The organism is Enterobacter cloacae complex sp. 385G4 (assembly GCF_057320665.1).
In genome coordinates, this window is sequence record NZ_JBXWDD010000002.1 from 1 (window position 1) to 113,170 (window position 113,170).

Annotated in this window: 106 protein-coding genes and 3 pseudogenes (1 of these 109 cut by a window edge); 58 read left to right on the plus strand and 51 right to left on the minus strand. The window is 58.0% G+C overall.

The annotated features are described in order from the left end of the window. The coding region (locus AC2FAJ_RS07875; RefSeq protein ID WP_485454114.1) for a hypothetical protein at nt 1-453 on the plus strand (453 nt) is incomplete at its 5' end. 73 nt (nt 454-526) lie between these two features. On the opposite strand, the gene AC2FAJ_RS07880 is transcribed toward AC2FAJ_RS07875, so the two are convergent. Both AC2FAJ_RS07880 and AC2FAJ_RS07885 read right to left on the minus strand, forming a co-directional pair. Continuing rightward, the gene (locus AC2FAJ_RS07880; RefSeq protein ID WP_051486129.1) at nt 527-751 is read right to left on the minus strand and encodes a hypothetical protein; all 225 of its coding nucleotides are present in this window, start codon (nt 749-751) and stop codon (nt 527-529) included. Next, nucleotides 739-933: a hypothetical protein gene (locus AC2FAJ_RS07885; protein ID WP_051486127.1), complete on the minus strand. Its 195-nt coding sequence runs from the start codon at nt 931-933 to the stop codon at nt 739-741. The genes AC2FAJ_RS07880 and AC2FAJ_RS07885 overlap by 13 nt, the downstream gene beginning before the upstream one ends. On the opposite strand from AC2FAJ_RS07885, the pseudogene AC2FAJ_RS07890 reads away from it, so the two are divergent. Further along, nucleotides 908-1,093, plus strand: a pseudogene (locus AC2FAJ_RS07890) (serine hydrolase); the annotation flags it as partial. The gene AC2FAJ_RS07885 and the pseudogene AC2FAJ_RS07890 sit on opposite strands and share 26 nt — an antisense overlap. A gap of 89 nt (nt 1,094-1,182) precedes the next feature. On the opposite strand, the gene AC2FAJ_RS07895 reads toward AC2FAJ_RS07890, so the two are convergent. The 5 genes and pseudogenes from AC2FAJ_RS07895 to AC2FAJ_RS07915 all read right to left on the minus strand — a co-directional run bounded on the left by AC2FAJ_RS07895 (nt 1,183) and on the right by AC2FAJ_RS07915 (nt 4,025). Continuing rightward, the gene (locus AC2FAJ_RS07895) at nt 1,183-1,662 is read right to left on the minus strand and encodes an Hcp family type VI secretion system effector (RefSeq protein WP_051486125.1); all 480 of its coding nucleotides are present in this window, start codon (nt 1,660-1,662) and stop codon (nt 1,183-1,185) included. Between the two features lie 203 nt (nt 1,663-1,865). Beyond that, nucleotides 1,866-2,573 carry a hypothetical protein gene (locus tag AC2FAJ_RS07900; RefSeq protein WP_485453995.1) on the minus strand — a complete coding sequence of 236 codons (708 nt, stop codon included), beginning with the start codon at nt 2,571-2,573 and terminating at the stop codon, nt 1,866-1,868. A 179-nt stretch (nt 2,574-2,752) separates the two neighbouring features. After that, nucleotides 2,753-2,938: pseudogene (locus AC2FAJ_RS07905) on the minus strand (tyrosine-type recombinase/integrase); the annotation flags it as partial. Nucleotides 2,939-3,155: 217 nt separating this feature from the next. Further along, complete coding sequence (locus tag AC2FAJ_RS07910) at nt 3,156-3,458, minus strand: hypothetical protein (protein WP_131701731.1); 303 nt, start codon at nt 3,456-3,458, stop codon at nt 3,156-3,158. A gap of 9 nt (nt 3,459-3,467) precedes the next feature. Then, the gene (locus AC2FAJ_RS07915; protein ID WP_047362665.1) at nt 3,468-4,025 is read right to left on the minus strand and encodes an Arm DNA-binding domain-containing protein; all 558 of its coding nucleotides are present in this window, start codon (nt 4,023-4,025) and stop codon (nt 3,468-3,470) included. A gap of 417 nt (nt 4,026-4,442) precedes the next feature. Here AC2FAJ_RS07915 and AC2FAJ_RS07920 point away from each other — a divergent pair, with 417 nt between their 5' ends. The 4 genes from AC2FAJ_RS07920 to AC2FAJ_RS07935 all read left to right on the plus strand — a co-directional run bounded on the left by AC2FAJ_RS07920 (nt 4,443) and on the right by AC2FAJ_RS07935 (nt 8,901). Then, complete coding sequence (locus AC2FAJ_RS07920; protein ID WP_485453996.1) at nt 4,443-5,678, plus strand: MFS transporter; 1,236 nt, start codon at nt 4,443-4,445, stop codon at nt 5,676-5,678. A 15-nt stretch (nt 5,679-5,693) separates the two neighbouring features. Then, nucleotides 5,694-6,719 (plus strand): sugar phosphate isomerase/epimerase family protein, encoded by a 1,026-nt coding sequence (locus AC2FAJ_RS07925; RefSeq protein ID WP_048956980.1) that lies wholly within the window; start codon nt 5,694-5,696, stop codon nt 6,717-6,719. Continuing rightward, nucleotides 6,712-7,854, plus strand: a complete 1,143-nt coding sequence (locus AC2FAJ_RS07930) for a Gfo/Idh/MocA family protein (protein WP_485453997.1) — start codon at nt 6,712-6,714, stop codon at nt 7,852-7,854. Before AC2FAJ_RS07925 ends, AC2FAJ_RS07930 begins: the two co-directional genes overlap by 8 nt. Nucleotides 7,855-7,929: 75 nt before the next feature. Beyond that, nucleotides 7,930-8,901, plus strand: a complete 972-nt coding sequence (locus tag AC2FAJ_RS07935; RefSeq protein WP_047362669.1) for a LacI family DNA-binding transcriptional regulator — start codon at nt 7,930-7,932, stop codon at nt 8,899-8,901. On the opposite strand, the gene AC2FAJ_RS07940 is transcribed toward AC2FAJ_RS07935, so the two are convergent. Further along, nucleotides 8,902-10,146, minus strand: a complete 1,245-nt coding sequence (locus AC2FAJ_RS07940) for a mechanosensitive ion channel family protein (protein WP_041911005.1) — start codon at nt 10,144-10,146, stop codon at nt 8,902-8,904. A gap of 65 nt (nt 10,147-10,211) precedes the next feature. Further along, entirely contained in the window at nt 10,212-11,648 is a 1,437-nt protein-coding gene (locus tag AC2FAJ_RS07945) for an MFS transporter (protein ID WP_485453998.1), read from the minus strand. Nucleotides 11,649-11,755: 107 nt separating this feature from the next. Here AC2FAJ_RS07945 and AC2FAJ_RS07950 point away from each other — a divergent pair, with 107 nt between their 5' ends. The 4 genes from AC2FAJ_RS07950 (at nt 11,756) to AC2FAJ_RS07965 (ending at nt 14,043) form a co-directional block, all read left to right on the plus strand. Continuing rightward, entirely contained in the window at nt 11,756-12,625 is an 870-nt protein-coding gene (locus AC2FAJ_RS07950; protein WP_047367648.1) for a helix-turn-helix transcriptional regulator, read from the plus strand. Between the two features lie 139 nt (nt 12,626-12,764). Further along, nucleotides 12,765-13,094, plus strand: a complete 330-nt coding sequence (locus tag AC2FAJ_RS07955) for a type II toxin-antitoxin system RelE/ParE family toxin (RefSeq protein WP_028012246.1) — start codon at nt 12,765-12,767, stop codon at nt 13,092-13,094. Beyond that, a complete protein-coding gene (locus AC2FAJ_RS07960; RefSeq protein ID WP_028012247.1) occupies nt 13,075-13,362 on the plus strand; it encodes a helix-turn-helix domain-containing protein in 288 nt (95 codons plus the stop codon). The genes AC2FAJ_RS07955 and AC2FAJ_RS07960 overlap by 20 nt, the downstream gene beginning before the upstream one ends. Before the next feature lie 78 nt (nt 13,363-13,440). Next, complete coding sequence (locus AC2FAJ_RS07965) at nt 13,441-14,043, plus strand: hypothetical protein (RefSeq protein WP_045260722.1); 603 nt, start codon at nt 13,441-13,443, stop codon at nt 14,041-14,043. Between the two features lie 27 nt (nt 14,044-14,070). On the opposite strand, the gene nfsB is transcribed toward AC2FAJ_RS07965, so the two are convergent. The 3 genes from nfsB to AC2FAJ_RS07980 all read right to left on the minus strand — a co-directional run bounded on the left by nfsB (nt 14,071) and on the right by AC2FAJ_RS07980 (nt 15,793). Then, nucleotides 14,071-14,724 (minus strand): oxygen-insensitive NAD(P)H nitroreductase, encoded by a 654-nt coding sequence (gene nfsB / locus AC2FAJ_RS07970; RefSeq protein ID WP_041911001.1) that lies wholly within the window; start codon nt 14,722-14,724, stop codon nt 14,071-14,073. A 120-nt stretch (nt 14,725-14,844) separates the two neighbouring features. After that, nucleotides 14,845-15,213, minus strand: coding sequence for an MmcQ/YjbR family DNA-binding protein (locus tag AC2FAJ_RS07975; protein WP_045260724.1), 369 nt, complete (start codon nt 15,211-15,213; stop codon nt 14,845-14,847). Continuing rightward, nucleotides 15,203-15,793 carry a TetR/AcrR family transcriptional regulator gene (locus AC2FAJ_RS07980; protein ID WP_028012251.1) on the minus strand — a complete coding sequence of 197 codons (591 nt, stop codon included), beginning with the start codon at nt 15,791-15,793 and terminating at the stop codon, nt 15,203-15,205. The genes AC2FAJ_RS07975 and AC2FAJ_RS07980 overlap by 11 nt, the downstream gene beginning before the upstream one ends. Before the next feature lie 190 nt (nt 15,794-15,983). Here AC2FAJ_RS07980 and AC2FAJ_RS07985 point away from each other — a divergent pair, with 190 nt between their 5' ends. Both AC2FAJ_RS07985 and AC2FAJ_RS07990 read left to right on the plus strand, forming a co-directional pair. Next, the gene (locus AC2FAJ_RS07985; protein WP_047362673.1) at nt 15,984-17,087 is read left to right on the plus strand and encodes a RomA family MBL fold metallo-hydrolase; all 1,104 of its coding nucleotides are present in this window, start codon (nt 15,984-15,986) and stop codon (nt 17,085-17,087) included. A gap of 32 nt (nt 17,088-17,119) precedes the next feature. After that, the gene (locus tag AC2FAJ_RS07990) at nt 17,120-17,461 is read left to right on the plus strand and encodes a RamA family antibiotic efflux transcriptional regulator (protein ID WP_028012253.1); all 342 of its coding nucleotides are present in this window, start codon (nt 17,120-17,122) and stop codon (nt 17,459-17,461) included. Nucleotides 17,462-17,517: 56 nt separating this feature from the next. On the opposite strand, the gene AC2FAJ_RS07995 is transcribed toward AC2FAJ_RS07990, so the two are convergent. Beyond that, nucleotides 17,518-17,766, minus strand: a complete 249-nt coding sequence (locus tag AC2FAJ_RS07995; RefSeq protein ID WP_041910998.1) for a DUF1158 domain-containing protein — start codon at nt 17,764-17,766, stop codon at nt 17,518-17,520. Between the two features lie 488 nt (nt 17,767-18,254). Between AC2FAJ_RS07995 and AC2FAJ_RS08000 the strand changes: the two genes are divergently transcribed. The 3 genes from AC2FAJ_RS08000 (at nt 18,255) to AC2FAJ_RS08010 (ending at nt 25,276) form a co-directional block, all read left to right on the plus strand. Beyond that, nucleotides 18,255-20,963 carry a cation-transporting P-type ATPase gene (locus AC2FAJ_RS08000; protein WP_447088150.1) on the plus strand — a complete coding sequence of 903 codons (2,709 nt, stop codon included), beginning with the start codon at nt 18,255-18,257 and terminating at the stop codon, nt 20,961-20,963. Nucleotides 20,964-21,046: 83 nt separating this feature from the next. Continuing rightward, nucleotides 21,047-22,111, plus strand: coding sequence for an efflux RND transporter periplasmic adaptor subunit (locus AC2FAJ_RS08005; protein WP_309258027.1), 1,065 nt, complete (start codon nt 21,047-21,049; stop codon nt 22,109-22,111). A gap of 9 nt (nt 22,112-22,120) precedes the next feature. Continuing rightward, complete coding sequence (locus AC2FAJ_RS08010; RefSeq protein WP_485453999.1) at nt 22,121-25,276, plus strand: efflux RND transporter permease subunit; 3,156 nt, start codon at nt 22,121-22,123, stop codon at nt 25,274-25,276. On the opposite strand, the gene AC2FAJ_RS08015 is transcribed toward AC2FAJ_RS08010, so the two are convergent. After that, complete coding sequence (locus AC2FAJ_RS08015) at nt 25,206-26,327, minus strand: YbdK family carboxylate-amine ligase (protein WP_163333301.1); 1,122 nt, start codon at nt 26,325-26,327, stop codon at nt 25,206-25,208. The two genes, AC2FAJ_RS08010 and AC2FAJ_RS08015, sit on opposite strands and share 71 nt — an antisense overlap. A gap of 104 nt (nt 26,328-26,431) precedes the next feature. On the opposite strand from AC2FAJ_RS08015, the gene AC2FAJ_RS08020 reads away from it, so the two are divergent. The 5 genes and pseudogenes from AC2FAJ_RS08020 (at nt 26,432) to AC2FAJ_RS08040 (ending at nt 33,367) form a co-directional block, all read left to right on the plus strand. Beyond that, nucleotides 26,432-27,322, plus strand: coding sequence for an oxidoreductase (locus AC2FAJ_RS08020; RefSeq protein WP_485454000.1), 891 nt, complete (start codon nt 26,432-26,434; stop codon nt 27,320-27,322). A 117-nt stretch (nt 27,323-27,439) separates the two neighbouring features. Beyond that, nucleotides 27,440-27,877 carry a DcrB-related protein gene (locus tag AC2FAJ_RS08025; protein WP_041910992.1) on the plus strand — a complete coding sequence of 146 codons (438 nt, stop codon included), beginning with the start codon at nt 27,440-27,442 and terminating at the stop codon, nt 27,875-27,877. 17 nt (nt 27,878-27,894) lie between these two features. Next, nucleotides 27,895-32,082, plus strand: a complete 4,188-nt coding sequence (locus AC2FAJ_RS08030) for an RHS repeat-associated core domain-containing protein (protein WP_485454001.1) — start codon at nt 27,895-27,897, stop codon at nt 32,080-32,082. Between the two features lie 2 nt (nt 32,083-32,084). After that, complete coding sequence (locus tag AC2FAJ_RS08035; protein WP_485454002.1) at nt 32,085-32,642, plus strand: imm11 family protein; 558 nt, start codon at nt 32,085-32,087, stop codon at nt 32,640-32,642. 122 nt (nt 32,643-32,764) lie between these two features. Continuing rightward, nucleotides 32,765-33,367: pseudogene (locus AC2FAJ_RS08040) on the plus strand (tyrosine-type recombinase/integrase). Nucleotides 33,368-33,457: 90 nt separating this feature from the next. Here AC2FAJ_RS08040 and AC2FAJ_RS08045 read toward each other — a convergent pair. The 3 genes from AC2FAJ_RS08045 to AC2FAJ_RS08055 all read right to left on the minus strand — a co-directional run bounded on the left by AC2FAJ_RS08045 (nt 33,458) and on the right by AC2FAJ_RS08055 (nt 36,230). Beyond that, complete coding sequence (locus tag AC2FAJ_RS08045) at nt 33,458-34,360, minus strand: DUF4238 domain-containing protein (protein ID WP_248113236.1); 903 nt, start codon at nt 34,358-34,360, stop codon at nt 33,458-33,460. Nucleotides 34,361-34,662: 302 nt separating this feature from the next. Further along, complete coding sequence (locus AC2FAJ_RS08050) at nt 34,663-35,118, minus strand: hypothetical protein (RefSeq protein WP_485454003.1); 456 nt, start codon at nt 35,116-35,118, stop codon at nt 34,663-34,665. Between the two features lie 230 nt (nt 35,119-35,348). Then, entirely contained in the window at nt 35,349-36,230 is an 882-nt protein-coding gene (locus tag AC2FAJ_RS08055; RefSeq protein WP_485454004.1) for a LysR family transcriptional regulator, read from the minus strand. Nucleotides 36,231-36,335: 105 nt separating this feature from the next. Between AC2FAJ_RS08055 and budA the strand changes: the two genes are divergently transcribed. The 4 genes from budA (at nt 36,336) to AC2FAJ_RS08075 (ending at nt 40,203) form a co-directional block, all read left to right on the plus strand. After that, entirely contained in the window at nt 36,336-37,115 is a 780-nt protein-coding gene (gene budA / locus AC2FAJ_RS08060) for an acetolactate decarboxylase (protein WP_120266900.1), read from the plus strand. Then, nucleotides 37,087-38,808: an acetolactate synthase AlsS gene (gene alsS / locus AC2FAJ_RS08065; protein ID WP_485454005.1), complete on the plus strand. Its 1,722-nt coding sequence runs from the start codon at nt 37,087-37,089 to the stop codon at nt 38,806-38,808. The genes budA and alsS overlap by 29 nt, the downstream gene beginning before the upstream one ends. A gap of 20 nt (nt 38,809-38,828) precedes the next feature. Continuing rightward, nucleotides 38,829-39,599 carry a (S)-acetoin forming diacetyl reductase gene (locus AC2FAJ_RS08070; protein ID WP_319880867.1) on the plus strand — a complete coding sequence of 257 codons (771 nt, stop codon included), beginning with the start codon at nt 38,829-38,831 and terminating at the stop codon, nt 39,597-39,599. A 130-nt stretch (nt 39,600-39,729) separates the two neighbouring features. Continuing rightward, complete coding sequence (locus tag AC2FAJ_RS08075) at nt 39,730-40,203, plus strand: cold-shock protein (protein ID WP_252008911.1); 474 nt, start codon at nt 39,730-39,732, stop codon at nt 40,201-40,203. A gap of 107 nt (nt 40,204-40,310) precedes the next feature. On the opposite strand, the gene AC2FAJ_RS08080 is transcribed toward AC2FAJ_RS08075, so the two are convergent. From AC2FAJ_RS08080 to AC2FAJ_RS08100, 5 genes are all read right to left on the minus strand, one after another. Beyond that, a complete protein-coding gene (locus tag AC2FAJ_RS08080; RefSeq protein WP_485454006.1) occupies nt 40,311-41,015 on the minus strand; it encodes an ABC transporter ATP-binding protein in 705 nt (234 codons plus the stop codon). Further along, a complete protein-coding gene (locus AC2FAJ_RS08085) occupies nt 41,002-41,838 on the minus strand; it encodes an ABC transporter ATP-binding protein (RefSeq protein WP_485454007.1) in 837 nt (278 codons plus the stop codon). Before AC2FAJ_RS08085 ends, AC2FAJ_RS08080 begins: the two co-directional genes overlap by 14 nt. Further along, nucleotides 41,831-42,664 carry an ABC transporter permease gene (locus AC2FAJ_RS08090; RefSeq protein WP_248113247.1) on the minus strand — a complete coding sequence of 278 codons (834 nt, stop codon included), beginning with the start codon at nt 42,662-42,664 and terminating at the stop codon, nt 41,831-41,833. Before AC2FAJ_RS08090 ends, AC2FAJ_RS08085 begins: the two co-directional genes overlap by 8 nt. Beyond that, nucleotides 42,664-43,677, minus strand: a complete 1,014-nt coding sequence (locus tag AC2FAJ_RS08095; RefSeq protein ID WP_232927357.1) for an ABC transporter permease — start codon at nt 43,675-43,677, stop codon at nt 42,664-42,666. The genes AC2FAJ_RS08090 and AC2FAJ_RS08095 overlap by 1 nt, the downstream gene beginning before the upstream one ends. A 98-nt stretch (nt 43,678-43,775) precedes the next feature. After that, entirely contained in the window at nt 43,776-45,344 is a 1,569-nt protein-coding gene (locus AC2FAJ_RS08100) for an ABC transporter substrate-binding protein (RefSeq protein ID WP_485454008.1), read from the minus strand. A gap of 201 nt (nt 45,345-45,545) precedes the next feature. On the opposite strand from AC2FAJ_RS08100, the gene AC2FAJ_RS08105 reads away from it, so the two are divergent. Further along, nucleotides 45,546-46,244 carry a GNAT family N-acetyltransferase gene (locus AC2FAJ_RS08105; RefSeq protein WP_045631515.1) on the plus strand — a complete coding sequence of 233 codons (699 nt, stop codon included), beginning with the start codon at nt 45,546-45,548 and terminating at the stop codon, nt 46,242-46,244. Nucleotides 46,245-46,277: 33 nt separating this feature from the next. Here AC2FAJ_RS08105 and AC2FAJ_RS08110 read toward each other — a convergent pair whose 3' ends face one another. The 5 genes from AC2FAJ_RS08110 to AC2FAJ_RS08130 form a co-directional block, all read right to left on the minus strand. After that, nucleotides 46,278-47,972, minus strand: coding sequence for a thiamine pyrophosphate-binding protein (locus AC2FAJ_RS08110; protein WP_485454009.1), 1,695 nt, complete (start codon nt 47,970-47,972; stop codon nt 46,278-46,280). Nucleotides 47,973-48,005: 33 nt separating this feature from the next. Further along, nucleotides 48,006-48,746, minus strand: a complete 741-nt coding sequence (locus AC2FAJ_RS08115) for an SDR family oxidoreductase (protein WP_024906963.1) — start codon at nt 48,744-48,746, stop codon at nt 48,006-48,008. A gap of 273 nt (nt 48,747-49,019) precedes the next feature. Continuing rightward, complete coding sequence (locus AC2FAJ_RS08120) at nt 49,020-49,667, minus strand: anti-sigma factor (RefSeq protein WP_041910972.1); 648 nt, start codon at nt 49,665-49,667, stop codon at nt 49,020-49,022. After that, entirely contained in the window at nt 49,664-50,218 is a 555-nt protein-coding gene (locus AC2FAJ_RS08125) for an RNA polymerase sigma factor (RefSeq protein ID WP_047362697.1), read from the minus strand. Before AC2FAJ_RS08125 ends, AC2FAJ_RS08120 begins: the two co-directional genes overlap by 4 nt. Nucleotides 50,219-50,261: 43 nt before the next feature. After that, nucleotides 50,262-50,825 (minus strand): fasciclin domain-containing protein, encoded by a 564-nt coding sequence (locus tag AC2FAJ_RS08130; protein ID WP_024906966.1) that lies wholly within the window; start codon nt 50,823-50,825, stop codon nt 50,262-50,264. 198 nt (nt 50,826-51,023) lie between these two features. On the opposite strand from AC2FAJ_RS08130, the gene AC2FAJ_RS08135 reads away from it, so the two are divergent. Continuing rightward, a complete protein-coding gene (locus AC2FAJ_RS08135; protein WP_485454010.1) occupies nt 51,024-52,553 on the plus strand; it encodes an esterase/lipase family protein in 1,530 nt (509 codons plus the stop codon). Beyond that, nucleotides 52,550-53,683: a T6SS immunity protein Tli4 family protein gene (locus AC2FAJ_RS08140; RefSeq protein WP_163333332.1), complete on the plus strand. Its 1,134-nt coding sequence runs from the start codon at nt 52,550-52,552 to the stop codon at nt 53,681-53,683. The genes AC2FAJ_RS08135 and AC2FAJ_RS08140 overlap by 4 nt, the downstream gene beginning before the upstream one ends. An 86-nt stretch (nt 53,684-53,769) precedes the next feature. On the opposite strand, the gene betA is transcribed toward AC2FAJ_RS08140, so the two are convergent. Genes betA through betI form a run of 3 tightly spaced genes read right to left on the minus strand, consistent with a single transcriptional unit; the run spans nt 53,770 to nt 57,521 of the window. Continuing rightward, nucleotides 53,770-55,434 carry a choline dehydrogenase gene (gene betA, locus AC2FAJ_RS08145; protein WP_485454011.1) on the minus strand — a complete coding sequence of 555 codons (1,665 nt, stop codon included), beginning with the start codon at nt 55,432-55,434 and terminating at the stop codon, nt 53,770-53,772. 13 nt (nt 55,435-55,447) lie between these two features. Further along, the gene (betB, locus tag AC2FAJ_RS08150) at nt 55,448-56,920 is read right to left on the minus strand and encodes a betaine-aldehyde dehydrogenase (protein WP_485454012.1); all 1,473 of its coding nucleotides are present in this window, start codon (nt 56,918-56,920) and stop codon (nt 55,448-55,450) included. A gap of 13 nt (nt 56,921-56,933) precedes the next feature. Next, the gene (gene betI, locus AC2FAJ_RS08155; protein ID WP_485454112.1) at nt 56,934-57,521 is read right to left on the minus strand and encodes a transcriptional regulator BetI; all 588 of its coding nucleotides are present in this window, start codon (nt 57,519-57,521) and stop codon (nt 56,934-56,936) included. Between the two features lie 128 nt (nt 57,522-57,649). On the opposite strand from betI, the gene betT reads away from it, so the two are divergent. The 5 genes from betT (at nt 57,650) to AC2FAJ_RS08180 (ending at nt 63,320) form a co-directional block, all read left to right on the plus strand. After that, nucleotides 57,650-59,683, plus strand: a complete 2,034-nt coding sequence (betT, locus tag AC2FAJ_RS08160; RefSeq protein WP_041910965.1) for a choline BCCT transporter BetT — start codon at nt 57,650-57,652, stop codon at nt 59,681-59,683. Between the two features lie 235 nt (nt 59,684-59,918). Continuing rightward, nucleotides 59,919-60,830 carry a metal ABC transporter substrate-binding protein gene (locus AC2FAJ_RS08165; protein ID WP_193357213.1) on the plus strand — a complete coding sequence of 304 codons (912 nt, stop codon included), beginning with the start codon at nt 59,919-59,921 and terminating at the stop codon, nt 60,828-60,830. A gap of 2 nt (nt 60,831-60,832) precedes the next feature. Next, complete coding sequence (locus AC2FAJ_RS08170) at nt 60,833-61,639, plus strand: manganese/iron ABC transporter ATP-binding protein (RefSeq protein ID WP_028012282.1); 807 nt, start codon at nt 60,833-60,835, stop codon at nt 61,637-61,639. Continuing rightward, nucleotides 61,636-62,484 carry an iron/manganese ABC transporter permease subunit SitC gene (sitC, locus tag AC2FAJ_RS08175; RefSeq protein ID WP_188245967.1) on the plus strand — a complete coding sequence of 283 codons (849 nt, stop codon included), beginning with the start codon at nt 61,636-61,638 and terminating at the stop codon, nt 62,482-62,484. Before AC2FAJ_RS08170 ends, sitC begins: the two co-directional genes overlap by 4 nt. After that, a complete protein-coding gene (locus tag AC2FAJ_RS08180; protein WP_485454013.1) occupies nt 62,481-63,320 on the plus strand; it encodes a metal ABC transporter permease in 840 nt (279 codons plus the stop codon). Before sitC ends, AC2FAJ_RS08180 begins: the two co-directional genes overlap by 4 nt. On the opposite strand, the gene entD is transcribed toward AC2FAJ_RS08180, so the two are convergent. Then, nucleotides 63,256-63,948, minus strand: a complete 693-nt coding sequence (entD, locus tag AC2FAJ_RS08185; RefSeq protein WP_485454014.1) for an enterobactin synthase subunit EntD — start codon at nt 63,946-63,948, stop codon at nt 63,256-63,258. The two genes, AC2FAJ_RS08180 and entD, sit on opposite strands and share 65 nt — an antisense overlap. 81 nt (nt 63,949-64,029) lie before the next feature. Further along, nucleotides 64,030-66,270, minus strand: a complete 2,241-nt coding sequence (locus tag AC2FAJ_RS08190) for a TonB-dependent siderophore receptor (RefSeq protein WP_045631298.1) — start codon at nt 66,268-66,270, stop codon at nt 64,030-64,032. Nucleotides 66,271-66,415: 145 nt separating this feature from the next. Between AC2FAJ_RS08190 and fes the strand changes: the two genes are divergently transcribed. The 3 genes from fes to entF are packed head-to-tail and all read left to right on the plus strand — an operon-like array spanning nt 66,416 to nt 71,692. Continuing rightward, nucleotides 66,416-67,615 carry an enterochelin esterase gene (gene fes / locus AC2FAJ_RS08195; protein ID WP_248113263.1) on the plus strand — a complete coding sequence of 400 codons (1,200 nt, stop codon included), beginning with the start codon at nt 66,416-66,418 and terminating at the stop codon, nt 67,613-67,615. Nucleotides 67,616-67,625: 10 nt separating this feature from the next. After that, a complete protein-coding gene (locus tag AC2FAJ_RS08200; RefSeq protein ID WP_485454015.1) occupies nt 67,626-67,838 on the plus strand; it encodes an MbtH family protein in 213 nt (70 codons plus the stop codon). Beyond that, a complete protein-coding gene (gene entF / locus AC2FAJ_RS08205) occupies nt 67,835-71,692 on the plus strand; it encodes an enterobactin non-ribosomal peptide synthetase EntF (protein WP_485454016.1) in 3,858 nt (1,285 codons plus the stop codon). The genes AC2FAJ_RS08200 and entF overlap by 4 nt, the downstream gene beginning before the upstream one ends. A gap of 82 nt (nt 71,693-71,774) precedes the next feature. Here entF and fepC read toward each other — a convergent pair whose 3' ends face one another. The 3 genes from fepC to fepD are packed head-to-tail and all read right to left on the minus strand — an operon-like array spanning nt 71,775 to nt 74,559. Continuing rightward, nucleotides 71,775-72,569, minus strand: a complete 795-nt coding sequence (gene fepC / locus AC2FAJ_RS08210) for an iron-enterobactin ABC transporter ATP-binding protein (protein ID WP_045631302.1) — start codon at nt 72,567-72,569, stop codon at nt 71,775-71,777. Then, nucleotides 72,566-73,555, minus strand: a complete 990-nt coding sequence (fepG, locus tag AC2FAJ_RS08215) for an iron-enterobactin ABC transporter permease (protein ID WP_120266909.1) — start codon at nt 73,553-73,555, stop codon at nt 72,566-72,568. Before fepG ends, fepC begins: the two co-directional genes overlap by 4 nt. After that, complete coding sequence (gene fepD, locus AC2FAJ_RS08220) at nt 73,555-74,559, minus strand: Fe(3+)-siderophore ABC transporter permease (protein ID WP_045631304.1); 1,005 nt, start codon at nt 74,557-74,559, stop codon at nt 73,555-73,557. The genes fepG and fepD overlap by 1 nt, the downstream gene beginning before the upstream one ends. A 108-nt stretch (nt 74,560-74,667) precedes the next feature. Here fepD and entS point away from each other — a divergent pair, with 108 nt between their 5' ends. Next, nucleotides 74,668-75,915: an enterobactin transporter EntS gene (entS, locus tag AC2FAJ_RS08225; protein WP_485454017.1), complete on the plus strand. Its 1,248-nt coding sequence runs from the start codon at nt 74,668-74,670 to the stop codon at nt 75,913-75,915. A 46-nt stretch (nt 75,916-75,961) separates the two neighbouring features. Here entS and fepB read toward each other — a convergent pair whose 3' ends face one another. Further along, nucleotides 75,962-76,921: a Fe2+-enterobactin ABC transporter substrate-binding protein gene (fepB, locus tag AC2FAJ_RS08230; RefSeq protein ID WP_485454018.1), complete on the minus strand. Its 960-nt coding sequence runs from the start codon at nt 76,919-76,921 to the stop codon at nt 75,962-75,964. A 188-nt stretch (nt 76,922-77,109) separates the two neighbouring features. Here fepB and entC point away from each other — a divergent pair, with 188 nt between their 5' ends. The 7 genes from entC to AC2FAJ_RS08265 all read left to right on the plus strand — a co-directional run bounded on the left by entC (nt 77,110) and on the right by AC2FAJ_RS08265 (nt 84,450). Next, nucleotides 77,110-78,285, plus strand: a complete 1,176-nt coding sequence (gene entC, locus AC2FAJ_RS08235; protein ID WP_045631307.1) for an isochorismate synthase EntC — start codon at nt 77,110-77,112, stop codon at nt 78,283-78,285. Between the two features lie 9 nt (nt 78,286-78,294). Then, on the plus strand, nt 78,295-79,905 hold the full coding sequence (gene entE / locus AC2FAJ_RS08240; RefSeq protein WP_485454019.1) for a (2,3-dihydroxybenzoyl)adenylate synthase EntE: 1,611 nt from the start codon (nt 78,295-78,297) through the stop codon (nt 79,903-79,905). 10 nt (nt 79,906-79,915) lie between these two features. After that, nucleotides 79,916-80,770 carry an isochorismatase gene (locus AC2FAJ_RS08245; protein WP_048956895.1) on the plus strand — a complete coding sequence of 285 codons (855 nt, stop codon included), beginning with the start codon at nt 79,916-79,918 and terminating at the stop codon, nt 80,768-80,770. Further along, nucleotides 80,770-81,525, plus strand: coding sequence for a 2,3-dihydro-2,3-dihydroxybenzoate dehydrogenase EntA (entA, locus tag AC2FAJ_RS08250; protein WP_485454020.1), 756 nt, complete (start codon nt 80,770-80,772; stop codon nt 81,523-81,525). Before AC2FAJ_RS08245 ends, entA begins: the two co-directional genes overlap by 1 nt. Beyond that, on the plus strand, nt 81,525-81,938 hold the full coding sequence (entH, locus tag AC2FAJ_RS08255; protein ID WP_028012300.1) for a proofreading thioesterase EntH: 414 nt from the start codon (nt 81,525-81,527) through the stop codon (nt 81,936-81,938). The genes entA and entH overlap by 1 nt, the downstream gene beginning before the upstream one ends. A 149-nt stretch (nt 81,939-82,087) precedes the next feature. Further along, nucleotides 82,088-84,193 carry a pyruvate/proton symporter CstA gene (gene cstA / locus AC2FAJ_RS08260; RefSeq protein ID WP_017694336.1) on the plus strand — a complete coding sequence of 702 codons (2,106 nt, stop codon included), beginning with the start codon at nt 82,088-82,090 and terminating at the stop codon, nt 84,191-84,193. A 59-nt stretch (nt 84,194-84,252) separates the two neighbouring features. Continuing rightward, nucleotides 84,253-84,450 carry a YbdD/YjiX family protein gene (locus tag AC2FAJ_RS08265; RefSeq protein WP_006809671.1) on the plus strand — a complete coding sequence of 66 codons (198 nt, stop codon included), beginning with the start codon at nt 84,253-84,255 and terminating at the stop codon, nt 84,448-84,450. Here the strand turns inward: AC2FAJ_RS08265 and AC2FAJ_RS08270 are convergent. From AC2FAJ_RS08270 to AC2FAJ_RS08285, 4 genes are all read right to left on the minus strand, one after another. Then, nucleotides 84,447-84,851, minus strand: coding sequence for a helix-turn-helix domain-containing protein (locus AC2FAJ_RS08270; RefSeq protein ID WP_045631313.1), 405 nt, complete (start codon nt 84,849-84,851; stop codon nt 84,447-84,449). The genes AC2FAJ_RS08265 and AC2FAJ_RS08270 overlap by 4 nt on opposite strands. Then, on the minus strand, nt 84,832-85,128 hold the full coding sequence (locus AC2FAJ_RS08275) for a type II toxin-antitoxin system RelE family toxin (protein WP_023303272.1): 297 nt from the start codon (nt 85,126-85,128) through the stop codon (nt 84,832-84,834). The genes AC2FAJ_RS08270 and AC2FAJ_RS08275 overlap by 20 nt, the downstream gene beginning before the upstream one ends. Nucleotides 85,129-85,311: 183 nt before the next feature. Then, the gene (locus AC2FAJ_RS08280) at nt 85,312-86,055 is read right to left on the minus strand and encodes an SDR family NAD(P)-dependent oxidoreductase (RefSeq protein WP_028012303.1); all 744 of its coding nucleotides are present in this window, start codon (nt 86,053-86,055) and stop codon (nt 85,312-85,314) included. 57 nt (nt 86,056-86,112) lie between these two features. Then, nucleotides 86,113-87,201 (minus strand): oxidoreductase, encoded by a 1,089-nt coding sequence (locus AC2FAJ_RS08285; protein ID WP_485454021.1) that lies wholly within the window; start codon nt 87,199-87,201, stop codon nt 86,113-86,115. Nucleotides 87,202-87,360: 159 nt separating this feature from the next. On the opposite strand from AC2FAJ_RS08285, the gene AC2FAJ_RS08290 reads away from it, so the two are divergent. Genes AC2FAJ_RS08290 through AC2FAJ_RS08305 form a run of 4 tightly spaced genes read left to right on the plus strand, consistent with a single transcriptional unit; the run spans nt 87,361 to nt 92,177 of the window. Further along, nucleotides 87,361-88,863 carry a sugar ABC transporter ATP-binding protein gene (locus tag AC2FAJ_RS08290; RefSeq protein WP_485454022.1) on the plus strand — a complete coding sequence of 501 codons (1,503 nt, stop codon included), beginning with the start codon at nt 87,361-87,363 and terminating at the stop codon, nt 88,861-88,863. Then, the gene (locus AC2FAJ_RS08295; RefSeq protein ID WP_485454023.1) at nt 88,860-89,855 is read left to right on the plus strand and encodes an ABC transporter permease; all 996 of its coding nucleotides are present in this window, start codon (nt 88,860-88,862) and stop codon (nt 89,853-89,855) included. Before AC2FAJ_RS08290 ends, AC2FAJ_RS08295 begins: the two co-directional genes overlap by 4 nt. A gap of 19 nt (nt 89,856-89,874) precedes the next feature. After that, nucleotides 89,875-90,939: a sugar ABC transporter substrate-binding protein gene (locus tag AC2FAJ_RS08300; RefSeq protein ID WP_485454024.1), complete on the plus strand. Its 1,065-nt coding sequence runs from the start codon at nt 89,875-89,877 to the stop codon at nt 90,937-90,939. Then, nucleotides 90,936-92,177, plus strand: a complete 1,242-nt coding sequence (locus AC2FAJ_RS08305) for an LVIVD repeat-containing protein (RefSeq protein ID WP_222567475.1) — start codon at nt 90,936-90,938, stop codon at nt 92,175-92,177. The genes AC2FAJ_RS08300 and AC2FAJ_RS08305 overlap by 4 nt, the downstream gene beginning before the upstream one ends. A 40-nt stretch (nt 92,178-92,217) precedes the next feature. Here the strand turns inward: AC2FAJ_RS08305 and mtnK are convergent, their stop codons facing one another. Continuing rightward, complete coding sequence (gene mtnK / locus AC2FAJ_RS08310; RefSeq protein ID WP_485454025.1) at nt 92,218-93,417, minus strand: S-methyl-5-thioribose kinase; 1,200 nt, start codon at nt 93,415-93,417, stop codon at nt 92,218-92,220. A 104-nt stretch (nt 93,418-93,521) separates the two neighbouring features. On the opposite strand from mtnK, the gene mtnA reads away from it, so the two are divergent. Beyond that, nucleotides 93,522-94,538, plus strand: coding sequence for an S-methyl-5-thioribose-1-phosphate isomerase (gene mtnA / locus AC2FAJ_RS08315; RefSeq protein WP_485454026.1), 1,017 nt, complete (start codon nt 93,522-93,524; stop codon nt 94,536-94,538). A gap of 42 nt (nt 94,539-94,580) precedes the next feature. Beyond that, nucleotides 94,581-95,051, plus strand: a complete 471-nt coding sequence (locus AC2FAJ_RS08320; protein ID WP_485454027.1) for an SRPBCC family protein — start codon at nt 94,581-94,583, stop codon at nt 95,049-95,051. Nucleotides 95,052-95,104: 53 nt separating this feature from the next. Here AC2FAJ_RS08320 and AC2FAJ_RS08325 read toward each other — a convergent pair whose 3' ends face one another. From AC2FAJ_RS08325 to AC2FAJ_RS08335, 3 genes are read right to left on the minus strand one after another with little or no spacing between them, the layout of a single operon-like run. Continuing rightward, the gene (locus tag AC2FAJ_RS08325) at nt 95,105-95,647 is read right to left on the minus strand and encodes a 1,2-dihydroxy-3-keto-5-methylthiopentene dioxygenase (RefSeq protein WP_485454028.1); all 543 of its coding nucleotides are present in this window, start codon (nt 95,645-95,647) and stop codon (nt 95,105-95,107) included. Continuing rightward, complete coding sequence (gene mtnC / locus AC2FAJ_RS08330) at nt 95,644-96,333, minus strand: acireductone synthase (RefSeq protein ID WP_485454029.1); 690 nt, start codon at nt 96,331-96,333, stop codon at nt 95,644-95,646. Before mtnC ends, AC2FAJ_RS08325 begins: the two co-directional genes overlap by 4 nt. Next, a complete protein-coding gene (locus tag AC2FAJ_RS08335) occupies nt 96,330-96,944 on the minus strand; it encodes a methylthioribulose 1-phosphate dehydratase (protein ID WP_041910932.1) in 615 nt (204 codons plus the stop codon). Before AC2FAJ_RS08335 ends, mtnC begins: the two co-directional genes overlap by 4 nt. Before the next feature lie 122 nt (nt 96,945-97,066). Between AC2FAJ_RS08335 and AC2FAJ_RS08340 the strand changes: the two genes are divergently transcribed. Further along, entirely contained in the window at nt 97,067-98,227 is a 1,161-nt protein-coding gene (locus tag AC2FAJ_RS08340) for a pyridoxal phosphate-dependent aminotransferase (RefSeq protein ID WP_485454030.1), read from the plus strand. Here AC2FAJ_RS08340 and AC2FAJ_RS08345 read toward each other — a convergent pair whose 3' ends face one another. The 3 genes from AC2FAJ_RS08345 to citR form a co-directional block, all read right to left on the minus strand. After that, nucleotides 98,228-98,854 (minus strand): IbrB-like domain-containing protein, encoded by a 627-nt coding sequence (locus AC2FAJ_RS08345; RefSeq protein WP_041910931.1) that lies wholly within the window; start codon nt 98,852-98,854, stop codon nt 98,228-98,230. Then, entirely contained in the window at nt 98,839-100,062 is a 1,224-nt protein-coding gene (locus AC2FAJ_RS08350) for a phosphoadenosine phosphosulfate reductase (RefSeq protein ID WP_048956873.1), read from the minus strand. The genes AC2FAJ_RS08345 and AC2FAJ_RS08350 overlap by 16 nt, the downstream gene beginning before the upstream one ends. Nucleotides 100,063-100,235: 173 nt before the next feature. Next, nucleotides 100,236-101,135 carry a DNA-binding transcriptional repressor CitR gene (gene citR / locus AC2FAJ_RS08355; RefSeq protein ID WP_047363743.1) on the minus strand — a complete coding sequence of 300 codons (900 nt, stop codon included), beginning with the start codon at nt 101,133-101,135 and terminating at the stop codon, nt 100,236-100,238. A gap of 636 nt (nt 101,136-101,771) precedes the next feature. On the opposite strand from citR, the gene ahpC reads away from it, so the two are divergent. The 6 genes from ahpC to AC2FAJ_RS08385 all read left to right on the plus strand — a co-directional run bounded on the left by ahpC (nt 101,772) and on the right by AC2FAJ_RS08385 (nt 108,387). After that, on the plus strand, nt 101,772-102,335 hold the full coding sequence (gene ahpC / locus AC2FAJ_RS08360) for an alkyl hydroperoxide reductase subunit C (RefSeq protein WP_008501015.1): 564 nt from the start codon (nt 101,772-101,774) through the stop codon (nt 102,333-102,335). A gap of 127 nt (nt 102,336-102,462) precedes the next feature. Next, nucleotides 102,463-104,028 carry an alkyl hydroperoxide reductase subunit F gene (gene ahpF, locus AC2FAJ_RS08365; RefSeq protein WP_028012318.1) on the plus strand — a complete coding sequence of 522 codons (1,566 nt, stop codon included), beginning with the start codon at nt 102,463-102,465 and terminating at the stop codon, nt 104,026-104,028. A 258-nt stretch (nt 104,029-104,286) separates the two neighbouring features. Beyond that, nucleotides 104,287-104,793, plus strand: a complete 507-nt coding sequence (locus AC2FAJ_RS08370; protein ID WP_485454031.1) for a TorD/DmsD family molecular chaperone — start codon at nt 104,287-104,289, stop codon at nt 104,791-104,793. After that, the gene (locus AC2FAJ_RS08375; RefSeq protein ID WP_048956869.1) at nt 104,790-107,066 is read left to right on the plus strand and encodes a molybdopterin-dependent oxidoreductase; all 2,277 of its coding nucleotides are present in this window, start codon (nt 104,790-104,792) and stop codon (nt 107,064-107,066) included. The genes AC2FAJ_RS08370 and AC2FAJ_RS08375 overlap by 4 nt, the downstream gene beginning before the upstream one ends. Then, nucleotides 107,063-107,620: a 4Fe-4S dicluster domain-containing protein gene (locus AC2FAJ_RS08380; RefSeq protein WP_028012321.1), complete on the plus strand. Its 558-nt coding sequence runs from the start codon at nt 107,063-107,065 to the stop codon at nt 107,618-107,620. Before AC2FAJ_RS08375 ends, AC2FAJ_RS08380 begins: the two co-directional genes overlap by 4 nt. Then, a complete protein-coding gene (locus tag AC2FAJ_RS08385; protein WP_485454032.1) occupies nt 107,620-108,387 on the plus strand; it encodes a dimethyl sulfoxide reductase anchor subunit family protein in 768 nt (255 codons plus the stop codon). Before AC2FAJ_RS08380 ends, AC2FAJ_RS08385 begins: the two co-directional genes overlap by 1 nt. Nucleotides 108,388-108,426: 39 nt before the next feature. Here AC2FAJ_RS08385 and uspG read toward each other — a convergent pair whose 3' ends face one another. Next, complete coding sequence (gene uspG / locus AC2FAJ_RS08390) at nt 108,427-108,855, minus strand: universal stress protein UspG (protein ID WP_048956867.1); 429 nt, start codon at nt 108,853-108,855, stop codon at nt 108,427-108,429. Between the two features lie 181 nt (nt 108,856-109,036). On the opposite strand from uspG, the gene AC2FAJ_RS08395 reads away from it, so the two are divergent. Next, nucleotides 109,037-110,275, plus strand: a complete 1,239-nt coding sequence (locus tag AC2FAJ_RS08395) for a zinc-dependent alcohol dehydrogenase (RefSeq protein ID WP_047363736.1) — start codon at nt 109,037-109,039, stop codon at nt 110,273-110,275. A 123-nt stretch (nt 110,276-110,398) separates the two neighbouring features. Here AC2FAJ_RS08395 and rnk read toward each other — a convergent pair whose 3' ends face one another. After that, entirely contained in the window at nt 110,399-110,809 is a 411-nt protein-coding gene (rnk, locus tag AC2FAJ_RS08400; protein ID WP_028012325.1) for a nucleoside diphosphate kinase regulator, read from the minus strand. Between the two features lie 270 nt (nt 110,810-111,079). Between rnk and AC2FAJ_RS08405 the strand changes: the two genes are divergently transcribed. Continuing rightward, complete coding sequence (locus AC2FAJ_RS08405) at nt 111,080-111,700, plus strand: flavin reductase family protein (RefSeq protein ID WP_041910924.1); 621 nt, start codon at nt 111,080-111,082, stop codon at nt 111,698-111,700. Here AC2FAJ_RS08405 and rna read toward each other — a convergent pair. Both rna and dcuC read right to left on the minus strand, forming a co-directional pair. Beyond that, nucleotides 111,694-112,503 carry a ribonuclease I gene (rna, locus tag AC2FAJ_RS08410; RefSeq protein WP_041910923.1) on the minus strand — a complete coding sequence of 270 codons (810 nt, stop codon included), beginning with the start codon at nt 112,501-112,503 and terminating at the stop codon, nt 111,694-111,696. The genes AC2FAJ_RS08405 and rna overlap by 7 nt on opposite strands. A 94-nt stretch (nt 112,504-112,597) precedes the next feature. Next, on the minus strand, nt 112,598-113,170 hold the 3' portion of the coding sequence (gene dcuC / locus AC2FAJ_RS08415; protein ID WP_045630869.1) for an anaerobic C4-dicarboxylate transporter DcuC. Its footprint extends 795 nt past the window's final position; 573 of the gene's 1,368 nt are visible here — the last part of the coding sequence; its start codon lies beyond the right edge, outside the window; its stop codon occupies nt 112,598-112,600.

Sequence of the window (113,170 nt, forward strand, 5' to 3'; positions counted from 1 at the left end):
CACCACCGGCACCTGGACGGCGCTGGAGCTGTGGCTGATGCGCCACGGTATCCGGGTGGGGCACTCCCGGCCTTATCATCCGCAGACGCAGAGATTAACCCGCCCCTCTCCCACTGGTCGCGAAAAGGTATCTTTTCTGACCCGATATCAGGCAACCGGATTTTTTCCTCTATAGGCCCTCTCAAAGGGTTGTCTCAGTTGTCTCAAAAAGCATCTTTGCATTTTAAATCAGCCTGTTACGGGAACTTTCTGAGACAACACAGCCCGGTTTTGAGACAACACGTTAACATTTCTGAGACAGCTGCGGTGTGGGGGACCTTGTTGCTTAAAAAAAAAGCCAGCCAGAAACAGAAAAACGGAAAACAGATTTTTATGTTGGTTCAGAATAGCCCTTTGTTGTCTCAAAAACACCTGATGTTGTCTCAGTGTTGTCTCAATAAAAAAGATAAATAATTAATAATAAGGAATTATTTATTTTATCTCTTCTCTGAACCAACATAAAAACGGGGCTGCTAATGTGAATGCGCTATTCTGGCTTGCTGTCATCCACCAGCAGCACGGCATAGGCCCGTAGCTGTCGGTTGTTCATATGCTGGATGCGGGGCGTACGGCTCTGCCAGCTTCTGCCGCTGGCGGGCATTTTGAGCATCCCGGCTTCATACAGCACACGGGCGGCCTGGTTCACGTCAAACCCGTTCGCCAGTTCATCCTTAAACGGCGCGGGGAGCACGTAGAACGTTACAGGCTCCACGGTCTGGCGCCCTTGTCCTTATATCCGGCAAGGCTGTGAACGTTAAGCTGGCTCAGTTCGTCAAAATCAACGGGAATAAAGCGGCTGATGCTGTTTACCATCAAAAAGGCGGTGGCCTGTTCAATAATCTGTTCATGCTCCTTGTTGCCTGTGCCAAATGCATCCACGACACCGACATTCAATGTCTTAGCCAGCAAAGAAACGTATGGGCACACAGGATGGACAGGAACGCTAACGGCTATCGATCCTGTAAATCATATGGCTATCGTTATTCTTGGCAATAGACCGCATTCCCCGGTAGCTGACCCCACAAAAAATCCTAATGTATTTGTAAGTGGATGATTATCCGCAGCCACATACGGCTGGATAGTTGATCAGATATACGGCGCACTGAAGTAAATAAGAAAAGGGACTCTAATGAGTCCCTTATTTTATGCTATAGCCCGTTCATTCCATGAATCTTTAAACATTATATTCCCATCACAATATTTCCATTCGATAGATTCATAGCGAATCTCAACTTCTTCCATATGTTTACCTGCTACACCAAGTGGAAATAATACTGGAGAAATCCTTGTTATCTTTACATTTTCCAATATTATATTAAAATATTCTACCTCTATTCCTGCCTCATTAATCTTGTACATTTTAATCAGGGCTGACTTAAATATTCTACCCTGGCATACTCCTCTGAATAAGTAGGGGGTGAGTCGGTCAATTTCTTTTTCAAAAGTAATCGGGACATGTAGACGTGTTCCTGTAAGTTTTCCAGTGTTATGATCTGTGGGAATCCATATAGAATGATTGAAAGATTTGAGTTCTGTGGAACCCAATCGTGTAGGCATTAAACATTCACCGATTAAAGGTGAATCATTTTCATCGGTAAGCCAAATATGTGCTGGTATAGACATTTATTTTTTTCTCTCATAAAAAAATGAAAAATATAGGACAATAACAATTATAATCCCGACTACGGAAGTTGTAATAGCAGGATTATCAATATACTTTACAGGAATATATGATAATAAAATTATAACTAAAATAGTTAAGTACGTTTTCAATTGGAGGGTTAAATCATCAAAGATAAGCCTAAATATTTCTTTTAATATCTTTTTCATAGGCCAGCCATTCGTTTTAATGCATTAATTATATCAGCATTAGATGCTGTGCTTATATTTAAATAACCAACATCTAAAACTACTGGCTCTATTAGAAAGTACATCATTTCAAGGTTTTCCGAGTAAAGAGCATTATAGTACAGTGGCAGAAAATATTTTAAATTGTGTGCACTATCAGCAGCATGTTGAACCGTACCGTATGTACTTAATGCTATTAATCCCCCTGATGTAAGGCCTCCAATTTTTTTCAACATTGCACTTTGTATAACTCCATTGATTTTACTCCCGTAGCAAATGTATTTAACAACTGAATAGACTAGTGCAAACCTTGAAGCTTGCATAACTGAATAGTGTGTTGTAGGCGGCACAACTTTTCTAAGAATAATGTCTTTTTCACTTTCATTTTTACTTTTAAGCAACGTTTGCACATAAATTAATATCATCCTAAAAATTATATTTCTATGCTTAACAAGTTCATACAAACCTAGTAAAAAACGCTTATCCTCATTTCCAAGCTGTTTACAAACATCTTTATAATTTTCTGTAAAGCAGGAAGTGTAATAAAGTGCTCTTGTTGCACCATCACCGAGATTATTTACATATTCGATAAAACCATCTTTCACACCAGCCATAGCCTTATCTAATCTCACGGCTAATTCTTTGTTGGTTCCTATTTTGTTTATAATATCTTCACTGTAATACATAGTATGCCCCTTGGATTCGATACGTTGATCATCTTATACATAACGCATTGCTTATAGTGATCACGATCTCAATTCCAGGATGTATATAAAAAAAGCCACCTTTATATTGCCAGGGTAAATAGGTGGCTTGAAATAATTAACCTGATGAATGTAATGCTTAATTAATTGTTGTTCATTATCTATTTTAGCTTATATTCCCATTTCACAAGAGCTTCCAACTTTTCTTCACTATAATCATATCTATCATAATGGACTGATGATACGTCATGTAAAGCATGATGCTGTATTCTATCACGAATCTCTTTTGTAATTTTAATTTGCCCGGCCAAAGTTTTGAACGTCCTTCTAAAATCGCGGGGACTGAATCCATCAATATTATTATTTATACAGTATCGCTTAATGTTATCTAACAGCAAGTCACTGGACATAAACATTGTATATCCGTTTGAAAACTTACCCTGTTTTCCAAGAGTTACTTTCCTCTCCAGGTTAGCTAATTTCTTTTCATGGTTATGATTGGGGAAAATATACTCATGTTCTGGATAACGTGAAATCATTATATCGAGTAACTTAATTGCCGTATCACAAAGGATAAAATGATACCATTTTTTGTTTTGGAAAATGAAGGTGGAATAGATGAAACCATGTTTGTTTTGTCGTAATATTTCTTCGGTAAAGCCATAATCTCATACGGGCGCTGGCCTCCACAGAAAAAATTAACTGTATGAGAACAGTAATATCGGGATTAAAGAAATCAACCTGTGTTTGTTTAAGCAACAAAGAAAGTTCATCAAAGCTAAGGAATATTTCACCGATATATGATTCATCTTCTGAAACTTCGAGCACTGGTATAGCAGAAACCGGATTGAAGGGAATATCAAACATAACGTTCGGTTAATCCAGTAAATGTAATTTTCCGCACTTCACTCCCCATGAAAAGAGAGTGTGCATGTAAGAACGAATCTGGTTTACCCAGGGACGCTTTTGAGTGCATTTATGAACGTAATTTAGGATCGCGCGTATATCATTTGTTGTGATTTTCTTTGCAATAGTGGTCTCCGGTAGCATTCCGCTGTCAGAAATCACAGATCGCAGGGTTTCATAGTGATGATAGCTACGTTTGCCTGAAGCAATAGGATCTGTTTTATGCGCTTCGAACAGATCAGCAAGCGTCCCGCTTTTTGAAGTGACTTTGATAACATCCGGGCAGGAAGAAAGGCTTTCGAACTTCTCAAGAGCGCTACTGATTGACATAGCCGGGTAGTCACCCAGTGTCTGAAATTTTGCTGCTTTGCCCACAAAATGACGGTACACGAAAGTCTTGCGTCCGGAAGGGTAAACACGTACACCCACACGACCCGTCCCGCGCTCGCCGCTTGCATGATAAGCTATGTAAGCGGCGGCTTTTGGAGGAAGACTATCAAGAGCTTTAGCAGTAAAGTTGATTTGCATTATTCATATCCTTTGCATAATGAGTGCATACTTATTCGCAGTTCAAGTTCAAAAACTAGTTCAAAAAAACTGTTTCTTAAACTATAGCGTAATGAGCAAAACTAGCTCATGCAACGGCTGAAAACTTAATGAAATCAACGTGTTTTAACTTAGATTATCTCACTATTTGTTCAATTATTTTGACATCTCTCCCTGTGGGAGAGGGCCGGGGTGAGGGCAACAGACCGCACCAAACCAGACCGCACCTGCCTTCACGCCCGGTGGCGCTGCGCTTACCGGGCCTATAAAACACTGCTTCATCTTTATCGTGACCCCCCTCCCAAATCTTCTACGATCCACAGGATCTTTATTTTGTAATCGATTACTTTTCATTTGAGCTTTTTTGTAATCGATTACTTTTTCCGGGTGAGGCTTATCATGGTGTCAACTGAAAGTAGTGAAAAGGCGATAACACAGCACCGGCTGCTGGTGCCACGTCTGTCGCTGATGATGTTTCTGCAATTTTTTATCTGGGGTAGCTGGTCGGTCACGCTCGGCCTGGTGATGACCCAGCACAACATGTCTCTGCTGATTGGCGATGCGTTCTCCGCCGGGCCAATCGCCTCGATTCTCTCGCCGTTCGTGCTCGGGATGCTGGTGGACCGCTTCTTCGCCTCGCAGAAGGTGATGGCGGTGATGCACCTCGCGGGCGCGGCGATCCTCTGGTTCGTGCCGGGGGCGCTGATTGCCGAGAACGGCGCGCTGCTGATTGGCCTGCTGTTTGGCTACACGCTCTGCTACATGCCGACGCTGGCGCTGACCAACAACATCGCGTTCCATAGCCTGGCGAACGTGGATAAAACCTTCCCGGTGGTGCGCGTGTTCGGCACCATCGGCTGGATCGTGGCGGGCATTTTCATCGGCGTCACCGGCGTGGCGTCCAGCGTTACCATCTTTAAGGTAGCGGCGGCCAGCTCCGTGCTGCTGGCGCTTTACAGCCTGACGCTGCCGCACACGCCTGCGCCCGCGAAAGGCCTGCCGGTGAAGGTGCGCGATCTTTTCTGCGCGGATGCGTTCGCGCTGCTCAAAACCCGCCACTTTTTCGTTTTCTCCGTCTGCGCGATGCTGATCTCCGTCCCGCTCGGAACCTATTACGCCTACACCGCCTCGTATCTGGCGGATGCAGGAATTGCCGACGTCAGCACCGCCATGTCCTTCGGGCAGATGTCCGAGATCTTCTTCATGCTGGTCATTCCGCTGCTATTCCGCCGCCTGGGGGTGAAGGTCATGCTGCTGATCGGCATGCTGGCGTGGTTTGTGCGCTACGCCATGTTCGCGCTGGGCGTCGGCGAGGAGGGGCGCATTCTGCTGTATCTCGGCATTCTGCTCCACGGCGTCTGCTACGATTTCTTCTTTGTCGTCGGCTTTATCTACACCGACCGGGTGGCAGGCGAAAAGGTCAAAGGCCAGGCCCAGAGCATGATCGTGATGTTCACCTACGGCATCGGCATGCTCCTCGGCTCGCAGATTTCCGGCGCGCTCTATAACCGCCTGGTGGCAGGGCAGACCGTGCCGCAGGCGTGGGTGACATTCTGGTGGATCCCGGCGGTGGCGGCCGCGGCGATCGCGCTGATTTTCCTTCTCACGTTTAAGTATGACGATGACAAGGCGTAACGTTCAGGAGGTGGTATGAGGACGATGAAAGGACCCGGCATTTTTCTGTCGCAGTTTATTGGCGCAGAAGCGCCGTTTAATTCGCTCGACGGGCTGGCTGAATGGGCGGCAGGTAAAGGTTATAAGGCGGTGCAGATCCCCTGCAACCATCCGCACATCTTTGACGTCGAGAAAGCCGCAGAGAGCCAGGCCTACTGCGATGACATCGCCGCTACGCTGGCCGCGCACGGGCTGGTTATCAGCGAGCTGTCTACCCATCTGGAAGGGCAGCTCGTGGCGGTGAACCCCGCCTACAGCGACGCGTTTGACCACTTCGCGCCCGCATCAGTGCGCGGTAACGATGCTGCCCGTCGGGCGTGGGCCACGGAGAAGCTGAAGCAGGCGGCGGTCGCCTCGGCAAGATTAGGTCTGAAAGCGCACGCCACCTTCTCCGGCTCGCTGGCGTGGCCGTTTTTCTATCCGTGGCCGCCGCATAACGAGCAGCGTTTTCAGGAAGCGTTCGAGGAGCTGGCAACCCGCTGGCGGCCAATTCTGGATACCTTTGGCGAGCAGGGGGTGGACGTCTGCTTTGAACTGCATCCCGGGGAAGATCTGCACGACGGCGTGACCTTCGAGCGTTTTCTGGCGCTGGTGGATAACCATCCTCGCTGCAACATCCTCTTTGATCCGAGCCATATGCTGCTCCAGCAGATGGACTATCTGGCCTTTATCGACATCTTCCATGCGCGTATTAAAGCGTTCCACGTGAAGGATGCCGAGTTTCGCCCCAGCGGGCGCAGCGGCGTGTACGGCGGCTACCAGCCGTGGATCAACCGCGCCGGTCGCTTCCGTTCGCCCGGTGACGGGCAGATCGACTTTAAGGGCATTTTCAGCAAGCTGACCCAGTACGACTACGACGGCTGGGCGGTGCTGGAGTGGGAGTGCTGCCTGAAGGACGGCGATACCGGGGCGAGTGAAGGCAGCGAATTTATTCGCCGGCATATCATTCCCGTTTCCGGACGGGCGTTTGACGATTTCGCCGCAGGGGGCAGTCATGATTAACGTCGGGATCGTCGGCAGCGGGTTTATTGGCCCGGCACATATCGAGGCGCTCAGGCGCCTCGGGTTTGTTCAGGTGGTCGCGCTGTGCGACGGCTCGCTCGTTAAGGCGCAGGAAAAGGCGCGCCTGCTAAACGTACCGCACGCGTACGGCAGCGTTGAGGAGCTTCTCGCGCACCCTGATTTGCACGTGGTGCACAACTGCACGCCGAACCACCTGCACGCACAGATTAACCGCCAGATCCTGCGCGCGGGCAAACACGTGTTTTCCGAAAAGCCGTTGTGCATGACGCCTGAGGAGGCGCGCGAGCTGGTGGCGCTGGCGGAGCAGGCGGGCGTGGTGCATGGCGTGAGCTTCGTCTATCGCCAGTTTGCGATGGTGCGTCAGGCGGCGAGCATGCTGCGCGCAAGCAGCCTCGCGCGGATTTTTGCCTCACACGGCAGCTACCTACAGGACTGGATGCTGCTGGAAACCGACTACAACTGGCGGGTGGATGCCGCGCTCGGCGGCGCATCGCGCGCGGTGGCGGATATCGGCTCCCACTGGTGCGACACGGTGCAGTTCGTCACCGGGCGGCGCATTACCGAGGTGATGGCTGATTTATCCATCGTCTGGCCGACGCGCAGGGCCAGCAAGGGCGGGAATCAAACCTTCTCCCATGACGAACAGGCGGAGTATGAAGACAAACCAGTCACGACCGAAGACTTTGGCTCGGTGCTGTTCCGCTTTGACGACGGCAGCAAGGGCTGCTTTAGCGTCTCGCAGGTGAGCGCCGGGCGTAAAAACCGCCTGACGTTTGAGATCAACGGCAGCGAGCGCTCGCTGGCGTGGGACCAGGAGGTGCCGCAGCAGCTGTGGATCGGCCATCGCGCGCAGGCCAACCAGACGCTCACTGACGATCCGGGGCTGATGAATCCTGACGTGGCCGACAGCGCCCATTTCCCTGGCGGGCATATTGAAGGCTGGCCGGATGCCTTCAAAAATATGATGGCGCAGTTCTACCGCGCCGTGCAGGCGGGCGCAATGCCGGAGACGCCGCAGTTTGCGACGTTTCACGATGGCGCAAACGTGATGTATATCATTGATGCCATTGTGAAAAGCCATCAGCAGCAGCGCTGGGTGCGCGTGGAATGCTGACGCATTGCCTGGTTCGCCGGGCAACAAATTTATGGTAGCCTGCACAAAACGCTAACCGCAGGATGTATCGTCGCTATGTCAATTCAGAAAATCGCTCAGCTGGCCGGGGTTTCCGTGGCGACGGTCTCCCGCGTGCTGAATAACAGCGACACCGTGAAGGCGAAAAACCGCGAGCGCGTTCTGCAGGCGATTCAGGAGAGCAACTACCAGCCAAACCTGCTCGCCCGTCAGCTGCGCACCGCCCGCAGCTATATGATCCTGGTGATGGTGTCCAACATCGCCAACCCGTTCTGCGCCGAAGTGGTGAAGGGCATCGAAGCCGAGGCGGAGAAAAACGGCTACCGCATTCTGCTGTGCAACTCCGGCTCGGACATCGAGCGCTCCCGCTCGGGCTTGAGCCTGCTCTCCGGCAAAATCGTCGACGGCATTATCACCATGGACGCCTTCTCGAAGCTGCCGGAACTTGCCGCGCTGATTGGTTCTGCACCGTGGGTGCAGTGCGCCGAATACGCCGATGCGGGCGCGGTCTCCTGCGTCGGCATCAATGATGTGGACGCTTCACAGCATGCCGTCAGCCAGCTGGCCGACGGCGGCCGCAAGCGTATCGCGATGATCAACCACGATCTCAGCTACAAGTATGCCCGCCTGCGCGAACGCGGCTACAAGAGCGTGATCCACCTGCGGGATCTGGACTATCAGGCGGTGGAGTATGCCAGCGATCTCAGCTCCGGGGCGGGCATGGCGGCGATGCAAAACCTGTTAAAAGATAATCCGCCGGATGCGGTATTTGCCGTTTCCGATACGCTGGCGGCGGGCGCGCTGCGCGCCATTCAGCAGGCAGGTCTGCGGGTGCCAGAGGATATTGCCGTGGTCGGCTTTGACGGTACGGAGCTGGCGGACATGATTTCACTTACCACCATCGAACAGCCGTCGCGCGATATCGGGCGCAAGGCGGTCAATCTTCTCTTAAACAAAATCGACAACCCGGATGCGCCCACGGAAAGGGTGATGATGGACTGGCGCTTTATTTCCCGCGCCAGCACCTGATTATCTGGCAATAACGCCTGCCAGGGAGCGAATATCGTTCCCGGTCGGCGACTGGTGAATACGCAGGCCAAACTCATCCACTACCGCGAAAATATGGTCGAAGATATCGGCCTGAATATCTTCGTATTCCGCCCAGATTACCGTATTGGTAAAGGCATATATTTCAATCGGCAGCCCGTTGGCATCCGGCGCCAGCTGACGCACCATCAGCGTCATATCTTTACGAATACGCGGATGGTTACGCAGATATTCATTCAGGTAGGCGCGGAAGGTGCCGATATTGGTCATCTTGCGCAGGTTTAATACCGATTCCCCTTCGCCGTTCTGCTGATTCCACAGGCTAATTTCCTCATGGCGCGCGGCCAGATAAGGCTTCAGCAGTTTTGCCTGAATCAGCTTCTGCTGCTCCTGCTCGTCGAGAAAATGAATGCTGGTGGTATCGATATTCAGGCTGCGCTTGATGCGTCGCCCGCCGGAGGCGGACATCCCACTCCAGTTGATAAAGGCGTCGGAGACCAGCGCCCACGTCGGAATGGTGGTGATGGTGTTATCGAAGTTGCGTACTTTAACGGTCGTCAGGCCGATGTCCGTCACTGTACCATTAGCGCCGTACTTCGGCATCTCCAGCCAGTCGCCGAGCTTGAGCATGTCGTTGGCGGAAAGCTGAATACCCGCCACAAGGCCGAGTATGGGGTCTTTAAACACCAGCATCAGGACGGCGGCCATCGCACCCAGACCGCTGATCAGAATCGCCGGGGACTGGCCGATCAGCAGGGAGATAATCAATATCCCCACCAGGATAGCGCTCACCAGCTTGATGCCCTGGAAGATCCCCTTCAGCGGCAGCTGCGAGGCGGTCGCCATCTTTTGCGACAGATTAAATATCACGTCCAGCAGCGAGAAGAAGGAGAGCAGGGCATACACCATCACCCACAGCTTCGCGCAGGTGGTGAGTATTTCCGCCGCTTCGCTGCCTTTTTGCAGCCACAGTACCGCCTGAACGTTGACGATTATCCCCTGCAGGGTAAAGGCCAGACGGTGAAATAATTTATTCTGGGTAATAATTTGCAGCCATAAATGGCTACTGGCCTGCGCGCGTTTCTCGAATGCGCGCAGCACCAGTTTGTGCAAAATAAAATGAACAATGATGGCGGTGAGAAAAATAATACCAAAGATAATCACTAAAGAGGTGGTGTGATTAATTTCAATCCCTAACTCTTCAACCTGAGCAATTAATTCCTGCATAACGTCTCCTGTATTGTTGCAGCCCCATAATGGCGGCTGCGGATCTATTATGCAAATTCACAGGGTTATTTGGCGGCCTCACAGACCTTCACTACCGGCAGGCAGAGACGATGACGCATGCGCAGCGTCGCCAGCGCCAGGATAACCATCAGGCCGGTTTCCACCGCCAGGAAAAGGTTAATCGCCTGCGCGTAATCCCCGTAGTAATGCTGCAGCCCGTGCAGCAAAATCGCCCCGAATATGGCCGGTCCCAGACCCAGCGCGGCCTGCTGCAGCGTGCTGAGAATGGCGCTTGCGGCCCCTGCGTCGTCAGGCTGGATGTCGCGCATCCCGATGCGGTAGAAGCTGTTTACAATCAGCGCCTGACCGTAGCCCACCAGCCCGGTGGCAGGGGCCAGCGTCAGCGCGGTATTGTTCACGCCCCAAAGCCGGAACGTCGCGATGAGCGCCAGCAGGCCGATTATCTGAATTGCCAGACCCGTCAGCAGAATCGTGCTGGTACTGTAGCGGGCAATTAACCGTGGCGCGAACCAGGCAGAGATAAAATAGGTCACGCCCAGGGCGATAAAGCTGTTCCCGGACTGCCACGGCGCCATCCCCTGACCGGTCTGCATGGTCAGCGCCATACAGAACATAAACCCGGACCAGACGCTGAAAAAGAGCAGCGCAATCACGATGCCAAAGCGAACGCTGCGAAGCTGAAGCAGGCGTGGCGGGATCAGCGGATGGGCATTCTCTCGCTCCTTTTTGCGTGCGTTCTGCGCCATCAGCCAGGCCAGCGGAATAATGGCAAGAAGCATAACCTTCAGCGACCACGGCCAGTGCCACTGCGGACCGAGCGCCATCGGGAACAGCAGGCAGCAAAGAATGAGGGCCAGCAGCACGGTGCCTGTCCAGTCGATGCGCGACGGCGTTTCACGTCGGGTTTCCGGCACGTAGCGGCGGCTTAACGCCAGCACCACCAGACAAATCGGCACGTTGATAAAGAAGGCGTTACGCCAGCCCAGCCCGGCGATATCCGCCGACACCAGCCAGCCGCCGCCCATCTGCCCGACGATAAACGCAATCCCGCCAATGCCGCCAAACAGGCTAATGGCTTTCGCGTGGGCGCTACCTTTTAGCGTGACGTGCAGCGTGGCGAGGATCTGCGGCATGATGAGCGCTGCCCCCGCGCCCTGAACGATGCGTGCGGCCAGCAGTTGTTCAATATTTCCCGCCATCCCGCACAGCAGCGAGGCCAGCCCAAAAACTGCCACGCCCCACATAAACAGGCGACGGCGGCCACGGTTATCCCCCAGCTTGCTGCCGAGCGCAAGGCAGACGGCAAAGGCCACGCCGTAGAGAGCGACAATGAGCTCCAGCTCGGTGGCGGTGGCGTGCAGCGAGTGGGTGATGGCGTCCAGCGCCACGTTGGTGATTGAGGTATCAATCATCGGCAGCATCTGGCCGGTTAACAGCAATATCAGGCCTGCGCGACCCGGTGAAACAACTGACGTATTCATGGTAACTCCATTGCGTCATTCATCAGATGGTCGTAGCATCAACCATCTGATAAACGGGTACCAGTTCTTGCTTATACTGGTACTGGCACTACCATGCAGGGGGATTTATGGCCTTGATGTCTGAACCCGTCACCTCACTTCAGGATGACACCCGAAAACAGCTGGGGGCATTTTTACGCGCCCGGCGGGAAAGCCTCGATCCCCAGCGTCTCGGCCTGCCGCGCAGCGGTCGGCGGCGCACGCCGGGCCTGCGCCGGGAAGAGGTGGCGATGCTCGCTGACGTGGGCGTGACCTGGTACACCTGGCTTGAGCAGGGCAGGGACGTCAACCCCTCCAGCGCAGTGATGGCCGCCATCGCAAAAGCGCTGCAGTGCACCCCGACCGAGGCCCGGCATCTTTTCGTGCTCGCCGGCTTGCCGCCGGGTGAAGCCCCGCAGGCGGTCTGCTGCGAGGGCATCAGCGAAGGCACGCGCCGACTGCTCGATACCCTGATGCCTAAACCCGCCAGCATTCAGAAGCCCAACTTCGACATCGTCGCGTGGAATGACAGCTTCGGGCATCTCATGGGCGTCGATTTCAACGCCATCCCGCCGGAAGACCGCAACTGTATTTACCTGTTCCTTACCCATCCGGCGTGGCGCGCGCGTCTCGGCAGACGCGACGACGTGCTGCCGATTTTCGTCTCCTATTTCCGCGCGGCGATGGCCGAACACCGGGGCGACCCGCTGTGGGAAGCCAAACTGGCGCGCTTCTTCGCGGTGTCCGAAGAGTTCAAAACCCTGTGGCACCAGCGCAACGACGTGCGCGGCGTAGAGAACCAGCTCAAGCTGTTTACCCATCCAGAACTGGGAGATTTTACGCTGCAGCAGATGTACTGGTACTCCGCGCCGCGAAACGGATCGCGGCTACTGGTGTATCTCCCGGTGGATGAGGCGGGGGAAAGGGCGATGGAATGGCTGGCGGCGCAGGGGAAGTAAGTTTTTTGCGAGGCGCTTTCAGGGAATCAAAGCGGGTCCGGTTCTTCCTGTTAAAAATGGGTAAGGTGGGACACGAAAAGCAAAGTTAGCCTTTAATGCAAATTGCCTTATATGCTAATATCATCAGGGATGAAATATCGTGTTCAGACTTATCGTTCATGAGGCGGTAAGGGAAGAGATTCTCTTACTGCCTGCTGGGGTGAAGGCGAAGCTGATTCGCCAGCTTGATAAATTGCGTTTAAACCCGACGGCTCTTCGGGAACCTGACAGCAAACCATTGCCGCATGGCCTGTTTGAAATAAGGACCGTTGGGCTGATCCATACCCGAGGTATCTATGTTTACCAGCGGGAAAAGACGATTTTTCTTTTGCGCGTGTTTGTTAAGAAGACGCAAAAAACGCCCTCTGCTGAACTTCGTCTGGCACTGAAGCGACAACAGGAGATGTTGGATGAGCAAGAAGATTATTGACTGGGATGAACTCAGGGCTGAACTGTTAAGCGATTCAGAGGTTCAGGCTTCCTTTGATGCAGAAGAGCGCAAGGAGCGTTTGCGGGAGATGCTGGCGCAATGGCGCAATCATGCTGGCCTGACGCGCGCCCAGGTGGCGGAGCGGATGGGCGTCAGCGCACCAACGGTATCAAGAATGGAAGCGAATATTACCCGGGCGAGTCTCGATACATTAACGCGTTATGCGCTGGTGTGCGGGATAAAGCATCCGCAGATTACGCTCTATTGATGCTTAATCAACTTGCTGAATTTACGCGATTTCTATTGGAAGTTAAGTTGACTATACTTATGCGATGAGAAACAACTAATGTCGCCACTAATGATTGATTCCGCAGAGTTCAGCCAAAAACTCGGGCTTATCTCCCGAAACGTCGAACATACCGAAGCATTTCTGGCGCGGGGTACTGCGGATTTTCATCTGCCGGGGTTCTTGCTGCCTGTCGGATATCGGCTTTTAAAATCGCGTTATGGTGATGAATATCGTCTCGTGACTACCGATGACGGTAAGCCTTATACGGCGTATGCCGTGAAGCTTACATTTCATAAAGAAATTACCTTTCCCCACGGTGCCGCCACGCAGGTGATGGTATGGCGCACCCCGCGCGCCGTCCACCAGCGCGTAATAAGCGGATTACCGCAATTATTTTTCCAGTGGGTGCTCAGCGAATACGACATCGTAGTCTCCGACAGCGAGCAAACGGGGGACGGGCAACGGTTCTGGCTGCGCATGATCGACTGGGCGTTCACCATGAACTATCGCATTAGCGTAGCAGACGGTACAGTGGGAGAAGAATGGACGTTAACGCCCGTAAACTCTTACGCCGAGCTGGAAGAGCGCTGGATTGCCTTTGCCTGGGGAAGCGATCGCGATGTACATCCACACCGCAGGCTGGTCATCAGTAAAACGTAACGGGCCGCGTGCAGCGACCCGTTTGAATCAGCACTCGGTCACAATCGTGCTCAGCGGCAGACGAGACTTCGGCAGCGTGGCGTTAAAATCTTCCACGCTGTGATGCCCGACCGGGACCACCACCAGGCTGGTGAAGCCTTTCTCTTTCAGACCAAACTCTTCATCCAGAATGGCCGCGTCAAAGCCTTCAATCGGCACCGCGTCCAGGCCCATCGCGGCCACGCCCAGCAGGAAGTTACCGACGTTCAGGTAAACCTGTTTCGCCATCCACTGGTCGTCATCTTTCAGATCCACGCGGTGCATATCGGCGAAGTAGGTGCGGCCCTTATGGTTCGCGGCTTTAGCTTCCGGCGTGTTGAAACGGCCATCGGCCTCTTCCTGGTCGACAACGCGTTCCAGCCAGGCGTCGTCCATCGCGGTTTTCGCGCAGAACACCACCACGTGAGAGGCGTCCAGCATTTTGCGTTCGTTGAACACGTAAGTGCCCGCCGCGGATTTCGCCACGCGGGCTTTACCTTCCTCGGTGCTGGCCACAATGAAGTGCCACGGCTGGGAGTTGGTGCTGGACGGGCTGTACTGCAGCAGGGTTTTGATTTTCTCTGCTTCTTCAGCGGTCAGTTTTTTGGTTGGGTCGAACGCCTTGGTAGAGTGGCGTTTCAGGGCGACAGAAATGATATCCATAACTACTCCTGGTAATGAAATTCGCCCGTGCGCGGGCGCGAAAGGAGAGCAGATTACCGCGCGAAGCGGCAAAAGATAAGTGCGATTCGAGCGGTTATACTGTTCGGCACAGACGAACAATCAGGCAGGGCGTATCCATTTCTGGTCTTTTTTCGGCAGCTTATCGACGACCAGGTTCCACGAATCCGCGATCAGGTCGGCGACCAGTTCTGGCGTGATGTCCTCGGTGCCGTAGAGCGAAATCCAGTGTTTTTTATTGAGGTGGTAGCCCGGCTCAACGCCACGGTAAATCTGCTGATTTAACAGGGATTTTTCCGGGTCGGATTTCAGGCTAACGTGGGGGCGTCCGTGCGCGGTGGCCATCAGCATAAAAATTTTCCCGCCCACCTTAAACACGTCGTACTCGGGGCCAAACGGCCAGCAGTGTTCGGTGAAAGGCATCTCCAGCGCGACGCGTTTTGCGTGCGCCTGCAGGGATTTACTGTCCATCGTTATCCTCCTGAGCCAGTCCGCGCCACATGGCTTCGAAACCCAGCGCTTTAAAATCGGTGGCGCGGGACGGATCGCGGGTGGCAAACTCCATGGTGGTTTCCGCCAGCGATAAGAAAAGCGCATCGCCAAACGTTTTGAATTCATCGGACATAAACACCGGGCGCACCGAACGGCGGCATAGCTCGTGAAGTTCCGGAAACATCTCTTTCACCGCCTGTTCCGTTTCAGCGCTTAGCTTTTCACTCACGCCAATCTGGCGGATCGCCGCATGCGCCACGGGGTTACGAATCCCCCAGTCCACGTAGCTGTTCCAGATATTGCGGGTATGCTCTTTAGGAAGCGTGAGGGTGCGATCGAGGTTCGCCAGCATGGTCTGGCAGAGATCCTGCTTGAGGTGCAGGTAAAGGGCATTCAGCAGATCGTCTTTAGTAGCAAAGTAGCGAAACAGCGTGCCTTCAGCGACGCCCGCATTACGGGCAATTAACGCCGTTGAGGCGGCAATACCTGACTGTGCAAATGCCACCGTCGCGGCTTCCAGTAAGGCCTGTTTTTTATCTTCACTCTTCGGACGTGCCACTAAATTTTTCCCCCTTTCAATTATAAAAACCCTGATTGAAACACGTGCTTTGACACGCTGCAACGCGGAATGTCAAAGATCGAAAACGTCTTGACGACTTTATCATCATATCTATAATGAGTGCTTACTCACTCATAATCAAGTTTCCCCCGCGTAAACCATCGGATGGCGCGCGTTTTCGGGTCAGGATATGAAAAAGCCTCTCTTCATCTGCGTGGTGTTCCTCATGATTATTGCTTCAGCTGCGAGTTTACCGTTTGTTCTGAATGCCGGATTTGGCCAGCCGCCGCAGGGTGCGCAGCTTACGGAAGTGGAGGCTTCTCCGCACTATCGCGACGGGAAGTTCCACAACGCGCTCCCGACGCCTGGCTTTACCGGGCAGCAAAACATGCTGGTGGCGTGGTGGCAGTTCCTGACCCGTAAAACCGAAAACGCTCGTCCGGCGCAGCCGCTGCCGCTAGTGAAAACCGATCTGGCGAGCCTGCCTCTGGAGCAGGATACGCTGGTGTGGCTCGGCCACTCCTCGTGGTATATGCAGCTGGCGGGAAAACGCATTCTGATCGACCCGGTCCTCGGCAACTACGCCGCGCCGTTCTCGTTCCTCAATAAAGCGTTTGCGGGAGAGTATCCGTGGCGCGCGGAGAGCATGCCGGAAATCGACCTGCTGATTATCTCGCACGATCACTACGACCATCTGGACTACGCCACCATCCGGGCGCTGCTGCCGAAGGTGAAGCGCGTCGTCACGCCGCTCGGCGTGGGATCCCACCTGCGCTACTGGGGAATGAAGCCTGAGATTATCGACGAACGGGACTGGAACCAGTCGGTGCACATCAGCGATGCGCTGACGGTTCACGTCCTGCCCGCGCGCCACTTCTCGGGGCGCGGCATTAAGCGTGACCAGACCCTGTGGGGCAGCTTCATGTTTGTCACGCGAGAGCAGAAGGTCTACTACAGCGGCGATTCCGGTTATGGCCCGCACTTTAAGGCCATCGGCGAACAGTTTGGTGAAGTGGATTTAGCCATCATGGAAAACGGCCAGTACGACCAGGACTGGAAGTACATCCACATGCTGCCGGATGAAACGGCGCAGGCCTCGGCGGACCTCAATGCGAAAGCGGTGGTGCCGGGGCATAACGGACGTTTCGTGCTGGCGAAACACACCTGGAACGATCCGCTGATCCAGCTGGCGCGGGCCAGCAAGGACAAAAATTATCGGCTGCTGACGCCGGAGCTGGGTGAGCCGGTCCGGGTGAGCGATAGCACGCAACAATTTCGTGAGTGGTGGGAATAATGTTGAACCAAGAAACAGAGGGGGAGAGCAGCATGACGATTTCCGCTCAGGTCATTGATACGATTGTCGAATGGATCGATGACAACCTACACCAGCCGCTACGCATCGAAGAGATCGCCCGCCACGCGGGTTACTCCAAGTGGCATTTACAGCGGCTGTTTATGCAGTACAAAGGCGAAAGCCTGGGGCGCTACATCCGCGAGCGCAAGCTGCTGCTGGCGGCGCGGGATCTGCGTGAATCTGACGAGCGCGTGTACGAAATCTGCCTGCGCTACGGCTTTGAATCGCAGCAGACGTTTACGCGCATCTTTACCCGCACCTTCCATCAGCCGCCCGGGGCTTACCGCAAAGAGAACCATAGTCGGGCGCATTGAAATTGACGAAACAAAGGCCGGGTAAGGCATCGCTGCTACCCGGCTTTTTTATTGGCCTACGACGCCAGTGAAAACCAGCGGCGCCAGACGAAACGCAGGATGAAGAATTCGATAGCGCCGAGCAGTAAAAACCACACGCAGAACAAAATGGTGTAGAGCTGGTTCAGGTCGACCATATGAAAGGTTTGAACCAGCTTCTGCGCCAGCACCAGACCCAGCGACGGCGCGGGTAGCAGTAAGCAAGAGATCAGGGCCATCAATAAAATGCCCCCCGCAGTCAGCAGCGATTCCAACGGGTGTTTCATCGTAATGTTAATCGTCAGTTAAAAAAGTCATTGTCCGGCATCCTTTAACGTAAAGCAATATCAACCCGTCAGCCCTTTTTTAATTAAATAATTCCTTCCCCCGAAGAATAATGCGCGGAAGGAGAATAATTTAATCCTGATGATTAAATTAATATCGCGCTATGTAAATAAATGTCTGCATCACGAAAATAATTTTACAAACATATAGGTGCTATATCCAATTAACGTCGCAATAACAATGGCTGCGACAATGTATAACGCCAGGTGCCGTCCGCGATAAATACCAAACATGGTTCCCCCTCGTTTAGGATTGGTTTAGAAATATTTTGTAAAAATCAGCTCGTCGAAATAATTTTAATCAATTCTGAATAACCCAGTGGTAAATATATTGCGGTAGATCAATTTTACCCGCAAGACTTTAAAATCAATTTATTTAAGCCAGAAAGGAATTCAGGCTTCTGTTCACCGGATATTGAAGGAAAAATATGATGACCGAAAAAAAATTCTCCCCAAACGTGCCGCCTTCCGGCGGGCTGGCATACCAGCAGACCGCAGAGCAGGTGCTTACCCACGTGCAGAGCCAGGCCAGCGGTCTGGATCGTGCAGAGGCGCAGGCGCGTCTGCAAAAAACAGGGCCGAACGCGCTGCCGGAGAAAAAAGGTAAACCCGCCTGGCTGCGTTTTTTGGCCCATTTTAACGATGTGCTGATTTACGTTCTGCTGGCCGCCGCGGTATTAACGGCGGTAATGGGTCACTGGGTCGATACGCTGGTAATTTTGGGCGTGGCGGTCATCAATGCGCTAATTGGCCATATTCAGGAAAGCAACGCAGAAAAATCGCTGAAGAGTATTCGCAATATGCTTTCCAGTGAGGCGCGCGTTATTCGCAACGGCAACCATGAAACCATACCAACGACGGAAATAGTTCCGGGCGATATTATTGTATTGCGCGCGGGGGATCGTATTCCGGCGGATATGCGTTTAATCGAAGCGCATAATTTACGCGTGGAGGAGGCGATTCTGACCGGTGAGTCCACCGTGGTGGATAAACACACGAATTCGCTGAGCGGCGAATTACCGCTGGGCGACCGCACCAATATGGTTTTTTCCGGGACGACCGTGAGTGCAGGCGGCGGCGTCGGCGTGGTCACCGCGACCGGTAAGGATACGGAACTCGGCCACATCAACCAGATGATGGCGGGCATTGAAAAGCACCGTACCCCGCTGCTGGTGCAGATGGACAAGCTCGGTAAAGCCATCTTCGTCATTATTCTGGCGATGATGGCCGCGCTGTTCGTCTTCAGCCTGATGTTCCGCGAGATCCCGATGGGCGAGCTGCTGCTCTCCCTGATCAGCCTGGCGGTCGCCTCCGTACCGGAAGGCCTGCCGGCGATTATCTCCATCATCCTCTCCCTTGGCGTACAGGCGATGGCACGCAAGCGGGCGATTATCCGCAAGCTGCCGACGGTTGAAACGCTGGGCGGGATGACCGTGGTCTGCTCGGATAAAACCGGGACCCTGACCATGAACGAGATGACGGTAAAAGCCATTATCACCGCCGACGTCTGCTACCGCGTGGACGGTAACAGCTACGAGCCGGTAGGCAATATCTACCTGGAAGGCAGCGACGAGCCGGTGCAGATCCAGCCGGGCACCGTCCTGGAGCAGTACCTGCGCACCGTTGACCTGTGCAACGACAGCCAGCTGATTCAGGACGAGCGCGGCCTGTGGGGCATTACCGGTGGGCCGACCGAGGGCGCGCTGAAGGTGCTGGCGGCGAAGGCCAGCCTTGAGCCGGTGGCGACCACGCTGGTTAACAAGATCCCGTTCGATTCTCAGTACAAGTACATGAGCACCCACTACCAGATTGGCGGTGAGGAGCAGATTTTGATTACCGGCGCGCCGGACGTCATTTTCGCCCTGTGCAACCAGCAGCAGACGCGCAACGGTGCGGAAGCCTTCAACCGCGCGTACTGGGAAACGGAGATGGAGCGCTATGCGCGTCAGGGGCTGCGCATGGTTGCCGCGGCGTTCAAGCCGGCGAACGGCGAACAGGCGTTAACGCACGACGACCTGAGCCACGGCCTGATCTTCCTCGGCATCGCCGGGATGATGGATCCGCCGCGCCCGGAAGCGATTGATGCGATTAACGCCTGCCAGCAGGCGGGGATCCGCGTCAAGATGATCACCGGCGATCACCCGCAGACGGCGATGAGCATCGGCCAGATGCTGGGGATCAGCAACAGCGAGCAGGCGGTCACCGGCTATCAGCTGGAGAAAATGGACGATGCCGAGCTGGCGGAAGCGGCGGTGAAGTATGACATCTTCGCCCGTACCAGCCCGGAGCATAAGCTGCGCCTGGTGAAAGCGCTGCAGGACAAAGGTGAAATCGTCGGCATGACCGGTGACGGCGTAAACGATGCCCCGGCGCTGCGCCAGGCAGACGTCGGCATCGCGATGGGCATTAAGGGCACGGAAGTCACCAAAGAGGCGGCGGACATGGTCCTGACGGATGATAACTTTGCCACCATCGCCAGCGCGGTGAAAGAGGGGCGTCGCGTTTACGACAACCTGAAGAAAACCATCCTGTTCATCATGCCGACCAACCTGGCGCAGGGGCTGCTGATTGTGATTGCGCTGCTGGCGGGGAACATCATTCCGCTAACGCCAGTGCTGATTCTGTGGATGAACATGGCGACCTCCGCCACGCTCTCCTTCGGCCTGGCCTTTGAGGCCGCCGAGCGCAACATCATGCGCCGCCCGCCGCGCCAGACCGGGCAGCACGTGATGGATGCCTACGCCGTATGGCGCGTGGCCTTCGTCGGCACCATGATTGCCATCGCCGCCTTTGCGCTTGAAGCCTGGCTGGCCCCGCGTGGCCACAGCGCGGAGTTCATCCGCACCGTGCTGCTGCAGATGCTGGTCTGCGCCCAGTGGGTGTACATGATTAACTGCCGCAACACCGAAGGGTTCTCCCTCAACCGCGGCCTGCTGGCGAACAAAGGGATCTGGCTGGTGACGGGCGTACTGTTCCTGCTCCAGGCGGCCATTATCTACCTGCCGTTTATGCAGATGCTGTTCGGCACCGAAGCGCTGCCGCTGCGCTACTGGTTCGTGACGCTGGCGGTGGCTGGGGTGATGTTCTTCGTCGTCGAAATCGAGAAGCGACTGACCCGCAGGTTCCGTAAGGCTGCATAACGAAAATCTTACCCCTCACCCTAACCCTCGCCCCTTTGGGGAGAGGGCCGGGGTGAGGGGAGAAACAACGCTGAGGTACTCCCATGAAACTTCCACTCCTGTTCGCCCTTCTTGTCAGTACCCTGCAACCCGTCTTCGCCGCCGCGATCCCCGTTCGCGTCGCCACCGTGGAGCAGACCGCCCATGCCGCCGAGCGCCAGATCCCGGGCCGCATCGAAGCCATTCACACCGTTGAGCTGCGCGCGCGTACGGAAGGCGTGATAACGAAAATCAACTTCCGCGACGGGCAGTACGTGAAAAAAGGCGACGTGCTGTTCGAGCTGGACGACGCCGAGCCGCGCGCTGCCCTGCGTCTGGCGCAGGCTGAAGTGAGAAGCGCTGAAGCCACGTTGCGTCAGGCGCAGCAGCAGCTTTCCCGCTTCGAAAGCCTGGGCAGCAGCAACGCCATCAGCCGTCACGACGTGGATAATGCCCGCATGCAGCGCGATGTGGCGAGCGCCGCGCTGGAGCAGGCGAAAGCCCGGCTCGACACCCGCAGCGTCACCCTGAACTACACCCGCATCACCTCGCCGATTGACGGTCGCGTGGGCCACAGCCAGTACCACGTGGGCAGCCTGGTGAATCCTGCCAGCGGCGTGCTGGTGGAGGTAGTGCAGCTTGACCCGATCCGCATCGCCTTTGCGCTGGAAGAGGGCGCGTTTGCCACTAAAGCCGGACAGCATGCGGATATCAGCGCCATGAAGCAGGCCTGGCAGGCGCTGATTGACAGCAACGGCCAGCGCGTCAGCGGGGAACTTACCTCCGTGGACAACCGGATCGACCCGCGCACCGCCAGCGTGATGCTGCGCGCCGAGTTTGCTAACCCGCGCCACCAGCTGCTGCCCGGCGGCAACGTGAACGTCTACCTGCGTCCGGCGAGCGAGCAGCCGGTGCTGACGCTGCCTGCCGCCGCGGTCCAGCAGAACGGCGACGGGTTCTTCGCCTGGGTGGTTAACGCCGACGGCAACGCCGAAAGGCGCCCGCTGAACGTGGCCGGCCAGATCGGCCAGCAGTTTCAGATTGCCTCCGGCGTGAAGCCCGGTGAGCGAGCGATTACCGACGGCGCGCAGCGCGTGCAGCCCGGCGCTGCCGTCCAGATACTCAATTAAGGAGCCATCATGCTGACGTTTTTCATCAAACGCCCGCGCTTCGCGATGGTGATTGCGCTGGTCATCACCCTGCTGGGGGCCATCGCGCTGAGGATTATTCCGGTAGAGCAGTATCCGCAGATCACCCCGCCGGTGGTGAATGTGTCCGCCAGCTGGCCGGGCGCCAGCTCGGCTGACGTGGCGGAGGCCATCGCCACGCCGCTGGAGACGCAGCTTAACGGGGTGGATCACATGCTCTATATGGAGTCCACCAGTTCGGATGAAGGTAGCTACAGCCTGAACATCACCTTTGCGGCAGGGACCGATCCGGACCTCGCCGCCATCGACGTGCAAAACCGCGTGGCGCAGGCCGTGGCGCAGCTGCCGACCGAGGCACAGCAAAACGGCGTGCAGGTGCGCAAGCGCGCCACCAACCTGATGATGGGTGTAAGCCTTTACTCACCGAACAACACCCACACGCCGCTGTTTGTCAGCAACTACGCCAGCACGCAGGTGCGCGAGGCGCTGTCGCGTCTGCCGGGCGTGGGACAGGTGCAGATGTTTGGCGCGCGGGACTACAGCATGCGCATCTGGCTGCGTCCGGACCGCATGAACGCCCTGAACGTGACCACCGATGACGTGGCGCAGGCGCTGCGCGAGCAGAACGTGCAGGGAGCGGCGGGCCAGATCGGTACGCCACCGGTATTCAACGGCCAGCAGCAGACGCTGACCATCAACGGGCTGGGGCGCTTAAGCCAGGCCGAAGACTTTGCCGACATCATTATTCGCGCCGGGGAGATGGGCCAGCTGGTGCGCCTGAAGGACGTCGCCACCATCGAGCTCGGTTCGCGCAGCTACAGCTCGGGCGCCCAGCTGAACGGGCATGACTCTGCTTACCTTGGCATCTACCCAACGCCGTCCGCCAACGCCCTGCGCGTGGCCGACGCGGTGCGCGCGGAGCTGGAGCGTCTCTCGACGCGCTTCCCGGACGACCTGGTCTACGAGGTAAAATTCGACACCACCAACTTCGTTGCCGCCACCATTAAAGAGATTGGCGTCTCGCTGGCGCTGACCATGCTGGCGGTTGTGGTGGTCGTTTCCCTGTTCCTGCAAAGCTGGCGCGCGACGCTGATTGTCGCCCTCGCCATTCCGGTGTCGCTGGTGGGCACCTTTGCGGTGCTCTACGCGCTCGGCTACTCCGCCAACACGCTGAGCCTGTTCGCCATTATTCTGGCGCTGACCATGGTGGTGGATGATGCCATCGTGGTGGTTGAGAGCGTCGAAACCCTGATGGCGGAAGGGCAGAGCCGCACGGCAGCGACCGCGCTGGCGCTGCGCCAGATTGCCGGGCCGGTGATTGCTACCACGCTGGTGCTGCTGGCGGTGTTTGTGCCGGTGGCTCTCCTGCCGGGAATTGTGGGCGAGCTGTACCGCCAGTTCGCGGTGACGCTTTCGACCGCCGTCACGCTCTCAAGCCTGGTGGCGCTGACCCTGACGCCCGCGCTCTGTGCCATGCTGCTGCGCCCGCGTCCGGCGAAGCCTGCCGCCATTTTCCGTGGGTTCAACCGTGGGCTGGACGCTACGCGCACGCTTTACACCCGGATAGTGAGCGTGTTCAACCGACGTCCGTGGCTGGCGCTGCTGGCCACCGCAGGCGCGGCGGCGGTGGTGGCGTTCAGCTTTATGTCGATGCCAAAGGGCTTCCTGCCCCAGGAAGATCAGGGCTACTTCTTCGCCAGCGTCCAGCTGCCGGAGGCGGCCTCGCTGGAGCGCACCGAAGCGGTAATGACCACAGCGCGCGCGCTGATCGCTAAAAACCAGGCGGTGGAAGACGTCATTCAGGTTTCCGGGTTTAACATCCTCAACGGCACCAGCGCCTCCAACGGCGGGTTTATCTCCATCATGCTGAAGGACTGGAGCGAGCGCCCGCCGCTGGACGAGGTGATGGGCACCCTTCAGCGACAGCTGCTGGCCCTGCCGGAAGCGACCATCATGACCTTCGCGCCGCCGACGCTGCCGGGGCTGGGCAACGCCTCTGGCTTCGACCTGCGCATTCAGGCGCAGGCGGGGCAGAGCCCGGCGGAGCTGGAGCGCGTCACGCGTGAGGTGCTGGCAAAAGCCAACCAGCATCCGCAGCTGAGCCGCGTGTTCACCACCTGGAGCAGCAACGTGCCGCAGCTGACGCTGACCGTTGACCGCGAGCGTGCGGCTCGCCTCGACGTGCCGGTGTCTCGCATCTTCAGCAGCCTGCAAACCGCCTTTGGCGGCACGCGCGCCGGGGATTTCAGCGTCAACAACCGCGTCTACCACGTGGTGATGCAGAACGAGATGCAGTGGCGCGAGCGCGCGGAGCAAATCAGCGAGCTGTTCGTGCGCAGCAACAGCGGCGAACGGGTGCGTCTGAGCAACCTCGTCACCATCACGCCGACCGTCGGCGCGCCATTTATTCAGCAGTACAACCAGTTCCCGTCGGTATCGGTAAGCGGTTCGGCAGCGGAAGGGGTAAGCAGCAGCACCGCGATGGCGGCGATGGGCGAAATTCTGGCGCAGAGCCTGCCTGCCGGGTACGACTACGCCTGGAGCGGCATGTCGTATCAGGAGCAGCAGACCGGCAACCAGGCGATATGGATTGTGCTGGCGGCGGTGGTGATGGCGTGGCTGTTCCTCGTCGCCCAGTACGAGAGCTGGACGCTCCCGGCGAGCGTGATGCTCTCGGTGCTGTTCGCCATCGGCGGGGCGCTGGTGTGGCTATGGCTGGCGGGCTACGCCAACGACGTGTACGTGCAGATCGGTCTGGTCTTGCTGATCGCGTTAGCGGCGAAAAACGCGATTCTTATCGTGGAGTTCGCCCGCGCGCGGCGGATGGACGGGATGGCGATTGTCGATGCCGCGCGGGAAGGGGCATCGCGCCGCTTCCGCGCGGTGATGATGACCGCCGTGTCGTTCATCATCGGCGTCCTGCCGATGATGCTGGCGACCGGGGCGGGTGCTCAGAGCCGCCGCATCATTGGCACCACGGTGTTCAGCGGCATGCTGGTGGCAACCGTGGTAGGGATTGTGTTTATCCCCGCGCTGTTCGTGCTGTTCCAGCGCCTGCGCGAGTGGGGCCACGGCCTTACGGACTCGTCGCCCACAGCTCGCAGTGCTTCTGAACCAGAGAAATCAGCGAGCCGCCGTCGGCGATGAAGTCCCGCATGCGCTGCGCCTCGCTCTTGCCCTGCTTTAACAGCAGGGCAATTTCCTTGATGGCGCTCGTTGCGCCGAGCTTCTCGGCCGACGGCGCCACCTGCTCCAGCAGCCAGGCGATATCCTCCGCCACGGTTTTGTGCTCGCCGGTATGCACGTCCGTCAGAACCCCCTCCAGCCCGTAGCGACACGCCTGAAAACGGTTAAAGCGGTACAGCAGAAAATCCCGCTCCTGATGCTTATACGGCCGCGTGGTCAGCAGCCAGTGGGACGTCGCCTGGATCAGCCCGGCGATATTAATCGCGTGGCCGAGCGTCAGCGGGGTATCCATCACCCGTACCTCGACGGTACCAAAGTGCGGGCTGGGGCGGATGTCCCAGTGCAGATCTTTAATGCTGTCGATCATGCTGGTAGCGCTCAGGCGGCGAAACAGCCCTTCGAACTCCTGCCAGCTGTTAACCCACGGCATCTGGCCGTTATCCGGGAACCCGGAGAAGATGTTGAGCCGCGACGAGGAGAACTTCGTATCGGTGCCCTGCATGTACGGCGAGGCGGCCGCCAGGGCGATAAAGTGCGGCACGAAGCGCGACAGGCCGTGCAGGAGATAAATGGCGTCATCCCCGGTCCGGCAGCCGACGTGCACGTGCTGTCCGAACACCGTTGCCTGCAAAATCAGGTAGCCAAAGCGCTCCAGCGTGACGTTATAGCGCTCGTCGTCGCACACCTCCTGACGCTGCCACTTCTGGAACGGGTGCGTCCCGCCGCCGCAGATCTGAATGTGCTGATCCGCCGCCGCGCGCAGGATGCTCTGCTGCATCACCGAGAACTGTGCCGCCGCCTGGTCGATGTTCTGGCACACGCCGGTGGCGATTTCGAGCATGCTTTCGGTGATGTCGTGTTTGACTTCGCCGCCTTTGATGTCGTCTTTGACGGCGGCAATGAGCGCGGAGGAGTCCTGGCTCAGATCGTAGCCCGGCGGGTTAACCACCTGCAGTTCAAGCTCGATGCCGAGGGTAAAAGGTTCAGAGGATTTGAAATCAGGTAAAGGCATGGCGCACTCCGTTGTCTGTGAATGTTGAGTATAGACAACGGGTGTGGCGCGCTCGTCTCAGGGTGGTATAACTGATAGCAGGCTTAGCAAAAGGGGAGTGACTCATGTCTGACCATCCAACCATTGCGCTGATTGGTCCCGGTGCGATTGGCACCACCATTGCCGCGGTGTTGCATGACGCGGGCCGCACGCCGCTGCTGTGCGGACGCACCGCGCATCCTGAGCTGCGTTTGCGCTACGACGAGGGTGAAACGGTGGTGCCTGGGCCGGTATTCACCGATCCGTCCGTCATTACTCGCCCCGCAGCTCTTGTTTTTGTGGCGGTAAAAACGACGCAAAATTCCGACAGCGCCGGGTGGCTGCGCGCGCTGTGCGATGAAAATACCGTGGTCTGCGCGCTGCAAAACGGCGTAGAGCAGAAGGCGCAGCTTGAGCCTTTGGTCAGTGGCGCAATGGTGCTGCCGTCGGTGGTCTGGTTCCCGGCGCAGCGCGAGCCGGATGCCTCCGTCTGGCTGCGCGCCAAACCGCGCCTGACGCTGCCGGACGTGCCCCAGGTGCAGCGGGTGGTCGAAGCGCTTCGTGATACGCGCTGCGCGGTTGAGCTCTCGGAAGATTTTGCCACCGTCGCCTGGCGCAAGCTGCTGCAAAACGCGGTCGCCGGGCTGATGGTGCTGGCCAACCGCCGCGCCGGGATGTTCAGGCGCGAGGATGTCAGCGAGCTGGCGCTGGCCTACCTGCGCGAAGGGCTGACCGTCGCCCGCGCGGAGGGGGCGAAGCTGAACGATGACGTGGCGCAGGAGATCCTGGCGAACTTCCAACGCGCGCCCGTGGATTTAGGTACGTCGATTCTCGCTGACCGTCAGGCGGATCGCCCGATGGAGTGGGATATCCGTAACGGCGTCATCCAGCGCTACGGCCGCAGGCACGGCATTGCGGTGCCCATCAGCGACGTGGTGGTGCCGCTGCTGGCGACGGGGAGCGAGGGGCCGGGCTAACGGCCGCTGTTTTTCCGTTCGGCGAGGGTGTCCGCGGAGCAATAATCTGGGGATAGTCAGCCTTAAACACATATGCGAAACTTACCGCTTCTGAAAAAATGTGGTGGGACCCGCTCAATGTCAGAACCAACTTCGCAGTGTCTTTTCAGTGAAGGACTGATCGCTTTTCCTGAAGGTTATCAGGATCGTACCGTCAACGTATTCGCGCCGCCCGCTGCGGATGCGCCAGCGTTCAATATCTCCCGCGATGCCCTCAACCCCGGCGAAGCGCTTGCCGCGTATATCGATCGCCAGCTCGCCCTGATGGCAAAACACATCAAGGGCTGGAAGCAGGATGAGCGCAGCGCCGCGACGCTGGGCGACGGCCTTTTGCAGGGTGAAACCGTCCATGCAAGCTACCTGCGCGACGGGAAACGCATCTGGCAGCAGCAGGCCGTATTTAACGTCAAGAACGATAAAATTCTGGTGTTCACCATGACCTGCACTCGCGCGCCGGGCGATGCCGACGGCGCGCTGTTTGGCGATCTTCTCAGGAGCTTCCGCTTCCACCATTAACACCAGGGACCGTTGTTATGTTTGAAGCTGCACGCGTAGGTGATGATATCGGCCACTCCGGTGCGCTGGCCGGGATGATTGCCGGAACGATTGTCGGTGGCCTGATTGCCGCCGCCGGGGGCATTCTGGCGGGGGCCATGTTTATTGCCGGACTCGGCGCATCCTGCCTTGGCGTGGGCGTCCTGCTCGTCGGCGCCAGCCTGGCCGTGGGGTACTACACCGGGGAGCTGGCGACCGCCGCCCGGGACAGCATTGCGGACGCCGGGGCATCCAGCATGACGAAGAAAGGCGTCATCACCTCCGGCTCGCCCAATGTGTTTATCAACGGTAAACCCGCCGCCATGGCCACGGACAGCGCGGTAAAGTGCTCTGACGACGGCTCGCAGCAGATGGCCGAAGGCTCCTCGCGTGTTTCCATTAACGGCCTGCCTGCGGCCCGCATCGGGGATCGCACCACCTGCGACGCCAAGGTGATGACCGGTTCGGACAACGTCATTATCGGCGGCGATCCGCAGCAAACCCTGCCCATTCAGTCTGAAGTCCCCGAGTGGCTGTATAAAGTCTCCGATCTTACCCTGCTGTTCGCCGGGTTGATTGGCGGGTGGGGCGGTGCCGCCGGCAAAGTCGGGGCGCTCTCTAAGCTGCTGGGGAAAATCCCCGGGATCAACAAGCTGGCCCGTATCGCCTGCCGCGCCGGCACGCTGATGACCGGCGTGGCCGCCGCGGGGATCATCGCCCGCCCGGTGGATATCGTCAGCGGACAGAAGTTTCTCAGCGGGGATGATGAGCTGGACTTCATCCTGCCTTCCCGTCTTCCTGTGCGCTGGCAGCGCTACTGGCGCAGCGGCAACCCCGGCGACAGCGTGCTGGGCCGCGGCTGGAGCCTGTTCTGGGAAAGCCGCCTGGAGCCTTATCAGGACGGCCTGGCGTGGCGCGCGCCGTCCGGCGATTACGTTGCCTTCCCGAAGGTCCCGAAAGGGATGCGCACCTACTGTGAAAGCGAAAAGAACTGGCTTGAACACCACCAGGACGACAGCTGGTCGGTGTATGACGTCAGCGGCGAGCGCTGGCACTATGCGCCGCTGCGGGATGATGCCCCGTCGCTGCTCCAGCGCATCTCTGAATCCTGCGGCAACGCTATCCTCTTCGAGTGGAATGCGGATAATACCCTGCATGCCCTGACAGACAGCGCGGGCCAGCGCGTGGTCTGCCGCTACGACCGCGACAGGCTCGTCGGCGCCTGGCTGGATGACGAGATCTGCCTGGTCAGTTACGCTTATGATGAACAGCGCCAGCTGGTCAGTGTGACCGGCCGGGGCGGTAGCGTGCGCCGACGCTTCCGCTGGCAGGACGGGCTGATGAGCGCCCATGAGGACGCCAACGGCCTGCTGAGCGAATACCGCTGGCGGGAGATTGATGGCCTGCCGCGCGTGGTCGGCTTCCGCCACAGCGGCGGCGAACAGCTGACGTTCGAATACGATTTTGATAACGGCACCCGCCGTGCGACCCGCGAAGACGGCGCGCAGGCGCACTGGCTGGTGGATGACGATGACAACGTCGCGCGCTTCACGGATTACGACGGTCGCCAGACGACCTTTGTCTACCGCGACGGCGAGCTCTGCGACGTCATCCTGCCCGGCGGGGCGATGCGCCGCAGCACGTGGGACAAATACGGCCGCATGACCAGCGAGACGGACCCGGCGGGCCGCCGCACGGAGTATCACTGGTATCGTCTGACCGACCGCATCACCCGCACGGTGTACCCGGACGGCACCTCATCGCAGGCCAGGTACGATCTTCGCGGTCGCCTGCTCTCAGAGACGGATCCGGCCGATAGCACCACCGCGTATCGCTATCCCGATGATGAAGAAAACCTGCTGGAGAGCATCACCGACGCCACGGGCGGCGTGGTGCGCCTGGTCTGGAACCACCAGGGGCTGCTGACGCAGCGCACCGACTGCTCCGGCAGCGTGACCCGCTTCACCTACGACCGCTTCGGGCAGCTGATTGCCAGCGAGGATGCGGAAGGGAACATTACGCGCCGGGAGTGGAACAACGCCGGGCTGCTGAGCGCCGTGATCCATCCGGACGGCAGCCGCGAGTCGCTGGTGTGGAACGAACGCGGCCAGCTCACGGGCTGGCGCGACCCGCTGGAAAGCGAGGTGCGCTGGGCCTATAACGCGCTCGGCCTCCCGGTCAGCCTTACCGACCGTATTGGCCGCGTGCGCCAGTGGCGCTACGACCCGCGCGGTAACCTGCTGCGACTCGATAACGGCAACGGGGCGGAATACCGCTTCACCTACGACGCCGTGGGCCGCCCGCTCAGCGAAACGCGCCCGGACGAGACCGTGCGCCATATGGAATGGGACGCGCGAGGGTTCCTCTGCGCGCTCGAAGAAAACGGCAGGCCTGCCGCCGACGGCGGTATCGCCCGTCGCGTCCAGCAGTTCAGCTATGACGACAGCGGCCTGCTGATCGGGCGCACTCAGCGCCACGCGGAGTACCGCTACTTCCGCGACCTGAGCGGCCAGATCGCCCGCATCCGCCGCACGCCAACCGCTGAAGGCGTTGCCCTGGGTATCGAAAGCGATGAGATCGCTTACCGCCACGACGCCGCCGGGCGCGTGCTGAGCGAGTCCGGCATTAACGGCGCGGTGGGCTACGAATGGGATGCCCTGAGCAACCTGACCGGCCTGACGCTGCCCGGCGAGCAAAAGCTGGCCTGGCTGCACTACGGCTCCGGCCACGTCAGCGCCATCCGCTTCGGGCAGCAGCTGGTGACCGAGTTCACCCGCGACCGCCTGCACCGGGAAGTGCGCCGCACCCAGGGCGCGCGCGAGCAGCTCCGCCAGTATGACAGCCTCGGCAGACGCACCCTTCAGCGTAGCGAGCTGAGCACGGACGTGACCCTGCCGGAGCAGGCGATACTGGAACGCCTGTATCGCTATACCGCGCGCGGTGAGCTTTCCGGCGTCAGCGACACCCTGCGCGGTGAGGTTGACTACGGCTACGACGCCGAAGGGCGCCTGCTGAAGCACTACGAGGCCCGACAGGGGCACAGCCGCGCGCAGTTCAGCTACGACGCCGCGGATAACCTCGCTGCCAGTGATGATGCGGTACCGGTCACGGATAACCGCCTGCAGCACTGGCAGGCGCTGTTCATGAAATACGACCACTGGGGTAACCTGGTCAGCCGCCGCAACGGGCTGTATGAACAGCATTATGCCTATGACGCCGAGAACCGTCTGGTGTCCGCCCGGGGAACCGGGCCGGAAGGGCGGTTTGAGGCGCGCTATCACTACGACGCGCTGGGTCGCCGCACGCGCAAAATCGTCACCACGACGCACGGCACCACCGAAACGCGCTTCCTGTGGCAGGGCTACCGCCTGTTGCAGGAGCAGCAGGAGAGCGGGCTGTGCAGCACCTATGTATACGACCCGAATGAAGCCTGGAGCCCGCTGGCGCGGGTGGACCATCTTCGTGACCAGAGCAGCGGTGAGATTTACTGGTTCAATACCGACCTGAACGGCGCGCCGCTTGAAGTGACCGACGAACGCGGCGCGGTGCGCTGGAGCGGCCAGTACGGCAGTTTTGGCGAGGTACGCCATCAGAGCGAAGGGTTCTCACGGGTTGTGAATTGCACGGCGATGGCGCACCAGCCGCTTTGCTATGCCGGGCAGTACGCTGATGGTGAAACGGGGCTGCACTATAACCTGTTCCGCTACTACGATCCGCAGGTCGGGCGGTTTATTGTGCAGGATCCGATTGGGCTGAATGGTGGGTGGAACCTTTATCAGTATGCGCCGAATCCGTTGGGGTGGATTGATCCGCTGGGATTGGTGACCTATAACACGATGCCGAGTATTACTGGTTTCCAAAAGCATCATATTATCCCACAACAGTTAAAAGGTCATGATTTAATAAAAGCGGCTGATTTTAATATCCATGATATTAAAAATGTTATTTATTTGCCTAAGTCAGCTGATTACCATCCGACAAGAACAATCCATAGTGGGTCTCACCCAGTTTATACAAAAAATATAGGTGACCAGATGGATGCTATATATGAATACGGGAAAGAAAACGGCTGGAAACAAGCAGAGTATAAACAGGCTGTGAGTGAAATCATAAAAAATGAACGTGCCGATTTACGCGGTGGAAAAACTATTCTTAACAAAAACTCGGTTAGAAAAGCGAGGTGCTAAGTATGTATGAGCTACGAATTGCTTCTGATTACCCCAATAGTTATTGGTTTGAATACCAGCACCCTGAAATATCTGGAAGTGCTTTTTCTCAATGTAAATCAATTGAAACTCACGATGGGTGTTTTTTCACATTAAAATCTAAGGTGAGTGAAAAGGCACTACTAGCATATGATTTTTATTATAGTGATGGGCCTATATTCATATCACCCAGACTCGCATCGCTAATTTCTTGTCATGATGCTTTTCGGACTGATGTTCAACTTATTGATGCAACTGTATCTGTAAATGAAACCAAACATCAAGGGTATAAAATAATTAATATACTAAGAGAAGTTTCATGCATCGATATGGAATCTTCGGAAAGTCAACCTATATTAAGTTATTTGCCTAATGGTCCAAGAAAGTTTAGTAAAATAGTCTTCAAGGAAAATGTTATTGAAGATTTTAGTATGGCAAGATGTAGTGAGTATAAACCTTGCATAATTATTTCAAATGAGTTTAAAGATTTCCTTTCTAAGAATAATGTGAAAGGAATAGAGTTTATTGACCCTCTTTATTAATATGCCTAAGATTTGAGTTATTCAAAATGGTCCGGGGAATAATTTTCCCGGACCATCCTGTCAGCTTTTCGCTCAAAAGAAACAATTATACTCAAATCTCACTCATTGCAGGAGATTTGAGTATGAACACGTCACCGTGGAAAAAAGACTGTATCATCGGCCAAAAAAGACCACTTCCGATATCTCATATCTGGGGGATCCGAATCCTGCTTGAACTGGAAGGTAAAACGCGCGATTTAGCTCTGTTCAATATGGCCCTGGACAGTAAGCTTCGAGGCTGTGAGCTAGTCAAACTCAAAGTATCTGATGTGGCATATGGTATGCTTGGTTTCAAGCAGAGCAACGGTGTTGCAACAGAAAATCGGTAGCCCTGTGCAATTTGAGATAACCAAAGGAACAAGAGAAGCTGTTGCTGCATTGATAAAGCTTAGCAATTTGCACAGTAAAGACTTCTTGTTCCGGTCTAGGGTCGGAACTAATCAGCAAATATCAACCCGACAATACAACCGAATCTTTCATGGGTGGGTAGAAAAGCTTGGTCTCGAAGTTTCACTTTACAGCACACATTCCATGAGAAGAACAAAACATTACCTGGTCTACAAGAAAACCAAGAATCTTCGGGTGATCCAACTTCTGTTGGCCATAAGAAACTGGAAAGCATGGTCCGTTATCTGGGCATTGAATTAGATGATGCGTTAGAGATCTCTGAATCGATTAAAGGCTAAAGTTGTCAGGGCTGCAACCGCAGCCCTGTGCCAGGAGCTGCCATTGCCGACTAGTTGTACTTTATGCAGCTTACGAACGCCTTTATTTCACTAACTTGTATGATTTTGCGCCTTGATTTTTTCAAGTAACTTTAATAGTGGGTTGTCATAAGGGTGATATTCTTTTCTTATATTATCTTTAAAGTGCTCAGATAATATTGGCTTATCCTCCCTATAAAATATTTCATTTTTTGAATATATCTGAACGATGTCGTTACAGATGGTCACTTCTTCCTCATTTATTGCTACTGAAATTAACGAGTTATCTTTTTTTCTTTCTTTTGCATCAATAATGACACATATGTGAGGTGTAAGTGGGCATATTAATGTTGGTGATCTACTTGGTATAGTAACTGCTGGAATGTCATGATAAAATCCATCACCAAAGATAAACTCTTTTTCTTTACTTATAAGTAGATAAATTATTGCTTCGTTTTTTATATGATTTGTAATATTTTTAAGAGCATCTCTCATGTTGATAGCGATCAATCTATCCTTCTCTAGCGCCGGTATCTCCCCCCTAAGTTTTTCAGCAATAGCTATACACCTATCCCTATACATTGGGCTTCTTACTGCAAGAGAAACAATTATTTCTATGAGTAATTCATGTTCGTCTGACGAACAGATATTAGATCTGGTAGAGCTTTCACTATTACCTTGAAAGTGGTCATATCGAATTTCTGACAATAACTTTATTATTGTGTTTGAATTACTATCTGCTTTATCAAAAAAACATTCGAAATTTTGATCAAAACTCGACCTTTTTTCTGGGTTATCGTTGAGTTTAATTATATGACCATTTTTTATTACAGCTAAGGATTTCGGTTTTACTTCGGTGCTTTCCCCATTTGGATTCACTCTATTAATGAAACCTCTTGAGTTCCCCCAGTATTTAGAGATTGTTTGTGGCCACCAATGGTGCCTTTCAGTTTTAAGACTTTTTTCATATTTCATTATCACCCCATTTTTATTTAAAATAAATGACTTGCATGGGTATTCTAAATGCTAACGACAAACAAAACAAAGAAATTAGTGTGATGAAACTTACTGAGCAACTTCGTTGTTTATAACGATACTCTCTGCCCTAAGCTGAATTGTTCGAGGGATTACATTACCCAGCATTCACTCTGGTGATAATCTTTTCTCTACCGTCCGCTTCTCGCTCTTAACAGACATTCAACAAACAACATTGCATTTTGCGTAAGGCCGAAATCCTGCTTTTTATCCAGCAGAACCCCGGCCTCCCATCACCCGCCTCAGTGCGCAGTAATATACGGCTCCTTCACAAACTCCGCTAACAGCCAGACCATATCATGCAGTAGCCCAACGAGTTCTTTCGCCACGCCCGCAGGCAGTGTCCCGCCCATAACCGCTAGCGTTAACGCCACGGCATAGTCCACCTGCAGTGTCGTCTCCTGCCAGCAGTCCGGCGCGCAGGAAACTATCTTTTCCCCCGCAATCAGTTGTTCAACCAGATACGACGGAAGCTCTGAGTCACAGGATTCCCGCAGCCGCTTCAGCGCAGCCAGCAATCGCTTACAGAGAGTGGTAAACGTCACCGCGTCGTCAGTTTCCACCAGCACGCTAACGTACGCAGTGCAGGCGTCAGCCAGTTGAAAGAGATCCGCAGAACCGGGAAGTTGCAAGTGGAGAAGGTGATGAACAGCGCTTTCTTCAGCGCGTACGTACGAAAATCCAGGGGTAGTCGCCATTTAGCATCCTCTTTGTCCAAAAAATGTCATGTTATGCTAACGGGTTCCTACGCCCGGTTACGGATGTGCCGCAACGCAGGCACTTTACGGCGGTGAAAAAAGGAAGGAAAGGGGATAACCCTGAATTACATAAGATTGCTTGCAGGTTTGCGAGGCGGCTTCCAGAAGGGCATTGCCGGGTAGCGGCTACGCCTTCCCCGGCCTACAAAAACCACCAACCAAACTGGCCGCTACCCCTCGCTCATCATCGCCAGAAACCGCTTCACCGTCCGCGAACGTTCAAAGCGCCGCCAGCAGAGCGCGATATCGGTGTAGAGCTCCGGTGAGCTCAGCGCGTGATAGGTCACATTCGGCGGTGAAATGGCCGCCATGGATTTCGGTACCAGCGCGAATCCGCCGCCCGCGGAAACCATGCTCAGGGAGGATGAAAGCTGCGACGACTGCAGCGCGCGCTGCACGTCAATTCCGGCCCGCTCGCAGCAGCCGTAAACCCGGTCATACAGGCCCGGCGCGACCTCCTGCGGGAACAGCACCACCGGCGTATCCCGCAGTTGTTCTAACGCCAGCGAATCGCACGCCGCCAGCGGATGATCGCGATGCAGTGCCACCACCATCGGCTCGCGGTCGAGAATTTTGATTTCAAACATCTTGCTGCTTTCGCACGGCAGGCGCACGAAGGCGATATCCAGCTCACCGTCCGCCAGCATCGTCGTCAGCGACGACATATTCGCTTCCACCTGGTGAACCTGCACCGCCATGTTCTGCACCTGAAACTGACGGATTAGCGCGAAAATCTGAGGATGAAAAGCGTCGGAGCTGGTGATGCCAATCGACAGATTGCCGTTCAGCCCGCGCGCAATGCCGCGGGCTTTCTCCAGCGCGGCGTCGCTCAGCGCCAGGATCTTGCAGGCATCCTCATAGAACGCTTCTCCCGCCTCGGTCAGCTCCACGCCCCGCGTCAGGCGCCTGAACAGCGGCGTGCCCACTTCCTCTTCGAGCCGTTTGATCTGCTGACTCAGAGGAGGCTGTGAAATACCCAGCGCTTCGGCCGCCCTGGTGAAGTGTCGCTCGCGTGCAACCGCGACAAAATACCGCAGATAACGAAGTTCCATATCTAAAACGTCTCAAACCAGCATGGTTTCTATATTGGAACTCTCTGCTGAATCGGGTCAACATTTATTTAACCTTTCTAAATAAAGTTGAAGAGGACGAGCATGATGGAGCATTCATCTGCCTGCGACTGTGAAGCCAGCCTGTGCGAGACCCTGCGCGGGTTCTCTGCTCAGCATCCTGACAGCGTGATCTATCAGACATCGCTAATGAGCGCCCTGCTAAGCGGCGTGTATGAAGGAGAGACCACCATCGCCGATCTGCTGGCACACGGTGATTTTGGTCTGGGCACCTTCAACGAGCTGGACGGCGAAATGATTGCCTTCAGCAGCCAGGTGTACCAGCTGCGCGCCGACGGCAGCGCCCGCGCCGCGAAGCCGGAGCAGAAAACGCCGTTCGCGGTAATGACCTGGTTCCAGCCGCAGTACCGCAAAACCTTCGATGGGCCGGTCAGCCGTCAGCAGATCCACGACGTGATCGATCAGCAGATCCCCTCCGATAACCTGTTCTGCGCGCTGCGCATCGACGGTAAGTTCCGCCACGCCCACACCCGCACCGTACCGCGCCAGACGCCGCCGTACCGGGCGATGACCGACGTGCTGGACGACCAGCCGGTGTTCCGCTTTAACCAGCGCGAGGGCGTACTGGTTGGGTTCCGCACGCCGCAGCACATGCAGGGCATCAACGTGGCGGGCTATCACGAGCATTTCATCACCGATGACCGTCAGGGCGGGGGTCACCTGCTCGACTACCAGCTGGAGAGCGGCGTGCTCACCTTCGGCGAAATCCACAAGCTGATGATTGACCTGCCCGCCGACAGCGCGTTCTTACAGGCCAACCTGCACCCCAGCAACCTTGATGCGGCTATCCGCGCCGTCGAAAACTAACAGGAGAACTACCGTGAACAGTGAGAAACAGTCACGTCAGTGGGCGCACGGCGCCGATTTGGTTGTCGGCCAGCTGGAAGCGCAGGGCGTGAAGCAGGTATTCGGCATACCGGGCGCGAAGATCGACAAGGTCTTTGACTCCCTGCTGGACTCCTCCATCAAGATCATTCCGGTACGCCACGAGGCCAACGCGGCGTTTATGGCGGCAGCGGTAGGGCGCTTGACTGGCAAGGCCGGGGTGGCGCTGGTGACCTCAGGGCCCGGCTGCTCGAACCTGATCACCGGCATCGCCACCGCCAACAGCGAAGGCGACCCGGTGGTGGCGCTGGGCGGGGCGGTGAAGCGGGCGGATAAAGCCAAACTGGTGCACCAGAGCATGGACACCGTCGCCATGTTCAGCCCGGTCACCAAATACGCCGTGGAGGTGAGTGCGCCGGACGCGATTGCCGAGGTGGTGTCCAACGCGTTTCGCGCCGCCGAGCACGGCAGGCCGGGGGGCGCGTTCGTCAGCCTGCCGCAGGATATTGTCGACCAGCCCGCGACGGGCGCCATTTTGCCTGCCAGCGGTCCCGCGCTGATGGGGCCGGCACCGGAATCCGCCATTAAAGACGTGGCGAAGCTTATCGAAAAGGCCAAAAACCCGGTCATCCTGCTGGGGCTGATGGCGAGCCAGCCGGCCAACAGCGACGCGCTGCGCAAGCTGCTGGAGAAAAGCCGTATCCCGGTCACCAGCACCTATCAGGCCGCCGGGGCGGTGAACCAGGAACACTTCACCCGCTTCGCCGGGCGCGTCGGCCTGTTCAATAACCAGGCGGGTGACCGGCTGCTCCATCTGGCGGATCTGATTATCTGCATCGGCTACAGCCCGGTGGAATACGAGCCGTCCATGTGGAACAGCGGCGACGCCACGCTGGTGCACATTGATGTGCTGCCCGCCTATGAAGAGCGTAACTACGTGCCGGATCTGGAGCTGGTGGGGGACATCGCCGAAACGCTGAACCTGCTCGCTAACCGTATCGACCACAAGCTTGAGCTAAGCCAGCGGGCCTCCGAAATTCTGGTCGATCGCCAGCATCAGCGGGACCTCCTCGACCGCCGCGGCGCATCGCTTAACCAGTTTGCCCTGCATCCGCTGCGCATCGTGCGCGCCATGCAGGACATCGTGAATAACGACGTGACGCTTACCGTCGATATGGGCAGCTTCCACATCTGGATCGCCCGCTACCTCTACAGCTTCCGCGCGCGTCAGGTGATGATCTCCAACGGTCAGCAGACCATGGGCGTGGCGCTGCCGTGGGCGATTGGCGCGTGGCTGGTCAACCCGGGCCGCAAAGTGGTGTCGGTCTCCGGGGACGGCGGCTTTTTGCAGTCGAGCATGGAGCTGGAAACCGCCGTACGCCTCAACGCCAACGTGCTGCACATCATCTGGGTGGATAACGCCTACAACATGGTTGCCATTCAGGAAGAGAAAAAATACCAGCGTCTTTCCGGCGTCGAGTTCGGCCCGGTCGATTTCAAAGCCTATGCCGACGCGTTCGGCGCAAAAGGTTTTGCCGTCGAGAGTGCCGACGCGCTCGAACCGACGCTGCGTGCCGCAATGGATGTCGATGGCCCGGCAGTGGTGGCCATTCCCGTCGACTACAGCGATAACCCGCTGCTGATGGGCCAGCTCCATCTCAGCCAGATTTTGTGAATCAACATAAGGACAGAGAAATGCAAAAAGTGGCTCTCGTAACCGGCTCAGGCCAGGGGATTGGTAAAGCGATTGCGCTTCGCCTGGTGAAAGATGGCTTTGCCGTCGCCATCGCGGATTACAACGAGGAGACGGCGAAAGCGGTCGCCGATGAAATCACCCGCAACGGCGGCAAGGCCGTCGCCGTGAAGGTGGACGTATCCAACCGTGACCAGGTGTTCGCGGCGGTGGAGAAAGCCCGCACCGCGCTGGGCGGCTTCAACGTGATCGTTAACAACGCCGGGGTTGCGCCGTCTACCCCTATCGAATCCATCACGCCGGAGATTGTCGACAAGGTCTACAACATCAACGTGAAAGGGGTCATCTGGGGGATCCAGGCCGCGATTGACGCCTTCCGCAAAGAGGGACACGGCGGCAAGATCATCAACGCCTGCTCTCAGGCGGGCCACACCGGCAACCCGGAGCTGGCGGTCTACAGTTCCAGCAAGTTCGCAGTGCGCGGCTTAACCCAGACCGCCGCGCGGGATCTCGCGCCGCTGGGGATCACCGTTAACGCCTACTGCCCGGGCATCGTCAAAACGCCGATGTGGGCGGAGATCGACCGTCAGGTCTCCGAGGCGGCGGGTAAACCGCTCGGCTACGGAACTGAAACCTTTGCCAAACGCATTACGCTTGGCCGTTTGTCCGAGCCGGAAGATGTTGCCGCCTGCGTTTCATATCTTGCCGGTCCAGACTCTGACTATATGACCGGCCAGTCTCTGCTCATCGATGGTGGGATGGTGTTCAACTAAATTCTAATAAGCTCTGACATGAGTTTTCCCCTGCCCCCGTGCAGGGGCTTTTTTTGTCTCCTCCGTCATTGTGCATTACACTGCGCGCTGCAAAACTTTAGTCATTACGATCTGACAGGCGGTAACAGCGATGAACGGTACAATCACAACGTGGTTTAAAGATAAAGGCTTTGGATTTATCAAAGATGAAAACGGCGACAACCGCTATTTTCATGTGATTAAGGTCGCCAACCCCGATCTGATTAAGAAAGATGCCGCGGTGACCTTCGAGCCAACCACCAACAACAAAGGCCTTTCCGCCTACGCGGTGAAGGTCATCCCCGAAAGCAAACATCTCTATATCGCAGGCGAGCGCGTGAAGCTCACCTCGATCAAATCCTTCGTTGTGTTCAGCGAAGAAGAGCCCGCGGATACCAAAATCGACAAAGAAAATGCGGTGCTGTCGGTGGGGCTGCTGATGAACAGCATCAAGCCGAAATCTGATAAAAAGCCGGGCGAAATGCGCACGGTGAAGAAGCTGGCGATCACCACCTTCCAGAATACGACGCTGATCTTCACCGAAGATGAGATCGACATCGATGCCACGGTGAAGCTGCTGAAGTAATTGTTTGCCGGGTGGCGGCACGCCTTACCCGGCCTACGAAAAACCATCAACGCGGCACGAAACGTAGGCCCGGTAAGCGCAGCGCCACCGGGCACCGCCGCACACACTTAACCCATCCTGTGCTCGCCCCGTAACATCGCCTCACGGTTAAACAGCTTCTGGATCTTCCCGTGCGCCATCAATGCCGCCCGGTCGGACATATGGGCAATCACGTCCGCGTCGTGGCTCACCAGCAGATAGGTCATCTCATGCTCGGCCTTCAGGCGATTAAGCAGGTTCAGGATTTCCGCCTGCACCGACATATCCAGCGCCGAGGTCGGCTCGTCCAGCAGCAGTAGCTGCGGGCGCAGCAGCAGCGCGCGGGCAATCGCAACGCGCTGACGCTGGCCGCCGGAAAGCTGGTGCGGGTAGCGCCTGCCCGCGTCGGCGGAAAGCCCCACCTCGTGCAGCGCATTGGCCACCTTTTCCGCGATCTGCGTCTCGCCGTGGATGCTTAACGGCTCCGACAGCGTGCGAGAAATCGTGTGGTTCGGGTGCAGCGACGCCCACGGATCCTGAAACACCATCTGCACGTTGCGGCGAAGCCCGCCTTCAAAACGTCGCCCTGGCGTTAACGTTTCTCCCAGCAGTGCAATACTGCCACGCCAGTCGCGCTGCAGCCCAGCCAGCACGCGAAGAAGGGTCGATTTGCCGCAGCCGGATTCACCAATCAGGCTGAACGTCTCGCCTCTCTCAATGCTAAAGCTGGCTGCAGAGACCGCCGTTTTTTCCCCGAAGGTGACCTGCACCTGGTTAACCTCAACGAGCGCCATCGTTGGCCTCCTTCCACGGCTGTGAACGATCGAGCGTCGGCAGCATCTGTCCATAAGTATGGGCGTCTGGACGACAGGTCCACAGGGTTCGCGTGTACGGATGCGTCGCCTGCGGGAGCTGGTTCGCCGCCATCTCATCGACCTTTTCACCCTGATACATCACCAGCACGCGGTCGCAGTGCTCCGCCACCAGCGGCAGATCGTGGCTGATTAACAGCATCGCCATCTGGCGTTCTTCGCACTGCTGCACCAGCAGCTCGAGGATCTGGTTGCGCAGGCGGGCGTCCAGCGCGGAGGTCGGTTCGTCGGCAATCAGCACCTGCGGGTTGTTGATCAGCGCCATCGCAATCATCACCCGCTGGCCCATGCCCCCGGAAAGTTCGCCGGGGTAGCGTGACAGCACGTTCTCGCCCAGCCCGACGGCGCGGAGGATGTCGTGAATGCGCGCCGCACGCTCCGGGCGCGGCAGGCGCTGATGCAGCGTGAGCGCCTCATCAAGCTGAGCGGCGACGTTTTTCGCCGGATTCAGCGCGTAGCGCGGGTCCTGCAGGACCATCGCAATCCCGTTGCCGCGCAGCGCCTGCCAGCGGCGGGTGCTCAGGGTCAGCAGGTCGTTGCCGAGCACGTTCAGCCGGTTCGCGCTCACGATGCCGGGCTTACGCACCAGCCCCATCAGGGCGCGGGCGGACATCGACTTGCCCGAGCCGGATTCCCCCACCAGCGCCAGCCGCTCGTTGCCAAGCGTAAAGCTCAGGTTGTTGACCACGCGTGCGGCGGGATAGTCGATATTCAGCGCATCGACGATGACGCGGTGTTCAGTCATGCTGTGGCTCCAGTACGTCGCGCAGGCCATCGCCTAACAGGTTAAACGCCAGGCTGGCAAACAGGATGGCTCCGCCCGGAATGGCGGCAATCCACCACTGGTCGAAAATGACCTGCATGCCGTCCGCAATCATCGCGCCCCATTCGGCCATGGGCGGACGCGCGCCAAGGCCGAGGAAGCCGAGACCGGCTGCGGCCAGAATAATCCCCGCCAGATCCAGCGCCAGCCGCACAATCGCGGAGGGCAGGCACAGGGGAAGAATATGGCCGACCAGCAGGCGCAGGCCGCGGATCCCCATCATCTCGGCGGCGGCCAGATAATCGCTGTGGCGCAGACGCTGGATCTCGCTCCGCGCCTGCCGCGCGTAGGCAGGCCAGGTGGTTAAGGCCAGCGCCAGCGCGCCGTTTACCAGCCCCGGGCCGAGCATCGCCACAAACGCGAAGGCGAGGATCAGGCGCGGCATCGACATCACCACGTCGGTAAAGCGCATCAGGACTCGCTCCAGCCAGCCGCCGTAGTAGCCGGACAAAATCCCCACCAGCAGCCCGGCGGGCAGGGTGATAACGGTGACTAACGCCACCAGCCCGAGCGCCGGACGGGTGCCGTAAATCAGGCGCGAGAGCAGATCGCGCCCGTAGCTGTCGGTGCCCAGCCAGTGCTGGCCGTTCGGTGCCTGCAGGCGCGCGACGGCGTCCTGCCAGTTCGGATCAACCGGTGCTAGCCAGGGCGCGAACAGGGCAATAAACACCAGCAGCGCCAGGGCAATCAGCCCGCAAACGGCGGCAGGGGAGCGGCGCAGGCGGCGTAAGAAGAGATAAAACGGCATCAGCGCATCCTGGGATCGGTCGCCCGCACAAGCAGGTCGGTAAGGTTATTGATCAGGACAAAGCAGACGCCAATCAGCAGCGTGCCGCCCATGACCGCCGTCGTGTCTCCGGCGAACAGGGCGGTGGTGAGATAGCGTCCGATGCCCGGCCACGAGAACACGGTCTCTGTTAATACCGCACCTTCCAGCATGCTGGTATAGGCCAGGGCGATCACCGTCAGCAGGGTGCTGCGAATGTTCGGCAGCACGTGGCGCAGCAGAATGGCCATCTCCCCGGCACCCTTGGCGCGGGCAAGCAGGATGTACTCCTTGTTCATTTCGCTGAGGCAGGCGGAGCGGGTCAGGCGGGTTATGCTCGCCAGCGAGTAATAGGCCAGCAGCACCACCGGCAGCACCAGGTGGCTGATGGCGTTGCGGAATGCCTCGCGATCGCCGGAAAGCCAGGTATCTATCAGCGCAAAGCCGGTGCGCGGCTCGACGGTGAACTGCCAGATGTCATCCAGCCTGCCGGGGCCCGCGCTCCACTGCAGCTTCGCGTAGAACAGGGCCAGCATCAGCAGGCCAAGCCAGAAAATCGGCACCGAGTTGCCGAGTAGGGTAAGCGTTCTGATCGCTAAATCGAGCGGCGAACCGGCGTAGCGGGCGCACAGCACCCCGGCCGTCATGCCGAGCACGGACCCGATGATTAACGCCAGGGTCGCCAGCTCCAGCGTGGCGGGGAAGGCGTGCAGCAGATCCTGCAGCACCGGCTGTCCCGTGGCGCTGGCGGTGCCTAAATCACCGTGGGCGAGGCTCAGCAGATAGTGCCAGAACTGCACGGGCAGCGGTCGATCCAGCCCGAGCTGGTGGCGAACCTGATCGTAGGTGGACTGGCTGGCGTGATCGCCGACGATCTGCAGCACGCGATCGACCGGTGAAAACGCCGAGAGCGCAAACGTGACGAGCAGTAGCCCGAAGAGCGTGAGCAGCAGGGTCAGCAGGCCCTGAAGCACGCGGGTGGAAAGATGTGGCATGGGAAATCTCTTCACGCCGGGTGGCGGCTTCGCCTTACCCGGCCTACAAAAACCGAGAACACAGGCCGGGTAAGCGCAGCGCCACCCGGCAACAAGGGCTACTTCGTGACGCGATCGTACCAGACCATATCCGCGTTCAGCCCCTGCTGATACCCCTTCACGTTATCGCGCACCACGATCTGGGTTTTGCCCTGATCGACGAACACGTACGGCGAGCTCTGCTGCAGCTGTTCCTGCATCTTCTTGTACAGATCCAGACGTTTCGCCGCATCCGGTTCGGCAACCGCCGCCAGCGTGGCCTTGTTCAGCTCCGGGATTTTCCAGCCGTTCAGACCGGCTACGGTGCTGGACTTCCCGTCGTTCCACGCGAAGGCGCTGGCGTTGGAGTGCGCGTCGAAGTAGTCCGGGATCCACAGACGAATCGCCGCCTGATGCTGCTTCGCGCGCACGCGGGCATAGACCTGGCTCCCGGCGGCAGGCAGCAGATCCACCTTCACGCCACCCTGCGCAAAGCTCGCCTGCATCGACTGGGCGATGGTGATAAACGGCGGCTTGTTCTCCACGTCCAGCGTGAAGTGCGCGTCCTTAATGCCCGCTTTGGCGAGAATGGCTTTCGCTTTTGCTGGGTCAAATTTAAACGGATTATCTTCCAGCGCGCCCGGCAGGCCGACCGGCAGGAAGCTCTGGTGAACAAAATACTGGCCTTTCAGCAGGTTCTTCGTGATGCCGTCATAGTCGACCAGCCAGCGCGACGCTTCCCAGAACGCCGGGTTATTCAGCAGCGGATTGGCGCTGTTGCCGGTGTTAAACACCAGGTAATTCTGCTCGGCGGACGGAATGCTCAGCACCTTCACGCCCGGCTTGCCGTCCAGGGCGCTAATCTGGTCTGCGCCCAGATCGCGCGCCACGTCCGCATCCCCCTGCTGGATCAGCAGGCGGCGTGAAGCGGGGTCGGGAACGTTTTTAATGATGATGCTTTTGAGCTTCGGCGCGCCGCCGGGCGCGGCGTCGTTAGCTTCCAGCACGATGGCCTGATGCGGCTGGTAGACGCGCATTTTGAACGCGCCGCTGCCCGCCGAGTGCATTTTCAGCCAGGCGTTACCGAAGTCATTATCCTTGACGTTCGCGGCGACCTCTTTTTCATCGACGATAGAGGCAATCGGCGTGGAGAGAATATTCAACGCCACCGACGGGCTGACGTCCGCCGTCCAGTGAAGCTGGAGGGTATGATCGTCCACCTTTTTCAGCTGGCTGGCGATGTTGCTCGCGTCCCAGCCCAGCACGTTGAGGATAAAGGCCGGGGATTTGTTCAGCGTCACGGCGCGGGTATAAGAGAAGATCACGTCTTCCGGGCGCAGCGGGTTGCCGGAGGCGAATTTCGCATCGGGTTTAAGCTCGATGGTCAGGGTTTTTGCTGCCGCGTCCGCGTCCCAGCTTTCTGCCAGAACCGGCGTGATTTTTTCCGGGTTATCGCGGTCCGGCTGCACCAGACGCTGGTACAGGCTCGGCACGGTCTGGATGCTGGAGAGCTCGTTGGCTTCGGCCGGGTCGAGGCTCACGATGTCATCAAGCCCCTGGGCCACCACCAGCGTGTTGGGCGGCGTAGCGGCGTGGGCGGCACCTGAGAGCGCAGCCAACACCAGTAACGGCAACAGTTTTTTCGTCATAGCGATCCCTGAGAAGAATATATTGTGATTGTTTTATGCTCCGCTACGTTAGGGCGACTGTGCCATTCCACAAAGTCGAAATTCAGCTTTAGTTATGCCTTCCGGGAATATCGCATGCGCTCGGGCTATTAAAACACGCGGCTTTTCGCCTGCTTTTTAACCTGCTATAACAAATGCCTTACCTTTCAGGGAATCACCGCCGTGCCCGAAATCAATCAACATGGTCAAACCGTTAACGATATCGTTCCCGACTGGAAAGGCGCGCGCGCGTTAACCCGCACGCCGCTGTTCGGCCAGTATTGTCGCCTGGAGCCGCTGGACGCCGATCGCCACGCGGCCGATCTCTTTGAGGCCTACGCGCTGGGTGACGACAGCGACTGGACGTGGCTTGCCAGCACGCAGCCCACGAGCGTGGAAGCCACCGCGCACTGGATCATGGCGAAGGTCATGGACGATGAGCTGGTGCCGTTTGCCGTCATTGACTTACGCAACGAACGGGCGGTGGGGCTGGTGAGCTATATGGCTAACGAGCGGCTGTTGGGCTCGGTGGAAATTGGTCACGTCACCTGGTCGCGCAAAATGAAAGGTTCCCGCATCGGCACCGAAACGGTGTGGCTGCTGCTGAAAAATGCGTTTAAGCACGGCTATCGGCGCCTCGAGTGGAAGTGCGATTCCATGAACGTGGCGTCGCGCAGGGCGGCGGAGCGGCTGGGGTTTGTCTGGGAAGGACGCCTGCGCCAGAAGCTGGTGCGCAAAGGGCGCAACCGCGACAGCGATATGCTTTCAATTATTGACGGCGAATGGCCGCAAAGAGACGCGGAGCTGCGCGCCTGGCTGGCGGCAGAGAATTTTGACGAGGAAGGGCGGCAGATAAAGCGGCTTGAGGCGTTTCGGTTATAAGTTTTTTATGTAGGGTACAGCGTAAACGCGCGGTTAATCCGCGGAAATCGCGATTTCAATCAGGTTGGTTTTTCCTGACTGCAGGCCGCGCCTTACCGCTTCGGCGATATCCGCAGCCTCGGTCACCCGGCAGCAGTGGACGCCCATGGCGGTGGCCAGCGACTGAAAATCGATATGCGGGTTCACCAGGTCCATCCCGATAAAACGCCCCAGCCGCGTTGAGCTGTAGTCAGCCTGGCTCTTCATAAAATTTTTCAGGATGTTGTACTCCCTGTTATTCATGACGATAAAGGTGACCGGCAGATTTTCGTGTGCCGCCGTCCAGAGCGCCTGCGGCGAGTAGAGGGAGGCTCCGTCTCCAACTAAACACACTACCGGCTCGCGGCCCAGCCCCAGCGAGTGACCTACTGCTGCGGGCATCCCCCAGCCCAGTCCGCCGCCGCGCATAAAGTAGTAGCGCTGGTGCTGCTGGTCAGAGATGAACCGGCGGACATGCCTGGCGGTCGCTATCGCCTCATCAACGATGGTGGTACCCGCCGGAATGGATCGGATGACTTCCCAGGCTGCGACCATCGGCGAAAGGGCCGGGCGTAGCCGCTCGGCGGCGAGACGTTCTTCCAGCTGCTGCCACTCCTTCTCTCGTTCGTCGCGGGCCGTAACCAGCAGCCGCTTGTGGACCAGCCTGCTGGCGATCAGGCGCTGATCAAGCTTCGGCAACAGTTCGTGCAGGGAGAGCTTGATATCCCCCATCACCGAAAGGCGAGTGGCATAGGTGCGGCCAAGCTCGTGCATATCCGCCGAGAGCTGATACACCGCGCAGGTCGCCGGAATAGCCTCCCCCTCGCTGTACAAAATGGTGATCAGGCTTCTGCCGCCGATGATAAATACGGCATCGTAGGCATTGATGACGCTGGCGATTTCGCTGGCGGTGGTGGGCATATTGCCCCGCCAGAGCGCGTGCTGAGTGGGAAAAGGCAAATTCAGCGGCCAGGAGGAGCCGTAGACGTGGGCGCTGAGCGCTTCCGCCAGCTCGACAATCTCCTGCGTCGAGCCGCTGGAGTGCACCTCATCGCCCGCCACAATCATGATCCTGCCCGGCGCGATCTCGCTGAGCGCCTCCGCCAGCTCGTCCAGCGAGCCCGCCACGGTGTGGTAGTTCACTCTCGACGCCGTCTGTATCCCGGCATCGCTCAGCTCTTCCATCACGTTCATCGGCAGGGAGAGCAGCACCGGACCGGCCGGAGGATAGCTGGCAGCGTGAAACGCGCGGCGCACCAGCACCGGGAGCTGGTCGGCGCTGGTAACCTCCTGCGCCCACTTCATGACCGGAGAGCCGATGGACACAATATCGTCATACAGCAGCGGGTCGCGGACGTAGTGTCGCGTATCCTGCTGTCCAACGGTGACCACCAGCGGGGTTTTCATGATCCGCGAATTAATCAGATTCCCCATGCCGTGCCCCAGGCCGCTCGCGGTATGCAAATTGATAAAGCCCGTTTTGCCGGAGGCTTTCGCGTAGCCGTCGGCAATCGCCACCACGGTGCTCTCCTGAAGCGCCAGAATATAGTGAATATTTTCATGGCGAAGCAGGGCATCAATCAGAGGAAGCTCGGTGGTGCCGGGGTTGCCAAAAATATATTCCACGCCTTCACTCTCCAGCACTTCAAGGAGAATATCGGCACCCGTTCGCATATTGAGATCTGATAAGGACGTTAATGATTTAATCATACTGACACCTCATTCAGTATTATTTAACCCAGGCTAAAATTCTTCCTGCGTTGGACGAACAACAATTTCATTAATATCAACGTCGCCAGGCTGTTCAATAGCAAATAAAACCGCGCGGGCAATTGCGTCAGCCGGAATAGCCTGCTTATAAAACTCATGGAGAAATTTTTTGCTCTCTTCGTCAGAGCTACCGAATTGCAGCTCGCTCTCGACGGCGCCGGGCGAAATAAGCGTCGTGCGGAGGGTTTTACCCGCCTCCTGACGTAAGCCTTCACTCAGCGCGCGGACGGCGAATTTCGTGGCGCTGTACACCACGCCGCCAGGCGCCAGCACCTTGATTCCCGCGACGGAGGCAACGTTAATAAAATGCCCGCTGCCCTGACGCTGGAACACCGGGAAAGCGGCAGCGATGCCGTACAGTACCCCTTTCAGATTGGTATCAATCATCTTGTCCCATTCGTCGGTTTTTAGCTCGCTGAGAGGGGCGATAGCCATAAAGCCCGCGTTATTGATCAGCACATCCACGCGCTGGTATGCGGCAACGGCAGCGTCAATCGCACGCTGGACCTCCTCCTGACGGGTCACATCGGCCTTCACGGCAATCGCCTTGCCGCCTTGCTGAATAATCTGATCCACCAGGGCATTAATTCTGTCCAGACGGCGCGCCACCAGCACAAGAGAAAACGCGTTATTCGCTAAATGAAGGGCTATGGCCTGACCAATACCGCTGCTGGCACCGGTAATGACAACAACCTTGTTTGCACTATTATTCATGATCTTATCTCGCTATTGAGTGATGCAAAAAATAAAAGGCAGAGAAGCGTTAATGAATAATGACAAATTCATTAACGCGGTTTTGGATATATTGTGTATCGGGAATAAAATGATGTTCGTTTAAAACTTAATGGAGTACGGAAGAGTCTGTCAATGTCGTTTTTTAATAATAAAATTAATTGCAGACCTAATATTTAATTCTTATAGGTAACCGAGAATAGTATATAAATGAAATGGGGTCACGATAGCGGCCCTGCGAACAGGGCCTGAGGATTACAATTTGCCACTGTAAAGCACCGGGCCTGTGGGGAGTCCAGTGGGCGATCCGCCCTCTGGTTCAAGGCTTATGGCTATCGTGGCGTCAGGAGGGAGCGTTGTGTTCCTGAGGGTGACGCGTGTCGGTATGTCGTTATGCAGCAGCCCCATGGAGACTGGCGCCTGCCCGCCAGGGATCAGCCAAAGCTGGAGGCTGTGTTGCGCCGCGACGGCCGTCGGCCGAAGAGGGGCAATGCTCAGGTGCTGGCGGCTGGCATCCGCGCTGACGACCCATTCCCCGTGCTGTTGGGCATCGTTGAGGACCATCAGCGGAACGAGTTCCGGTGTACGGGTGGCATACCAGGCAACGACCGACAGGGCGGCGAGGGAGGCCGCAACCATCCAGCCGACATAAGGCCGACTTTTGCGTAAAGGCTTTTTGGGCGGCAGGTCGAGGGCGATTCTTTTCCACACCGTCTCGGGTGGAGGGACGGGCACAAGATGACTATCCAGCGTGCTGAACATGTCCTGCCAGTACGCCACGCGGGCGGCCAGAGCCGGTTCACGGAGGACCCTTTTCTGGAACTGAAGCCGTGCTCCTCCCCGCAGCGTGCCGAGGGCATACTCTGCTGCCAGCATGTCGTCGCGTTTTTCTGCGTCATTCATAGCCCCACGCACTCCCGAAGATGATCCATTGCCCGACGTATCCAGCTTTTCACCGAGCCTACAGGCTGCTGGAGCCAGTCGGCAATGTCGCTGTGAGACATTCCCTGATAGTAGGCGAGCGTAATGCTCTGGCGCTGTTCGCTGCTCAAATGTTCGAGACACTGCCTGAGCCGTTCTGCCTGCACATCGTCGTGCCAGTTATTCTGCTCATCGTTCTCGCAAGGCAGAATCGCGTCGTTATACGCCGTCTCGCGGTCGGCAGCGCGGGTTTGCCCGCTGCGCAGCCAGTCAATACAGCGGTTGCGCACAATGTGCGTAAGCCAGGTCATCGGGGAGCTCAGTGTAGCGTTGTAGGTTTCGGCTTTACTCCAGACGGTGATAAAACAGTCGTGAAGGATCTCTTCTGCCCACGCGCGGTCACGCAGCATGCGCAGCGCGACGGCAAACAGGTGTGGCGACGTGAGTCGATAAAGTTGTTCAAATGCACGGCGATCGCCGTTTGCGACCGCCTGCATTAATTTCATTTGCTGTTCAGCCAGCGCGTTATCCATGTTTTTCCCGGAAGGCAACGTCACACTTCCGAAGTATAGACAACTACTTAGGCATCAGGACGGTATCAATCACATCGATCACACCGTTTTTTTGATGAACATCATAGGTGCTAATGTTCGCCACATTGCCTTTACCGTCCTTAAGCTGAATATTGTGCGGGCCGTTGCTCATGATCCACAGCGGCTGACCGTTAACGGTCTTCAGCTCCGCGTGGCCGCCGCCCTGTTTAATTTTCTGCTCCAGCGCTTTCATATCGTAATTACCGGCGACCACGTGATAGGTCAGGATGCTGGTGAGCGTGGCTTTGTTTTCGGGTTTGACCAGGTTCTCGACCGTGCCGGCAGGCAATTTCGCAAACGCTGCATTGGTCGGCGCAAACACGGTGAACGGCCCTTTGCTCTGAAGCGTGTCCACCAGTCCTGCCGCTTTGACGGCGGCTACCAGCGTGGTGTGATCTTTCGAGTTTATGGCGTTTTCAACAATATTTTTGCTCGGGAACATTTCCGCTCCGCCCACCATCACGGAGCCTGACGTCATGGCGGCTGATGCGCCTGCACAGAAGAGTAAAGCGCTGGTTACGAATGCAACACGGGTTAGCTTTTTCATCATCTTTCCTCGGATTGGGGAGCAAAGGGGTTGCTCTCAGACTGATATACGAGGGGCGGGTGGAAACTGGATGCAGGAGGATGAAAATATTTTTGGAAGGGGGGGAAGTGAATTTGAAAGTTGATTTTGGTTAAGTTCTGTTCGCGGGTTTTATGCGCTAATGCCCTTCTGGATCTCCAATATCAGGAACTTAAACTCATGGATGACTCTGAAAATCGTGCTTATCATCGGCCCATCTGGGACGACAATGGACGGTTTCATTATGAATTGATCTCCCAGCCAAAAGAAAATAATTACGTGGCGGTTTGCCTTATGCCGCCGCATAAAATCATTCCGGTTATTTTTATTCCTGGAGTCATGGGGTCAAATTTAAAAAATAAAGACAACAAAGTCTGGCAGTTCAGCGTCGAATCGCTTAAAAAATGGCCGTTAGCAGGCCCGGAGAAAAGAAAACAGCTTCTGGACCCAAAAACCACATCCGTTGATGACAGCGGGAATATCTTCAATGAAGGGGCAGATGGCAAAAAATTCCCGTCCCGCCGTGCACGGGGGTGGGGAAGTGCGTTTTATATGAGCTACGGCGAGGCGCTTGACCGGTTGCAGTACCTACTCAGTGACGACGATATCCTGTTAGATAATTATTTCCGTGAAGCGCAATTACAAACGGCGCGGCAGCGTTTTACCGGTGTAAGGATCGGTGACGAACCTGCAGAGCAAGTGCTGACGGAAGAAGAAACTGCGCACGGCCACCACTTTTTATACCCGCTTCACGTTTTTGGCTATAACTGGCTACAGTCGAATGCTGATTCGGCGGCGTTGCTTGGCCAATATATCAGCAAGATTCTGGGGTTATATCGCGGTCGTCTCGCGGTGGATAAAGTCATTCTGGTTACCCATTCGATGGGAGGCCTGGTTGCCCGGCATTATTCAGAAAACATGAACGGTCAGGGCAATATTCTGGGGATTGTCCACGGGGTGATGCCGGACCTTGGCTCGCCAGCGGCTTATCGACGTATGAAAACCGGCGAACGGGGAATTACCGGGATAATTATCGGGGACAGTGCCGAGAAGCTGATGCCTGTTCTGGCCCAGTCTCCCGGTCCGTTACAGTTGCTGCCGGGCAAGGCTTACGGTCCTGGCTGGCTGAAAATCGAGAGCGGTGGTACGCAACAGTCTCTACCAAAAAGCGATCCATACACGGAAATATACCTGAACAAAAAGGACTGGTGGCGGCTGTGTGAGAAGGATTTGCTGCTGGATGATAATGCGGTTGAATGGGACAAATATGAGAAGAGGATAAATGATCAAGTCCAAATTTTTATTGAGGAGTTAAATGGCAAATATCACCCACATACTTGGCTGTTTTATGGGGCGAGTGCAGACAATAAGTCTGATGCGTTCCTGACGTGGAAAGAGCGTGCCCCCCTGAGCATGCGGGAGGCCCAAAGAGTTCGAAGTCACGCTGGCGATTTTCTTGAGCTGTCGCCATTGAGAACCCACGAACTGATTTCTTCCGGCAGTCCCGGTGATGGCACCGTGCCGGTCAAATCCGTCCGTACTTCGTCCCCCCATATCCATGCCGTGCTGGCGACTGATGTTGCCCATGAAGGGGCCTACGCCGTAAATCCCGTGGACAGCTCCCGTTCGGTTTACTGCGACCTGTCCGATGCCCTGATGTTCACGGTCCGCTCGGTGGTAAAAATCACGCAACAGGTGCCAGCTCCATGAAAGAAGACAAGTCTCCTGTAATTGTCACGATAACGCTTCTGCTGTTAGCGGCAGGATTCTATATTCATAACTACGTGACGTTTGTGCACACACCACCAGCATTAACCGATAAGGAAATCCGTATGGTTGACAACCTGTTTGCCTCCACCAAAACTCAGTGCGTGGGACGCTATGTGTTTGAGGTTCCGGCCTCTTTTGAAAACACCCGGACTGAAGATGCCAAAATCAATGAGATCAGCATCAGCAGCAAGCGGATTTACCTTCCGGCTTTTGCACAGCGTATCCGGCTGCGAGAGCTGGAGTTGCTGAACGGGCATACAGTGAGGAAAGTGGATCAGCCTTTTTTAAAGCAGGTGCACCGGATAAATGACAACGCGGTGATATTTGACCGTAATCAAAATGAGAGTGTGGCGGGTTCTAGTCGCATTCTGGAAGGGCATCTGTATGTTGATGGGGTGGCGTTTGTCCTCACTCAGGAGATTACCGATTACTCTGATCCGCGCTTTGCCAAAGAGCGTGCATTCTGGCTACGGAAAGAGGTGGGAAGACCAGAGTGGATGGCCAATAACAAACCTCAGAAACTAGCAGAGCTACAGGACTTAATGTCCCGTCTGAGCGGGCGAAAAGATGATGAAATCCCGACACACCCGGGCACCTGTATTTCAGAAGGGTTTATCCGTGACGGGAACGGAAAACCAAAGGAAGACATCACTTTTATTTATCCGCACAGTTCGGCATTTTCTTTTATCGTCTGGAGCAATAATGCTCTGAAAGAAAGCACCACCATGCTGGAGCGAACCGGGGAAATTCAGTCTTATATCAACAGCATTAATGGACGCACATTACGTAAGGGTGAAACGCAGATTGCCGGTTTCGCGGCCAGTGAATGGCTGATTAAGGCCCCACCAAAAAGTTCATCCGATAATTCCTCAGCGCAGCTCATGTTTACCGCCGTAGCGAATGAGACAAATGCAGACTTCATGCATCCCAGTCTTGATCTGACGTTAAGCAACGAAATCCCACCCGAAGGCAGCGACACTGCTCCCCCATCAGCCTATAGCGACGCTGAGCTTGTGGCGATTTGGGATCGCATTACCCGTTCTTTTCGTCTCAGGGACAATGCGTTCTGACTGGTACAAATCCCCGGTGGCGACGTCCGGGGAATTTAATCTATGAAACTGAGTTCCTAACCATTGTTGAAACGTAGTCAGGCAACTCAGCGCCTGACCGGTGCCCCGTTCGCCACATAATACGCGGCCGTGCTCTTCGCCAGCGGCTCGCGTCCACGAATGGCGTCGGCAATCTTCTCGCCGATCATAATGGTGGTGGCGTTCAGGTTGCCGGTGATGATCCGCGGCATAATCGACGCATCCACCACGCGCAGCCCTTCCAGCCCGTGAACGCGGCCTTCGCCGTCGACCACCGCCATCTCGTCGTAACCCATCTTGCAGGTGCCGCACGGGTGGAACGCCGTTTCCGCGTGGTTGCGCACGAACTCGTCCAGCTGTTCGTCGGTCTGGCATTCGACGCCCGGGCTGATTTCACGACCGCGGTATTTGTCCAGCGCCGGCTGGTGCATGATCTCGCGGGTGATGCGGATCGCGTCGCGAAACTCCTGCCAGTCCTGCTCGTGGGACATATAGTTGAACAGGATCGCCGGATGCTGGTGCGGATCGCGCGACTGAATGCGCACGTGTCCACGGCTCGGGGAGCGCATGGAGCCGACGTGGCACTGGAAGCCGTGTTCCTTCACCGCGTTTGAGCCGTTGTAGTTAATCGCTACCGGCAGGAAGTGGTACTGAATGTTCGGCCATTCGAACTCCTCGCGGCTGCGGATAAATCCGCCTGCTTCGAAGTGGTTGCTCGCACCCACGCCGGTGCCGCCAAACAGCCACTCCGCGCCAATCTTCGGCTGGTTCCACCACTGCAGGGCGGGGTAGAGGGAAACCGGCTCCTTACATTCATACTGGAGGTACATCTCCAGATGATCCTGCAAGTTTTCCCCCACGCCGGGTAAATCATGCACCAGCGGGATATCGAACTGCTTCAGCAGCTCAGCGTTGCCTACGCCGGAACGCTGGAGGATCTGCGGTGACGCAATGGCGCCTGCGCACAGGAGGACTTCTTTATTCGCCGTCGCTTTTGACGGAATAGTGCTTTCGCCCTCCAGCCACTCGACGCCCACCGCGCGCTTGCCCTCAAAGAGGATGCGATCGGTCATGGCGTGGGTGCGGATGGTCAGGTTCGGACGCGGTTTTGCCTGGTCCAGATAGCCGCGCGCGGTGCTGGCGCGTCGGCCCTGCGGCGTAACCGTGCGGTCCATCGGGCCGAAGCCTTCCTGCTGGTAGCCGTTGAGATCGTCGGTGCGCGGATAGCCCGCCTGCACGCCTGCTTCCACCATTGCTTCAAACAGCGGGTTTACGCCCGGCTTAGAGGTGGTGACGCTCACCGGACCGTCGCCGCCGTGGTAGTCGTTCGGCCCCACGTCGCGGGTCTCTGCCTTGCGGTAGTAGGGCAGGCAGTTGAGGTAGCTCCAGTGCTCCAGGCCAGGCTCTTTCGCCCAGTGGTCGAGGTCCATCGCGTTACCGCGGATGTAGCACATGCCGTTGATCAATGACGAGCCGCCCAGCCCTTTGCCGCGTCCGCACTCCATGCGGCGGTTGTTCATGAAGGGTTCTGGCTCGGTTTCGTACGCCCAGTTGTAGCGCTTGCCCTGCAGCGGGAAGGCCAGCGCGGCAGGCATCTGGGTGCGGAAATCAAAACGGTAGTCCGGCCCGCCCGCCTCAAGCAGCAGGACGGTGGTGTTCGGATCTTCAGTCAGTCGTGTAGCCAGTACGTTGCCGGCAGAGCCGGCCCCGATAATGATGTAGTCAAATTGCAAATAAACCTCCCGGTTAAAATATGGACTGGAATTTACCCATCTCAACCTGGATGGACTTCACCTGGGTGTAGCTCTGCAGCGTCATCACGCCGTTCTCGCGGCCAATGCCTGAGTGCTTGTAGCCGCCAACCGGCATCTCCGCAGCGGATTCACCCCAGGTGTTGATCCAGCAGATGCCCGCTTCGAGCTGATGAATAGCGCCGTGGGCGCGGTTCAGATCGGCGGTGACGATGCCCGCCGCCAGGCCGTAGTCGGTATCATTGGCGCGGCGAATAGCTTCCTCGTCGGTGTTATAGGTGAGAATGGACATCACCGGGCCGAAGATCTCCTCGCGCACGATGGTCATCTCGTCGGTGCAGTCGGTGAACACGGTCGGAGCCACCCACGCGCCGTTATCAAACCCGTCGCCCTTCAGCACGTCGCCGCCGCACAGGACGCGCGCGCCTTCCTCTTTGCCTTTGGCGATGTAGCGCACCACGCTGTCGCGGTGCGGGAAGCTGACCATCGGGCCAAAGTTGGTGCGTTCATCGAACAGATCGCCCGCGCGGATGCGGCCCACGCGCTCAACGATTTTCTGCTCAAATGCGGCTTTAAATTTCGCGGGTACGAACACGCGGGTGCCGTTGGTGCACACCTGGCCGGAGCTGAAGAAGTTCGCCATCATCGCGATGTCCGCCGCGAGATCGAGATCCGCATCGTCGAAAATAATTAGCGGAGATTTGCCGCCCAGCTCCATCGTCACCTCTTTCAGGGACGAGGCCGCCGAGTTGGCCATCACTTTTTTGCCGCTGGCGACGCCGCCGGTAAAGGAGACTTTCGCGATGCCCGGGTGCTCGGTCAGGTACTGGCCGGTCTCCGCGCCTACGCCCGGCAGGACGTTAAACACGCCGTCCGGAACGCCCGCTTCGGTGTAGATCTCCGCAAGCTTCAGGGCGGTAAGCGGCGTGACTTCGCTCGGCTTGAAGATCATCGCGTTGCCCGCCGCCAGCGCCGGGGCCGATTTCCACAGGGCTATCTGGATCGGGTAGTTCCACGCGCCGATACCCGCCACAACCCCCAGCGGCTCGCGGCGGGTGTAGACGAACGAGGTATCGCGCAGCGGGATCTGGCTGCCTTCCAGCGCCGGGATCAGCCCCGCGTAGTACTCCAGCACGTCCGCGCCGGTGACGATGTCGACGGTTGAGGTTTCGGAATACGCTTTACCGGTGTCGAGGGTTTCAAGCTTCGCGAGCTCGTCGTTGCGCTCGCGCAGGATGTCGACGGCACGACGCAGGATGCGCGAGCGCTCCATGGCGGTCATCGCCGCCCAGATTTTTTGCCCGCGCGTTGCGCTTTCCACGGCGCGATTGACGTCTTCGCGCCCGGCGGCCTGCACGCTCGCCAGGACTTCACCGTTGGCCGGGTTGATGGTCTCGAAGGTGCGACCGCTGGTGGCCGATGTATAACCACCATTGATATAAAGCTGCTGTTCTGCCATTCGGGACATAAATTCTCCTCGGTTAGTCGGTCGGTAAATGCTGGCTGATAAAGTGGCTGGTGAGCGACTGGGCCAGGGTTTTATGCAGCGGTTTGCCGCTCAGCGCAGCGCGTAGCCACAGCCCGTCAATCAGCGCGGCGAGCCCGTAGCCCGCCTCCTGCGCCTGTTCGCGCGGCAACACACGGCGGAACTCGTACACCAGGTTCGACAGCAGGCGGCGGCTGCTCACCTGCTGTAAACGGTAGAGCATCGGCTGGTGCATACTGCTCGCCCAGAAGGCCAGCCAGGCCTTCATCGCCGCGCTGCTGATTTGCGTTTCATCAAAGTTGCCGCCGACAATCGCCTGCAAACGCTGCTCTGCGCTGCCGTCCGGCAGGGCGTGCAGGCGGCTTAATACCGCATCGCGCAGCTGGCCGGTGATGTCGCGCATGGTCGCTTCCAGCAGACCGTTTTTGTCTTTGAAATAGTGGCTGATGATCCCCGTGGACACACCCGCCCGACGGGCGATCTGCGCGATGGTCGCGTCATGCATTCCCACTTCATTTATTGCTTCCAGCGTGGCGTCGATTAGCTGCCTGCGCCGGATCGGCTGCATCCCCACTTTGGGCATTGTTGCCACTCCATTCATCAGCGTTGGTTATACATTAAAGCGGTTTTTGATTGGACGTTCAATATAAAATGTGTCTTAATTGTTGCGGATTTGGATTTTAATAGTTACAAAAACAGTGGGGATACTGGATGACAGACCTTTCACAGGACAGAGAAAAAGACAAAATCAACCCGGTCGTTTTTTATACGTCCGCCGGGCTGATTTTGTTGTTTTCCCTGACGACCATCTTCTTTCGTGATTTTTCTGCCGAGTGGATTGGCCGCACCCTGAACTGGGTATCGAAGACCTTCGGCTGGTACTACCTGCTGGCGGCGACGCTCTATATCGTCTTCGTCGTCTGCATTGCCTGCTCGCGCTTCGGCTCCGTGAAGCTCGGGCCCGAGCAGTCGAAGCCCGAGTTCAGCCTGCTGAGCTGGGCCGCGATGTTGTTTGCCGCGGGCATCGGCATCGACCTGATGTTCTTCTCCGTGGCGGAACCGGTCACGCAGTATATGCAGCCGCCGGAAGGGACAGGGCAGACGATGGAGGCCGCGCGCCAGGCGATGGTCTGGACGCTGTTCCACTACGGGCTGACGGGCTGGTCAATGTACGCCCTGATGGGCATGGCGCTCGGATACTTTAGCTATCGTTATAATTTGCCCCTCACCATTCGCTCCGCGCTGTATCCGATTTTCGGTAAAAAAATTAACGGACCGATTGGCCACAGCGTCGACATTGCGGCGGTAATCGGCACCATCTTTGGTATCGCGACAACGCTCGGGATTGGCGTGGTGCAGCTCAACTACGGGCTGAGCGTGCTGTTTGATATTCCGGATTCAATGGCGGCGAAAGCGGCGCTGATTGCGCTCTCCGTCATTATCGCCACCATTTCGGTGACGTCGGGCGTCGATAAAGGCATCCGCGTGCTCTCCGAGCTTAACGTCGCGCTGGCGCTGGGGCTGATCCTGTTCGTGCTGTTTATGGGCGACACCTCGTTCCTGCTCAATGCCTTAGTGCTGAACGTGGGTGATTACGTGAATCGCTTTATGGGCATGACGCTGAACAGCTTCGCCTTTGACCGTCCGACAGAGTGGATGAACAACTGGACGCTGTTCTTCTGGGCGTGGTGGGTGGCGTGGTCGCCGTTTGTCGGCCTGTTCCTGGCGCGTATTTCACGTGGCCGCACCATTCGTCAGTTTGTGATGGGCACCCTGATCATCCCGTTCACCTTTACCCTGCTGTGGCTGTCGATTTTCGGCAACAGCGCGCTGCATGAGATCATCCACGGCAATGCGACCTTCGCGCAGGAAGCGATGGCGCATCCGGAGCGCGGCTTCTACAGCCTGCTGGCGCAGTACCCGGCGTTTACCTTTAGCGCCTCGGTAGCGACCATTACCGGCCTGCTGTTCTACGTCACCTCGGCGGATTCCGGCGCGCTGGTGCTGGGGAACTTCACCTCGAAGCTGAAAGACATCAACAGCGACGCGCCGAACTGGCTGCGCATCTTCTGGTCCGTCGCCATCGGCCTGCTGACGCTCGGCATGCTGATGACCAACGGCATTTCGGCGCTGCAGAACACCACGGTGATCATGGGCCTGCCGTTCAGCTTTGTGATCTTCTTCGTGATGGCCGGGCTGTATAAATCGCTCAAAGTGGAAGACTACCGCCGCGTCAGCGCCAGCCGCGACACCGCGCCGCGGCCAATGGGCGCTCAGGACAGGCTGAGCTGGAAGAAACGCCTGTCGCGCCTGATGAACTACCCGGGCACGCGCTACACTAAACAGATGATGGAGACGATCTGCTACCCGGCGATGGAAGAGGTGGCGCAGGAGCTGAGGCTGCGCGGCGCCTACGTGGAGCTGAAAAACCTGCCGCCGGAAGAGGGCGAAAATCTGGGACATCTGGATCTGCTGGTGCACATGGGCGACGAGCAGAACTTTGTCTATCAGATCTGGCCGCAGCAGTATTCGGTGCCCGGGTTCACCTACCGGGCGCGCAGCGGGAAGTCGACCTACTACCGGCTGGAGACCTTCCTGCTGGAAGGCAGCCAGGGAAATGATTTGATGGACTATAGCAAGGAGCAGGTGATCACGGACATTCTGGACCAGTATGAACGGCACCTGAACTTTATCCATCTGCACAGGGAAGCACCGGGGAATAGCGTGATGTTCCCGGATGTCTAATTGATGGCAAACCCCTGTCGTTAACAATCCAGCCATCTTTCTTGCCGGGTGGCGCTGCGCTTACCCGGCCTACAAAACTGCCTTACCGTAGGCCTGATAAGCGAAGCGCCATCAGGCACGCCCTTCATTGACACAACTTTAATGATAACTATTTTCATTTAAACATAGCCTGTGCTATACCTTATAGCACAGGCTAATTTTGCTTTGAATTTAATCACCTCAGGAGACTTCTGCGATGCACCCACTGCAAGGATTAAAGCGTCTGTTGCTCGGCGCGCTGCTCACGGCTACGACCAGCACGGGCGCGCTGGCGGCTGAAAAGTTCCAGGTCATCACCACCTTTACCGTCATCGCGGATATGGCGAAAAACGTGGCGGGGGATGCCGCAGAAGTCACCTCCATCACCAAACCGGGCGCTGAAATCCACGAGTACCAGCCAACGCCGGGCGATATCAAGCGCGCGCAAAAGGCGCAGCTGATCCTTGCGAACGGCATGAACCTGGAGCTGTGGTTCCTGCGTTTTTATCAGCACCTGAACGGCGTGCCGGAGGTGATTGTCACCCAGGGCATCACCCCGATGGGCATCAGCGAGGGGCCGTACGACGGCAAGCCTAACCCGCACGCGTGGATGTCGCCGGACAACGCGCTGATTTACGTTGATAACATCCGCGACGCGCTGGTGAAGTACGACCCGGCCAACGCGCAGGTCTACCAACGTAACGCTGAAGCCTACAAGCAGAAGATCGTCGCGACCCTCGAACCGCTGCGCAAGCAGGTGGCGGAGATCCCGGAAGACAAACGCTGGATGGTGACCAGCGAGGGCGCCTTCTCCTATCTTGCGCGGGATCTGGGCATGAAGGAACTTTACCTGTGGCCGATCAACGCCGATCGGCAGGGGACGCCGCAGCAGGTGCGCAAGGTGATCGATCTGGTGAAAAAACATCGCATCCCGGCGGTATTCAGCGAAAGTACGGTTTCCGATAAGCCGGCGCGTCAGGTGGCGCGGGAAACCGGCGCCCACTACGGCGGCGTGCTGTACGTCGACTCCCTGAGCGCGGAAAACGGCCCGGTGCCGACCTATATCGATCTGCTGAACGTGACCACCCGCACGCTGGTGCAGGGCATTCGCGACGGCATGAAGGAGTGACCATGCAGAAGGGGATTGTCGTCACGGACGTGACCGTGACCTACCGCAACGGCCACACGGCGCTGCGCAATGCGTCGTTCAGCGTGCCCGGCGGATCGATTGCCGCGCTGGTGGGGGTGAACGGCTCCGGCAAGTCCACGCTGTTTAAGGCGGTGATGGGCTTTGTGCGGGCGGCGAGCGGCACTATCACCCTCCATGGGCTGCCGCCTCACCGGGCGCTGCGCCAGAACCTGGTCGCCTACGTGCCGCAGTCGGAAGAGGTCGACTGGTCGTTTCCGGTGCTGGTTGAGGACGTGGTGATGATGGGGCGCTACGGGCATATGGGATTTCTGCGGCGGCCTAAAGCGCAGGATCGGCAGATCGTGACCGACGCCCTGAAGCGCGTGGATATGCTCGAGCTGCGCCACCGGCAGATTGGCGAGCTGTCCGGCGGGCAAAAGAAGCGCGTCTTCCTGGCGCGGGCGATTGCCCAGCAGGGCGAGGTGATCCTGCTCGACGAGCCGTTTACCGGCGTGGACGTTAAAACCGAAGCCAGAATCATCAGCCTGCTGCGCGAGTTGCGCGACGAGGGCAAAACCATGCTGGTCTCGACCCACAATTTGGGCTCGGTCACGGAGTTTTGCGATTACACGGTGATGGTCAAAGGCACCGTGCTGGCGAGCGGTCCGACGGAAACCACCTTCACCGCCGAAAACCTTGAGCGCGCCTTCAGCGGCGTGCTGCGCCACGTGGTACTCAGCGGCTCGGAAGATCGCATCATTACCGACGATGAGCGACCCTTCGTGACGCACCGGCAGGAGGCAAAATGAACGCGCTTCTCGAACCCTTCAGCTATGAGTACATGCTTAACGCGATGTGGGTCTCGGCGATGGTGGGTGGGCTCTGCGCGTTTCTCTCCTGCTACCTGATGCTCAAAGGCTGGTCGCTGATCGGCGATGCGCTCTCGCACTCCATCGTGCCGGGCGTGGCGGGGGCTTACATGCTCGGGCTGCCGTTCTCGCTGGGGGCGTTTTTATCGGGCGGGCTGGCGGCGGGCAGCATGCTGTTTCTCAACCAGCGCAGCCGCCTGAAGGAGGATGCCATTATCGGGCTGATCTTCTCCTCCTTTTTCGGGCTGGGGCTGTTTATGGTCTCGCTTAACCCGACCTCGGTGAATATTCAGACCATCGTGCTCGGCAATATTCTGGCTATCGCCCCGGAGGATATCGTCCAGCTGGCGATTATCGGCGTGGTGTCGATGGTTATCCTGCTGTTCAAATGGAAAGATCTGATGGTGACCTTTTTTGATGAGAACCACGCCCGCGCCATCGGCCTGCGCCCGGAGCGCCTGAAGGTACTGTTCTTCACGCTGCTGGCGGTCTCCACCGTGGCGGCGCTGCAAACCGTCGGCGCGTTTCTGGTGATTTGCCTGGTGGTTACGCCCGGCGCAACCGCGTGGCTACTCACCGACCGCTTCCCGCGTCTGCTGATGATTGCCGTCGCCATTGGCAGCCTCACCAGCTTCCTCGGCGCGTGGGCCAGCTATTATCTGGACGGCGCCACCGGCGGCATTATTGTTGTCGCCCAGACGCTGCTGTTCCTGCTGGCGTTCGTCTTTGCGCCGAAGTACGGGCTGCTCGCCAGCCGTCGTCGCGCGAAGGAGGCACACCCATGATGGCGCTGCTCCTTGAACCCTTTCAGTTTGCGTTCATGAACAACGCGCTGCTGATTTCACTTCTGGTAGCCGTGCCCTGCGCGCTGCTGTCGGTTTTTCTGGTGCTCAAAGGCTGGGCGCTGATGGGCGACGCCATGAGCCACGCGGTGTTTCCCGGCGTGGTGCTGGCGTGGGTGATGGGCCTGCCGCTGGCGGTGGGCGCATTCGTTGCCGGTCTGTTTTGCGCGGTCGCCACCGGCTACCTCAAGGACAACAGCCGGATCAAGCAGGATACGGTGATGGGGATCGTCTTTTCCGGGATGTTCGGCGCGGGGCTGATCCTCTATATCGCCGTCAAACCTGAGGTGCATCTCGACCACATTCTGTTCGGCGATATGCTGGGCATTAACGGGATGGACATTCTGCAAAGCGGTCTCGTCGCGGGGCTGATTGCGCTGGTGATTGGCCTGAAATGGCGCGATTTCCTGCTGTTCTGCTTTGACTATCAGCAGGCGCAGGCGAGCGGCCTGCGCGCCCGCTGGCTGCACTATGGCTTACTGTGCATGGTGTCGCTGACCATCGTGGCGACGCTGAAGGCGGTGGGGATTATTCTGTCGATTTCGCTGCTGATTGCCCCCGGCGCGGTGGCGGTGCTGATCGCCCGACGCTTTCACATGGCGCTGCTCGTGGCAGTGGCGGTATCAGTGCTGGTGTCGGTCAGCGGCGTGTATGCCTCGTTTTATCTCGACAGTGCGCCCGCGCCGACCATAGTGGTCCTGTTCGCGGTGGTGTTTATCTTGACGTTTGTGGTGACCAGCGTAAAGGCGCGTCGGCAGGAACGTGTGACAGCAGGGTGATCGCCTGCTCGCCGTGCTGCTGCCAGTGCAGGGCGAAGGCGGTGCCTTCGTTAAAGCCTGACAGTTGACGGGTCAACGCCAGCGTAAGCGTGTTATCGTCGAGCAGGGTGACGCGCGCGCTGTCAAACCCCATGTAAGCCTGCACCTTCGGAAAGAGGGCCTTAAACAGGCTCTCTTTGGCGCTGAAAACCAGCGTCAGGGCGAGGGCGAACGGGTAACCCGAGTGGGAAAGCACGCGCTCTTCCTGGGCATCAATAATGCCGTCCTTAATTTCTCTGGCTTCATTTTCGGGCAGGATAGTTTCGCAGTCGATGCCGATAAGCGCGTGTCGATCGCGAACCACTACCGCCATGGCATGGGTACCGCTGTGGGTGATGCTGCCGGAAATTCCGTCCGGCCAGAGCGGTTCCCCGCTGGGGCCGATGGCGGGAACGGTGTGGTCAGGCAAGGCGTGCGCGGCGGCGATGCGTCCTGCCAGATGGTCAGCCTTGCGTTTACGTCCGGCGTCAGCGAGCTGGGCGTGATGCGGGAGCCAGAGGAGATCGGCGTCGGTGAAGGTGGCGGGGTCGAAGGTGATGCGGTGGAGGGTGAGGCCGGCGAGAGAAAATGTGCTGTGGGTGGTGTGCATGGTTTTTCCCTCTGAATTGTGCGGACTGATGCCCTCACCCCAACCCTCTCCCACAGGGAGAGGGGGAAGTCATTGCCTGTATCAGAATCTTGTGTTTACGCTCATGTACCAGGTACGACCCGGTTCATTATACGTGTAGGCACCCGCACCGTACATATACGCGCCGGTTGTCGCGTTTCCCGTGGTCTGGGCATTACCCGCGCGCCACTGGCGCTTGTCGAAGACGTTGTCCACACCGCCGGTCAGGCTGACGTTTTTCGTCACGTCCCAGGTGGCGCTCAGGCCAACGATGCTGTACGGGCTGACCTCGTCTTTTTCAGACCCGGTCACCGGCTGGCCTTTGTAGTTGTACTTCTTCGGCTGCTGCTTGCCGTACCAGGTGAAGGTCGACTGCAATGACACATCCTGGTGCACCTGCCAGCTCAGGGTTGAGTTCAGCGTGTACTCCGGGATGATCGACAGACGGTCGCCGGTCTCCTTGTTCTTGCTCTGCAGCATATAGGTGATGTTGTTGGTCCAGTTGATCGTGTCGCTGACCGGCACGTTCAGGGAGCCTTCCAGACCTTCCACCACCGCCTTCGGCACGTTTTCCCACTGGTAGATATCGGTGGTGACTTTACCGGTGGAGGTCTGGCCAATCGGCGCGTAGCCCGCCTCAATCTTGTTGCGGTAGTCGTTGCGGAACCAGGTCACGCCCGCCAGCCAGCCGTCGCGTTTCCACTCGAGGCCAATCTCTTTGTTGATGCTGGTTTCCGCTTTCAGATCGTCGTTACCCATCATGTAGCAGCCCACGCCGTCGGAACTGGCGTAGCAGCCCTGGCCTTTACTGTACAACAGGTAGTTCGGGTTAGTCTGGTACAGGCTTGGCGCTTTGTAGGCACGCGCGATGCCCATCTTCAGGGTGAAGTCATCCCCCAGACCCTGCGACAGGTTCAGGGACGGGCTCCAGTTATTGCCCACGATGGTGTGGTGATCGAAGCGCAGGGCAGGGGTCAGCATGGTGCTGTCGGTCAGCTCCATGTTGTTCTCAGCGAACAGGGAGAAGATCTCCGCTGACGTGTACGGGCTACGGTCTTCGCTCATGCCCGGGATGGTGCCACCCTGTTGGGTTTGCGAGAAGGAGGTCGAATCCTTCATCCGCTGCTGGTTCCACTCGGTGCCGAGCGTCAGGTTCTGGTTCACAATGAAATCAATCGGCAGGTTGATTTCGCTGTGCAGCATCACGTCGGCCAGATCGGTGTCGGTGAATTTATTGCTGTTGAACAGGCCTTCCGTACCGCCCGCCAGCCCTTCGCCCAGGCGGGAGTTGCGGGTGTGTTCGTACTGCGCCCAGTTGCTGGTGGTAATGCCGTTGTCCCAGCCGCCGTTCCAGGTCACGGCGAAGTTCTGGCGATAAATACGGTTCGTCTCTTTGCCGTAGTTCTTCTTCACCAGCGCGTTGTCGTTGTTGGTGTTTTGCGTGTCACCCGCATAGAGGTTGTTCTGGCGGCTGTAGCCCGCTTCAAACTCCAGCGACTGCATCGGCGCGAAGTCCCAGCGCACCACGCCGTTGATGTCTTTGTTCTCTACACCCTCGCGGCCCGCGGGCAGGGTGTTGGCGTAGGCTCCGGTACGCTCAGACTGATGGCCCTGGTTGATGTCCCATGCGTCGGCCTGAGTCTTATCCAGGTTACCGAACATGCGGAAGCTGAAGTCGCCGCCCAGCGGGCCGCTCAGGCTGAAGTTGGTGCGCTTGGTAGAACCTTCGTCTTTATGCTCTGGCGCGTTCAGGTAGGTGTTCCAGGAGCCGTGCCACTGGTCGTCGAACTTTTTGGTGATGATATTCACCACGCCGCCCGCCGCGCCGTTACCGTAGCGTGCGGCGGCCGGGCCGCGGATCACTTCGATGCGCTCGATCATCTCCGGCGGTACCCAGCCGGTATCGCCGCGGGTATCACGCTCGCCGCGCCAGCCCAGGCGGATGGAGTTGCGGCTGGTGACGGGCTTGCCGTCGATCAGGATCAGGGTGTTTTCCGGGCCCATGCCGCGAATGTCAATCTGACGGTTATTCCCGCGCTGGCCGCTGGTGGAGTTGCCGGTCAGGTTAACGCCCGGCATGGTGCGGATGATTTCCGCCACGTCTCGCGCGGGCGGGTTTTTGCGGATCTCATCGGCGGTGATGGTCGACACGCCAGGCGCCTGCAAATTCTGCTCGGCGGCGGTGATCACCATCGTGTCTTCGTGCTGCGCAGAGGCGGCGTTGTCGTCTGCCATGGCGGGCAGCGCGACGCCATAAATCCCTAAATTGACCAGCAAGGCCAGAGAGTGAATCTTCTTATTCATTGTACGTCCCGCTTTTATGGTTATTTATGAACGCGCTTCCCACAGCGCGGGCAATACGCTATTGCAAATGCAAATAGTTATCAATAATATTATCAATAAAATTTGCTCTGAAACAAAAAATATTGTTAAACATGGGGTTATAAGGGTGACGGCGTTAACAACCGGAAGTGAAGCGTGGTGGCAGTCGAAAAACGGGCCGGAATGGCAACGTCATGAGGAAAACTATCGCGTCACATTCTGGTGGCGGGACCCGGCAGGAACCCAGCAGACCTCGACGGTTAAACGCGTCTGGCTCTACGTTACCGGCGTGACCGACCACCATCAGAATGCCCGCCCGCAATCGCTTGAACGTATCCCCGATACCGACGTCTGGCAGTGGCAGGGGGAGTTCACCCCCGAATGGCGCGGCAGCTACTGTTTTATCCCCTCCGATAACGAAAACGATTTTGCCGATGCAGTATTTGAAGGCGAGCAGCCGGACCGCATGGCGCTGCGCGAAGGCTGGCGAAAACTGCTGCCGCACGCGGTTTCAGACCCGCTGAATGCGCAGAGCTGGCGCGGCGGGCGCGGGCACGCTGTCTCGGCGCTGGAGATGCCGGAGGCGCCCGTACAGCCCGGCTGGAACCATCCTGATACGCCTTACAAAAAGCCCGTCTGCATTACGTGGGACAGCGCGCGCCTGAAGAACCGTCGCCGCGTGTGGATTTTTACCACCGGGGATGAAAGCCCCGAGCGCCCGCTGGCGGTGCTGCTTGACGGACAGTTCTGGGCCGAAAGCATGCCCGTCTGGCCTGCGCTGGCGTCGCTCACCGCCGAGCGCAACCTGCCACCTGCGGTCTACGTCTTAATCGATGTTATTAATATGGAGCACCGTAACCGCGAGCTACCGTGCAATCCCGACTTCTGGCTGGCGGTGCAGGAAGAACTTCTCCCCCTTGTCCAACAACGCGCGCCGTTTAGCGACCGCGCCGACCGTACGGTGGTCGCAGGGCAAAGCTTTGGCGGTCTCTCCTCCCTTTATGCCGCACTGCACTGGCCGCAGCGTTTTGGCTGCGTGCTCAGCCAGTCCGGCTCCTACTGGTGGCCGCACCGCGGCGGGCAGCAGGACGGGCTGTTAATCGAACAACTTAAAACCGGCGAAATATCCCCTCGCGGGCTACGCATCCTTCTTGAAGCCGGGCGCAACGAGCCGCTTATCTTGCGCGCAAACCAGGCGATCCTCGCCGAACTACACACTCAGCAACCGGTTATCTGGCGTCAGGTTGACGGCGGACACGATGCGCTTTGCTGGCGCGGTGGGCTGACGCAGGGGCTGATGACCCTCTGGCAGCCGCTCATTCAATAACGGAGTCTGTATGGAATTCAGCAATCCTTTCGATAATCCGCAGGGACAGTTCGCCATTTTGCAAAACGACCAGGGGCAGTACAGCCTGTGGCCGCAGCAGTGCGAGTTGCCCGCGGGCTGGCGCGTGGTCTGCGAGCCGCAGTCCCAGGAGGCGTGCCAGCAGTGGCTTGCCGGGCATTGGCAGACGCTTGAGCCGTCATATTTTGCGGGGGAGCGCGCATGAACCGTCTTCCTCTAGTCGCCGCCCAGCCGGGGATCTGGATGGCGGAGCAGCTTTCCTCCCTGCCAAACGCCTGGAGCGTCGCGCACTACACCGAACTGAAAGGCGCTATCGATGCGCCATTGCTGGCAAAAGCCACCGCTGAAGGCATGATGCAGGCCGACACGCTGCGGATGCGTTTTGCCGAAGATAACGGTGAGGTGTGGCAGTGGGTCGATGAGGCCATGCTCCTGCCGGAGCCGTCCATCGTGCGCGTTAACTCCCACGATGACGCCGTGGCGCTGATGGAGGCCGATCTCAACCAAAACCTGCGCATCGACAGCGGTCAGCCTCTGGCGTTTCACCAGCTGATTCAGGTGGGCGAAAGTCACTGGTACTGGTATCAGCGATATCATCATCTGGTGGTGGATGGCTTCAGCTTCCCGGCTATTACCCGTCAGATCGCCGCTATTTATGCCGCGTGGCAGAAAGGTGAATCCGCGCCCGCCTCTCCATTTACCCCGTTCGCCGAGGTGGTGGAGGAGTATCAGCGCTATCGCGACAGCGAGGCGTATCAGCGCGACGGTGCTTTCTGGGCCGAGCAGCGCAAACAGCTTCCTTCTCCGGTCTCGCTCTCTTCCGCGCCGCTGCCGGGACGCGCCGCCACCACCGACATCCTGCGCCTGAAAATTGCAATGGACGGTCGCGCCTTTAGCCGGCTTGCACAGGCGGCTGGGCAGGCGCAGCGTACCGATCTGGCCCTTGCGCTGGTGGCGCTGTGGCTGGGCCGCCTGACCGGACGGCTGGACTACGCCGCCGGGTTTATCTTTATGCGCCGCATGGGATCCGCCGCGCTGACCGCAACCGGCCCGGTGCTTAACGTCCTGCCGCTGGCGGTGAATATTAATCCGCTTGAGAGCCTGCCGGAGCTGGCGCTGCGCCTGGCGAACCAGCTGAAAAAGATGCGCCGACATCAGCGCTACGACGCCGAGCAGATCGTGCGCGACAGCGGGCGGGCCGCAGGGGACGAACCTTTGTTTGGGCCGGTGCTGAACGTGAAGGTATTTGATTATCAGCTGGATATTGACGGCGTGGAGGCCATCACCCACACGCTGGCGACCGGCCCGGTGAACGATCTGGAGCTGGCGCTGTTCCCGGACGAGCAGGGCGGATTAAGCATTGAGATCCTCGCCAACAGGCAGCGTTACGACGACGCGACGCTGAAGCGCCACGTTTCGCGCCTGAACGCGATGCTGGCGCAGTTTGCCGCGAACCCGGACCTGCGCTGTGGCGACGTGGAAACCGTATCAGAGCAGGAATACGCCCGGCTGGCGCGCATCAACGATACCGGCCTGGCGCTGCCCTCCACCACGCTGGCGGATCTGGTGGCGGAGCAGGCGAGCAAAACGCCGGACGCCCCCGCGCTGGCGGATGCCCATATTGAGCTGAACTACCGCCAGATGCGCGAGCAGGTGGTCGCGCTGGCAACCCTGCTGCGCGCGCGCGGCGTGAAGCCGGGCGACAGCGTAGCGGTGGCGCTTCCGCGTTCGGTGTTCCTGACCCTGGCGCTGCACGGGATTGTTGAAGCCGGCGCCGCCTGGCTGCCGCTGGATACCGGCTACCCGGACGATCGTCTGCGGATGATGCTGGAGGACGCGAAACCGTCGCTTCTCATTACCACCGACGCGCAGCTTCCGCGCTTTAACGATCTGCCGATACCTTCGCTTAGTTACAACATGCTATTGCCAGCCACAGGCGCTGAACCTCTGCGTCTGGCGAAGCCGGAGCAGACCGCGTACATCATCTTTACCTCAGGTTCAACGGGACGCCCGAAAGGGGTGATGGTGGGGCATACCGCCATCGTTAACCGCCTGAAGTGGATGCAGGATCATTATCCACTGGCGGCGCATGACGTCGTGGCGCAGAAAACGCCGTGCAGCTTTGACGTGTCGGTATGGGAGTTCTGGTGGCCGTTTATCGCCGGGGCAAAGCTGGTGATGGCCGAGCCGGACGCGCACCGCGATCCGCAGGCGATGCAGAGCTTCTTCGCAGAATATGGCGTAACCACCACCCACTTCGTGCCCTCGATGCTGGCGGCATTTGTTGCCTCGCTGACGCCGGGAAACGTCGACTGTTGCAGGACGCTGAAGCAGGTGTTCTGTAGCGGCGAGGCGCTGCCAACGGCGCTGTGCCGCGAGTGGGAGCAGCTCACTCATGTACCGCTGCACAACCTCTACGGCCCAACCGAAGCGGCGGTGGACGTGAGCTGGTATCCGGCGTACGGCCCGGAGCTGGCGGCGGTGGAGGGCAACAGCGTGCCGATCGGCTTCCCGGTGTGGAATACGGGGCTGCGCATTCTGGACGCGATGATGCGCCCGGTGCCGTTCGGCGTGGCGGGCGATCTGTATCTCACCGGCATTCAGCTGGCACAGGGGTATCTGGGACGTCCCGACCTCACCGCCAGCCGCTTTATTGCCGATCCGTTTGCCCCAGGCGAGCGGATGTATCGCACCGGAGACGTCGCCCGCTGGCTGGACAACGGGGCGGTGGAATATCTGGGCCGCAGCGACGATCAGCTGAAAATTCGTGGCCAGCGCATCGAGCTGGGCGAAATCGACCGGGCGATGCTCGCGCTGCCGGACGTGGCTCAGGCCGTGGCGCATGCGTGCGTGTTTAATCAGGCTGCGGCAACGGGCGGCGATGCCCGCCAGCTGGTGGGGTACGTGGTTTCCGAATCCGGCTTACCGCTGGATCGCGACGCGCTGCTTGCATCACTCAAGGCCCAGCTGCCGCCGCATATGGTGCCGGTAGTGCTGCTGCAAATCAGCGCGCTGCCGTTAAGCGCGAACGGCAAGCTGGATCGCAAGGCGCTGCCGCTGCCGGAGCTGACCCGCAAAACCTCCGGGCGCGCGCCGGAAACGGACACCGAAATCGGCGTGGCGCAGGCGTTTTCTGCGCTGCTGGGCTGCGAAGTGAACGATATCGACGCCGACTTCTTTGCCCTCGGCGGCCATTCACTGCTGGCGATGCGCCTCGCGGCTCAGCTCGGCCGTGCGTTCAGCCGCAAGGTCACGCCGGGGCAGATTATGGTCGCCTCGACGGTCGGCAAGCTCAGCGCGCTGCTGGACTCGCAGATGAGCGACGAACAGGCGCAGCGTCTGGGGTATGAAACCCTTTTGCCGCTGCGTGAAAGCAACGGCCCGACGCTGTTCTGCTTCCATCCGGCGTCCGGCTTTGCCTGGCAGTTCAGCGTCCTGGCGCGCTACCTCAGCCCGCGCTGGTCCATCATCGGCATTCAGTCGCCGCGGCCAAACGGCCCGATGCAGCAGTGCGCGGATCTCGATGGGGTGATCGAACATCACCTTAAAACGCTGCGTAAGCAGCAGCCGCACGGGCCGTATTACCTGTTCGGCTATTCGCTCGGCGGCACGCTGGCGCAGGGTATTGCGGCCCGCCTGCGCGAGCAGGGTGAAGAGGTGGCCTTCCTCGGCCTGCTGGATACCTGGCCGCCGGAAACGCAAAACTGGGCGGAGAAAGAGGCAAACGGCCTTGACCCGGAAGTGCTGGCGGAGATCGAGCGCGAGCGTCAGGCGTTTATCGCCGCCCAGCAGGGGCAGGGCTCCAGCGAGTTATTTAACGCCATTGAAGGCAACTATGCGGACGCGGTGCGGCTGCTCACCACGGCACATAGCGCGCGGTTTGACGGTAAAGCGACGCTGTTTGTCGCCGAGCGCACGCGAACGATGGATCCGCATACGGCCTGGGCGCCGTGGGTGGGCGAGCTGGAGGTCTACAGCCAGGACTGCGCCCACGTGGATATCATTTCACCGCAGGCGTTTGAAAAGATTGGGCCGGTACTGAAGGAAATTTTAGGATAGTGCAAATGCCCGGTGGCGCTGTGCTTACCGGGCCTACGGGAGCTGAATGTAGGCCGGGTAAGGCGTAGCCGCCACCCGGCAATTACCGCCGACCTAACGGCACAACCAGCGGCGTACCCGCCACCGGATCGTCAATAATCATGCAGCGCATGCTGTAGATCCGCGCGATCAGCTCTGGCGTCACAATCTCCTTCGGCGCGCCCTGCGCCACAATCTCGCCGTCGCGCAAGGCAATCAGATGCGTGGCGTAGCGGCACGCCTGATTTAAATCATGCAGCACCGCCGCCAGGGTATATCCCTGCGTGCGGTTCAGCTCGCTCAGCAGCTCCAGCAGGTCAATCTGATGGCTGATGTCCAGCCAGGTCGTCGGCTCGTCCAGCAGCATAATGGCGGTTTCCTGCGCCAGCACCATCGCGATCCACGCCCGCTGTCGCTGTCCGCCAGAGAGGGTATCCACGCTTTGCTGAGCCAGATCGGTGATGCCCGTTGCCTGCATCGCGCGCTTCACTGCCTCGTCGTCCTCTTTGCGCCAGCGGGTAAACAGCGGCTGGTGTGGGTAGCGTCCGCGCGAGACCAGCTCCTGCACCGTGATATCTCCCGGCGTGGTGGCGTTTTGCGCCAGCAGCCCGATGCGCCTGGCCACCTCTTTGCTGGCGAAGCGCTGGATCTGCTCGCCGTCGAGGAATACGCTGCCCTCTGACGGCGACATCAGGCGGCTCAGGGTGCGCAGCAGGGTTGATTTGCCGCAGCCGTTCGGACCGATAATCGCGGTGAAGTGGCCGTCCGGAATGGCGACGGTTAAATCACGGGCAATGATTTTTTTGCCATAGCCGAGGGTCAAGTTTTCGCCGCGCAAGCGGGTTGTTGAATCTGTCATTTCTTGCGTGACTCCTGAACGAGCAAGACGATGAGGTAAATCCCGCCGAGGCTGACGGTCACCACGCCCACCGGAAGTTGATAAGGCATAAACAGCCGCTGGGCGCAGAGATCGGCGGCCAGCAGCAGCATCGCACCGCACAGGGCAGCCTGGGTCAAGCCCCAGCGCGCGGTGCCGCTAAGACGCCGCGCGATGTGCGGCGCGACAAGGGCAATAAACGAGATCGGCCCGGCAATCGCGGTGGACGCAGCGGTCAGCAATACCGCCACCAGCATCAGCATCAGGCGCGAGCGCTCAACGCTCACGCCCAGCGCGCAGGCGCTGTCGTCGCCCATCTCCAGCAGCCGCATACGCCGCACCAGCAGCAGGGCGCCGATAAACATCAGCAAAATCAGCGGCGCGGCGGGCCAGGTTTTGCCCCACGTCAGGCCGTTAAGTGAGCCGGCGTACCACAGCCCGGCGGAGAGCGCGGTTTCCAGTGACGCCTGCAACAAAAGCCAGGTGTTAAAGGCCATCAGCATCGCGCGGATGCCGATCCCGATAATGATCAGCCGGAAGGTGTCAATGCCATTGCGCCAGGCCAGGGCCCAGATAAGCAGCGAGGTCAGAATGCCGCCCGCCATCGCCGTAAAGGTAATGGCCGTCAGATGTTGCCCGAACAGCACCATCGCCACCAGTACGCCGCTCCAGGCCCCGGTATTGAGGCCCATCACGTCCGGACTGCCGAGCGGGTTGCGCATCAGCGACTGGAAAATTGCGCCGCTTACGCCGAGCGCCGCGCCCACCAGGATCGCCATCGCCACGCGCGGCAGTCGCCATTCGGTGACCACCATGGTGATGTTACGCGGCGCGCTGCCGGTGAGGGCGTGAAAGACCTGCGCGAAATCAAGCGTTACGGCACCGCTTTGCAGGCTCCAGACCGCCAGCAGAGTAATGGCGATAGCCAGCAGGAAGACGCTGGTGAGTAAACGACGGGACGGGGCCATCATGCGCCACCTCCGCGTTTACGGCGTACCAGGAAGATCAGCACCGGCGCGCCGATAAAGGCGCTGACCACCGAGACGCGCAGTTCACCCGGTACCAGAAGACGACCGAGAACATCGGCAAACAGCAGCAGGGCAGGCGTCGCCAGCAGCGTGACCGGCAGCGACCAGCGGTGGTCCGACCCCACCAGCCAGCGCGCCATGTGCGGCATCATCAGGCCGATAAAAGCAATCGGACCGACCACCGCCGTCGCGCTGCCGCACAGCACAGTGATGGCAAGCAGACCCGTCAGCTGGGTGCGCGCCACGCGATTGCCGAGCGCGGTCGCGGTGTCGCTGCCGAGGCTCAGGCTGTTCAGCGCCCGGCTTAAAAACAGCGCCACGGCAGCAGCGATAATGACCGGGATCGTCACCACTTTTAGGGTTTCAAGGGTACGGATATCCAGCGAGCCTGCCTGCCAGAAGCGTAGCTGGTCGTAAACGTCCGGGTTAAGCAGGGCGATGCCGTTGGACAAGCCTTCCAGCACCGCCGCCAGCGCCACGCCTGCCAGGGTTAAGCGTATCGGGCTCAGCTGGCCGCCGCCCTGGCTGCCGGTAAACGCGACCACCAGCGAGGCGGCCAGCGCGCCGCAGAAGGCCATCACCAGCTGCTCGGACGGAGAGGTCAACCCGAACAGCGCCGCGCCGAGCACAATGGCAAAACTCGCACCGGAGTTGACGCCGAGAATGCCGGGGTCCGCCAGCGGGTTACGGGTAAGGGTTTGCATCAGGGCACCCGCAAGGCCAAGCGCGCCACCGGCCAGCAGTCCGGCAAGAGTGCGGGGCAGGCGGGCGTCGAGCACGATGGTGCAGTCGGCGCTCTGACAGGTGCCGGAGAGCGCATCAACGATAACATAGGCGGGTAGCGGCTTCGCGCCGACCAGCAGGCTGAGTGCAATCGCAAGGATTAGCAGTAGCAATAATACGGGCACGGCAATGGCGCGCACCGCAGAAGAGGAAAACGACATAGCAACATCCATGATTTGATAATGATAGTGATTATCGTTATCTATCTTATTTGGCTATGTTAGCATGTGCGCCCATGGAATGGGTAGAATTACACTCAAGGCTTTGTCATGAATCAAAAATCCTGGCTGCTCAACCTCAGCCTGCTCAAAACGCACCCGGCGTATCGCGCCGTTTTTATCGCTCGCTTTATCTCCATTTTGTCCCTCGGCCTGCTCGGCGTGGCCGTGCCGGTACAAATCCAGAGCATGACGCACTCCAGCTGGCTGGTGGGGTTATCCGTCACCTTAACCGGCGGGGCGATGTTTATCGGCCTGATGGTCGGCGGCGTGCTGGCGGACCGCTACGAGCGTAAGAAGCTGATCCTGCTGGCGCGCGGCACCTGCGGGGTGGGCTTTATCGGGCTGTGTCTGAACGCCATGCTGCCGGAGCCGTCGCTGATGGCGATTTATGCCCTTGGCCTGTGGGACGGTTTTTTCGCCTCGCTCGGCGTGACGGCGCTGCTGGCGGCAACGCCCGCGCTGGTGGGCCGCGAGAACCTGATGCAGGCGGGGGCGATCACCATGCTCACCGTGCGCCTCGGCTCGGTGATTTCGCCGATGGTCGGCGGCCTGCTGCTGGCCACCGGCAACGTGGCGTGGAACTACGGCCTTGCCGCGGCGGGCACCTTTATCACCACCCTGACGTTACTGTGTCTGCCACTGCTGCCACCGCCGCCGCAGCCGCGCGAGCATCCGCTGAAGTCCCTGATGGCCGCGATTCGTTTTCTGTTCAGCAACCCGCTGATTGGCGGCATTGCGCTGCTCGGCGGCCTGCTGACGATGGCGAGCGCCGTGCGCGTGCTTTACCCGGCGCTGGCGGGCGAGTGGCAGATGAGCGCCTCAGAGATTGGCGTGCTATACGCCGCCATTCCGCTCGGTGCGGCCTGCGGGGCGCTGACCAGCGGTAACCTGGCCCAAAGCGCGCGTCCGGGCTTGATTATGCTGGTGGCGACGCTGGCCTCGTTTATCGCCATCGGCTTCTTCAGCCTGATGCCGGTCTGGGCGTTGGGGGTGATGTGTCTGGTGATTTTCGGCTGGCTGAGCGCCATCAGCTCGCTGCTGCAGTACACCCTGATCCAGACCCAGACGCCGGAAGGGATGCTGGGGCGTATCAACGGCCTGTGGACCGCGCAGAACGTGACGGGCGATGCGATTGGCGCGGCGATCCTCGGCGGGCTGGGGGCGATAATGACCCCGGTAGCGTCGGCGAGCAGCAGCGGGTTTGTGTTAGCGATGGTTGGCGCGATCTTACTGGTGGCGCTGGTGGAATTGCGGCGGTTCAGGCAGGAGGTCGTGTTGAACGACGGTGCGGCCTGATGCCCTCACCCCGGCCCTCTCCCACGGGGAGAGGGAGGGAAAATGCCTACTTAAACAACGCATTCAATCTGTCTAACACCAGCATCGCGCTGTAAAAATCCAGGCGGAACGTCTCCGTTCCCAGCGCCCAGACGCGTTTGTTTTTCACCGACGGTAAATGCGCCAGCAGCGGGTTGGCGTAAATCGCATTCACGTCTTTCTCGTCACCGGCAAACACGAACAGCCCTTCGCCGTTCAGCCCTGTCGCCAGATTTTCTCCACCCAGCTGAATAATGTCGTGACGCTTGCCCTGGCTTTTTGAGGTGTGCAGCCCATCGGGTAACGCCGCCAGCGTAAAGCCCAACTGGTGTAACAGCTTGCCCTGCGCCGATTCTGTCGTCCACAGGTTCGCCGTGTGCGCGGCGGCGGTGTAGACGATGGCATTCACCGGCTGCGGCGGCAGTTTCATCTGCTGTTTCACCTGCGCGAGCTGTTTATCGAACGCGGCGATGCGTTCAGCGGCCTGTTTCTCGTGCCCGGTCATCGTGCCCAGCTGGGTCAGCAGTTCCTGCCAGCTTTTGTCGTCGTAATTGATGATAAGCGTCGGGGCGATTGCGGAGAGCTGATCGTACAGCGCCAGCGCGGAATCCCCGCCGGTGGCGCTGATCAAAATCAGGTCCGGCATCTGGGCGGCCACCGCTTCGGCGCTTGGCTCGCCGATGTACAGCCGTGCAACCTTACGCTGTTTTGCAATATCCCCCCACTGACGCAGGAAACCCTGCGCGTCCGCCACGCGGTTGTTCGGCGTGGTTGCGCCGCTGGCAATGACCGGCGCGTCAATCGCCAGCAGGGAGCCGGTTAAGGTCACGCTGGTGGAGACTATGCGCGTCGGTTTGCTCTCAAGCGTATGCACGCCGCGGCTGTCGTTGACCTGGCGCGGCCAGTCGGCGGCGGTGGCTGAGGTTAGTCCTAAAACAAAAAGTCCTGTCAGAAGAAGGGCATTGCGGCAAACGGCAGCGATTTTCACAGAGTGGCATCCTGTTTTTATTGAAGATAATGCTTCTCATTTTCATGGTTGCCGGGAAGGGATGCAAGCGTTTGTCGCAGAAGTTAATGGCCCGACGGTTGACAGCGGGGCGCTGTGGGATTAGGTTAGCCGACGAAAATATAAATGATAATCATTATTGCTTCTTTTATCATTTTAAGGAGGATGATATGGACACGTCCCTGGCTGAGGAAGTTCAGCACACCGCGACCACGCTGCAATCAGACAGCTTTTTCTTTATGTCGCCTTACCGCAGTTTTACCACCTCAGGCTGTTTTGCCCGATTCTCTGAACCTGCCGTCGGCGGCGACGATCCGGCGGGGCAGTTCCAGCAGAAATTAGCCCAGGCTTTCCGGGATGCGAAAGCCAGCGGCATCGCCCATCCCGTCATGGTAGGGGCCATCCCGTTCGATACCCGCAAGCCGTCTTCGCTGTTTATTCCGCAACGCTGGGAGACGTTTTCCCGTCCCGCGCGTCAGCAGTCCGCACGCTATTTCTCCGGCGCGCAGGCGCTGAAGGTGGAACAGCGCACCGAGATCCCCGCTCAGCCCGTTTTTGAAGAGATGGTCGCGCGCGCCGCGTCGCTCACCGCCACGCCGCAGGTGAATAAGGTAGTGCTGTCGCGCCTGATTGATATCGCCACCGACAAAAAAATGGACAGCGGCGCGCTGCTGGAGCGTCTGATCGCTCAGAACCCGGCGAGCTTTAACTTCCACGTGCCGCTGGAAGACGGCGGCGTGCTGCTCGGTGCCAGCCCGGAACTGCTGCTGCGCAAAGAGGGCAGGCACTTTAGCTCGCTGCCGCTGGCAGGCTCCGCGCGCCGCCAGCCGGACGACGTGCTGGATCGCGAGGCGGGCAATAAGCTGCTGGCCTCCGAAAAGGACCGCCACGAACACGACCTGGTGACCCAGGCGATGAAGGCCATTCTGGCGCCGCGCAGCCATCATCTGAGCATGCCGTCTTCCCCGCAGCTCATCACCACGCCGACGCTGTGGCATCTGGCGACGCCGGTTGAAGGTGACGCGCGCGAGAACGAAAACGCCCTGACGCTGGCCTGCCTGCTGCATCCGACCCCGGCCCTGAGCGGCTTCCCGCATCAGGCGGCTAAAGAACTGATTGCAGAGCTGGAGCCGTTCGACCGCGAGCTGTTCGGCGGCATCGTCGGCTGGTGCGACAGCGAAGGCAACGGCGAGTGGGTGGTGACCATCCGCTGCGCGCGTCTTCGCGAAAATACCGTTCGCCTGTTTGCCGGCGCGGGCATTGTGCCTGCCTCCTCGCCGGTGGGCGAGTGGCGCGAGACGGGCGTGAAGCTCTCCACCATGCTCAACGTGTTTGGTTTGCACTAAGGAATACACATGACCATCCCTTTTACCCGCTGGCCTGAGGAATTTGCCCGCCGCTACCGCGAAAAAGGCTACTGGCAGGATCTGCCGCTGACCCACATCCTGACGGACCATGCGGACAGCGATGCCGTGGCGATTATTAACGGCGAACGGCACATCACCTACCGCGCGTTTAATCAGGCGGTGAACAACCTGGCGTTCGCCCTTCAGGCACAGGGGCTGCATCGCGGCGAGACGGCGCTGGTGCAGCTTGGCAACGTGGCCGAGTTCTACATCACCTTCTTCGCGCTGCTGCAAATCGGCGTCGCGCCGGTCAACGCGCTCTTTAGCCATCAGCGAAGCGAGCTGAACGCCTACGCGGAGCAGATCAAACCCGCCGTGCTGATTGCCGATCGCGACCACGCGCTGTTTGCTGGCGATGATTTTCTGAACGCCTTTGTGGATGCACACCGCTCGGTTCGCGTCGTGCTGCTGCGCGGCGATCGGGGTGAACATGCGCTGGAAGCGGCGATTGCGCGCCCGGCGGACAACTTCATCCCCAACCCGACGCCCGCAGACGAGGTGGCGTTCTTCCAGCTCTCCGGCGGCAGCACCGGCACGCCGAAGCTGATCCCGCGTACGCACAACGACTACGACTACAGCATCCGCCGCAGCAATGAAATCTGCGGCATCACTGCGCACACCCGCTATCTGAACGCGCTTCCCGCGGCGCATAACTACGCCATGAGCTCGCCGGGATCGTTAGGCGTGTTCACGGCGGGCGGCTGCGTGGTGCTGGCGAACGATCCGAGCGCCACGCTCTGCTTCCCGCTGATTGAGCAGCATCAAATCAACGTGACCTCGCTGGTCCCTCCGGCGGTAAGCATCTGGCTGCAGGCGATTGCCGACGGCGCGGGGAACGCGCAGCTTAAGTCCCTCAAGCTGCTCCAGGTGGGCGGCGCACGCCTCTCCGCCACGCTCGCGGCGCGTATCCCGGCGGAAATCGGCTGCCAGCTGCAACAGGTGTTTGGCATGGCGGAAGGGCTGGTGAACTACACCGCCCTCGACGACGCACCGGAACGCATCATCAACACTCAGGGCCGTCCGATGTGCCCTGATGACGAGGTGTGGGTGGCGGACGAGGACGGCAATCCGCTCCCGCGCGGGGAAGTCGGACGCCTGATGACGCGCGGCCCGTACACCTTCCGCGGCTATTTCAACAGCCCGGAGCACAACGCCAGCGCCTTTGATGCCAACGGTTTCTACTGCTCCGGCGATCTGATCGCCATCGATGAGCAGGGCTACATCACCGTGCAGGGGCGCGAGAAAGATCAGATCAACCGCGGTGGCGAAAAGATTGCCGCCGAAGAGATCGAAAACCTGCTGCTGCGCCACGAAGCGGTGATCCACGCCGCGCTGGTGAGCATGGAGGACAGCCTGCTGGGCGAAAAAAGCTGTGCGTATCTGGTGGTGAAACAGCCCCTGCGTGCGGTTGAGGTGCGTCGCTTCCTGCGCGAGCAGGGCGTTGCCGAATTCAAGCTGCCGGACCGCGTGGAGAGCGTAGATGCGCTTCCGCTCACGCCGGTCGGCAAAGTTGATAAGAAACAGTTGCGCCTGTGGCTTGCTGAACGCGCCCGGGGCTGAGGAACAGAGAATGGCCATTCCAAAATTAACCGCTTACGCGCTGCCAACCGCCACAGAGCTGCCGACCAACAAGGTCAACTGGGCGTTTGAGCCAGAGCGCGCCGCGCTGCTGATCCACGATATGCAGGAGTATTTCCTGAACTTCTGGGGCGAAAATAGCGACATGATGCAGCAGGTGGTGGCGAACATCGCTAAACTGCGCGCGTACTGCAAAGAACACAATATCCCGGTGTACTACACCGCGCAGCCGAAAGAGCAGAGCGATGAAGACCGCGCCCTGCTGAACGACATGTGGGGGCCGGGCCTGACCCGCTCGCCGGAGCAGCAGCGTATCGTGGCTGAACTGGCACCGGACGAAGCGGACACCGTGCTGGTGAAGTGGCGCTACAGCGCGTTTCACCGCTCACCGCTGGAGCAGATGCTGAAAGAGACCGGCCGCAACCAGCTGCTGATTACCGGCGTTTATGCCCACATCGGCTGCATGACCACCGCCACAGATGCCTTTATGCGCGACATCAAGCCGTTCTTTATCGCCGATGCGCTGGCGGACTTCACCCGCGACGAGCACCTGATGTCGCTGAAATACGTGGCAGGACGTTCTGGCCGCGTGGTGATGACCGACGAGCTGCTGCCGTCCGTTCCGGCAACGAAAGCCGCGCTGCGCGCGCTGATCCTGCCGCTGCTGGACGAGTCCGACGAGCCGATGGATGACGAAAACCTGATCGACTACGGTCTGGACTCGGTGCGCATGATGGCGCTGGCCGCCCGCTGGCGGAAGGTGCACGGCGACATCGACTTCGTGATGCTGGCGAAAAATCCGACCCTTGACGCCTGGTGGGCGCTGCTCTCCCGTGAGGTGAAGTGATGGCGGAGCTCGATTTTACCGGTAAAACGGTTTGGGTAACGGGCGCGGGTAAAGGTATTGGCTATGCGACCGCGCTGGCCTTTGTGGAGGCGGGCGCGCGGGTGACCGGGTTCGATCTGGCCTTCCCGCAGGACGATTATCCGTTTGCCACCGAAACGCTGGACGTGGCGGACGCGGCGCAGGTGGGCGACGTCTGCGGGCGTTTACTCGGCACCCTTGAGCGCCTCGACGTGCTGGTTAACGCGGCGGGCATTCTGCGCATGGGCGCGACGGACGAGCTTTCGCAGGAGGACTGGCAGCAAACCTTTACGGTTAACGCCGGCGGCGCGTTTAACATGTTTCAGCAGACGATGGGCCAGTTCCGCCGTCAGCAGGGCGGGGCGATAGTGACCGTAGCTTCCGACGCGGCGCATACCCCGCGCATCGGGATGAGCGCCTACGGCGCGTCGAAGGCGGCGCTGAAAAGCCTGGCGCTGACCGTCGGGCTGGAGCTGGCGGGCAGCGGCGTGCGCTGTAACCTGGTGTCGCCGGGCTCAACGGACACCGACATGCAGCGCATCCTGTGGAAAAGCGACGATGCGGAGCAGCAGCGCATTCGCGGCTTTGGCGAGCAGTTCAAGCTCGGCATTCCGCTCGGCAAAATTGCCCGTCCGCGGGAAATTGCCGCCACCGTGCTGTTCCTTGCGTCCGATGCCGCCAGCCATATTACCCTGCAGGATATCGTGGTGGACGGCGGCTCCACGCTGGGGGCGTAATGATCTGGAAACGTCATTTATCGCTTGAAGAACTGAACGCCACCAGCGTGAACACCCTGGTGGCGCACCTGGGCATTGTCTATACCCGCCTCGGAGACGACACGCTGGAAGCGGAGATGCCGGTGGATGCCCGTACCCATCAGCCGTTTGGCCTGCTGCACGGCGGCGCCTCGGCGGCGCTGGCGGAAACGCTGGGCTCAATGGCCGGTTTTCTGATGACCCGCGACGGGCAGAGCGTGGTCGGCACTGAGCTGAACGCCACGCACCACCGCGCGGTCTCTCACGGTAAGGTGCGCGGCGTGTGTCAGCCGCTGCATCTGGGGCGTTCGAGCCAGAGCTGGGAGATCGTGGTATTCGACGAGCAGGGGCGGCGGTGCTGTACCTGTCGGTTGAGCACGATGGTGCTGGGGTAGGCCATTCAGCTGAAAGTGATCGGCTTAACACTGTGGTGTAAATCTCTGGTTTGACCACGCATTATTGCGTTTCAAAGTTGTTAAATTTTATCCGTTGTTCTAGAAACAAAATGTAACATCTCACTGTTTCACAACAACGGACAACAACTATGAACAACTCAGGGAAATACCTTACGTGGGCGGTGCTCTCCGTTGTGGGAGCCTTTGCCCTGGGCTATATCGCCCTCAACCGGGGGGAGCAGATCAATGCGCTCTGGATCGTCGTCGCCTCCGTCTGCATTTATCTCATTGCGTACCGTTTTTATGGCCGCTATATCGCAAAGACGGTACTGGGCGTAGACGGCACACGCATGACGCCTGCCGTGCGCCACAACGACGGGCTGGACTACGTGCCGACTGATAAAAAAGTGCTGTTCGGTCACCATTTCGCGGCGATTGCCGGTGCAGGCCCGCTGGTGGGGCCGGTGCTGGCGGCGCAGATGGGCTACCTGCCGGGGATGATCTGGATCCTCGCGGGGGTGGTGCTGGCGGGGGCGGTGCAGGACTTTATGGTGCTGTTCGTTTCCACCCGCCGCGACGGACGTTCGCTGGGTGAACTGGTGAAAGAGGAGATGGGGGCAACCGCCGGGGTGATTGCGCTGGTGGCGACCTTTATGATCATGGTGATCATCCTCGCGGTGCTGGCGATGATCGTGGTGAAAGCGCTGACCCACAGCCCGTGGGGAACCTACACGGTCGCCTTTACCATTCCGCTGGCGCTGTTTATGGGGATTTACATTCGCTACCTGCGCCCCGGGCGCATTGGTGAAGTCTCTGTCATTGGCCTGGTGTTCCTGGTATTTGCGATTATCTCCGGCGGCTGGGTGGCGGAAAGCCCGACCTGGGCACCATTCTTCGACTTTACCGGCGTGCAGCTGACCTGGATGCTGGTGGGCTACGGCTTTGTGGCGGCGGTGCTGCCGGTGTGGCTCCTGCTGGCCCCGCGTGACTATCTCTCAACCTTCCTGAAAATCGGCACCATAGTCGGGCTGGCCATCGGCATTCTGATTATGCGCCCGACCCTGACCATGCCTGCGCTGACCAAATTCATCGACGGTACCGGCCCGGTCTGGACTGGTAACCTGTTCCCGTTCCTGTTTATCACCATCGCCTGCGGTGCGGTGTCGGGCTTCCACGCGCTGATCGCCTCCGGGACGACGCCGAAGATGCTGGCGAATGAAAATCAGGCCTGCCTGATTGGCTACGGCGGCATGCTGATGGAGTCCTTCGTGGCGATTATGGCGCTGGTCTCCGCCTGCATTATTGATCCGGGCGTTTACTTTGCGATGAACAGCCCGATGGCGGTACTGGCCCCGGCTGGCACCGTTGACGTGGTAGCGTCCGCCGCGCAGGTGGTGAGCGGCTGGGGTTTTGCCATTACCCCGGAAACGCTGACGCATATCGCTAATGAGGTTGGCGAGCAGTCAATTATCTCCCGCGCGGGCGGGGCGCCGACGCTGGCGGTGGGCATGGCCTACATTCTCCACGGCGCGCTGGGCGGGCTGATGGACGTGTCGTTCTGGTATCACTTCGCCATCCTGTTCGAGGCGCTGTTTATTTTGACGGCGGTGGATGCGGGAACCCGTGCGGCGCGCTTTATGCTGCAGGATCTGCTGGGGGTGATCTCCCCGAACCTGAAGCGGACCGATTCGCTCCCGGCTAACCTGCTGGCGACGGCGCTATGCGTGCTGGCGTGGGGCTACTTCCTGCATCAGGGCGTGGTCGATCCGCTGGGCGGGATCAACACCTTGTGGCCGCTGTTCGGTATCGCCAACCAGATGCTGGCGGGCATGGCGCTGATGCTCTGCGCGGTGGTGCTCTTCAAGATGAAGCGCCAGCGTTACGCGTGGGTGGCGCTGGTGCCAACCGCCTGGCTGCTAATCTGTACCCTGACGGCGGGCTGGCAAAAAGCCTTCAGCCCGGACAATAAGGTGGGCTTCCTGGCGATCGCCAACAAGTTCCAGGCGATGATCGACAGCGGCAAGATCCCGGCGCAGTACACCGAATCGCAGTTGTCTCAGTTGGTGTTCAACAACCGTCTGGATGCCGGACTGACCATCTTCTTTATGGTGGTGGTTGTGGTGCTGGCGTTGTATTCTCTGAAAACCGCGCTGGCGGCGCTGAAGGTCGACACGCCGACGGCGAAAGAGACGCCGTACGAGCCGATGCCTGAAAACCTGGACGAGATTGTGACCCAGGCGAAAGGGGCGCATTAACCTGTGTGCCGGGTGGCGCTAGCGCTTACCCGGCCTACATTTCCAGTGAGACCAGAATGATGTTCGACACCCTCTCCAAAGCAGGTAAGTACCTGGGCCAGGCCGCCAAAATGATGATTGGCGTGCCGGATTACGATAACTACGTCGAGCATATGCGCGTCAACCACCCGGACCAGACGCCGATGACCTACGAAGAGTTTTTCCGCGACCGCCAGGACGCCCGTTACGGCGGCAAGGGCGGGGCGAAGTGCTGTTAACCCTCTTTCGGTAAATAGAGGCTGATTTGCTCCTGCTTGCAGCCATAAATTGCCGCCAGCTTTTCGCGGGTGCGCTTTTGCGGACGGGAGTCCAGCGCTTCCAGCTGCGACACGGCGGACTGGCTGATGCCGAGTTTTTCCGCCACCTCCTGCTGCGACATGCCGCGCAGAATGCGCCATGCGGCCTGCAGGCTGACGTTCTCGTTATGCATGACGTCGCACACTTCACCAGGTAATCCTACGTCATCATAACAATCGTGTTCGACTTCAATATCCTCTAGATCATCATCGGTTTCGTCGTCAATTTCTGCCATCTGTAAGCACATACGAAAGTATTCATCATAGGGAATAACGACGTACTGCGCTTTTCCCTCATCGTCCTTAATTAGCTGAACAGCCATAGGGGGCTTTCTCCTCGTGAAGGTAGGTCGTTGATGTTCTGCGCTTGACGGCCAAAACATAACAATGGTTATCGGGATCGTCCCGAAGTGTAATCAGAATGCGGTAATCGCCAACGCGTAGCCGAAAATGATTTTCTGTTGCCGATATTTTTTTGATATCGGGCCGGGGAGCTGAGCGATCGTCCAGCTCAGCAAGTTTTGCTTTGATTCTTCGCTGATATCGGCCATCGATTTTGGAAAACTCTTTCTTTGCATTCTTTGACCAGACAATCTTCATCCGTACCTCCACTGTACGCCCACACAAATTATAAGGAAATAATAAGACTATTAGATAAATTCCGAATTTCTTATGGGGTACTGTAGAGCGGACATAAAACGGAAGTAAGCGGTAAAAAGCGAAACATCGAGGCGGCTCGACAAGGCCTCTGCCGGGCGACAGAGGCTTTCAGGAAATTTGCGATCAGGCGTTCAAACCGCCGTCCACGTCCAGACCGGTGCCTGAGATCTGCCCGGCTGCCGGGCTGGCGAGGAAGGTGACCGCCGCCGCGACGTCTTCCGGCTGGCCGTAATGGCCCAGGGCAATAAGCTGACGCTGTGAGTCAGCCTGTTCACCGTCCTCCGGGTTCATATCGCTGTTGGTCGGGCCGGGGTGCACCAGGTTAACGGTAATACCGCGCGGGCCAAGATCGCGGGCCAGACCGCGGGTGAGGGAGTTCAGTGCAGATTTGGTCATTGAGTAGACGGCAATCCCCGGTTGTGCCACGCGGTTCGCCAGACAGCTGCCGATGTTGATAATGCGCCCGCCGTCAGACATATGCACCAGCGCTTCCTGAATGGCGATCACCACGCCGCGGATGTTGACGTTGATCAGTGCGTCGATGTCCGCCAGCGTCATGGACTCCAGCGGGCCGCCTCGCGCGATACCGGCGTTATTGACCAGGATGTCCAGCCCACCGAGAGAGCGTGCCGCATGGGTGACGGCATCCTGAATCGCCTGCGCGCTGGCGCTGTCGGCCTGAATGGCCTCGCCGTGCCGCCCCAGCGCCTTAATTTCATCGGCGACCGCCTGGGCTTTATCGGCGGATTTTTCATAGGTGATGACCACATCGGCACCGGCGCGCGCCAGCGACAGGGCAATCGCACGACCCAGCCCGCGGCTGGCGCCGGTAACCAGCGCCTTTTTACCTGTTAAATCGATCTGCATGATGACCTCGTTACGAGAGTGGTGAGAACCATCATTAGGTATAGCCCGTCGGCGCAATTAACGGCGGAAGGATTCTACTTTCTCAAACGCGGCGCGCAGAGCCTCAGGCGTTAACGTCACCGGCAGATAGTGAATCGACTCCACCGGGCGCAGCGTGTGGGCGATGACCTTGTCGAGATCGTCGCGGTTATTGATGTCGACGTCCAGCTCGCGAAGCGTGGTCGGCAGGTTAAAGCGCCGGTATGCCGCCACCAGCTGCGCCAGCACGTCGTCCTGGCCGAGCAGGGCGCTCTGCACCAGAATGCCGTAGGCCACCTTGGTGCCGTGCAGGTATTTTTCTGTCTGCGGCAGCACGGTCAAGCCGTTGTGCACCGCGTGCGCCGCCGCCACGCGGGTGTAGCGCTCCCCCAGACCGCCCACCATCCCGCCGCCGGCAATAATGGCGTCCACCACGTCCCGAAACGCCTGCGTTAGCTCGCCGCGCTGCTGGTCGGCAAGCGCTTGCTCACTGTGTTCCAGCAGCACGTCGCGGATCGCCAGCGCACCGTTGAGGCCGAGACGCACGGTCAGCGGCAGGATCTCAGGTTGAGGAGCGAGCACCACCGCTTCGTACCACTTCGCCAGCGTATCGCCGATGCCCGCCAGCAAATATTCCGCCGGGGCGTTCAGAACGATCCGCGGCTCCACCAGCACCAGAAAGTTAGCGTCGTCAAAAATCTCAAACTGTAGCGCCTGACCGGCATCGTTGTACCAGACAGAGAGCGGCGTCCACGCTGCGCAGGTGGCGGCGATGGTGGGAATGCCCACGAACGGAACGCCTAAGCGGCGCGCCACGGCCTTGACGGTGTCCATCACCGCGCCGCCGCCGACGCCAATCACCACGCTGGCATCGCTGCCGGATTCGTTCACCAGACGGGTGACGTCGCGCTCGCTGCAGTGGCCCTTAAACAGCAGATGTTTTGCCCCCGTCGCATTAAAACTCTCCGGCAGGAACGGGCGTGCGCCCTCTATTGCGCGCTCGCCGTAAATCCATACCGCATGGGAAAGCTGTTCCGGGGTAAAGAAATCATCCAGGCGCGCAAGGCTTCCGGAATGGGAGAAGTAGTTCGCCGGGCCGGGCACGACGCGGATGTCGGTGTTGCTCATGGTGTTGTCCTTTTTTCGCAAGCGCTAACCCGATGTTATGTCTGGACATCCGGATGGCTAATAATATTTCGCTTTATCTTATGCCTTTTCCGTCGTTGTCAGTCAACCGGAGCTGTGAAAAATTCGCTAAATCAGAAGAGTAATGAAGGATTTACGCGGATGGTTTCCAGTCGTCTTGAAATGCGCGGTATCAGCCTGGCCTTTTCCGGCTTTCAGGCGCTGACGCGCGTGGACTTCACGCTGAACGGCGGGTCGGTGCATGCGCTGACCGGGGCCAACGGCGCGGGGAAATCAACGCTGATGGCGGTGCTGTGCGGGACGCATGACCACTATGAGGGCGAAATCTCCATTAACAACCAGCCGGTAAACATTCGCGAGCCGCTGGACGCCAAACGGCTGGGCATCCACCTCGTGCAGCAGGAGGTGGACGTGGCGCTGATCCCGGGGTTAAGCATTGCTGAAAACATCATGCTCGACCAGCTGGCGCAGCCGGGGCATCGCTACCGCTGGCGCACCGTTCGTCAGCAGGCGCGGCAGGCGCTGGCGCAGCTCGACGTTACGCTGGACGTTCGCCGCTCCATCGACGGCTGCACGCTTGCCGAAAAGCAGCAGATTTTGCTGGCACGCGCTTTGTCCCACCACTGCCGTTTTTTGATTCTTGACGAGCCCACCGCGCCGCTGGACGCGCACGAGAGCGAGCGTCTGTTTGCGGTGGTAAGACGTCTGCAACAGCAGGGCATCGGCGTGGTGTTTATCTCCCACCGCATTCACGAGCTGAAGGCCATCTGCGACACCCTGACGGTGCTGCGCGACGGCAAGCTGATCGAGTCCGGCCCGATGGCCGATCTCAGCGGTGAAGCGATCGTCGAGAAGATGCTCGGCCACGTGCTGAGCGATATCTATCCGCCCGCGCGGCCGCCGCACGGCGAAGAGACGCTGCTGCGGGTGGAAGGGCTGCACGACGACGCGCTGCTGAAAGATATCTCCCTGCACCTGCGCAAAGGCGAAATCCTCGGGATTGCCGGGCTGGCGGGCGCGGGGAAAACCGAACTCTGCAAGGCGCTGTTTGGCGCCAGCAAAAGCCGCGTGGCGCGCGGTGAGCTGAATCATCAATCCTGGCAGCCGCGCGATCCGGCAGACTCGGTGCTGCGCGGCCTGGCGCTGGTGCCGGAGGAGCGGCGCAAAGAGGGCATTTTTATCGACGAGCCGGTGAGCATGAACCTTGCCGTGTGCGCCGATAACAGCTTTTCGCGCTGGAGCCTGTTTGGCCATCGTCAGGCGTGGCGCTGGGCGGAAGAGGTGATTGCTCGCGTCGGCGTGCGCGCCCGAGGGCCGGGGCAGGTGCTGCGCCGCTTATCCGGCGGCAACCAGCAGAAGATCGCCATCGGTAAATGGCTGCGCAATGACGCCAGCGTGCTGATCTTCGACGAGCCGACCAAAGGCGTGGACGTGAAGGCCAAAACCGATCTGTTCCAGCTGATTGACGGCCTGGCGCGCGAGGGCAAAGGGGTCATTTACGCCTCCGGCGAGTTTGCCGAGCTGGTGGGACTGTGCGACCGCATCTGCGTCCTGTGGGACGGGCGCATCGTGGCGGAAATCGCCGGGGCCGAGGCCCGTGAAGAGACACTACTTTATTATTCAACCGGAGGAACGGCGTCGTGAGCAAGGCCCTTTCAGTGACCGCGGCGGCGTCTGGCCGTCAGCAACTTTTTGATTTTCTCTATAAATGGGGCATGCTGCTCACCGTCGTCGCGCTGGTGTCCGTCTTTGGCCTGGCGTCGGACAGCTTCCTCGACCCGAACAACATCATCAATATTCTGCGCTCGATTGCCATCGTGACGGTGATTGCCGTTGGCGTGTCGATTTCACTGACCGTCGGCGGGTTCGATCTCTCCGTGGGCTCCACTGCGTCGCTGGCGAACGCGCTGGTCATTTCGCTTTTCGTCTGGCACGGCTTCGGCACCACCGAGTCGATTGTAATCACTCTCGCGCTCTGCACGCTGGTCGGCCTGTTTAACGCTTTCCTGATCGTCATCCTGCGTATTCCGGACATGCTCGCCACCCTCGCCAGCTTGTTTGTCATCCAGGGCGTGGCGATGACCTACAGCTACGGCGGGTCGATTACCGAGAACATGGTGCTGCCGAGCGGCGACATGGCGGAAGGGACCATTCCGGCGGCGTTCAGCCTGCTGGGGCAGGTGCCGACCATCGTCATCATCATGCTGTCGGTGACCCTTCTGGCGCAGCTGGGGCTGTCGCTGACCACTCACGGACGCCGGATGTATGCCATTGGCGGCAACCCGGAGGCGGCGCGCCTCTCCGGCATTCGCACCACCCGCTACAAGGTGGCGGCCTACGTGATTGCCTCCCTGCTGGCGGGCCTGGGCGGGATTTTGCTGGCCTCGCGCATCGGTTCGTCGCAGGTGAACGCGGGCGGCGGATACCTGATGGATGCGGTGGCGGCGGCGTGGATCGGCTTCTCGCTGGCCGGGTCCGGCAAGCCGAATGCCCTGGGGACTCTGGTAGGGGCGGTCATTCTCGGCGTGCTGTCGAACGGGCTGGTGATGCTCTCCGTGCCGTATTACGCCATGGACATTATAAAAGGGCTGGTGCTCGCGGTAGCGCTGGCGATTACCTACATACAAAAACGCTGACAACACAACGGGATAAAAAATGAAAAAGATTGCACTCTCTTTGGTGGCATTAGGGTTATTCACCGCTCTGCCTGGCTTCGCGGCCACGCCCGCGCCGCTCCCGGCGGCCATTGCCAACCATGACGGCCCCATTCGCATCGCGGTGATCCGTAACCTCGGCTCAGACGACAACACCACGCAGTTTATTGCCGGGGCCATTCAGGAAGGGAAGAAGCTTGGCTTTAAGGTCAGCACCTTTTTAAGCAACGGCGACGACGCTAGATTCCAGGACTTCGTGAACCAGGCCATCAGCCAGAAGTACGACGGGATTATCCTGTCTCAGGGCCGCGATCCGTACTCCACCGCGCTGGTGAAGAAAGCGGTGGACGCCGGGATCAAAGTTTCGGTGTTTGATACCGCCGTAAACGGCGAGATCCCGGGCGTGACCGTCACCCAGCAGGACGACGCCTCCCTGACGAATCTCTCCTTCGGCCAACTGGCGAAAGATTTCAACGGCAAGGCCAACATCGTCAAGCTGTGGGTGGCGGGCTTCCCGCCGATGGAGCGCCGTCAGGCAGCCTATAAAGAATTGCAAAAGCAGTACCCGGAGATTAAAGAGCTGGAGTCCATCGGCGCGGTCTCTTCTGACGTGCAGGGCGACACCGCCAACAAGGTGGGCGCGATCCTGGCAAAATACCCGAAAGGCAAAATCGATGCCATCTGGGGGACCTGGGACGCCTTCAGCCAGGGGGCGTATAAAGCGCTGAAAGAGAACGGCCGCACCGAGATCAAGCTCTACAGCATCGACATCTCCAACCAGGATCTGCAGCTGATGCGCGAGCCGGGCAGCCCGTGGAAGGTGAGCGTGGCGGTGGATCCGAAGCTAATTGGGGCGACCAACGTGCGTCTGGTCGCCAACAAGATTGCCGGAGAAGCCACGCCTGCCACCTACGACTTCAAAGCCGCTGCGATCCCGCAGGCGCTGCTGACCGCGCAGCCGGGGGCGGTGAACGTAGCGTCGCTGGGCAAAATCATTCCGGGCTGGGGCCAGACGGAAGATTTCATTGCGCCGTGGTTTGCGACGCTGGAAGCGAAAAATAAATGAGTATCCTCCCTACGCCAGAATACAGCCGCAATATGCGGCTGATCGGCCATAGCGATCAGGGCGGTCGCCCGGACGGCGTGCAGCTGATGGTGCACCGCGGTTTCGCCTATATCGGCCATATGGTGTCGCAGGGCTTTTCGATAGTAGACGTGCGCGACCCGAAAAACCCGAAACCCGCGGGCTATTTTCCTGCGCCGCCGGGCACCTGGAACGTGCACCTCCAGGCGCATGACGACCTGCTGCTGGTGATCAACGCCCGGGATCTGTTTGCCGATGCCCGCTTCGCCGACGAGAAGGTCTACTACACCCGTCAGGTAGGAGAGACCGTCAGCGACGTGCAGGACAGGGGCTGGAGCGCCGGGCTTCGCGTTTTTGATATCTCCACGCCGGACGCGCCGCGTGAAATCGGCTTTCTGTCGCTGAGCGGCATTGGCATTCACCGCATCTGGTACGTCGGTGGCCGCTGGGCGTACGTGTCAGCGCTGATCGACGGTTTTACCGACTACATCTTTCTGACGATCGACCTGGCGGACCCGCGCAAGCCCGAGGTGGCGGGGCGCTGGTGGCTGCCGGGCATGAACCAGGCCGAAGGCGAACAGCCGAACTGGCCGGAAGGGAAACGCTACGCGCTCCACCACGCGATTATTGCCGGCGATACGGCGTACGGCAGCTGGCGCGACGGCGGCTTAACGCTGCTGGACGTGAAGGATCGTACCCAGCCTAAGCTTATTAGCCACCGTAACTGGAGCCCGCCGTTTGGCGGCGGGACGCACACCGCGCTGCCGCTGCCGGACCGGGATCTGCTGGTGGTGCTGGACGAAGCGGTGCTGGATAACCAGCAGGACGGCGAGAAGCTGATCTGGCTGTTTGATATTCGCGAGCCGTCGAACCCGGTGAGCATCTCGACCTTCCCGCAGCCGAATGAAACCGACTACGTGGCAAAAGGGGCGCATTTCGGCCCGCACAACCTGCACGAGAACCGGCCCGGAAGCTTCGTCAGCTCGACGCTGATTTTCGCGACGTATCAGAACGCGGGCGTGCGCGCGTATGACATCTCTAATCCGTATCGCCCAGTGGAAACCGGTGCGCTGGTGCCCGCGGCACCGGAGAGGATGATGGACACGCGGCCGAATCGCCCGCAGGTGATCCAGTCCTGTGACGTGTTTGTGGATGCGCAGGGAATTATCTACAGCACGGACTATAACGCCGGGCTGTCGGTGATTGAGTATCTGGGGTAAGTGCGGTTTGATGCCCTCTCCGACAGGGAGAGGGAGAAAATCAACTGTACTGCCGCACCCGCGCCACCAGATCTTCCGCGCTGTCGATACGATCGGCAATCACGATCAGCGCCTTGCCGAGCGTTATCGCGTGGCGCAGGCATTCGTGGCGCATGGCCTCGTCCTGGATGGTGTCGATATCCGCGACGTGGGAAAGCCCGACGCTGCGGCGAATGAGTTCGGTGCCGCAGAACCCGATGGCATCATGCCAGACCTTTTTCAGAAAGGCGGAGGCATAGCCTGGCGCGCTGAGCGCGGCGTCGCGTGCTTTCTCGTTTGCCAGCGCCTGGAAGCGTTCCGCAAAGGTGTTCCACAGCTCCTGAATATCGGTCAGGCGCTGCTCGCGCGCGGCGGCGGCATCGCGAATGCCCAGATGCCCCGGCAGGCCGCAGAAGTTGAGCAGCAGGTTGCCGATGGCGGTGCCGACGTCAAAGCCAATCGGCCCGAAATAGCCGAACTCGGCGTCGATGGCCTTCAGGCTGCCGTCGGCCACAAAAATCGAGCCGCTGTGAATATCCCCGTGCAGCAGCGCTTCGGCATGCGAGAAGAAGCGGTGCTTCAGGGAGGCCACGGCAATTTTTAGCGGGGCGTCGTCGCGCAGGGCGGCGACGTCATTTTCCAGCTCGGCAGGGTAGTTATTGCGCTCATGAACCTGGTACGGATCGTTGAAGAACAGATCTTCGGTGATCTCACACATCTCCGGGTTGATGAATTTCGCCACCTGCGCTTTTTTCGCGTGCGGGTGCAGGTAGAAATCGCTGGTGTGAAACAGCGCGTGCGCGAGGTATTCGCCCAGCTGGCGCGCCGCCTGCGGGTAGTAAATGTTTTTGATCAGCTCGCCGCGCCAGATGCGATGGCTGGAGAGATCTTCCATTACCATCACCGCCAGTTCCGGGTCAAAGTGGTGGATTTTTACGGTGTGCTGCGGGCTGTGCTGGTAATGCTCGACCAGGGTTTGTGCCTCGAGGCGAGCGCGATCCAGCGTCAGCGGCCAGGACTCGCCGACGCAGCGCACGTAGGGCAGTGCCTGTTTAACGATGATGCGGCTCACGCCCGCGCTGTCGAAAATTTTAAAAACCAGATTGAGGTTGCCGTCGCCCACTTCCTGCGCCTCTACCAGCGATGACGGATCGTCAAGCCCACCAAACTGCCTGGCATACTCCACGGCGTCCTGAGCGGTAAAGGTACGGTATTGCGACATGGCCTGTTCCTCACGAGTTAACTAATTAAGACATGTAGACGTCTATACATCTGGATTTCATCCTGACACAATGTGCTACAACAACGCAACAGGGAATTAACGACATGCAGACATTACAGACGACCAGCCTGCGGGTGGCGGATAATCAGCTCTTTATTCTCGACCAGCTGGCGCTTCCGCAGGAGAAACGCTGGCTGGATGCCTCAACGGTGGAGGCGCTGGTTGGGCATATCCACGCTCTGCGCGTGCGTGGCGCGCCGTTGATTGGTCTCTCTGCAAGCCTGCTGCTGGCGCTGCTGGCGGAAAACGGCAAAAGCCGCGATGAGCTGGCGGTGGCGCTGGAAACGCTTCGCGCATCCCGCCCGACGGCGGTAAACCTGATGAACAACCTCGACCGCATGAAGCTTGCGCTGTGGGAAGAGGATTTCGTTCCGGCGCTGGTGGCGGAGGCGCTGCGCCTGATTGACGAAGACAAACGGCTTTGCGACGCGATTGCAAAAGCGGGCAGCGCGCTGGTGAAGCCCGGCAGCCGTCTGCTGACCCACTGCAACACCGGCGGGCTGGCAACCGCGGGCGTCGGTACGGCGCTGGGCGTGATTGCACGGGCGCATCAGGAAGGCAACGTCAGCAACGTCTGGGTGGATGAGACTCGCCCGCTGCTGCAGGGCGGTAGATTGACCGCGTGGGAGCTTGGCGAGCTGGGCGTGCCGTATCAGCTGATTACCGATTCCATGGCCGCCAGCCTGATGGCGAAAGGGCAGGTGGACGCCGTGTGGGTGGGGGCCGATCGCATCGCCGCTAACGGTGATGTGGCGAACAAGATCGGCACTTATTCGCTGGCGGTGCTGGCGAAATTCCACGGTATTCCATTTTACGTCGCCGCCCCACAAACGACGCTCGACCCGGCCTGCCCGAACGGGGATGCGATCCCCATCGAGCAGCGCGCCGCCAGCGAAGTGACGGGCGTTGCCGGAAGCTTTGGCGCGGTGCAGTGGGCGCCGGAAAACGCGGTGGTCTATAACCCGGCATTCGACGTCACGCCTGCCTCGCTGATTAGCGGCTGGGTGCTGGATACGGGTGTGGTCACGCCGGATGAGGTGGCGGAAGGGAAATTTGCCTGAGTCCGGCTATCCTTTAAGGGGGTTCCCTGAGAGGACAACATCGTGACGCTCGATCCTGAAACAGACTTAAAACTGGAGCGCGTGGTGGACGCACCGCGCGACCTGCTCTGGCTCTGCTGGACCACGCCCGAGCACATCAAAAACTTCTTCATTCCTGCTCCGCACAAGGTGACCGAATGCGACCGCGACCTGCGCGTGGGCGGGCGGTTCAACACCGTGTTTGAGGTGGACGGGCAGCGGATGGATAACCGGGGTGTCTTCCTGGAAATCGACCCGGGGAAAAAGCTGGTGTTTACCGACGGCTATACCGAAGGCTGGAAACCGGCCGAGAAGCCGTTTATGACGGCAATTTTGTTGCTGGAAGACGTCGGGGAGGGGAAAACCCGCTATACGGCGATAGCGCGCCATCCGACGAAGGAAATCCGCGAGCAGCATGAACAGATGGGCTTCCACGAAGGGTGGGGGATTGTGCTGGATCAGCTGGTTGAGTATGTGAAAGGGCTTAACGCTTAGTGCGCGCTGGTGCCCTCACCCCGCCCCTCTCCCACAGGGAGAGGGAGAAAAGATCAGGCCAGGCGTGGATACGCATCCGCGATTGCATCGCCCGTAAACTGGGCAACCCAGCCTTCCGGATTGTCGAAAATACGAATGGCGGTAAAGTTCGGCTCTGAGCCCATATCAAACCAGTGCGGCGTGCCCGCCGGCACGGAAATCAGGTCGTTTTTCTCGCACAGCACCTGATACACCTCATCGCCAATGTGCAGGCAGAACAAGCCCGCGCCTTCCACGAAAAAGCGTACTTCGTCCTCGCCGTGGGTGTGTTCGTTCAGAAACTTCGCGCGCAGCACCTCTTTCTGCGGATTGTCGGCGCGCAGGCTGATCACGTCCCAGCTCTGATAGCCTTTCTCTGCCACCAGCTTGTCGATCGCATGTTGATACGCTTCGATCACGGCTTCGGGGGCAGGATCCTGTCCTAAATCACGGTCTGCCGCCCAGCGCTCAAAGCGCACGCCTTTAGCGTTCAGCTGTTGAGCGATTTCGGCGGCGTCGGTGCTGTGCCACTGATGCTTACTGGCGTCTTTATCGGAATAAATGGTCAATGCGCTCATGAAGGGATCTGCTCCGGATTTATCTCGTCAAACTGGTGGACCTGATGGTGATGGCTTGCGCCGTCATCATCACCGCGAATCAGCTGCAGGGTGCGAAAACCTGCCTGTTCAGCCGCGTCCAGCTCCTGATGGATATCGGAGAGGAACAGGATCTGCGACGGGGCGATGCCCGTTTGCGCCGCGATGTTCTGATAAGACTGAACCTCGCGCTTGGCGCCGATGTGGGTATCAAAATAGCCGCTGAACAGATGAGTAATATCACCTTCATCGCTGTGGCCAAATAACAGTTTCTGCGCGGCGACAGAGCCCGAGGAATAAACATAGAGATCAATCCCTTGCGCTTTCCATTTTTCCAGCGCAGGCAGTACGTCCGGGTAGAGGTGACCGGTAAAGTCGCCGTTGACGTAGCCGTCGTGCCAGATGAGCCCCTGCAGCGCTTTGAGCGCAGTGGACTTGCGGTCTTCATCCATAAAGGCAAACAGGGCGTCGATAAGCTCGCTGACGCTGGCGTGCGGGTTACCGATTTCATCACGCAGGTTGTCCAGAATGGATGTGACCGGCTCGGCGTACTGCTGCGCGGTCACGAAGGCCGCCAGCCGCTCGCGCGCGTAGGGGAACAAAACATCATGGACAAAACGAATATCGCTGGTGGTGCCTTCAATATCCGTCACAATTGCGCGAATCATACTCTCTCCAGTTGTCGTAAACGCATTTCACATTCAAACAGGAATTCCAGTCCTTCCAGATGACGGCGGGCTTCGGCCACGTCGCGTCCCCAGCAGGTTAAGCCATGACCGCGCAGAAGAAAACCATAATTAAGCGGACGTTCCTGCGCGTAATGGGCGATGCGCGAGGCGAGGGCGTCGATGTCCTGGTCGTTATCAAATACCGGGATGGAAACCGTATCCAGATGCGTGGACTGTCCGGCGAGGGATTTTTGCATCTCAAAGCCGCTAATATTCAGTTCAGCCTCTTTCACCAGGCGCGACAGCACCGTGGCGTTAACGGTGTGAACGTGCAGCACGGCGTTAGCTTCCGGGAACAGACGATAGATAAGGGTGTGCAGCCCGGTCTCCGCCGACGGTTTGCGCCCGGACGGCGCCCGGTTGGTGGCGATCTCGACCTGCAGAAAATCCTCCGTCGTCAGGCTGCCTTTGTCTTTACCGGATTCGCTGAGCCAGCACAGATGTTCATCCTGACGCACCGACATGTTACCGCCGGTGGCGGGAGCCCAGCCTTTGGCACCAATCCAGCGGCAGGCGTCGACCAGATGTGTGAGTTGCAGGTTGTCTGTCATTTCCTTTTACCCTCTCGGCCAGGAATATTCATATGGTTTAGACGTCTAAGCGTCTTGATTGCCAAAGACTAACATCGTGTTATAGTGGCAGCAACATAAGTATTACAAGCAGGCACGACAACATGAGCAATAACGTATTGATCCCGCAGAGTAAACTTCCTGATCTCGGTACCACCATCTTTACGCAGATGAGCGCCCTGGCGCAGCAGCACAATGCCATTAACCTCTCGCAGGGGTTCCCCGATTTTGACGGTCCGAAATATTTGCAGGAACGTCTGGCGCACCACGTGGCGCAGGGTGCGAATCAGTATGCGCCGATGACCGGCGTGCAGGCGCTGCGGGAAGCCATTGCCGACAAAACGGCGGCGCTGTATGGCCATAAGCCCGATGCGAACAGCGATATCACGGTGACGGCAGGAGCGACCGAAGCGCTGTATGCTGCCATCACCGCGCTGGTGCGCGCGGGGGATGAAGTCATCTGCTTTGACCCAAGCTACGACAGCTATGCGCCTGCGGTTGAACTTTCCGGCGGCGTGGTGAAACGCGTGGCGCTGCAGCCGCCGCATTTCCGTCCTGACTGGCAGGCATTCGCGGCACTGTTGAGTGATAAAACCCGCCTGGTGATCCTGAATACGCCGCACAATCCATCCGCAACGGTGTGGCAGAAAGCCGATTTCGCGGCGCTGTGGCAGGCGATTGCAGAACGTGAGATCTACGTGCTGAGTGATGAAGTGTACGAGCACATCTGTTTTGCAGAAGAAGGACACGCCAGCGTGCTGGCCCATCCGCAGCTGCGCGAGCGCGCCGCCGCCGTCTCGTCGTTCGGCAAGACCTATCATATGACCGGCTGGAAAGTGGGCTACTGCGTGGCACCGGCCGCCATCAGCGCCGAGCTGCGTAAAGTGCACCAGTATCTGACCTTTGCGGTGAACACGCCCGCCCAGCTGGCGCTGGCGGATATGCTGCGCGCCGAGCCGGAGCACTACCGCGAGCTGCCGGACTTTTACCGCGCGCGCCGGGATCTGTTTGTGAATGCGCTCAGCGAAAGCCGTCTGGAGATTTTACCGTGCGAAGGAACGTATTTTCTGCTGGCCGACTACAGCGCAATCTCCGATCTGGATGACGTCAGTTTCTGCCAGTGGCTGACCAAAGAGGCAGGCGTGACCGCCATACCGCTGTCGGTCTTCTGTGCCGATCCCTTCCCGCATAAACTGATCCGTCTCTGTTTTGCGAAGCAAGAATCGACACTGCTGTTGGCGGCCGAACGCCTGAATGCGCTCTGATTATTTCACCGTCCAGGCTTCTGAATAACGACGGTCTGCGAACAGTTCCAGCAGGCCGTTGATTTGCTTGAGGCGCAACACCTCATCGCTGTCCATACCGAGCTCTTTGCCAATTTTTTGCTCGTTCCAGCCAAGCTGCGCCAGTTCACGGACGATTTCTGCCATCGCGTTGATCTGGTGTCGTCCACGCGCCCGGTTGTGGCGAATGGTTGCGGCCATTCGATCGTGTTTATCCTGGCGCTCGCGGCGCAGGCAGGTGACGGGGAGATACCCTTTCAGCTGTCGCTTTAGCGCTGCCCGCGTGCTGCCGATTTCATGACGATGAAAGCCGTCCACGATTTCGTAGTGCTGAGGGGTATTTTCAGTCACAACGATAGGTTGAGTGAATCCATCCAGTTCCAGCGACTTCGTGAGTAGCCGCTTTTCCGGCGGGGCAACGTTATTGGGATTGTAATCATTGGCCGTAAGACGATCCTGTTTAACCCAGAGCACGCAGTCGACAGGCTGCTCGCGAAAAGGGCTGTGCTGATGTATGACCTGGCGAAACGCATTGATGGCGTTAATGCGATCCTCTTCAGGAAGGGACTGAAGGTACGTTTCGATCTCTGAGATTATTCTTTGTCGCATAAAATTCCCCACTCCTTGCGTTTTGCCTTCACTCTTTCGCTGTAGCGTTGATAGTGTTTGGGTTTGTTAGGGCTGAAAGAGAGCGCCCGGCACCAGTAATCGTTATTGAGTAAAACCTTACAAATTCGGCGCCAGGAGGGGATATCTTTTGAGCCAATGTCCCCTTCCTGGGTATCGGGAATATCGTCCATGCCCCGCTTTTGATACCAGTGCAAATACACCGCGATTTTGTTGCGGTAATGCTCTGCCGTCGTTTGCGGCATGCTGTCGAGCAGCAGCATGGCATACGCGTACCAGCTCAGGTGGTCGGGTTTCAGGATCTTCCTGTGGCCGTAGAAATGGTTATCGTGCCCGGCGTAAATTCCGCCGCTGCTCGCACCGCTGACGCGTTCACACATAACGGCCCAGCGTTCAGGCTCGACAACGTGATACAACCACAAACCCTGGCGTTGTTCTGGGCCAAAGGGCTCGCAGATGCGCATATAGCGTGGCGGGACCCCAGCCTGAAACATGAGATTGTACAGCGGGTTATAGCATTCTCCCGTTTTGGCGAACCACGTCCAGATATCCGCGGTTTTCCAGTCGTAAAGCGGGTAGATGTACCAAGCGTGCCCGCCCGGGGCGATGGTTGTCCAGGGTTTATCATCGGCGAAACGCTGCTTGCGGGCGTTGGCGATGGTTAAAAAGCGGTTGTAGGATTCATCGGCGCGTATGCCCACCAGCATTGCGGCAGGGCGATGCTGTGCAAACCAGTCAGAAAACGCACGGACAAAGGCTTCAAACGTCATGCCCGGCTGGTAGAAATCGAAGTAATCAGGGGCGGTTATCGCCTCTTCGGGCGGCTGGCGAACCCACGGTTTGCCCGGCTCCCAGCATTGCCATTCGGGCTGGTATTGCGACAGGGCGTTTTGCGTCGTGAGTGGCAGAGCGACCCACCAGTATTTTGCAATCACATCGCCATACTGCTGGAGCATTCTATTTACATGCTCAATGGTGTAAGTGAACTGCGCTTCCCAGTCTATAAAGAGCAGATGAATTTTTTTGCCCATTTTTCGGGCTTGTTGAGCCGTCAAATGCAGCATGATGGTCGAATCTTTCCCGCCTGAAAATGAAACACAAACCATCGGGAGATTCTCAAGCGTCCATGCGATGCGGTCTACCGCGGCCTCAAGGACATTTTGGTTTAGTGGATACTTATACATTGACAAGGTAAATGCCTCCCTGCAAATAAATACCGGATGGGTGTCAATAATCAAGAGAGAGTAATATTAGGTAAAAAGAGTGGCAGGTAAATGAAAAAGAAAAATGTTTTTCTAAATTATAAATGAGGTTTATGTATTACAAGGATGTAAAGGGCTGTGATAAGCGCAGCCCTTTACCGTTAATTCTCGATGATTTGTTCAACAAACGTTGAGAACACCGCGCTGTTCAACGCCGAGCGGTTATAAAGCATGAAAATATCGAGAGGGGGAAGCGTGAACGGCGCATCTAATTTTTTGAGCCGTAGCACATCTTTATATTTATCAAATAAAGGTTCTGGTACATATCCCAGGAGATGGGATGCGCTGATCATAGTAATGATGGTGAACACGGAGTCACAGCGAAACGCGATGGTTTTATCCGCATGAACTTTCTGCACCAGGGATTGATAGTTTTTGACGCCTATATCATCGCTGAGAAAGAAGGTGAATTTCTCTTCCTGAAGCGCCTCCAGGGTGACGGCCTCTTTCATTCGCGGATGGTCCTGGCTGCACACCAGTATCATGGGGTAACTTGCGTAGGATACGCAGACGATTGAGCGGTTATTGACGGGCGCCATGGAAAAAATGAGGTCCGCTTTACGGTACGCCAACAGGTCTTCTGCGGAATCAGCTGCCAGCAGCATATCGTGAAGCTCTATTTCATAATTGTGATTTCTCATCAAGAACTTAAGCGGGTTGAGCAAATTTTCAGTCGTCAGGATCTGGGGGCAGTAAACAATAAAATTCTTTTTCAGCACGGAGCCATGCATGATGTTTATCGTCTGCTCAAGCTGATTAAGATTTTGCTCAAGATGATGGTGGAGATTAATGCCCACCGTGGTTGGCGTGATCCCCTTACCGGAACGAATGAACAGCGGGTCGTTGAGTTGGTTACGCAGGCGCTGGAGTGACTGACTGACCGCCGAGGGGGTAATGTAGAGTGTTTCTGCTGCCTTGCTGATGCTCAAGTGTTGAAAGATACATTCAAAAATGACCAGCAGGTTAAGGTCGAATTTTTTTAGATCGTAGAGGTTTGCCATGTTTCATCCTGAGTACGTTGTGTTTGCGTTATCACATAACTGATAACTATAGGAGTAAGTTAACCATTTATCATCCATGAGAATAACTTACTTAATTAACGATTTATTTTCGCTTAATATATCACGAAGGTAGATTAATGAAATAGATCTTCAATGAGTATTAAGATACTTTTATCTTTAAAAGTGCGATTCCTTTCATTGAAATAGTTTTCATTTATATATAGAACACAATCATCATTCTTATCTATTTCTCCCTGCCTGGGTACCAAAGGAAATAAATGACAGCACTTGTTCGTTAAAACCTATCACAGCCATAGATAGGATTGCCGCTCAGGTGCATTGCTCTTACGCTGGACGGGTGTTGTAATCATTCGGCTGTTATTACCTTGATATAAGGTTGTAGAGCGCAACGCAACGCCAGCTTCGGCTGGCACTGAATGTACCTGCGGGGAATTCAGGTATCAGGGCCGCCCGTTGAGGCGGCCTTTATACTTTCTGGGGTACCGCAGCAGGTTCACCTTGCTGTCTTGTTGACGTTGTAAGGTTTGGCTGATTGATTTGATAAAGCATACGCATTAGCCCCGATGAGCAAAGTTGGTTACCTTACATCTCAACGAAAACACGGAGGAAGTACAGATGTCTTTGATTAACACTAAAATTAAACCTTTCAAAAACCAGGCGTTCAAAAACGGTGAGTTCATTGAAGTAACCGAGAAAGATACCGAAGGTCGCTGGAGCGTCTTCTTCTTCTATCCGGCTGACTTCACCTTCGTTTGCCCGACCGAACTGGGCGACGTGGCTGACCATTACGACGAACTGCAGAAGCTGGGCGTAGACGTTTACTCTGTGTCTACCGATACCCACTTCACCCACAAAGCGTGGCACAGCAGCTCTGAAACCATCGCGAAAATCAAATATGCGATGATCGGCGACCCGACTGGCGCCCTGACCCGTAACTTCGACAACATGCGTGAAGATGAAGGCCTGGCCGACCGTGCAACCTTCGTGGTTGACCCGCAGGGCATTATCCAGGCTATCGAAGTTACCGCTGAAGGTATCGGCCGTGATGCTTCTGACCTGCTGCGTAAAGTGAAAGCGGCTCAGTACGTGGCCTCTCACCCAGGTGAAGTGTGCCCGGCTAAATGGAAAGAAGGCGAAGCAACCCTGGCTCCATCCCTGGACCTGGTCGGTAAAATCTAAGTTTTCACCATCCGGCAATCAATGGGCGCCCCCCGCGCCCATTTCATTCCAGCACCATGATGCAAGTTGCATTCAGGCCGCCCGCAAAGGCAGCTTGCATGATGACGTCTTAAGAGAGGGAAGAACTATGCTCGACACCAATATGAAAACCCAGCTCAAGGCCTACCTTGAGAAACTGACTAAACCCGTTGAGCTGATTGCCACGCTGGACGACAGCGCGAAATCGGCAGAAATCAAAGAGCTGCTGGCAGAGATAGCTGAACTGTCGCCAAAAGTGACCTTCAAAGAAGACAATTCGCTTGCGGTTCGTAAACCCTCTTTCCTGATTACTAACCCGGGCTCGGACAAGGGACCGCGTTTTGCCGGCTCTCCGCTGGGGCATGAATTTACCTCACTGGTGCTGGCGCTGCTGTGGACCGGCGGTCATCCGTCAAAAGAAGCGCAGGCGCTGCTGGAGCAGATCCGCGATATCGACGGTGATTTTGAGTTTGAAACCTATTATTCGCTCTCCTGCCACAACTGCCCGGACGTGGTGCAGGCGCTGAACCTGATGTCGGTCCTTAACCCGCGCATCAAGCATACGGCGATTGACGGCGGTACGTTCCAGAATGAGATCACCGATCGCAACGTGATGGGTGTTCCGGCGGTGTATCTGAACGGTCAGGAGTTCGGCCAGGGCCGCATGACGCTGACGGAAATCGTTGCCAAAGTGGATACCGGCGCGGAAAAACGCGCGGCGGAAGAACTGAACAAACGCGATGCGTACGATGTGCTGATTGTCGGTTCCGGCCCTGCGGGCGCGGCGGCAGCGGTTTACTCTGCACGTAAAGGTATTCGTACCGGTCTTATGGGCGAACGCTTTGGCGGACAGGTGCTGGATACCGTGGACATTGAAAACTACATTTCCGTACCAAAAACCGAAGGTCAGAAGCTGGCCGGTGCGCTGAAGGCTCATGTCAGCGATTACGAGGTAGATGTAATCGACAGCCAGAGCGCCAGCAAGCTGATTCCTGCGGCGGTGGAAGGGGGCTTACACCAGATTGAAACCGCCTCTGGCGCGGTGCTGAAAGCTCGCAGCGTGATCGTTGCCACCGGGGCAAAATGGCGCAACATGAACGTGCCGGGCGAAGATCAATACCGTACCAAAGGCGTGACCTATTGCCCGCACTGTGACGGCCCACTGTTTAAAGGCAAACGGGTGGCGGTGATCGGCGGCGGTAACTCCGGCGTGGAAGCGGCTATCGACCTGGCAGGGATTGTTGAACACGTGACGCTGCTGGAGTTCGCGCCTGAGATGAAGGCCGACCAGGTGCTGCAGGATAAAGTTCGCAGCCTGAAAAACGTCGACATCGTGCTGAACGCGCAGACCACGGAAGTGAAGGGCGACGGTAGCAAAGTGACCGGTCTGGAGTACCGTGACCGCGTAAGCGGCGACGTTCATAGCGTTCAGCTTTCGGGGATCTTCGTACAAATTGGCCTGCTGCCGAACACCACCTGGCTGGAAGGCGCGATTGAGCGCAACCGCATGGGCGAGATTATCATCGATGCGAAATGTGAAACCAGCGTGAAGGGCGTGTTTGCCGCGGGCGACTGCACCACCGTGCCGTACAAGCAGATCATCATCGCGACTGGCGAAGGTGCAAAAGCGTCCCTGAGCGCGTTTGACTACCTGATCCGCACCAAAACCGCATAATAAAAGAAAGTAAGACATACCTGCAGTAGCCACCTCTTTATGAGGTGGCTTTTTTTTAGATTTTTTTACCCTCAATTATCCTCGTTATTAACCCCTTCATGCGTTAATTACCTGCTTCGATCAAAGAAAATAATAAGCCTGCTGATAATATCTTGTCGTTTTTTATAGCGGTAAATATTTATATTTAATATGAATGACAAAGATACATCCACTTCTTCAATATATGAGACGTTAACCCCCTTTGAAATAAAGGGATTGATGTTTCGTGATTTCTTTAACGCGGCGGACATGACATCGCGATGCGCTTCGTTACATCCTTTATTCCCGGAAAGTGAAACCTGGCAGCAGGATGAGGCGTTAGAGGTTGAGTATGATTTCAACGCCCTGTTTGTCGGCCCTGCAACGCTATTGGCGCCGCCTTATGCCTCGGTGTATCTGGACGAAGAGCCTCTGCTGATGGGAGCTACAACGCTGAGCGTACGCGAATTCCTGCGCAGCATCGGGCTTTTTGTGACCGGGGAAAATAGCGTTCCCGACGATCACGTCAGCTATGAAATGGAGCTGGTGGTGATGCTCTCCGCGCATGCCAGACATTCGCCGCAATATCATGACGCACTCGCCCGCTTTGTGCAGGGGCATCTTGAATTATGGCTCCCCACATTTATCGCAAAAATAAAGGATTGCGCGAAAACATCCGCAATTAAATGTCTCGCGTTGCAGATGACTAATTGGTTTGATGAATTAAAGACGAGAGTAATATTATGAGTATTGATAAAGGGCAGCTAAACCGGCGCTCCTTTTTAAAAGGACTGATTGCGCTGGGTACCGTTGCCGCATTACCCGGCGGACTATTATCATCCCGATGTGCCATGGCACAGCCCCCCATTCCGTTTAACCCAAAAACCTACAAAATTTTCCGTAACGCTTGCCCGCGTAACTGCTACGACACCTGCAGCTTAAAAACCTGGGTCAAAGATGACGTTATCACCTTCGTTGACGGGGCAAGCGAGTCCACGTTTACACACGGTGCCCCGTGTGTGAAAGGACTGACCTACCCGCGCCGGGTCTACTCCCCGGACCGTATTAAATACCCGATGATCCAGGATGGGCGCGGCAGCGGTAAATGGCGTCGCATCTCCTGGGATGAGGCCATGCAGCGCATTGCCAGCAAGATGCTGGAGATTAAAAAGAAAGACGGGTCTATGCTCGGCCTGGCGCTGTCGAAATACTCCGGCAACCTGGGCGTGATGAGTTATGCCGTGGAGGGGATGATGTCTTCTCTCGGTTACACCACGCGGTTCGCCGGTACGCCATGCTGGCCAGCAGGGATCGATGCCCAGCACTATGACATGGGCGACATGTGGTGTAACGACCCGGAAGATTTGGTGAAAGCCAAATACATCATTATCTGGGGCGCAAACCCGGCCTGGTGCTCCATGCATACCATGAAGTACATCTATCAGGCGCGTGAGAAAGGGGCGAAAGTGGTGGTCATTGATCCGCTGTTCTCGCAAACCGCCGCGAAAGCCGATTTGTATCTGCGCGTGCGCCCGGGATCGGACGGCGCATTGGCGCTGGGAATGGCGCGGCACCTGCTGGATACTGGCCGCGTCGACCAAGAGTTTGTGAACAACTTCGCGCACGGCTTCCCGGAATTTGAACAGTATCTGCGCAGCAATATCACCGTGGAGTGGGCATCTGAAATCTGTGGCCTGTCGGCAGAGGTGATTCGCCAGCTGGCGGAAGAGTTCACCGCGGTAAAACCTGCCACCGTCTGGATCGGCTACGGGATGCAGCGCCACGTCAACGGTGGGGCGAACGTGCGCGCCATTGACGCTTTTGTTGCCATGACAGGCAACATCGGTGTGGAAGGCGGCGGTGCCCGCTACGGCCATCTGCAGACCTGGGGCTACAACTATCATGCGATGACGCAGAAGCCACCGGTCGGATCTGTTGGCATGGTGGGGAAAAGCGGCCCGGTAGGGGAGTTCGTCAGCGACAGCGGCGAAAAGAGCCACTATTCCGACCGCGCGCTGAACCTGAACCAGACCGCGCAGAGCATTCTTGATGCCAACGATCCGCCCATTCGTATGCTGTGGGTGGCGTGCAAGAACCCGTTCGCGCAGGATTTTGACCGCAACAAAATGGAAAAAGCCTTCAGCAAGCTGGAGATGGTGGTCTGCGTCGATCAGTTCTTCAACGAGACGGTGCAGCATGCCGATATTGTGCTGCCGGTGACCACCACCTTTGAGCACTGGAACCTGTCGTCGTCTTACTGGCATTACTGGCTTTCGGTGAATGAACCAGCCATTAAACCGATGTACGAGTGCAAGAGCGATTTGGATATTGCCGTGCTGCTCTCGCGTACCATCAACAAAATGGAGCCGGGCTCCTGTACCTTCCCGCAGGACATTGACCAGAAAAAATGGCTCGACCTTGAGTTCAATGAGGGCATGGCGAAGCAGTTCGGTATCCGCTCCTGGGACGATCTGCTGGATGGGCCGGTGAAAGCCAAAATGGTCAGCTCGGCGGCCTGGCACGACCGCAAGTTTAAAACGCCATCGGGCAAGTATGAGTTCCTCTCCGAGCTGTGTGAAAAGAACGGCCATAAAGCGCTGCCGGAGTATCTGCCTGCCGCGGAGGGCAAGCTGCCGTTCCATCTGTTTACTCCGCATTTGCAGTACGGCCTTCACTCTCAGTTCGTCAACCTCGACTGGATGCAGGTATTCTGGCCGGAGCCGTTTGTCTATATCCACCCAGCCGCCGCGCACAAGAAGGGTATTCGCGAGCTGGCGAAAGTCCGCGTGTTTAACGACGTTGGCGAAGTGGAGCTGCGGGCGAAGATCACCACCAACGTGCCGGAAGATTTCCTGGTGATGTATGAGTCCTGGTTTAACAAGCTTAAGTACAACGTGCAGAACGTCGTGAAAGATACGCCAGCCGATATGGGCAAGATGGCAACCGGCGCGCCTGGCGCCGCGATCCACAGCCAGTTTGTCGACATTGCCCTTATCGCGAATGAAGGAGCAGACGCATGAGACGCGCATTTTTAGTGAACAGTGATAAATGTATTGGCTGCCGCGGATGCGCCATGGCCTGCAAGAGCTTTAACCAGCTTGAGCCGGATCGCTTCTGGCGCTATGTCTATCCGCTGGATAAAGAAATTTATCCGCATGAGGAGCGTGCGTTTTTCTCGCTGGCCTGTAACCACTGTGAAAACCCGGCCTGTCTGGCGGCGTGCCCGGTGGAAGCCTACACCAAACGTGATGACGGCGTGGTGGTCCATAACCCTGAACGCTGTATCGGCTGTAAAAACTGCATCCGTAACTGCCCGTACGGCGCGCCGCGCTTCAATGAAGAGACGCAAAAGGCGGAGAAGTGCAGCATGTGCTATGAACGTCTGGATATCGGTATGGCCCCGGCCTGCGTGAACGCGTGTCCGGTCGGTGCCCTGTCGATTATCGATCTGGATGCCGATCCGCTGCCGAACAATGCCGTGCAGTATCCGCCGGGCTTCCCGAAGATGCCTCAGCTTAATCCGGGTACGCGCTTCATTCTGGCCCGTCAGCCAAAACAGCCGGGGGATAAATAATGGAAAAGTACGAACTGCCGTTGGTGATTTTTACCGTGCTGAGCCAGATGTCCGTCGGGATGACGCTGCTCCTGACCTGGCGCACGCTCCGTGGTGAAGTGCATGGCACCCGCCTTCACTGGCTGATTACCGGGCTGATTCTGGGCGTAGCCTCCATTGCCGCGGTGCTGCATCTGGCGCACCCGGAACACGCATACAACGCGTTGATTAACCTGAAACATGCCTGGCTGAGCCGCGAAATTCTGGGCGCGACCCTGTACGGCGCCATGATTGGGCTGGCCTTCCTGAGTAAGGGAAACAAAGGCGCAGCGCTGCTGGCGTCCCTGTTCGGGATCCTGCTGGTGGTGGTGCAGGGAATGACCTACGCGGCACCGGCGATGCAGGCCATTGCCAACGGCATCACCATGATGCTGTTCTTTGCGACGGTCTGGGTGATGGGCTGTGCCGCAACGCCGCTGCTCGGGCTGAAAGGATCAAACGCCGCGCTGCGCCAGGGGATTAACGCCCTGATGGCGCTGCTGATTGCCGCGCCGGTGATGTGGCTCAGCGGCGGTACCATCATGAAAATGACCGCTCACGCCTGGTTAAGCTCGCCGCTCTATCTGGGCAGCCTGCTGTGCTGCGTTGTGGGTGGCGCGTTATCGCTGAAGCGCCAGCCGATGCAGAAAGCGGTGTTTGCGCTCCTGCTGGTGGGCGTGGTGCTCAGCCGCCTGACCTTCTTCGGCGATACCGTCAGCACCATCGTCAATATTGGTCACCTGTACTGATAAACAAAACCCCGCGAAAGCGGGGTTTTTTGTTGGTATTTACCGGACCACCATCACCGGAATATGGGTGTGGCGGATCACGCTGGAGGCGTTCGACCCCAGCAGGTGAGTGGTAATGGAAGGATTACGTGAACCGATCACCACCACGTCAGCATTCAGCTCCGCGGCCAGTTCATTGACGGCATCGCGCACGCTACCGAACCGGACGTGGGTTTTGATGCGGGAAGGGGCGATGCTGAAATGCCCGACCATGGTCTGCAGCCGCGTTTCGGCTTCGTGCTGTAAGTGCTCCTCAAAGCGACGCACGTCGGCGGCAAAGCGGTGCAGGCTCAGGCTGGCAGAGCCCGGTAAAACGTGTAAAAGATGAATAATTCCGTCCTGCTGCGCGAGGAATTCCGCGTGGCGAACAGCTTTGTCGCTCAGTTCCATTTCGAAAACATCAACCGGCATAATGATTGTCTTATACATAACCGTTTCTCCTTGTTTATAAACGCTGGATACATTCAACCACAAAATATGAATGGTTTCTGTAAGCGCTTCGGCACTTTTCCTCTCTCGCCAGGATAAATCTCAAAAGGCGCGTATTTCCCGGCAGACTTTCAGGGGTAGCTACCCTTTATAAACTTACCTGAAACCTTTCGGAGGTCGCATGAAAGCACTCACGTACCACGGTCCGCACCATGTTCGCGTTGAGAATGTCCCCGATCCCATCATTGAACAGCCCGACGATATCATCCTGCGCGTCACGGCCACGGCGATTTGCGGCTCCGACCTGCATCTCTATCGTGGAAAGATCCCAAAGGTGCAGCACGGCGACATTTTTGGACATGAATTTATGGGCGAGATCGTCGAGTGCGGTCGAGAGGTGAAGGACCTGCAAAAAGGCGATCGCGTGGTGATCCCCTTTGTCATCGCCTGCGGTGACTGCTTCTTTTGCCGTCTGCAGCAGTACGCTGCCTGTGAGAAGTCCAATGCCGGGCAGGGCGCTGCGCTGAACAAAAAGCAAATTCCCGCGCCGGCAGCGCTGTTTGGCTATAGCCATCTCTACGGCGGCGTGCCGGGAGGACAGGCGGAATATGTACGCGTGCCGAAAGGCAACGTCGGACCGTTTAAGGTGCCGCAGCTGCTCTCCGATGATAAGGCCCTGTTTCTGTCTGATATTTTACCCACCGCCTGGCAGGCGGCAAAAAATGCGCAGATTGAAAAAGGCTCCAGCGTCGCCGTTTTCGGTGCCGGTCCGGTGGGGTTGTTGACGATTGCCTGCGCACGGCTGTTAGGGGCTGAGCAGATTTTTGTTATCGACCATCACCCCTATCGGCTGCGGTTTGCCGAGGCGCGCTACGGTGCTATCCCCATCAATTTTGATGATGATAACGACGCGGCGGAAAAGATAATCGAGCAAACCGCCGGGCAGCGGGGAGTCGATGCCGTCATTGATGCCGTCGGGTTCGAAGCCAAGGGCAGCACCACAGAGACGATCCTCAGCAACCTTAAAATTGAGGGCAGCAGCGGCAAAGCGCTGCGTCAGTGTATCGCTGCCGTCCGGCGCGGCGGGGTGGTCAGCGTACCCGGTGTGTATGCCGGGTTTATTCATGGCTTCCTGTTTGGGGATGCCTTCGATAAAGGGCTGACGTTTAAGATGGGCCAGACGCACGTCCACGCCTGGCTGGGCGAACTGTTACCGCTGATCGAAAAAGGGCTGCTGACGCCGGAAGAGATTGTGACGCATTATCTCCCCCTGGCGGATGCGGAACGTGCCTATAAGATTTTCGAAAAACGGGAGGAGGAGTGCCGGAAGGTGATTCTGGTGCCCGGCGCGGAAACGCCTGAGGCCGCTGAGCAAAAAGTGAAGGGCCTGGTAAATGCGTTCCCGGGCGGCGTGGTGTGAGATCACTCGCCGGTGGCGCTCAAGGTACTGTCCTGCGATGTAACGCAATCGGGTGAAGATGTTCGGAAAGAGGATGCAGGCGCATCCTCTGTGCAACGCGGGTCGCGTTTGTTCAGAATGACATTAACGCAGGTAATCGCCCGCGGCTTCTGGCTGGTAGAGCAGCTCCAGCACTTCCAGATGGGTGGAGGCACCGCCCGGCAAGTCCCAGTGGATGGTATCTCCCGTGCGCAGCCCCAGCAGTGCGGCCCCCACCGGCGCAAGAACCGAAAGTTGCGCACTGCTGTCGGTCATCTGAGCCGGGTAAACCAGCGTGCGTGTCAGCTCTTCACCGGTGGTCAGGTTGCGGAATTTCACCTGGCTGTTCATGGTGACCACGTTATGCGGCATCGTCTCAGGCGTGCACATCTGCGCCCGGTCGAGTTCCTCATTCAGGGCATCGGCCACCGGAAGTGAGGCGAATTCTGCTTTTTCCAGCAGCCTGTCGATACGTTCTGCGTCGAGCTCGTTGATGATGATTGTAGGTCTGGACATTTTTTACTCCATGTCGTTAATGCTGCGTCTAACGCAGAAACCATTCCAAAAGAAAACCCTCGCCGTCTGGCAGCGAGGGTTTAACTCTCCCGATGATACTGGCTGAACGCGCAAGTTTGAAGTGATGAAGGTCACATTCATGTGCCATATGAATTTTCACTGAAATTTATTCAATCTTCATTCCTGGCGGATTGCGTTACGCTGTATGTTCTGAACCCGGGCGTTGCGCGAAACATCATTCGCAGCAGCCCTTACCAACGAGAGAGCGCTATGTACTTCTACCAACCGTCTCAGGGGCATGGCCTGCCGCATGACCCGCTGAACGCCATTGTCGGCCCCCGTCCGATTGGCTGGATCTCCTCTTGCGACCAGGCCGGTCAGCTCAACCTTGCGCCGTATAGCTTCTTCAACTGCTTTAACTATCGCCCGCCGATCATTGGCTTTTCCAGCAACGGCTGGAAGGACAGCGTGCGTAATATTGTTGAAACAAAGGAGTTTGTCTGGAATCTGGCAACGCGCGATCTTGCGGAAGCGATGAATCAGACCTCTGCCACGCTGCCTCACGACCAGGACGAATTTACCTTTTCCGGATTAACGCCTGCGGCAAGCAAGCTGGTGAGCGCCCCTCGCGTGGCGGAAAGCCCGGTCAACTTTGAGTGCCGCCTGTCTCAGTGTATTCAGCTTACCGGCGCCGACGGTACGCCGGTGGATACCTGGCTGGTGCTGGGAGAAGTGGTCGGGATCCATATTGCCGAAACGCTGCTGGAAGAGGGGATATACCAGACGGCGAAAGCGCAGCCCATCCTGCGTGCGGGTGGGCCGACGGCTTACTATGGCATCAGTGACGAACACCGGTTTGACATGGTGCGACCGGTGGTGGGCGATCAGTAACCGGCCTTATCAATGACAAATTGTTTTCCGCAGTTGCCTGGATGCGGCTGCGGAGCAAAGGATGTCGCAGAAAGCGGGGCGTTAATGGTGTCTGCTTTGAGTGAAATTTGCATTTCGGTCAGATACGCCGGATTACCGTTGCAGGTCAGCTTGAAGGCTTTGATATTTTCCTTGCCCCAGCTTTTGGTAACGGCGTTGTCAAAATCACTCCGGCTGACGGTTTTACCGTAATTTTCCGCAAGGAAATGACCGACGGCGCTGTTTTTCATTTCCTGATTCATTCTCACCATGGTGCCGAAATAGGCATCGGGATCAAAACCAAAGCAGACGCCATGTTTGGCATATTCGTAACGTTCCAGACAGGAGTTTCCACCCGCGCCCGGCATGACCTCGTTCAGCTTAGCCGCGCCGGAAAGCGACAGCCCGGTTTCGGCTGCTGCGCATTTGCGGCTGGCCTTCACTTCCGGCATGTTCGGGATAGGGCGCGTGGCGCAGCCAAACCGCATCCATCGACGTTCATCCACGCCGCGTGCGGCAATGGATTTCGGCAGGCCGGGCCATAGCCCGTGAACGGTCAGAAAATCGGTTTTATTGTCGCGCTCTTTTTGCAGACGACATTCATCCGGTTCATTGCGGTTACGCTCGACCATGCTTTGACAAAATCCCGTTTGCCAGGATAAAGCCAGCACATAGCGATCGAAATCGCCGTACTGCGTGGCCTTGAGGGGTTCGGCCTGTGCTGAGAAGAGACTGAGTGCAAGCGCTACTGCGCCAGACGGGATAACGATATCCTTCCTGAACATGTGATTTCCTGATTGGTTGTGCGCAATTCATTTTTGTGGGTTATTAAAGCACAAAAAGCGCCCGCAGGCGCTTTTAGGTAATCAGGAATTTCACTTAGGCGGCGCCGGGAACCAGCACTTCGGTAGCAATAATGACGATGATTAGCCCAACCAGCACCGGCACTGACGTGCGTTTCACCACTTCAAACGGCGAGATTTTGGCCATCCCGGCAACCGCCACCACCACGCCTGAGACAGGCGAGATGGTACGACCCAGGTTTGAGGCCTGGAGCATGGGAATGGAAAGATAAGCCGGGTTGATACCGGACGAGTGAGCCAGCTTAGGGATCATCTCAACGAAGGCGTAAAATGGCGCATTCCCGGAACCGGTGGTCATTGCCGCCAGCATGGTCAGTACCACCAGGACCAGCATCAGGATAATACTGGCCGAGCCAAACGAGGTGGCTATGGAGATCAGGCTCTGGATAAAGCCGATCGTGCTCAGACCCTGGGCAAAGACACCTGCTGCAACCAACAGCATCACCACGCCAGCAAACGCATCTGCCATACCGCGATACGCGACCTCAAGGCCGGAGAAGACTCTTTGGGTGTTGAAACCGCGCACGAACTCCAGCACAGCGGCTAACAGCATACAGATAACCAGAATAGTAATAATGTGCAGCTGCGG

Coding starts and splice junctions, on each gene's coding strand:
- AC2FAJ_RS08100 (WP_485454008.1), bottom strand. CDS start 45,344: ATGACGAAAAAACTGTTGCCGTTACTGGTGTTGGCTGCGCTCTCAGGT.
- AC2FAJ_RS08280 (WP_028012303.1), bottom strand. CDS start 86,055: ATGCAGATCGATTTAACAGGTAAAAAGGCGCTGGTTACCGGCGCCAGC.
- rnk (WP_028012325.1), bottom strand. CDS start 110,809: ATGTCCAGACCTACAATCATCATCAACGAGCTCGACGCAGAACGTATC.
- AC2FAJ_RS08080 (WP_485454006.1), bottom strand. CDS start 41,015: ATGGCGCTCGTTGAGGTTAACCAGGTGCAGGTCACCTTCGGGGAAAAA.
- AC2FAJ_RS08170 (WP_028012282.1), top strand. CDS start 60,833: ATGCAGAAGGGGATTGTCGTCACGGACGTGACCGTGACCTACCGCAAC.
- AC2FAJ_RS08075 (WP_252008911.1), top strand. CDS start 39,730: ATGAACGGTACAATCACAACGTGGTTTAAAGATAAAGGCTTTGGATTT.
- AC2FAJ_RS08110 (WP_485454009.1), bottom strand. CDS start 47,972: ATGATTAAATCATTAACGTCCTTATCAGATCTCAATATGCGAACGGGT.
- AC2FAJ_RS08395 (WP_047363736.1), top strand. CDS start 109,037: ATGAAAGCACTCACGTACCACGGTCCGCACCATGTTCGCGTTGAGAAT.
- mtnA (WP_485454026.1), top strand. CDS start 93,522: ATGCAGACATTACAGACGACCAGCCTGCGGGTGGCGGATAATCAGCTC.
- mtnK (WP_485454025.1), bottom strand. CDS start 93,417: ATGTCGCAATACCGTACCTTTACCGCTCAGGACGCCGTGGAGTATGCC.
- AC2FAJ_RS07995 (WP_041910998.1), bottom strand. CDS start 17,766: ATGAAACACCCGTTGGAATCGCTGCTGACTGCGGGGGGCATTTTATTG.
- fepD (WP_045631304.1), bottom strand. CDS start 74,559: ATGTCGTTTTCCTCTTCTGCGGTGCGCGCCATTGCCGTGCCCGTATTA.
- AC2FAJ_RS07965 (WP_045260722.1), top strand. CDS start 13,441: ATGTCGCCACTAATGATTGATTCCGCAGAGTTCAGCCAAAAACTCGGG.
- AC2FAJ_RS07930 (WP_485453997.1), top strand. CDS start 6,712: ATGATTAACGTCGGGATCGTCGGCAGCGGGTTTATTGGCCCGGCACAT.
- citR (WP_047363743.1), bottom strand. CDS start 101,135: ATGGCAAACCTCTACGATCTAAAAAAATTCGACCTTAACCTGCTGGTC.
- AC2FAJ_RS08180 (WP_485454013.1), top strand. CDS start 62,481: ATGATGGCGCTGCTCCTTGAACCCTTTCAGTTTGCGTTCATGAACAAC.
- AC2FAJ_RS07895 (WP_051486125.1), bottom strand. CDS start 1,662: ATGTCTATACCAGCACATATTTGGCTTACCGATGAAAATGATTCACCT.
- AC2FAJ_RS07960 (WP_028012247.1), top strand. CDS start 13,075: ATGAGCAAGAAGATTATTGACTGGGATGAACTCAGGGCTGAACTGTTA.
- ahpC (WP_008501015.1), top strand. CDS start 101,772: ATGTCTTTGATTAACACTAAAATTAAACCTTTCAAAAACCAGGCGTTC.
- sitC (WP_188245967.1), top strand. CDS start 61,636: ATGAACGCGCTTCTCGAACCCTTCAGCTATGAGTACATGCTTAACGCG.
- AC2FAJ_RS07975 (WP_045260724.1), bottom strand. CDS start 15,213: ATGGACAGTAAATCCCTGCAGGCGCACGCAAAACGCGTCGCGCTGGAG.
- AC2FAJ_RS07985 (WP_047362673.1), top strand. CDS start 15,984: ATGAAAAAGCCTCTCTTCATCTGCGTGGTGTTCCTCATGATTATTGCT.
- AC2FAJ_RS08340 (WP_485454030.1), top strand. CDS start 97,067: ATGAGCAATAACGTATTGATCCCGCAGAGTAAACTTCCTGATCTCGGT.
- AC2FAJ_RS07915 (WP_047362665.1), bottom strand. CDS start 4,025: ATGCAAATCAACTTTACTGCTAAAGCTCTTGATAGTCTTCCTCCAAAA.
- nfsB (WP_041911001.1), bottom strand. CDS start 14,724: ATGGATATCATTTCTGTCGCCCTGAAACGCCACTCTACCAAGGCGTTC.
- AC2FAJ_RS07900 (WP_485453995.1), bottom strand. CDS start 2,573: ATGTATTACAGTGAAGATATTATAAACAAAATAGGAACCAACAAAGAA.
- entF (WP_485454016.1), top strand. CDS start 67,835: ATGAACCGTCTTCCTCTAGTCGCCGCCCAGCCGGGGATCTGGATGGCG.
- AC2FAJ_RS08030 (WP_485454001.1), top strand. CDS start 27,895: ATGTTTGAAGCTGCACGCGTAGGTGATGATATCGGCCACTCCGGTGCG.
- AC2FAJ_RS08335 (WP_041910932.1), bottom strand. CDS start 96,944: ATGACAGACAACCTGCAACTCACACATCTGGTCGACGCCTGCCGCTGG.
- AC2FAJ_RS08305 (WP_222567475.1), top strand. CDS start 90,936: ATGAGTATCCTCCCTACGCCAGAATACAGCCGCAATATGCGGCTGATC.
- AC2FAJ_RS08035 (WP_485454002.1), top strand. CDS start 32,085: ATGTATGAGCTACGAATTGCTTCTGATTACCCCAATAGTTATTGGTTT.
- betB (WP_485454012.1), bottom strand. CDS start 56,920: ATGTCCCGAATGGCAGAACAGCAGCTTTATATCAATGGTGGTTATACA.
- AC2FAJ_RS08020 (WP_485454000.1), top strand. CDS start 26,432: ATGTCTGACCATCCAACCATTGCGCTGATTGGTCCCGGTGCGATTGGC.
- AC2FAJ_RS08050 (WP_485454003.1), bottom strand. CDS start 35,118: ATGGCGACTACCCCTGGATTTTCGTACGTACGCGCTGAAGAAAGCGCT.
- AC2FAJ_RS08200 (WP_485454015.1), top strand. CDS start 67,626: ATGGAATTCAGCAATCCTTTCGATAATCCGCAGGGACAGTTCGCCATT.
- AC2FAJ_RS07990 (WP_028012253.1), top strand. CDS start 17,120: ATGACGATTTCCGCTCAGGTCATTGATACGATTGTCGAATGGATCGAT.
- AC2FAJ_RS08270 (WP_045631313.1), bottom strand. CDS start 84,851: ATGGCTGTTCAGCTAATTAAGGACGATGAGGGAAAAGCGCAGTACGTC.
- entA (WP_485454020.1), top strand. CDS start 80,770: ATGGCGGAGCTCGATTTTACCGGTAAAACGGTTTGGGTAACGGGCGCG.
- AC2FAJ_RS08005 (WP_309258027.1), top strand. CDS start 21,047: ATGAAACTTCCACTCCTGTTCGCCCTTCTTGTCAGTACCCTGCAACCC.
- AC2FAJ_RS08095 (WP_232927357.1), bottom strand. CDS start 43,677: ATGCCACATCTTTCCACCCGCGTGCTTCAGGGCCTGCTGACCCTGCTG.
- AC2FAJ_RS08125 (WP_047362697.1), bottom strand. CDS start 50,218: ATGGATAACGCGCTGGCTGAACAGCAAATGAAATTAATGCAGGCGGTC.
- AC2FAJ_RS08245 (WP_048956895.1), top strand. CDS start 79,916: ATGGCCATTCCAAAATTAACCGCTTACGCGCTGCCAACCGCCACAGAG.
- entS (WP_485454017.1), top strand. CDS start 74,668: ATGAATCAAAAATCCTGGCTGCTCAACCTCAGCCTGCTCAAAACGCAC.
- AC2FAJ_RS08135 (WP_485454010.1), top strand. CDS start 51,024: ATGGATGACTCTGAAAATCGTGCTTATCATCGGCCCATCTGGGACGAC.
- AC2FAJ_RS08085 (WP_485454007.1), bottom strand. CDS start 41,838: ATGACTGAACACCGCGTCATCGTCGATGCGCTGAATATCGACTATCCC.
- AC2FAJ_RS08015 (WP_163333301.1), bottom strand. CDS start 26,327: ATGCCTTTACCTGATTTCAAATCCTCTGAACCTTTTACCCTCGGCATC.
- ahpF (WP_028012318.1), top strand. CDS start 102,463: ATGCTCGACACCAATATGAAAACCCAGCTCAAGGCCTACCTTGAGAAA.
- AC2FAJ_RS08370 (WP_485454031.1), top strand. CDS start 104,287: ATGTTTCGTGATTTCTTTAACGCGGCGGACATGACATCGCGATGCGCT.
- AC2FAJ_RS08045 (WP_248113236.1), bottom strand. CDS start 34,360: ATGAAATATGAAAAAAGTCTTAAAACTGAAAGGCACCATTGGTGGCCA.
- AC2FAJ_RS08275 (WP_023303272.1), bottom strand. CDS start 85,128: ATGAAGATTGTCTGGTCAAAGAATGCAAAGAAAGAGTTTTCCAAAATC.
- AC2FAJ_RS07935 (WP_047362669.1), top strand. CDS start 7,930: ATGTCAATTCAGAAAATCGCTCAGCTGGCCGGGGTTTCCGTGGCGACG.
- AC2FAJ_RS08025 (WP_041910992.1), top strand. CDS start 27,440: ATGTCAGAACCAACTTCGCAGTGTCTTTTCAGTGAAGGACTGATCGCT.
- AC2FAJ_RS07950 (WP_047367648.1), top strand. CDS start 11,756: ATGGCCTTGATGTCTGAACCCGTCACCTCACTTCAGGATGACACCCGA.
- AC2FAJ_RS08000 (WP_447088150.1), top strand. CDS start 18,255: ATGACCGAAAAAAAATTCTCCCCAAACGTGCCGCCTTCCGGCGGGCTG.
- AC2FAJ_RS08090 (WP_248113247.1), bottom strand. CDS start 42,664: ATGCCGTTTTATCTCTTCTTACGCCGCCTGCGCCGCTCCCCTGCCGCC.
- AC2FAJ_RS08300 (WP_485454024.1), top strand. CDS start 89,875: ATGAAAAAGATTGCACTCTCTTTGGTGGCATTAGGGTTATTCACCGCT.
- betI (WP_485454112.1), bottom strand. CDS start 57,521: ATGCCCAAAGTGGGGATGCAGCCGATCCGGCGCAGGCAGCTAATCGAC.
- cstA (WP_017694336.1), top strand. CDS start 82,088: ATGAACAACTCAGGGAAATACCTTACGTGGGCGGTGCTCTCCGTTGTG.
- rna (WP_041910923.1), bottom strand. CDS start 112,503: ATGTTCAGGAAGGATATCGTTATCCCGTCTGGCGCAGTAGCGCTTGCA.
- AC2FAJ_RS07945 (WP_485453998.1), bottom strand. CDS start 11,648: ATGAATACGTCAGTTGTTTCACCGGGTCGCGCAGGCCTGATATTGCTG.
- AC2FAJ_RS08070 (WP_319880867.1), top strand. CDS start 38,829: ATGCAAAAAGTGGCTCTCGTAACCGGCTCAGGCCAGGGGATTGGTAAA.
- budA (WP_120266900.1), top strand. CDS start 36,336: ATGGAGCATTCATCTGCCTGCGACTGTGAAGCCAGCCTGTGCGAGACC.
- AC2FAJ_RS08325 (WP_485454028.1), bottom strand. CDS start 95,647: ATGAGCGCATTGACCATTTATTCCGATAAAGACGCCAGTAAGCATCAG.
- entH (WP_028012300.1), top strand. CDS start 81,525: ATGATCTGGAAACGTCATTTATCGCTTGAAGAACTGAACGCCACCAGC.
- AC2FAJ_RS08285 (WP_485454021.1), bottom strand. CDS start 87,201: ATGAGCAACACCGACATCCGCGTCGTGCCCGGCCCGGCGAACTACTTC.
- AC2FAJ_RS08405 (WP_041910924.1), top strand. CDS start 111,080: ATGTACTTCTACCAACCGTCTCAGGGGCATGGCCTGCCGCATGACCCG.
- alsS (WP_485454005.1), top strand. CDS start 37,087: ATGCGGCTATCCGCGCCGTCGAAAACTAACAGGAGAACTACCGTGAAC.
- betT (WP_041910965.1), top strand. CDS start 57,650: ATGACAGACCTTTCACAGGACAGAGAAAAAGACAAAATCAACCCGGTC.
- entD (WP_485454014.1), bottom strand. CDS start 63,948: ATGCACACCACCCACAGCACATTTTCTCTCGCCGGCCTCACCCTCCAC.
- AC2FAJ_RS08385 (WP_485454032.1), top strand. CDS start 107,620: ATGGAAAAGTACGAACTGCCGTTGGTGATTTTTACCGTGCTGAGCCAG.
- AC2FAJ_RS08265 (WP_006809671.1), top strand. CDS start 84,253: ATGTTCGACACCCTCTCCAAAGCAGGTAAGTACCTGGGCCAGGCCGCC.
- AC2FAJ_RS08375 (WP_048956869.1), top strand. CDS start 104,790: ATGAGTATTGATAAAGGGCAGCTAAACCGGCGCTCCTTTTTAAAAGGA.
- entC (WP_045631307.1), top strand. CDS start 77,110: ATGGACACGTCCCTGGCTGAGGAAGTTCAGCACACCGCGACCACGCTG.
- AC2FAJ_RS07925 (WP_048956980.1), top strand. CDS start 5,694: ATGAGGACGATGAAAGGACCCGGCATTTTTCTGTCGCAGTTTATTGGC.
- AC2FAJ_RS08130 (WP_024906966.1), bottom strand. CDS start 50,825: ATGAAAAAGCTAACCCGTGTTGCATTCGTAACCAGCGCTTTACTCTTC.
- mtnC (WP_485454029.1), bottom strand. CDS start 96,333: ATGATTCGCGCAATTGTGACGGATATTGAAGGCACCACCAGCGATATT.
- fepC (WP_045631302.1), bottom strand. CDS start 72,569: ATGACAGATTCAACAACCCGCTTGCGCGGCGAAAACTTGACCCTCGGC.
- AC2FAJ_RS08345 (WP_041910931.1), bottom strand. CDS start 98,854: ATGCGACAAAGAATAATCTCAGAGATCGAAACGTACCTTCAGTCCCTT.
- AC2FAJ_RS08055 (WP_485454004.1), bottom strand. CDS start 36,230: ATGGAACTTCGTTATCTGCGGTATTTTGTCGCGGTTGCACGCGAGCGA.
- AC2FAJ_RS08380 (WP_028012321.1), top strand. CDS start 107,063: ATGAGACGCGCATTTTTAGTGAACAGTGATAAATGTATTGGCTGCCGC.
- AC2FAJ_RS08190 (WP_045631298.1), bottom strand. CDS start 66,270: ATGAATAAGAAGATTCACTCTCTGGCCTTGCTGGTCAATTTAGGGATT.
- uspG (WP_048956867.1), bottom strand. CDS start 108,855: ATGTATAAGACAATCATTATGCCGGTTGATGTTTTCGAAATGGAACTG.
- AC2FAJ_RS08140 (WP_163333332.1), top strand. CDS start 52,550: ATGAAAGAAGACAAGTCTCCTGTAATTGTCACGATAACGCTTCTGCTG.
- AC2FAJ_RS08165 (WP_193357213.1), top strand. CDS start 59,919: ATGCACCCACTGCAAGGATTAAAGCGTCTGTTGCTCGGCGCGCTGCTC.
- entE (WP_485454019.1), top strand. CDS start 78,295: ATGACCATCCCTTTTACCCGCTGGCCTGAGGAATTTGCCCGCCGCTAC.
- AC2FAJ_RS07910 (WP_131701731.1), bottom strand. CDS start 3,458: ATGTTTGATATTCCCTTCAATCCGGTTTCTGCTATACCAGTGCTCGAA.
- AC2FAJ_RS08115 (WP_024906963.1), bottom strand. CDS start 48,746: ATGAATAATAGTGCAAACAAGGTTGTTGTCATTACCGGTGCCAGCAGC.
- fepG (WP_120266909.1), bottom strand. CDS start 73,555: ATGGCCCCGTCCCGTCGTTTACTCACCAGCGTCTTCCTGCTGGCTATC.
- AC2FAJ_RS08120 (WP_041910972.1), bottom strand. CDS start 49,667: ATGAATGACGCAGAAAAACGCGACGACATGCTGGCAGCAGAGTATGCC.
- AC2FAJ_RS07940 (WP_041911005.1), bottom strand. CDS start 10,146: ATGCAGGAATTAATTGCTCAGGTTGAAGAGTTAGGGATTGAAATTAAT.
- AC2FAJ_RS08290 (WP_485454022.1), top strand. CDS start 87,361: ATGGTTTCCAGTCGTCTTGAAATGCGCGGTATCAGCCTGGCCTTTTCC.
- AC2FAJ_RS08010 (WP_485453999.1), top strand. CDS start 22,121: ATGCTGACGTTTTTCATCAAACGCCCGCGCTTCGCGATGGTGATTGCG.
- AC2FAJ_RS07920 (WP_485453996.1), top strand. CDS start 4,443: ATGGTGTCAACTGAAAGTAGTGAAAAGGCGATAACACAGCACCGGCTG.